Origin of the sequence: Campylobacter sp. IFREMER_LSEM_CL2101 (genome assembly GCF_025771825.1) — a bacterium.
Classification (GTDB): Bacteria; Campylobacterota; Campylobacteria; order Campylobacterales; family Campylobacteraceae; genus Campylobacter_D; species Campylobacter_D lari_C.
The window spans coordinates 1-112,571 of record NZ_JAKMQZ010000003.1 but is presented as its reverse complement, the minus strand read 5'-3'; the positions used below and the strand labels follow the sequence as shown (position 1 = coordinate 112,571).

The 112,571-nt window shown below is 31.2% G+C and carries 129 protein-coding genes, 4 tRNA genes and 1 pseudogene (1 of these 134 running past the window's edge); 93 read left to right on the top strand and 41 right to left on the bottom strand.

All coding sequences use genetic code 11. The annotated features are described in order from the left end of the window. A protein-coding gene (locus L8V88_RS03125) for a porin family protein (protein WP_263726744.1) crosses the window boundary here: on the top strand, window positions 1–84 show its final stretch. It extends 564 nt beyond the left edge of the window; 84 of the gene's 648 nt are visible here — the last part of the coding sequence; the start codon falls outside the window, past its left edge; it ends in the stop codon at window positions 82–84. 9 nt (window positions 85–93) lie between these two features. Further along, entirely contained in the window at window positions 94–303 is a 210-nt protein-coding gene (locus L8V88_RS03120; RefSeq protein ID WP_039617052.1) for an alkylphosphonate utilization protein, read from the top strand. A gap of 14 nt (window positions 304–317) precedes the next feature. On the opposite strand, the gene thyX is transcribed toward L8V88_RS03120, so the two are convergent. Next, on the bottom strand, window positions 318–950 hold the full coding sequence (gene thyX, locus L8V88_RS03115; protein ID WP_263726743.1) for an FAD-dependent thymidylate synthase: 633 nt from the start codon (window positions 948–950) through the stop codon (window positions 318–320). A gap of 101 nt (window positions 951–1,051) precedes the next feature. On the opposite strand from thyX, the gene L8V88_RS03110 reads away from it, so the two are divergent. The 3 genes from L8V88_RS03110 (at window position 1,052) to L8V88_RS03100 (ending at window position 4,897) form a co-directional block, all read left to right on the top strand. Beyond that, window positions 1,052–2,689, top strand: coding sequence for a CTP synthase (locus L8V88_RS03110; RefSeq protein ID WP_263726741.1), 1,638 nt, complete (start codon window positions 1,052–1,054; stop codon window positions 2,687–2,689). Beyond that, window positions 2,679–4,250, top strand: coding sequence for a single-stranded-DNA-specific exonuclease RecJ (gene recJ / locus L8V88_RS03105; RefSeq protein WP_263724145.1), 1,572 nt, complete (start codon window positions 2,679–2,681; stop codon window positions 4,248–4,250). Before L8V88_RS03110 ends, recJ begins: the two co-directional genes overlap by 11 nt. Before the next feature lie 68 nt (window positions 4,251–4,318). After that, complete coding sequence (locus tag L8V88_RS03100; protein WP_052768346.1) at window positions 4,319–4,897, top strand: lytic transglycosylase domain-containing protein; 579 nt, start codon at window positions 4,319–4,321, stop codon at window positions 4,895–4,897. A 9-nt stretch (window positions 4,898–4,906) separates the two neighbouring features. Here the strand turns inward: L8V88_RS03100 and prfA are convergent, their stop codons facing one another. From prfA to rsmA, 7 genes are all read right to left on the bottom strand, one after another. Next, complete coding sequence (gene prfA, locus L8V88_RS03095; protein ID WP_263692370.1) at window positions 4,907–5,974, bottom strand: peptide chain release factor 1; 1,068 nt, start codon at window positions 5,972–5,974, stop codon at window positions 4,907–4,909. 4 nt (window positions 5,975–5,978) lie between these two features. Continuing rightward, window positions 5,979–6,242, bottom strand: a complete 264-nt coding sequence (rpsT, locus tag L8V88_RS03090; RefSeq protein WP_039617063.1) for a 30S ribosomal protein S20 — start codon at window positions 6,240–6,242, stop codon at window positions 5,979–5,981. A gap of 88 nt (window positions 6,243–6,330) precedes the next feature. Continuing rightward, complete coding sequence (locus L8V88_RS03085) at window positions 6,331–7,092, bottom strand: pseudouridine synthase (RefSeq protein WP_214099280.1); 762 nt, start codon at window positions 7,090–7,092, stop codon at window positions 6,331–6,333. 21 nt (window positions 7,093–7,113) lie between these two features. Then, the gene (locus L8V88_RS03080) at window positions 7,114–7,740 is read right to left on the bottom strand and encodes a restriction endonuclease (RefSeq protein ID WP_087689680.1); all 627 of its coding nucleotides are present in this window, start codon (window positions 7,738–7,740) and stop codon (window positions 7,114–7,116) included. After that, entirely contained in the window at window positions 7,712–8,863 is a 1,152-nt protein-coding gene (locus L8V88_RS03075) for an Eco57I restriction-modification methylase domain-containing protein (protein WP_087699091.1), read from the bottom strand. Before L8V88_RS03075 ends, L8V88_RS03080 begins: the two co-directional genes overlap by 29 nt. Window positions 8,864–8,917: 54 nt before the next feature. Beyond that, on the bottom strand, window positions 8,918–10,876 hold the full coding sequence (locus L8V88_RS03070; RefSeq protein ID WP_412175397.1) for a ribonuclease J: 1,959 nt from the start codon (window positions 10,874–10,876) through the stop codon (window positions 8,918–8,920). Then, complete coding sequence (gene rsmA / locus L8V88_RS03065) at window positions 10,842–11,663, bottom strand: 16S rRNA (adenine(1518)-N(6)/adenine(1519)-N(6))-dimethyltransferase RsmA (RefSeq protein WP_039627644.1); 822 nt, start codon at window positions 11,661–11,663, stop codon at window positions 10,842–10,844. Before rsmA ends, L8V88_RS03070 begins: the two co-directional genes overlap by 35 nt. Before the next feature lie 90 nt (window positions 11,664–11,753). Here rsmA and L8V88_RS03060 point away from each other — a divergent pair, with 90 nt between their 5' ends. From L8V88_RS03060 to L8V88_RS03045, 4 genes are read left to right on the top strand one after another with little or no spacing between them, the layout of a single operon-like run. Then, entirely contained in the window at window positions 11,754–12,287 is a 534-nt protein-coding gene (locus tag L8V88_RS03060; protein ID WP_263726734.1) for a purine-nucleoside phosphorylase, read from the top strand. An 8-nt stretch (window positions 12,288–12,295) separates the two neighbouring features. Further along, window positions 12,296–13,366 carry a 23S rRNA (adenine(2503)-C(2))-methyltransferase RlmN gene (gene rlmN / locus L8V88_RS03055; protein ID WP_263726732.1) on the top strand — a complete coding sequence of 357 codons (1,071 nt, stop codon included), beginning with the start codon at window positions 12,296–12,298 and terminating at the stop codon, window positions 13,364–13,366. Then, a complete protein-coding gene (locus tag L8V88_RS03050; protein ID WP_263671546.1) occupies window positions 13,363–13,473 on the top strand; it encodes a hypothetical protein in 111 nt (36 codons plus the stop codon). The genes rlmN and L8V88_RS03050 overlap by 4 nt, the downstream gene beginning before the upstream one ends. After that, the gene (locus L8V88_RS03045; protein WP_263726731.1) at window positions 13,463–14,482 is read left to right on the top strand and encodes a radical SAM protein; all 1,020 of its coding nucleotides are present in this window, start codon (window positions 13,463–13,465) and stop codon (window positions 14,480–14,482) included. The genes L8V88_RS03050 and L8V88_RS03045 overlap by 11 nt, the downstream gene beginning before the upstream one ends. Here the strand turns inward: L8V88_RS03045 and L8V88_RS03040 are convergent. Next, window positions 14,479–15,381, bottom strand: a complete 903-nt coding sequence (locus L8V88_RS03040; RefSeq protein ID WP_263726729.1) for an RluA family pseudouridine synthase — start codon at window positions 15,379–15,381, stop codon at window positions 14,479–14,481. The genes L8V88_RS03045 and L8V88_RS03040 overlap by 4 nt on opposite strands. Before the next feature lie 79 nt (window positions 15,382–15,460). Between L8V88_RS03040 and purB the strand changes: the two genes are divergently transcribed. The 11 genes from purB (at window position 15,461) to L8V88_RS02985 (ending at window position 27,842) form a co-directional block, all read left to right on the top strand. After that, a complete protein-coding gene (gene purB / locus L8V88_RS03035) occupies window positions 15,461–16,789 on the top strand; it encodes an adenylosuccinate lyase (protein ID WP_039625018.1) in 1,329 nt (442 codons plus the stop codon). Window positions 16,790–16,806: 17 nt separating this feature from the next. After that, window positions 16,807–19,182 (top strand): ribonucleoside-diphosphate reductase subunit alpha, encoded by a 2,376-nt coding sequence (locus tag L8V88_RS03030; RefSeq protein WP_263726727.1) that lies wholly within the window; start codon window positions 16,807–16,809, stop codon window positions 19,180–19,182. A 15-nt stretch (window positions 19,183–19,197) separates the two neighbouring features. Beyond that, window positions 19,198–21,183 carry an OPT family oligopeptide transporter gene (locus tag L8V88_RS03025; RefSeq protein ID WP_263726726.1) on the top strand — a complete coding sequence of 662 codons (1,986 nt, stop codon included), beginning with the start codon at window positions 19,198–19,200 and terminating at the stop codon, window positions 21,181–21,183. Further along, entirely contained in the window at window positions 21,180–21,986 is an 807-nt protein-coding gene (locus L8V88_RS03020; RefSeq protein WP_263724136.1) for an undecaprenyl-diphosphate phosphatase, read from the top strand. The genes L8V88_RS03025 and L8V88_RS03020 overlap by 4 nt, the downstream gene beginning before the upstream one ends. 106 nt (window positions 21,987–22,092) lie before the next feature. Then, complete coding sequence (gene thrS / locus L8V88_RS03015; protein WP_263726724.1) at window positions 22,093–23,904, top strand: threonine--tRNA ligase; 1,812 nt, start codon at window positions 22,093–22,095, stop codon at window positions 23,902–23,904. Continuing rightward, the gene (gene infC, locus L8V88_RS03010; protein WP_039617082.1) at window positions 23,901–24,422 is read left to right on the top strand and encodes a translation initiation factor IF-3; all 522 of its coding nucleotides are present in this window, start codon (window positions 23,901–23,903) and stop codon (window positions 24,420–24,422) included. The genes thrS and infC overlap by 4 nt, the downstream gene beginning before the upstream one ends. Window position 24,423: 1 nt before the next feature. Next, window positions 24,424–25,137 carry an EcoRI family type II restriction endonuclease gene (locus L8V88_RS03005; protein WP_263702404.1) on the top strand — a complete coding sequence of 238 codons (714 nt, stop codon included), beginning with the start codon at window positions 24,424–24,426 and terminating at the stop codon, window positions 25,135–25,137. Beyond that, window positions 25,137–26,237 carry a DNA adenine methylase gene (locus L8V88_RS03000; protein ID WP_263726722.1) on the top strand — a complete coding sequence of 367 codons (1,101 nt, stop codon included), beginning with the start codon at window positions 25,137–25,139 and terminating at the stop codon, window positions 26,235–26,237. The genes L8V88_RS03005 and L8V88_RS03000 overlap by 1 nt, the downstream gene beginning before the upstream one ends. 76 nt (window positions 26,238–26,313) lie before the next feature. Beyond that, window positions 26,314–26,505, top strand: coding sequence for a 50S ribosomal protein L35 (gene rpmI / locus L8V88_RS02995; protein ID WP_039617094.1), 192 nt, complete (start codon window positions 26,314–26,316; stop codon window positions 26,503–26,505). Between the two features lie 97 nt (window positions 26,506–26,602). Continuing rightward, window positions 26,603–26,956, top strand: a complete 354-nt coding sequence (gene rplT / locus L8V88_RS02990) for a 50S ribosomal protein L20 (RefSeq protein ID WP_039617097.1) — start codon at window positions 26,603–26,605, stop codon at window positions 26,954–26,956. After that, window positions 26,934–27,842 carry a DNA ligase gene (locus L8V88_RS02985; RefSeq protein ID WP_263726721.1) on the top strand — a complete coding sequence of 303 codons (909 nt, stop codon included), beginning with the start codon at window positions 26,934–26,936 and terminating at the stop codon, window positions 27,840–27,842. The genes rplT and L8V88_RS02985 overlap by 23 nt, the downstream gene beginning before the upstream one ends. A 9-nt stretch (window positions 27,843–27,851) precedes the next feature. Here L8V88_RS02985 and L8V88_RS02980 read toward each other — a convergent pair whose 3' ends face one another. The 3 genes from L8V88_RS02980 to L8V88_RS02970 are packed head-to-tail and all read right to left on the bottom strand — an operon-like array spanning window position 27,852 to window position 30,236. Beyond that, window positions 27,852–28,661 (bottom strand): zinc ABC transporter, integral membrane protein, encoded by an 810-nt coding sequence (locus L8V88_RS02980; protein WP_039625059.1) that lies wholly within the window; start codon window positions 28,659–28,661, stop codon window positions 27,852–27,854. Beyond that, entirely contained in the window at window positions 28,654–29,403 is a 750-nt protein-coding gene (locus L8V88_RS02975) for a metal ABC transporter ATP-binding protein (protein WP_039627659.1), read from the bottom strand. Before L8V88_RS02975 ends, L8V88_RS02980 begins: the two co-directional genes overlap by 8 nt. Then, entirely contained in the window at window positions 29,400–30,236 is an 837-nt protein-coding gene (locus L8V88_RS02970) for a metal ABC transporter solute-binding protein, Zn/Mn family (RefSeq protein WP_263726720.1), read from the bottom strand. The genes L8V88_RS02975 and L8V88_RS02970 overlap by 4 nt, the downstream gene beginning before the upstream one ends. A gap of 60 nt (window positions 30,237–30,296) precedes the next feature. Here L8V88_RS02970 and L8V88_RS02965 point away from each other — a divergent pair, with 60 nt between their 5' ends. Continuing rightward, complete coding sequence (locus tag L8V88_RS02965) at window positions 30,297–30,995, top strand: class I SAM-dependent methyltransferase (protein WP_263726719.1); 699 nt, start codon at window positions 30,297–30,299, stop codon at window positions 30,993–30,995. A 9-nt stretch (window positions 30,996–31,004) separates the two neighbouring features. Here the strand turns inward: L8V88_RS02965 and pyrC are convergent, their stop codons facing one another. The 4 genes from pyrC to L8V88_RS02945 are packed head-to-tail and all read right to left on the bottom strand — an operon-like array spanning window position 31,005 to window position 34,124. Beyond that, a complete protein-coding gene (gene pyrC / locus L8V88_RS02960) occupies window positions 31,005–31,997 on the bottom strand; it encodes a dihydroorotase (protein WP_263726718.1) in 993 nt (330 codons plus the stop codon). A gap of 8 nt (window positions 31,998–32,005) precedes the next feature. Continuing rightward, the gene (locus L8V88_RS02955; RefSeq protein ID WP_263726716.1) at window positions 32,006–32,236 is read right to left on the bottom strand and encodes a helix-turn-helix domain-containing protein; all 231 of its coding nucleotides are present in this window, start codon (window positions 32,234–32,236) and stop codon (window positions 32,006–32,008) included. Beyond that, a complete protein-coding gene (locus tag L8V88_RS02950; protein WP_263726715.1) occupies window positions 32,221–32,592 on the bottom strand; it encodes a diacylglycerol kinase in 372 nt (123 codons plus the stop codon). The genes L8V88_RS02955 and L8V88_RS02950 overlap by 16 nt, the downstream gene beginning before the upstream one ends. After that, the gene (locus tag L8V88_RS02945) at window positions 32,592–34,124 is read right to left on the bottom strand and encodes a phosphoethanolamine transferase (RefSeq protein WP_263726713.1); all 1,533 of its coding nucleotides are present in this window, start codon (window positions 34,122–34,124) and stop codon (window positions 32,592–32,594) included. Before L8V88_RS02945 ends, L8V88_RS02950 begins: the two co-directional genes overlap by 1 nt. Window positions 34,125–34,222: 98 nt before the next feature. Here L8V88_RS02945 and L8V88_RS02940 point away from each other — a divergent pair, with 98 nt between their 5' ends. The 6 genes from L8V88_RS02940 to sodB all read left to right on the top strand — a co-directional run bounded on the left by L8V88_RS02940 (window position 34,223) and on the right by sodB (window position 39,565). After that, window positions 34,223–34,981 (top strand): exodeoxyribonuclease III, encoded by a 759-nt coding sequence (locus L8V88_RS02940; protein ID WP_087684892.1) that lies wholly within the window; start codon window positions 34,223–34,225, stop codon window positions 34,979–34,981. Window positions 34,982–35,049: 68 nt separating this feature from the next. Beyond that, window positions 35,050–35,124 (top strand) — tRNA-Glu (locus L8V88_RS02935). 212 nt (window positions 35,125–35,336) lie between these two features. Beyond that, on the top strand, window positions 35,337–35,951 hold the full coding sequence (locus L8V88_RS02930; protein ID WP_263724123.1) for a BspA family leucine-rich repeat surface protein: 615 nt from the start codon (window positions 35,337–35,339) through the stop codon (window positions 35,949–35,951). 132 nt (window positions 35,952–36,083) lie between these two features. After that, complete coding sequence (locus L8V88_RS02925; protein WP_263726711.1) at window positions 36,084–38,363, top strand: anaerobic ribonucleoside triphosphate reductase; 2,280 nt, start codon at window positions 36,084–36,086, stop codon at window positions 38,361–38,363. Beyond that, complete coding sequence (gene nrdG / locus L8V88_RS02920; protein WP_263726709.1) at window positions 38,335–38,844, top strand: anaerobic ribonucleoside-triphosphate reductase activating protein; 510 nt, start codon at window positions 38,335–38,337, stop codon at window positions 38,842–38,844. Before L8V88_RS02925 ends, nrdG begins: the two co-directional genes overlap by 29 nt. A 67-nt stretch (window positions 38,845–38,911) precedes the next feature. After that, on the top strand, window positions 38,912–39,565 hold the full coding sequence (gene sodB / locus L8V88_RS02915) for a superoxide dismutase [Fe] (RefSeq protein WP_039617122.1): 654 nt from the start codon (window positions 38,912–38,914) through the stop codon (window positions 39,563–39,565). A 30-nt stretch (window positions 39,566–39,595) separates the two neighbouring features. On the opposite strand, the gene purM is transcribed toward sodB, so the two are convergent. After that, window positions 39,596–40,585: a phosphoribosylformylglycinamidine cyclo-ligase gene (purM, locus tag L8V88_RS02910; protein WP_263726708.1), complete on the bottom strand. Its 990-nt coding sequence runs from the start codon at window positions 40,583–40,585 to the stop codon at window positions 39,596–39,598. 58 nt (window positions 40,586–40,643) lie between these two features. Between purM and coaE the strand changes: the two genes are divergently transcribed. From coaE to L8V88_RS02895, 3 genes are read left to right on the top strand one after another with little or no spacing between them, the layout of a single operon-like run. Next, a complete protein-coding gene (gene coaE, locus L8V88_RS02905) occupies window positions 40,644–41,237 on the top strand; it encodes a dephospho-CoA kinase (RefSeq protein WP_263726707.1) in 594 nt (197 codons plus the stop codon). After that, a complete protein-coding gene (gene dapF, locus L8V88_RS02900) occupies window positions 41,234–41,983 on the top strand; it encodes a diaminopimelate epimerase (RefSeq protein ID WP_263726705.1) in 750 nt (249 codons plus the stop codon). Before coaE ends, dapF begins: the two co-directional genes overlap by 4 nt. Beyond that, a complete protein-coding gene (locus L8V88_RS02895) occupies window positions 41,958–42,665 on the top strand; it encodes a glucosaminidase domain-containing protein (protein ID WP_263726703.1) in 708 nt (235 codons plus the stop codon). The genes dapF and L8V88_RS02895 overlap by 26 nt, the downstream gene beginning before the upstream one ends. On the opposite strand, the gene L8V88_RS02890 is transcribed toward L8V88_RS02895, so the two are convergent. Together L8V88_RS02890 and L8V88_RS02885 are read right to left on the bottom strand one after the other, a co-directional pair. Beyond that, window positions 42,662–43,723 (bottom strand): ATP-binding protein, encoded by a 1,062-nt coding sequence (locus tag L8V88_RS02890; protein ID WP_263675051.1) that lies wholly within the window; start codon window positions 43,721–43,723, stop codon window positions 42,662–42,664. The genes L8V88_RS02895 and L8V88_RS02890 overlap by 4 nt on opposite strands. 18 nt (window positions 43,724–43,741) lie before the next feature. Continuing rightward, window positions 43,742–43,817 (bottom strand) — tRNA-Ala (locus L8V88_RS02885). A gap of 226 nt (window positions 43,818–44,043) precedes the next feature. Between L8V88_RS02885 and rpsJ the strand changes: the two genes are divergently transcribed. The 30 genes from rpsJ to map all read left to right on the top strand — a co-directional run bounded on the left by rpsJ (window position 44,044) and on the right by map (window position 62,336). Then, a complete protein-coding gene (rpsJ, locus tag L8V88_RS02880) occupies window positions 44,044–44,355 on the top strand; it encodes a 30S ribosomal protein S10 (protein WP_012660810.1) in 312 nt (103 codons plus the stop codon). Between the two features lie 9 nt (window positions 44,356–44,364). Continuing rightward, window positions 44,365–44,940: a 50S ribosomal protein L3 gene (gene rplC, locus L8V88_RS02875; protein WP_012660811.1), complete on the top strand. Its 576-nt coding sequence runs from the start codon at window positions 44,365–44,367 to the stop codon at window positions 44,938–44,940. Beyond that, window positions 44,937–45,551 (top strand): 50S ribosomal protein L4, encoded by a 615-nt coding sequence (gene rplD / locus L8V88_RS02870; protein ID WP_039617137.1) that lies wholly within the window; start codon window positions 44,937–44,939, stop codon window positions 45,549–45,551. Before rplC ends, rplD begins: the two co-directional genes overlap by 4 nt. Before the next feature lies 1 nt (window position 45,552). Then, on the top strand, window positions 45,553–45,834 hold the full coding sequence (locus L8V88_RS02865) for a 50S ribosomal protein L23 (protein WP_039617139.1): 282 nt from the start codon (window positions 45,553–45,555) through the stop codon (window positions 45,832–45,834). Between the two features lies 1 nt (window position 45,835). Next, a complete protein-coding gene (gene rplB, locus L8V88_RS02860; RefSeq protein WP_039617141.1) occupies window positions 45,836–46,666 on the top strand; it encodes a 50S ribosomal protein L2 in 831 nt (276 codons plus the stop codon). A 1-nt stretch (window position 46,667) separates the two neighbouring features. Continuing rightward, complete coding sequence (rpsS, locus tag L8V88_RS02855; RefSeq protein WP_039617142.1) at window positions 46,668–46,949, top strand: 30S ribosomal protein S19; 282 nt, start codon at window positions 46,668–46,670, stop codon at window positions 46,947–46,949. 9 nt (window positions 46,950–46,958) lie between these two features. Beyond that, window positions 46,959–47,333 (top strand): 50S ribosomal protein L22, encoded by a 375-nt coding sequence (gene rplV / locus L8V88_RS02850; protein ID WP_039617143.1) that lies wholly within the window; start codon window positions 46,959–46,961, stop codon window positions 47,331–47,333. A gap of 1 nt (window position 47,334) precedes the next feature. Continuing rightward, the gene (rpsC, locus tag L8V88_RS02845; protein ID WP_039617145.1) at window positions 47,335–48,036 is read left to right on the top strand and encodes a 30S ribosomal protein S3; all 702 of its coding nucleotides are present in this window, start codon (window positions 47,335–47,337) and stop codon (window positions 48,034–48,036) included. Between the two features lie 2 nt (window positions 48,037–48,038). Then, entirely contained in the window at window positions 48,039–48,464 is a 426-nt protein-coding gene (gene rplP / locus L8V88_RS02840; RefSeq protein ID WP_012660818.1) for a 50S ribosomal protein L16, read from the top strand. Continuing rightward, a complete protein-coding gene (gene rpmC / locus L8V88_RS02835; protein WP_012660819.1) occupies window positions 48,451–48,636 on the top strand; it encodes a 50S ribosomal protein L29 in 186 nt (61 codons plus the stop codon). Before rplP ends, rpmC begins: the two co-directional genes overlap by 14 nt. Window positions 48,637–48,645: 9 nt before the next feature. Then, window positions 48,646–48,897 (top strand): 30S ribosomal protein S17, encoded by a 252-nt coding sequence (gene rpsQ, locus L8V88_RS02830; protein WP_039617148.1) that lies wholly within the window; start codon window positions 48,646–48,648, stop codon window positions 48,895–48,897. Then, on the top strand, window positions 48,897–49,265 hold the full coding sequence (gene rplN, locus L8V88_RS02825; protein WP_012660821.1) for a 50S ribosomal protein L14: 369 nt from the start codon (window positions 48,897–48,899) through the stop codon (window positions 49,263–49,265). Before rpsQ ends, rplN begins: the two co-directional genes overlap by 1 nt. After that, window positions 49,265–49,492: a 50S ribosomal protein L24 gene (gene rplX, locus L8V88_RS02820; RefSeq protein WP_012660822.1), complete on the top strand. Its 228-nt coding sequence runs from the start codon at window positions 49,265–49,267 to the stop codon at window positions 49,490–49,492. The genes rplN and rplX overlap by 1 nt, the downstream gene beginning before the upstream one ends. Window position 49,493: 1 nt before the next feature. After that, window positions 49,494–50,039 carry a 50S ribosomal protein L5 gene (gene rplE, locus L8V88_RS02815; RefSeq protein ID WP_012660823.1) on the top strand — a complete coding sequence of 182 codons (546 nt, stop codon included), beginning with the start codon at window positions 49,494–49,496 and terminating at the stop codon, window positions 50,037–50,039. Between the two features lies 1 nt (window position 50,040). Then, entirely contained in the window at window positions 50,041–50,226 is a 186-nt protein-coding gene (locus L8V88_RS02810; RefSeq protein ID WP_012660824.1) for a type Z 30S ribosomal protein S14, read from the top strand. 12 nt (window positions 50,227–50,238) lie between these two features. Then, on the top strand, window positions 50,239–50,634 hold the full coding sequence (gene rpsH, locus L8V88_RS02805; RefSeq protein ID WP_039617152.1) for a 30S ribosomal protein S8: 396 nt from the start codon (window positions 50,239–50,241) through the stop codon (window positions 50,632–50,634). Window positions 50,635–50,712: 78 nt separating this feature from the next. Next, window positions 50,713–51,249, top strand: a complete 537-nt coding sequence (gene rplF / locus L8V88_RS02800; protein ID WP_039617154.1) for a 50S ribosomal protein L6 — start codon at window positions 50,713–50,715, stop codon at window positions 51,247–51,249. Between the two features lie 9 nt (window positions 51,250–51,258). Next, window positions 51,259–51,615: a 50S ribosomal protein L18 gene (gene rplR / locus L8V88_RS02795; RefSeq protein ID WP_039617157.1), complete on the top strand. Its 357-nt coding sequence runs from the start codon at window positions 51,259–51,261 to the stop codon at window positions 51,613–51,615. A 16-nt stretch (window positions 51,616–51,631) separates the two neighbouring features. After that, the gene (gene rpsE / locus L8V88_RS02790) at window positions 51,632–52,075 is read left to right on the top strand and encodes a 30S ribosomal protein S5 (RefSeq protein WP_039617161.1); all 444 of its coding nucleotides are present in this window, start codon (window positions 51,632–51,634) and stop codon (window positions 52,073–52,075) included. Window positions 52,076–52,078: 3 nt separating this feature from the next. Beyond that, window positions 52,079–52,471 (top strand): 50S ribosomal protein L15, encoded by a 393-nt coding sequence (gene rplO, locus L8V88_RS02785; RefSeq protein ID WP_039617163.1) that lies wholly within the window; start codon window positions 52,079–52,081, stop codon window positions 52,469–52,471. Next, window positions 52,471–53,733 carry a preprotein translocase subunit SecY gene (gene secY, locus L8V88_RS02780; RefSeq protein WP_047207857.1) on the top strand — a complete coding sequence of 421 codons (1,263 nt, stop codon included), beginning with the start codon at window positions 52,471–52,473 and terminating at the stop codon, window positions 53,731–53,733. Before rplO ends, secY begins: the two co-directional genes overlap by 1 nt. Window positions 53,734–53,774: 41 nt before the next feature. Continuing rightward, window positions 53,775–54,515 (top strand): glutamate racemase, encoded by a 741-nt coding sequence (gene murI / locus L8V88_RS02775; protein ID WP_263726701.1) that lies wholly within the window; start codon window positions 53,775–53,777, stop codon window positions 54,513–54,515. Between the two features lie 115 nt (window positions 54,516–54,630). Further along, complete coding sequence (locus tag L8V88_RS02770; RefSeq protein WP_263726778.1) at window positions 54,631–55,662, top strand: type II asparaginase; 1,032 nt, start codon at window positions 54,631–54,633, stop codon at window positions 55,660–55,662. 84 nt (window positions 55,663–55,746) lie between these two features. Continuing rightward, on the top strand, window positions 55,747–56,394 hold the full coding sequence (locus L8V88_RS02765) for a ferritin family protein (RefSeq protein ID WP_012660833.1): 648 nt from the start codon (window positions 55,747–55,749) through the stop codon (window positions 56,392–56,394). A 54-nt stretch (window positions 56,395–56,448) separates the two neighbouring features. Beyond that, complete coding sequence (locus L8V88_RS02760) at window positions 56,449–56,922, top strand: DNA-deoxyinosine glycosylase (RefSeq protein WP_263693857.1); 474 nt, start codon at window positions 56,449–56,451, stop codon at window positions 56,920–56,922. Continuing rightward, a complete protein-coding gene (locus L8V88_RS02755) occupies window positions 56,922–57,473 on the top strand; it encodes a ribonuclease HII (protein ID WP_263663722.1) in 552 nt (183 codons plus the stop codon). Before L8V88_RS02760 ends, L8V88_RS02755 begins: the two co-directional genes overlap by 1 nt. Window positions 57,474–57,699: 226 nt before the next feature. Continuing rightward, window positions 57,700–58,728: a tRNA-dihydrouridine synthase gene (locus L8V88_RS02750; protein ID WP_263726699.1), complete on the top strand. Its 1,029-nt coding sequence runs from the start codon at window positions 57,700–57,702 to the stop codon at window positions 58,726–58,728. A gap of 99 nt (window positions 58,729–58,827) precedes the next feature. Beyond that, window positions 58,828–60,111, top strand: a complete 1,284-nt coding sequence (locus L8V88_RS02745) for an aromatic amino acid transport family protein (RefSeq protein ID WP_373416664.1) — start codon at window positions 58,828–58,830, stop codon at window positions 60,109–60,111. An 11-nt stretch (window positions 60,112–60,122) separates the two neighbouring features. Continuing rightward, entirely contained in the window at window positions 60,123–61,490 is a 1,368-nt protein-coding gene (locus L8V88_RS02740; protein WP_257395850.1) for an L-serine ammonia-lyase, read from the top strand. A gap of 90 nt (window positions 61,491–61,580) precedes the next feature. Beyond that, a complete protein-coding gene (map, locus tag L8V88_RS02735; protein WP_257928259.1) occupies window positions 61,581–62,336 on the top strand; it encodes a type I methionyl aminopeptidase in 756 nt (251 codons plus the stop codon). Window positions 62,337–62,352: 16 nt separating this feature from the next. Here the strand turns inward: map and L8V88_RS07990 are convergent, their stop codons facing one another. The 4 genes and pseudogenes from L8V88_RS07990 to L8V88_RS02720 form a co-directional block, all read right to left on the bottom strand. After that, entirely contained in the window at window positions 62,353–62,979 is a 627-nt protein-coding gene (locus L8V88_RS07990) for a methyl-accepting chemotaxis protein (RefSeq protein ID WP_373416655.1), read from the bottom strand. A gap of 498 nt (window positions 62,980–63,477) precedes the next feature. Next, window positions 63,478–64,155 (bottom strand): annotated as a pseudogene (locus tag L8V88_RS07985) (DAHL domain-containing protein); the annotation flags it as partial. Further along, on the bottom strand, window positions 64,139–65,062 hold the full coding sequence (locus L8V88_RS02725) for a cytochrome-c peroxidase (RefSeq protein WP_263726776.1): 924 nt from the start codon (window positions 65,060–65,062) through the stop codon (window positions 64,139–64,141). The gene L8V88_RS02725 and the pseudogene L8V88_RS07985, both read right to left, overlap by 17 nt. Before the next feature lie 54 nt (window positions 65,063–65,116). Beyond that, a complete protein-coding gene (locus L8V88_RS02720) occupies window positions 65,117–66,406 on the bottom strand; it encodes an MFS transporter (RefSeq protein WP_263726694.1) in 1,290 nt (429 codons plus the stop codon). 135 nt (window positions 66,407–66,541) lie between these two features. On the opposite strand from L8V88_RS02720, the gene infA reads away from it, so the two are divergent. From infA to flgE, 17 genes are all read left to right on the top strand, one after another. Continuing rightward, the gene (gene infA / locus L8V88_RS02715) at window positions 66,542–66,760 is read left to right on the top strand and encodes a translation initiation factor IF-1 (RefSeq protein ID WP_012660842.1); all 219 of its coding nucleotides are present in this window, start codon (window positions 66,542–66,544) and stop codon (window positions 66,758–66,760) included. A gap of 173 nt (window positions 66,761–66,933) precedes the next feature. Next, complete coding sequence (rpmJ, locus tag L8V88_RS02710) at window positions 66,934–67,047, top strand: 50S ribosomal protein L36 (protein WP_002781429.1); 114 nt, start codon at window positions 66,934–66,936, stop codon at window positions 67,045–67,047. A gap of 3 nt (window positions 67,048–67,050) precedes the next feature. Further along, on the top strand, window positions 67,051–67,416 hold the full coding sequence (rpsM, locus tag L8V88_RS02705; RefSeq protein WP_012660843.1) for a 30S ribosomal protein S13: 366 nt from the start codon (window positions 67,051–67,053) through the stop codon (window positions 67,414–67,416). Window positions 67,417–67,425: 9 nt separating this feature from the next. Next, window positions 67,426–67,818 (top strand): 30S ribosomal protein S11, encoded by a 393-nt coding sequence (gene rpsK, locus L8V88_RS02700; RefSeq protein ID WP_012660844.1) that lies wholly within the window; start codon window positions 67,426–67,428, stop codon window positions 67,816–67,818. A 30-nt stretch (window positions 67,819–67,848) separates the two neighbouring features. Then, window positions 67,849–68,475 carry a 30S ribosomal protein S4 gene (gene rpsD / locus L8V88_RS02695; RefSeq protein ID WP_039617184.1) on the top strand — a complete coding sequence of 209 codons (627 nt, stop codon included), beginning with the start codon at window positions 67,849–67,851 and terminating at the stop codon, window positions 68,473–68,475. 14 nt (window positions 68,476–68,489) lie between these two features. Next, entirely contained in the window at window positions 68,490–69,503 is a 1,014-nt protein-coding gene (locus L8V88_RS02690; RefSeq protein ID WP_039640525.1) for a DNA-directed RNA polymerase subunit alpha, read from the top strand. A gap of 3 nt (window positions 69,504–69,506) precedes the next feature. Beyond that, complete coding sequence (gene rplQ, locus L8V88_RS02685; protein WP_012660847.1) at window positions 69,507–69,860, top strand: 50S ribosomal protein L17; 354 nt, start codon at window positions 69,507–69,509, stop codon at window positions 69,858–69,860. Window positions 69,861–69,977: 117 nt separating this feature from the next. Next, on the top strand, window positions 69,978–70,877 hold the full coding sequence (gene hisG, locus L8V88_RS02680; RefSeq protein ID WP_133319147.1) for an ATP phosphoribosyltransferase: 900 nt from the start codon (window positions 69,978–69,980) through the stop codon (window positions 70,875–70,877). 9 nt (window positions 70,878–70,886) lie between these two features. Next, window positions 70,887–72,167: a histidinol dehydrogenase gene (hisD, locus tag L8V88_RS02675; RefSeq protein ID WP_263726693.1), complete on the top strand. Its 1,281-nt coding sequence runs from the start codon at window positions 70,887–70,889 to the stop codon at window positions 72,165–72,167. Continuing rightward, window positions 72,164–73,231 carry a bifunctional histidinol-phosphatase/imidazoleglycerol-phosphate dehydratase HisB gene (gene hisB, locus L8V88_RS02670; RefSeq protein WP_263726691.1) on the top strand — a complete coding sequence of 356 codons (1,068 nt, stop codon included), beginning with the start codon at window positions 72,164–72,166 and terminating at the stop codon, window positions 73,229–73,231. Before hisD ends, hisB begins: the two co-directional genes overlap by 4 nt. Next, complete coding sequence (locus L8V88_RS02665) at window positions 73,228–74,064, top strand: type II restriction endonuclease (RefSeq protein WP_263726690.1); 837 nt, start codon at window positions 73,228–73,230, stop codon at window positions 74,062–74,064. The genes hisB and L8V88_RS02665 overlap by 4 nt, the downstream gene beginning before the upstream one ends. Continuing rightward, entirely contained in the window at window positions 74,057–74,899 is an 843-nt protein-coding gene (locus L8V88_RS02660) for a DNA-methyltransferase (RefSeq protein WP_263726688.1), read from the top strand. Before L8V88_RS02665 ends, L8V88_RS02660 begins: the two co-directional genes overlap by 8 nt. Beyond that, entirely contained in the window at window positions 74,896–75,477 is a 582-nt protein-coding gene (hisH, locus tag L8V88_RS02655; protein WP_263726686.1) for an imidazole glycerol phosphate synthase subunit HisH, read from the top strand. Before L8V88_RS02660 ends, hisH begins: the two co-directional genes overlap by 4 nt. A 6-nt stretch (window positions 75,478–75,483) precedes the next feature. Further along, complete coding sequence (hisA, locus tag L8V88_RS02650; protein WP_263726684.1) at window positions 75,484–76,218, top strand: 1-(5-phosphoribosyl)-5-[(5-phosphoribosylamino)methylideneamino]imidazole-4-carboxamide isomerase; 735 nt, start codon at window positions 75,484–75,486, stop codon at window positions 76,216–76,218. Beyond that, entirely contained in the window at window positions 76,200–76,967 is a 768-nt protein-coding gene (gene hisF, locus L8V88_RS02645) for an imidazole glycerol phosphate synthase subunit HisF (protein WP_263726683.1), read from the top strand. The genes hisA and hisF overlap by 19 nt, the downstream gene beginning before the upstream one ends. 10 nt (window positions 76,968–76,977) lie before the next feature. Beyond that, window positions 76,978–77,604, top strand: a complete 627-nt coding sequence (gene hisIE / locus L8V88_RS02640) for a bifunctional phosphoribosyl-AMP cyclohydrolase/phosphoribosyl-ATP diphosphatase HisIE (protein ID WP_087700818.1) — start codon at window positions 76,978–76,980, stop codon at window positions 77,602–77,604. A gap of 222 nt (window positions 77,605–77,826) precedes the next feature. Beyond that, window positions 77,827–80,283, top strand: coding sequence for a flagellar hook protein FlgE (gene flgE / locus L8V88_RS02635; protein ID WP_263726682.1), 2,457 nt, complete (start codon window positions 77,827–77,829; stop codon window positions 80,281–80,283). 345 nt (window positions 80,284–80,628) lie between these two features. Here the strand turns inward: flgE and L8V88_RS02630 are convergent, their stop codons facing one another. After that, window positions 80,629–81,870 (bottom strand): multidrug effflux MFS transporter, encoded by a 1,242-nt coding sequence (locus L8V88_RS02630; protein WP_263726681.1) that lies wholly within the window; start codon window positions 81,868–81,870, stop codon window positions 80,629–80,631. A 123-nt stretch (window positions 81,871–81,993) separates the two neighbouring features. Between L8V88_RS02630 and L8V88_RS02625 the strand changes: the two genes are divergently transcribed. From L8V88_RS02625 to L8V88_RS02570, 12 genes are read left to right on the top strand one after another with little or no spacing between them, the layout of a single operon-like run. Next, complete coding sequence (locus tag L8V88_RS02625; protein WP_263675580.1) at window positions 81,994–82,263, top strand: NifU family protein; 270 nt, start codon at window positions 81,994–81,996, stop codon at window positions 82,261–82,263. Next, the gene (locus L8V88_RS02620) at window positions 82,250–82,789 is read left to right on the top strand and encodes a histidine kinase (RefSeq protein ID WP_263659160.1); all 540 of its coding nucleotides are present in this window, start codon (window positions 82,250–82,252) and stop codon (window positions 82,787–82,789) included. The genes L8V88_RS02625 and L8V88_RS02620 overlap by 14 nt, the downstream gene beginning before the upstream one ends. Next, entirely contained in the window at window positions 82,773–84,056 is a 1,284-nt protein-coding gene (locus L8V88_RS02615; RefSeq protein ID WP_263726680.1) for a UDP-N-acetylmuramoyl-L-alanyl-D-glutamate--2,6-diaminopimelate ligase, read from the top strand. The genes L8V88_RS02620 and L8V88_RS02615 overlap by 17 nt, the downstream gene beginning before the upstream one ends. Beyond that, complete coding sequence (locus L8V88_RS02610) at window positions 84,057–84,362, top strand: YbaB/EbfC family nucleoid-associated protein (protein ID WP_039617208.1); 306 nt, start codon at window positions 84,057–84,059, stop codon at window positions 84,360–84,362. It begins immediately after the preceding gene. Next, the gene (locus L8V88_RS02605; RefSeq protein ID WP_263726678.1) at window positions 84,359–85,438 is read left to right on the top strand and encodes a PDZ domain-containing protein; all 1,080 of its coding nucleotides are present in this window, start codon (window positions 84,359–84,361) and stop codon (window positions 85,436–85,438) included. The genes L8V88_RS02610 and L8V88_RS02605 overlap by 4 nt, the downstream gene beginning before the upstream one ends. Then, complete coding sequence (locus L8V88_RS02600; protein ID WP_263726774.1) at window positions 85,438–86,283, top strand: polyprenyl synthetase family protein; 846 nt, start codon at window positions 85,438–85,440, stop codon at window positions 86,281–86,283. Before L8V88_RS02605 ends, L8V88_RS02600 begins: the two co-directional genes overlap by 1 nt. Before the next feature lie 3 nt (window positions 86,284–86,286). Next, a complete protein-coding gene (gene tkt / locus L8V88_RS02595; protein ID WP_263726676.1) occupies window positions 86,287–88,191 on the top strand; it encodes a transketolase in 1,905 nt (634 codons plus the stop codon). Between the two features lies 1 nt (window position 88,192). Next, window positions 88,193–89,293 carry an MlaE family lipid ABC transporter permease subunit gene (locus L8V88_RS02590; RefSeq protein WP_412175398.1) on the top strand — a complete coding sequence of 367 codons (1,101 nt, stop codon included), beginning with the start codon at window positions 88,193–88,195 and terminating at the stop codon, window positions 89,291–89,293. Continuing rightward, entirely contained in the window at window positions 89,290–90,012 is a 723-nt protein-coding gene (locus tag L8V88_RS02585) for an ABC transporter ATP-binding protein (RefSeq protein WP_263726673.1), read from the top strand. Before L8V88_RS02590 ends, L8V88_RS02585 begins: the two co-directional genes overlap by 4 nt. Next, entirely contained in the window at window positions 90,012–90,839 is an 828-nt protein-coding gene (locus L8V88_RS02580) for an MlaD family protein (RefSeq protein ID WP_263726671.1), read from the top strand. Before L8V88_RS02585 ends, L8V88_RS02580 begins: the two co-directional genes overlap by 1 nt. Window position 90,840: 1 nt before the next feature. Beyond that, a complete protein-coding gene (locus tag L8V88_RS02575) occupies window positions 90,841–91,431 on the top strand; it encodes a hypothetical protein (protein WP_263726670.1) in 591 nt (196 codons plus the stop codon). A gap of 42 nt (window positions 91,432–91,473) precedes the next feature. Beyond that, window positions 91,474–91,995: a flagellar FLiS export co-chaperone gene (locus L8V88_RS02570; protein WP_263675563.1), complete on the top strand. Its 522-nt coding sequence runs from the start codon at window positions 91,474–91,476 to the stop codon at window positions 91,993–91,995. Between the two features lie 31 nt (window positions 91,996–92,026). Here the strand turns inward: L8V88_RS02570 and L8V88_RS02565 are convergent, their stop codons facing one another. The 7 genes from L8V88_RS02565 to L8V88_RS02535 form a co-directional block, all read right to left on the bottom strand. Continuing rightward, the gene (locus L8V88_RS02565) at window positions 92,027–92,566 is read right to left on the bottom strand and encodes a superoxide dismutase family protein (RefSeq protein WP_263675564.1); all 540 of its coding nucleotides are present in this window, start codon (window positions 92,564–92,566) and stop codon (window positions 92,027–92,029) included. Between the two features lie 126 nt (window positions 92,567–92,692). Next, window positions 92,693–92,950, bottom strand: coding sequence for a zf-TFIIB domain-containing protein (locus L8V88_RS02560; RefSeq protein ID WP_263726668.1), 258 nt, complete (start codon window positions 92,948–92,950; stop codon window positions 92,693–92,695). 48 nt (window positions 92,951–92,998) lie between these two features. Further along, entirely contained in the window at window positions 92,999–93,688 is a 690-nt protein-coding gene (gene ung / locus L8V88_RS02555; RefSeq protein ID WP_263726665.1) for a uracil-DNA glycosylase, read from the bottom strand. Between the two features lie 8 nt (window positions 93,689–93,696). Then, window positions 93,697–95,004, bottom strand: coding sequence for a sensor histidine kinase (locus tag L8V88_RS02550; RefSeq protein WP_263724091.1), 1,308 nt, complete (start codon window positions 95,002–95,004; stop codon window positions 93,697–93,699). Beyond that, complete coding sequence (locus tag L8V88_RS02545) at window positions 94,994–95,680, bottom strand: response regulator transcription factor (RefSeq protein ID WP_263726662.1); 687 nt, start codon at window positions 95,678–95,680, stop codon at window positions 94,994–94,996. Before L8V88_RS02545 ends, L8V88_RS02550 begins: the two co-directional genes overlap by 11 nt. Window position 95,681: 1 nt before the next feature. After that, window positions 95,682–96,095: a DUF1104 domain-containing protein gene (locus L8V88_RS02540; protein WP_263724088.1), complete on the bottom strand. Its 414-nt coding sequence runs from the start codon at window positions 96,093–96,095 to the stop codon at window positions 95,682–95,684. 62 nt (window positions 96,096–96,157) lie between these two features. Continuing rightward, entirely contained in the window at window positions 96,158–96,910 is a 753-nt protein-coding gene (locus L8V88_RS02535; protein ID WP_263724087.1) for an SIMPL domain-containing protein, read from the bottom strand. A 75-nt stretch (window positions 96,911–96,985) separates the two neighbouring features. Between L8V88_RS02535 and mutY the strand changes: the two genes are divergently transcribed. Beyond that, window positions 96,986–98,029, top strand: a complete 1,044-nt coding sequence (mutY, locus tag L8V88_RS02530) for an A/G-specific adenine glycosylase (protein ID WP_263726772.1) — start codon at window positions 96,986–96,988, stop codon at window positions 98,027–98,029. Beyond that, window positions 98,019–98,876: a radical SAM/SPASM domain-containing protein gene (locus L8V88_RS02525; protein ID WP_263726661.1), complete on the top strand. Its 858-nt coding sequence runs from the start codon at window positions 98,019–98,021 to the stop codon at window positions 98,874–98,876. The genes mutY and L8V88_RS02525 overlap by 11 nt, the downstream gene beginning before the upstream one ends. Here the strand turns inward: L8V88_RS02525 and L8V88_RS02520 are convergent. The 3 genes from L8V88_RS02520 to L8V88_RS02510 are packed head-to-tail and all read right to left on the bottom strand — an operon-like array spanning window position 98,860 to window position 101,702. Further along, entirely contained in the window at window positions 98,860–99,732 is an 873-nt protein-coding gene (locus L8V88_RS02520; protein ID WP_263726658.1) for a hypothetical protein, read from the bottom strand. The genes L8V88_RS02525 and L8V88_RS02520 overlap by 17 nt on opposite strands. Further along, window positions 99,726–100,346 (bottom strand): penicillin-binding protein activator LpoB, encoded by a 621-nt coding sequence (gene lpoB / locus L8V88_RS02515; protein WP_263726656.1) that lies wholly within the window; start codon window positions 100,344–100,346, stop codon window positions 99,726–99,728. The genes L8V88_RS02520 and lpoB overlap by 7 nt, the downstream gene beginning before the upstream one ends. A 9-nt stretch (window positions 100,347–100,355) precedes the next feature. Next, window positions 100,356–101,702 carry a hypothetical protein gene (locus L8V88_RS02510; protein ID WP_263726655.1) on the bottom strand — a complete coding sequence of 449 codons (1,347 nt, stop codon included), beginning with the start codon at window positions 101,700–101,702 and terminating at the stop codon, window positions 100,356–100,358. A 52-nt stretch (window positions 101,703–101,754) separates the two neighbouring features. Here L8V88_RS02510 and L8V88_RS02505 point away from each other — a divergent pair. Next, window positions 101,755–101,842, top strand: a tRNA-Ser gene (locus L8V88_RS02505). On the opposite strand, the gene L8V88_RS02500 is transcribed toward L8V88_RS02505, so the two are convergent. Then, window positions 101,843–102,493 carry a putative metalloprotease CJM1_0395 family protein gene (locus tag L8V88_RS02500; protein ID WP_263726653.1) on the bottom strand — a complete coding sequence of 217 codons (651 nt, stop codon included), beginning with the start codon at window positions 102,491–102,493 and terminating at the stop codon, window positions 101,843–101,845. It abuts the tRNA gene before it with no gap. A gap of 127 nt (window positions 102,494–102,620) precedes the next feature. Between L8V88_RS02500 and L8V88_RS02495 the strand changes: the two genes are divergently transcribed. After that, window positions 102,621–102,697 (top strand) — tRNA-Met (locus L8V88_RS02495). Window positions 102,698–102,705: 8 nt separating this feature from the next. On the opposite strand, the gene L8V88_RS02490 is transcribed toward L8V88_RS02495, so the two are convergent. The 6 genes from L8V88_RS02490 to L8V88_RS02465 all read right to left on the bottom strand — a co-directional run bounded on the left by L8V88_RS02490 (window position 102,706) and on the right by L8V88_RS02465 (window position 112,280). Next, window positions 102,706–102,960, bottom strand: coding sequence for a hypothetical protein (locus L8V88_RS02490; protein ID WP_263726651.1), 255 nt, complete (start codon window positions 102,958–102,960; stop codon window positions 102,706–102,708). Window positions 102,961–102,981: 21 nt separating this feature from the next. Next, window positions 102,982–106,809: an inverse autotransporter beta domain-containing protein gene (locus L8V88_RS02485; RefSeq protein ID WP_263726650.1), complete on the bottom strand. Its 3,828-nt coding sequence runs from the start codon at window positions 106,807–106,809 to the stop codon at window positions 102,982–102,984. 630 nt (window positions 106,810–107,439) lie between these two features. Continuing rightward, on the bottom strand, window positions 107,440–108,081 hold the full coding sequence (locus L8V88_RS02480; RefSeq protein WP_263675611.1) for a potassium channel family protein: 642 nt from the start codon (window positions 108,079–108,081) through the stop codon (window positions 107,440–107,442). Continuing rightward, window positions 108,078–109,421, bottom strand: coding sequence for a TrkH family potassium uptake protein (locus tag L8V88_RS02475; protein WP_263726648.1), 1,344 nt, complete (start codon window positions 109,419–109,421; stop codon window positions 108,078–108,080). Before L8V88_RS02475 ends, L8V88_RS02480 begins: the two co-directional genes overlap by 4 nt. Before the next feature lie 93 nt (window positions 109,422–109,514). Beyond that, window positions 109,515–110,849, bottom strand: a complete 1,335-nt coding sequence (locus tag L8V88_RS02470) for an anaerobic C4-dicarboxylate transporter (protein ID WP_263664326.1) — start codon at window positions 110,847–110,849, stop codon at window positions 109,515–109,517. 18 nt (window positions 110,850–110,867) lie between these two features. Then, a complete protein-coding gene (locus L8V88_RS02465; RefSeq protein WP_263675606.1) occupies window positions 110,868–112,280 on the bottom strand; it encodes an aspartate ammonia-lyase in 1,413 nt (470 codons plus the stop codon). Window positions 112,281–112,571: the final 291 nt, after the last annotated feature.

The window sequence follows — 112,571 nt, the reverse complement described above, 5'->3', positions numbered from 1 at the left end:
TATCAAAATATGGTAGGTTCAAATTTTTACGATCCTAAACAAACAAATTATGGTTTATATCTAGGATATACTTATAAATTCTAAGGAGAATATATGCCAAAAGATGCAAATGGAACTGAGCTTAATGCAGGTGATAGTGTAAGTGTTGTGAAAGATTTGAAAGTAAAAGGTGCAAGCACTACTTTAAAGCGTGGTACGACTATAAAAAACATTAAACTTACAAACAAAGACACCGAAATTGAAGCTAAGGTAGATAAATTTGGTGTGATTGTTTTAAAAACTGAATTTCTTAAAAAAATATAAGTAAAAATTCCCAATTAACTTTGGGAATTTTCTTCTTGATAAACACAATGTTTAAAAATAAATTGATGTTCCTCAGGCAAGTTTTCAAATAAAGCATTTGCGAGTTGTCTTATCTCCCAAAGGGCTGATTTTGAGCTTCTTAGAGTGATAAAATTTTGCAAACTTCTTGCATTAATCGTTAAAGTTAATTCTGTTTTATAGCTTTCTGGTAAGCAGTATTTTGCTATGTCTAAACTAATGCTATTTTGCAAAATCAAACGCAGATTTTCTAAAGCTTTGATACTTGCATTATCTACCACTTCATTTCCGGTTAATACCAAGTATCTTTTAGCATTTTCAAAGTCATTTTCTTTAAATTCACTTTCATTTCTTAGTTCTTTTAAAGTATATCTTGTGCTTTTTACGCTAGGACTAGTGTGGCGGTGTCTTGCAACTTCTTGTAAGCATGCTCTTGAAATACCTTGTATATAAAAAGTATAGTTTAAATGCTCTAAGGTTGAAGCATGTTTGAATTTATTTCCCACACGATCGATTAATTCTTTGTCTTTCTCACCACCACAATCGCCTTTGTCAAAACTTTGCCAACATGTTCTTGTTGCATGAGAGCATACAGAAAGTGGAGTATGATTTAATAATGTGATTTTCATCGAAAATTTCCTTCAAAAATAATTGAATTTTACACAAATGTTTATAAAAATAAAATTTTTTATTCGTTATAATTTCAAAAAAAAGAAATTAAGGTTATTTTATGAAATTAAAACAAACTAAGTATATTTTTGTAACCGGTGGTGTTTTAAGCTCATTAGGAAAAGGTATAGCAGCAGCTTCTATAGCTACGATTTTAAAAAATTCAGGTTTAAAAGTAAGTATTTTAAAAGCAGATCCTTATATCAATGTTGATCCTGGTACGATGAGTCCTTTAGAGCATGGGGAAGTGTTTGTTACAGATGATGGAGCTGAGACAGATTTAGACTTAGGACATTATGAGAGATTTTTAAATGAGAGCTTATCTCAGGATAATAACTTCACAACAGGAAGAGTTTATCAAAGTGTTATAGAAAAAGAAAGAAGAGGAGATTACTTAGGAAAAACTATACAAGTAATCCCTCATATAGTTGATGAGATAAAAGATCGCATTAAAAAGGCCGGAGTTGATAAAAATATTTTAATCGTTGAAATAGGTGGCACAGTAGGAGATATAGAAGGTTTGCCGTTTTTAGAAGCTATTAGAGCTTTAAAGCTTGAAGTGGGTAAATATAATGCTATTAATATTCACTTGACTTTAGTGCCATTTATCAAAGCAGCAGGAGAACTTAAAACAAAACCAACTCAACATAGCGTGGGAGAATTACGCCGTATAGGTATAAGTCCTGACATGATCATTTGTAGAAGTGAAAAATCTTTAGATAGAGAGTTAAAAGACAAAATAGCAATTTCATGTGGGGTTGAAAAAAACTGTGTTATAGAAAGTGTGGACGCAGCTAGTATTTATCAAATTCCACTAAATTTCTTAAAACAAGATATTTTAAACTCTATTGCAAGTTTGTTGGATCTTCAAAATTTAAAGCCAAATATGAATGAATGGGATTCTTTAGTAAAAAGAGTCATCGCTCCAAGTAATGAACTTAGCATTGCTTTTGTAGGAAAATATGTAGATTTAAAAGAAAGCTATAAAAGTTTAACAGAAGCCATTATCCATGCAGGTGCAGCACTTGATGCGAGAGTAAATTTAAAATGGATCGATAGTGAAAAATTAGAAAATGCAAATGTCGAAGAAAGTTTTAAAGATGTAAGTGGGATTTTAGTAGCAGGTGGTTTTGGTTACCGTGGGGTAGAAGGAAAAATCAAAGCCATACAATATGCAAGAGAAAATAAAATTCCATTTTTAGGAATTTGTTTGGGTATGCAGCTTTCTTTAGTGGAATTTGCACGCAATGTTTTAAAACTTGAAGATGCAAATTCTCATGAGTTTAATCCAAATTGTAAAAATCCTATCATCTTTTTGATTGATGAATTTATTGACGCAAGTGGAGAAAAGCAAATTAGAACAAGTAAAACTCCACTTGGTGGAACTATGCGTCTTGGGGCTTATGAGTGTCATATCAAGCCAAATACACTTTTAAGTAAGGTTTATGATAATCAAAAAAGCGTAAAAGAACGCCACCGCCACCGCTATGAAGCAAATCCAAAATACAAAGAAATGTTTGAGAAAAATGGGCTTATTATAAGTGGGGAAAATGAAGGTTTAGTTGAGGCTGTGGAGCTTAAAGAACATCCATTTTTCTTAGCAGTGCAGTTTCACCCTGAATTTACTTCACGCTTAGTTAGGGTTAATCCGGCTATTTTTTCTTTTATCAAGGCATCTTTAACAAATCATGCTAAATAAAGCCAAAATAAAAGAAATTTTACACCAGCGTTTTATCAACGATACGCATGTAAAGCTTTGTGATTTACCTATGCCATCTTGTTTAAAAGATGTCTATAAGGGTGCTTTGCGTATTAAAGAAGCGATTGAAAAAAATCAAAAGCTTGCTATTGTTGGGGATTATGATGTAGATGGGGTGATTTCTTGTGTGATTTTATCTGAATTTTTTGATGATATTGGATATGACTATGTAGTAAAAATTCCAAATCGTTTTAAAGATGGATATGGTCTAAATGAAGAAATTATCAATGAACTTGATGGGGTAGATTTAATCATCACTGTAGATAATGGTATAGCAGCATTTGATGCAGCAGAGCTTTGTTTGCAAAAAGGAATTGATTTAATCATTACCGATCATCATATGCCTCCAGCTACTTTACCAAAAGCTTATGCGATTATTAATCCTAAACAACAAGATTGTGATTTTCCTGATATTGAAATTTGTGGGGCTCAAGTAGCTTGGTATTTGGTTGCTGCTATAAAAGAAGTATGTAAGATTAATTATAATATGTGTAAATTTATAGAGCTTTTATCAATTGCAATTATTGCAGATATGATGGAGCTTAGAGATTTAAACAGAGCCTTAGTTAGAAAAGGTATAGAGTGTATTAATGATTCAAAACGAGTAGCATTTAAAGCGATTAAGCAGTATTTTGGTAAGGATAAATTTGAACTTGATAATATTAGCTTTTTAATCGCACCTTTGATTAATAGTGCAGGTAGAATGGATGATGCGATTATTTCTTATAAATTTTTGCATTCTAAAAATATTGATGAAGTTATGGGGTATTTAGAGCAAATCATTGCTTATAATAATAGCCGTAAAGATGAAGAACGTGAGCTTTTTAAGCAGTGTTTAGAACAAGTTGATGAAAATGATCCTGTGATTATTGTCAATGGTCAAAACTGGCATGAGGGTGTTTTGGGTATAGTTGCAAGTCGTTTAGCAAAGCATTTTAATAAACCTGCCTTTGTTTTTTCAGAATGTGAGCAAAAGGCTAAAGCTAGCGTTAGAAGTGTAGGTAGGATAGATATTTTAAATATTATAGAGCAAGTTAAAGACTTTGTTTTAAGCTATGGTGGGCATAAAGGTGCAGCTGGAGTTTTAGTTGAGCTTGAAAAATTTGGTGTTTTTAAAAGTAAGCTTTATGAAATTTGTCAAAATATCCCTAAAGATGATTTTTATAATGCTGATGAGGTTTTGGGTAGTATTGACCCAAATGAAGTTGATTTTGAACTTTTAGAGATATTAGAATTTTTTGAACCTTTTGGACATAAAAACCCAAGACCTTATTTTAAATTTGATAAGCTTTTTGTGAAAAATAAAAGAAGACTTGGTAAAGATGAAAATCATATAAAACTTATTCTAACACAAGGAAATAAGACTTTAGAAGCTTTATTTTTTAACTTTGACTATGAACCAGAAATTGGGGAAAATATCAATTTTATAGCTAGTGTTTCCAAAAATAATTTTAGAGGTTTAATTACCCCTCAACTTACCATCAAAGAAATTCTTAGATAATTTATTAACTTATTCACATATTTTTTATTTATAAATTTGCTATAGCATAAGTAATATAAAGGAGTAAAATGTTAAAAAGGATTTTATTATTAGTAGTATTTTTTAATTTTACTTTTGCCTTTGATACAAAAATTTTTATAGGTGATACTTATATACCTGAAAATTTTTATAAGTATGACAAAGACTTTAAAGCTGCAGCTAGAAAATACAACATACCTATGGCTTTACTTAAAGCTATAGCTTTAACAGAAAATGCTGCATATAAGCATAATATCATCGGTAAAAATAAAAATCAAACAAGAGATTATGGTTTAATGCAAATTAATAGTATTCACTTAAAACGCTATAAAATTGCTGAAAAAGAGATTGTAAAATCTAGTGTAAATATCGACACAGCAGCAAGATTGCTTCATGAGATTATACAAAAGCATGGTTTTAGTTGGAATGCCATTGGAAGATACCATTCAGCAAATGATAAATATAAAAATATTTGGCTTGATAAAGTAATGAAAAATTTAGTTGCTATAGTCTTAAAAGATAGCAAAGATCTTTTTGTAATGGAAAAATTTAGAGCTTTTAAACTCGCTTCTCTTTTGATGAATGTAGATAAAGAACAATACAGAGTTTTGCTAGCAAGTAATAATTAAAACAAGAAATTATAAATTTTCTTGTTTTAAAGCTTCTGCTTGATAATAAGCGATTAATGGCTCGATGATTTCATCAAAAAGCCCGCCTTCTAAAATCGCATCAAGTCTATATAAAGTAAGATTTATTCTATGATCACTAATTCTATTTTGAGGGAAATTATAAGTGCGTATGCGCTCGCTTCTATCGCCACTTCCAACTTGTGATTTTCTTGCCTGGCTTTCTTTAGCTAAGCGTTCTTGTTCTTGCATTTCAAAAAGTCTTGCTTTTAAGACTTTCATGGCGCTTTCTTTGTTTTTATGTTGGCTTTTACCGTCTTGATTTACTACAACTATACCTGTTGGAATATGAGTAATTCTTACAGCACTATCTGTAGTATTTACGCTTTGTCCACCATGACCGCTACTACGCATTACATCGATTTTTAAGTCATTTGGATTGATTTGAATTTCAACATCATCAACTTCAGGCATAATAGCCACTGTAATAGCTGAAGTATGAACTCTACCTTGAGATTCTGTTTCAGGTACTCTTTGAACCCTATGCGTACCACCTTCGTATTTTAGCCTTGAATAAGCTCCATTTCCTTTGATAAGAATGATAATTTCTTTAAATCCCCCTACGCTACCTTCACTTGAACTTACGATTTCGTATTTGTAATCACGATTTTCTGCATAGCGTATGTAAGCTTTTACTAAGTCCCCAACAAATAAAGAAGCTTCATCACCACCCGTTCCTGCACGAATTTCTAAAAATATATTTTTATCATCGTTTGGATCTTTAGGCAATAAAAGAATTTTTAATTCTTCTTCAAGCTGTGGCTTTAAAACTTCGAGATTTTTAAGTTCTTCTTTTGCAAGCTCCCCTAATTCAGGATCAGATAAAAGAAGTTTATTCTCTTCTATATCATCTAAGGTTTTGAGATATTCTTTTGCTTTTTCTACTATAGGTTCTAAATTTTTTTGCTCTTTAGATAGAGCTGTCATTTTAGAAATATCATTAGAGATATTAACATCGCTAAGAAGAGTATTTAGCTCATCAAAGCGTGCTAAAAAAGGTTTGAGTTTATCAGCTAACATTAAATTATGCTAATTTATTTACCAATAGTGCTAATCTGCTAACACGGCGTGAAGCAGTTTGTTTTTTCAAAAATCCACGACTTACCATAGCGTGAATGCTTTTATTAGCTACTTTTAATGCATTTTGTGCAGCTTCTTTATCATTATTTGCTGCTGCTTCGCGAACCGCTTTTGTAATGTTTTTTAATCTTGTTCTATAAAATCTATTTCTTTCAGTTCTTTTGATAGTTTGTCTTGCTCTTTTTTCAGCAGATTTATGGTTTGCCATAATTTTCCTTTTTTATATAAATTAAATTGCTAATTATACAAAATTAAAATTAAATTTTAATTAATTTAAGTATTTTTAAAGTATTAATTTAATACCTAATATCATTTGTTTTTAAAAAATCACGTAGTTTTTCATACTCGCCATTTTCTAAATAACGATATTTTCCTGCTTTTAACATACCAAGATCTAATGCTCCAAAAGCTACTCTTTTAAGATCCATCACTTCTAAGTCAAAATGCCCAAAAAAGCGTCTTAGCTCTCTATTTTTACCTTCATTAATGATTACTTTTAGCTTCGTATAGCCTCCGCTTGAGCCAAAAATTTCAAAGCCTAAAAATGGAGCAAAACTCATTGAGGTTATTTTAGTTTTAGCGTGAGCCCCTTTTTTTTCATTTTGAATTTCTAAGCCATTTTGCATAGCTTCGATAACATTTTTATCTATATTACCTTTTACTTTTAAGTAATATTCTCTTTCTAAATCACTATGCATAAGCGCATCTGCTATCACAGGTGAATCAGTTAATAAAAGTAATCCCTCGCTTGCAAAGTCAAGCCTTCCTACGCTAAGCCAAGTGCTAAATTGTTTCGGCAGGGTATGATAGATGGTTTTTCTACCTCTATCATCTTTTTTACTAACTATTTCGCCTTTTTGTTTATGATAAATGATGACTGAAAATTGTGTTTTTTTATGGAGTTTTTTACCATTGATAAAAACTTTATCTTCAGCATTTACACTATCACTTAGCAAGGCTGTTTTTTTATTGATTTTTACTAAGCCTTGCTTGATTAGCTCATCAGCCTCGCGGCGAGAATATTTGCTATTGTGTGAGATGAATTTATTAATTCTCATAATTTTACCTTTTTCTTTTTATCATTCATTATGTAAAATTTTGTTATTTATAAGCATTTCTTTAAGTTCAAAAGGATAGCCTTTTATTTTTTTATCCCAACTTTGTAAGTAGATGTCTAAAATATATTTTATTGATTCTAGCTCACTTCTATTTGAAAAATTTCTATTTTTAGACCAATCGCATTGAAAGGGTAGATTATTTCCATTTGGTACTAAATATTGAATTCTTTTTAAAGAAGTATAAAAACAGTCTTTAGTATTATTTTTATTAATTACCAAAAAATAATAATCATAACCAATCTTAAGCTCTTTAGCTAGCATTTTATGAAATGCATCCCATGAAATAGGCATATTTTTTATGCCACTTAATGCATAACCCATTCCTAATTTTGATGAGCAGTTATCTGCAGCATTATTATCTAAATCTGAAATTTTAATATTGATATAGATTTCCTCTTTGTCTATGATACTAAAATCATACCAAGATCTTATATATGGTTTTTTTATATTTTTAAAGTTTTGATTTAATGTTTTTAGAATCTCATCTTCATTTGTTGCAGAATTAATTCTACCATCTTCGTTCTTGTTATCTAATACAATAGGATTGTTTTGTAAAAAATTAACAATATTCTCTAAATATTCTATCATCAATTAAAGCCTCCTTCAAAGATTTTTGACCAAAAATATATCTTCCACCTGTTACAAAACCCATTTCTTCCCAATTTATAGAGTTAAGTTTTTTTGTAATCTCATTTAAATCTAGAGAAAATTTTGGAAAAAGAGCTAAAACAGAACCATCCCATTTGTTACATTTATTTATAAAGAAAGGATTTTTATTTCTAGTTTTACAATTTACATAAATTCTAGGTTCATTTTCTCTAAAATTTATGGTTCTACCCCAAGTCCACCAATTATTTTCATTAAATTTTTTTATACCTCGTTTCATTAAATCATCTTTATAAATTTCTAGAGCTTTATCATATTTTTGATAAATCATTTTTTTTAATTCCCCTGTTTTTGCAGTTTTAGAACAAACAAATTCATCTCCTAATTTATGTAAAAATAATTCATCTTTACCACTTACAGCTCCTACCTTGATATCAAAAAAATCACCTAAAGGTTTTGTGTTTAAAATACTGCTAAAAGATATAATTCCGTTGTTAATTAATAGATACTTTTCTCCATCAAATGTTTGTGTTTTATATATAAAATTACCTTTTTCGTATCTAAAAATACATACATTGGGACAAGCTTCTTTAAATAATGAAGCATCTCCATAGTCAAAAAAATGTGTGATAGTTCCATTTTCTAAAAGAAGTTTATTGATGCTTCTAGCAGAAGTTAATTTTATAAAATCTCTTGGAACAATGAATATTAATTCTCCGCCTTCTTTTAGGTGATAAAAGCATTTTTCTATAAAATAAAGATATAGGTTTGCTTCGCATTTTATATTTGTTTTGTGTTTTATATTTAAAAATTTATTATCTACATAGGGTGGATTCCCAATTATAGTATCAAATTTTTCGTTAATTGAATAATCGAAAAAATCCATATTTAAAACTTTTGAATTTTCGACTAAATTTGGATCTATTTCTATAAATATTGAATTATCGTTTAAACATTCTTTAAAAGCTAAATTACCACAACTTGGTTCTAATAATCTACCTTTATTTTGTATAAGTGAAATACATTTATTTACAAGTATTTGTGGTGAAAAAAATTGTCCTAAATATCTATTTAAACCAGAATTTGTAATATTGTTTTTAATCATATAATTTAACTCAAAATAAGTAAAAGCTATATAAAATAGCTTTTACTTGTTGTTTTACATCACAAAAATAGTTGGTACTATAGTCGGATATTTTTTGATTTTTCTAAAAATATGCTTTCTTAGTACTTGTCTAATTTGAGCTTCTAAAACTTTTGGATTATCTAAAATTTCATCTTTTACATTTGGGAAAAATTGACTTAAAACATCACTCATTTCTTTTGAGAATGCTCCATCTTGTTTATCAGCTACCAAGCCATAACTAAATACTCTTGGTTTATTAATCAGTGTTTTACTTGCTTTATCAAGCTGAGCAATGATGACAACTATGCCACTATCTGCTAGTTTTTGTCTATCAATTACTACATCATCTGCGATTTGTTTGTTGATTTGATTATCTACAAAGACTTTTCCTGTTTTAACTGTTTTTACACGTTTGATGTATTTTTGGCAAAGCTCTACTTGATCCCCATCACTCATTAAGTAGATATTTCTTTCGGGTATGCCACATTTTAGAGCAGTTTCTTTGTGTTTATTGATATGATTATACTCTCCATGCACTGGTAAGAAAAATTTAGGTTTTACCAAAGTTAGCATGAGTTTTTGCTCTTCTATACTAGCATGTCCGCTTACATGGATTTCGCTAAATTCTTGGTAAGCTACTTTAGCTCCTGCTTTTAAAAGAAAATCAAGCACAGCAGAAACATTTGCTTCATTACCTGGTATTGCTTTAGCTGAAATGATAACTTGATCGCTAGGTTTGATTTTGATAAATTTATGCTCATCAGTTGCCATTCTATATAAAGCACTCATAGTCTCGCCTTGACTTCCTGTGGTAACAATTAGCACTTCATTATCTTTATATTTGCTTACTTCATCAGCGTCAATGAAAATTTTTCTATCAAGTTTGATATAGCCAAGTTCCATAGTGGTATAGAGATTTCTTTCCATAGAACGCCCTATAACACATACTTTTCTGCCGTATTTTAAACCATAGCTAATAGCTTGATATACACGGTGGATATTAGAACTAAAGGTGCTCATGATTACCCTGCCTTTAGTTTTGGCAAAAATTTGATCAAAAGTAGGTCCTACGGAGCTTTCACTTTTTGTATAACCTTCTTTATATGAGTTTGTACTATCACTTAAAAGACAAAGCACACCTTCTTCGCCATATTGAGCTAAACGACTTAAATCCGTTGGATAACCATCAATTGGTGTTTGATCTATTTTAAAATCGCCAGTGTGTATGATGGTTCCTGCTTTAGTTTTAATAGCTAAAGCACAAGCATCGATGATAGAGTGGGTTATGTGAATCCATTCTAAATTAAATTCACCTATTTCATAAATTTGTCTTTTTGTTATAGGTCTAAACCATTTACGCTCAGCCTTTAAACCATGTTCTTCAAATTTATTTGAAATCATACCTAGTGCTAAAGGTGTTGCGTAGATAGGAAATTGAAATTCTTTGAAAAAATACGGTACAGCACCGATATGATCTTCATGAGCATGAGTGATGATGATAGCACGAATTTTATTTTTAATCTTTCTTACATAGTCAAAATCAGGTATGATAATATCTACTCCATGCATGGTTCCATCTGGAAAACTCATACCTATATCAACGATAATTGCATCGTTGTTGGTTTCAAAAACAGTGATATTCCCACCGATTTCCCCAAGCCCACCCAAAGGTGTAATACGAATTTTATGTTCGCTTGAGTTGTTGTGTTTTAAAGGGTGAAGTCTTAGCTCGTGCATGATTTTATTAGCTTCTATGCTTTTAGCAAGTTCTATTTGCCATTCTTCATTGCCACTTAATTTAGAAGGTAAATTTCTATTTTTTTTCTTTTTCTTTTTTTCTTCGCTAGCTTCAGTTTGAGTATTTTCTACTTTTGCTTCATTTTTAATTTCACTATTTTGCTCTTGATTTTGTGAATCTTTTTTTCTTTTATTTCTGAATTTATTAAATCTTTTAGTTTTATTTTGCTCTTGAGTTTTGTTTTCTTCGCTCATAGTCATCCTTTAAATAGTCATAAATTTTAAGGTATGAATCAACGCTAATTTCATGAGCTCTTGAGGTAGAAGAGATATCTAGTGCTTCAAATGCTTTTAAAATTTTTTCTTTTTTATTTTTAAAATTAGATAAGAGTTGTTTTCTAGGATTTTGAAAACAAGCTCTAAGAAATTCTTTAAAAGCTTCTATATTTTCACATTTTTGCTGATAATGAGTAGTTTTTATTAACTTCATTACAGCTGAAGTAACTTTTGGTGGAGGATTAAAACTTTGTGGTTGTATATCAAAAAGCATTTGTCTTTGGCATATCAATGCACAAAGCACCCCTAAAGCCGAAAAATTACTTTCTTTTTCATTTGCACAAAATTTCTGTGCTACTTCTTTTTGCACCATTACTATAAGCCCAAGACAATTTTGATCTTCTAGGGCTTTTAAAATCAAATTTGTAGCAATATAATATGGTAAATTTGCTACCAAAAAGTACTCTTTATCGCTTAAACTTCCTTGATCAAAAGCATCGCTTGCATTTTGATGGATAAGCTCAAAATTTCCACCTTCAATCTCATTTTGAAATTTTTTATTTAAAATAGGAATCAAATCTTTATCAATCTCATAAGCTCTAATATGAGCTTGTGGGATTTTCAAAAGTTCTTGCGTTAAATCACCTAAGCCAGGCCCAATCTCAACTATATTTTTAGTATCTTTGGGTATGGCTTGGATGATTTTATCTACCACGCTTTTATCACATAAAAAATTTTGCCCAAAATGTTTTTTTGCTTTTATCATAAATTTATTCTATCTAAAAAATATTAATTATAGCATTATTTTAAGCGCTAATTAGATAAAATTTGAATTATTTTTTATAAAGGTTAATTTTTGAAAAATCTTATAGTATGTGCAGGAGGAAATGAGGATTTTAAATTTGCACAAAGTATAGGCATAGGCTTGATTAATTCTGCTTTTTCTTTAGGTAAAATTTTAAGTCAAGTAAAAGTAGATAGAGTGATTTTTATAGGTACATGTGGAATTTACCAAGAAGGAAAAATTTTAGATATTTATGAAAGTTCTAACGCAGCGAATTTAGAATACGCAGATTTGTTTGATAGTTTTTATACGCCTATAGCAAATGAGATTAGATTAAATGTTTCACATGAAACTATGATTAATTCTTCAAATTATATTTGTAAAGATGAAAATATCGCCCAAGAATTTTTTAAAAAAGGCGTACATATAGAAAATATGGAAGCATATGCAGTGCTTTCTTGTGCAAAAATGCAAGGGATAGAAGGAATTTGTTATTTATGTGCGACAAATTTTTGTAATGAATTTGCACATGAGGATTTTTTAAAAAACCATCAAAAGGCAAAAGAATTATTAAAAGATTTTTTGTTAGATAAAAAACTTATATAGGAAAAAAATTGAGTGAATTAAAAAATATATTAGATTTTACTAAAGAAGAATTAGAAAATTTAGTCCAGCCAAAATTTAGAGCAAAGCAAATTTTTGAATGGGTATATAAAAAATATGCAGACGATTTTTTACAAATGTCATCTTTGCCAAAAGATTTTAGAGTACACTTGCAAGAAAATTTTCATTTTTCACCTTTAAAATGTGTGAAAGATGAAAAAAGCAAAGACGGGAGTATAAAATATCTTTTTGAACTTTTAGACGGTAAAAAAATCGAAGCTGTTTTGCTACCAATGAAAGAAGAACTTGTAGATGAAAATGGAAAAATCATCAAACATGCAAGATATACCATTTGTGTTTCCTCTCAAGTGGGGTGTAAAAGCGGATGCAGTTTTTGTCTGACTGCTAAAGGCGGTTTGAAAAGAAATTTGACTGCAGGAGAAATAGTAGGACAAATTTTATGGATTAAAAAACACAACAACATACCTTATGAAAGAAGGGTTAATATAGTTTATATGGGCATGGGAGAGCCTTTGGATAATCTTAAAAATGTTTCTAAGGCAGTTAAAATTTTAGCCGATAATGATGCCTTAGCGATAAGCCCTAGAAGACAAACTATAAGTACAAGTGGTTTGGCAAAACAGATTAAAGAGCTTGGAGAAATGAATTTAGGCGTGCTTTTGGCTATTTCGCTTCATGCTGTAAATGATGAGCTTAGAAGTGAATTAATGCCTATTAATAAAGCTTATAATATAGCAAGCATTATGGAAGCGGTGAGAAATTTTCCTATAGATCAGCGTAAAAGAGTGATGCTTGAATACCTTTTAATTGATGGGATAAATGATAAAATAGAACATGCAAAAGAACTAGTCAAGCTCTTAAATGGTATAAAAGCTAAAGTAAATTTAATACTTTTTAATCCACATGAAGGAAGTTTATATAAAAGACCAAGTGTTGAAAATGCGGTTAAATTCCAAGATTATTTAAGTGCCAAAGGTGTTACTTGTACGATAAGAGAAAGTAAAGGACTTGATATTTCAGCTGCATGCGGACAGCTTAAAGAAAGGCAGAATAAACAATGACTTTTTTAGATATAGCACAGCTTATTTTTATAAGCATAGTGGTGATCATAGGACTTGGTGGAATTATTTATGTATTAAAGAATGAAGGGAAAAACAATGGTAGATAAAAAACAATTATTAGAAAACCAATTATTTCAAAATAGATATATAAAACCAAATATTTCTTGGTATTTTTCTCATTTAAATGGTAAAAGAGGAATTGCTAGAATTTTTAAAGTTCCTTATGCTGCTTTGATGAAAAAATTTTATTTGAAAAAATACTTCGAAAAGAGGGTTTTAGAAGGTAAGGTGGATATTCCTTATTTAGAATTAGTTTTAACTACAAGATGTACTTTGCGCTGTGAATCATGTAATAATTTAATGCAGTATTTTTCACCATCAAATCAATATACTTGTACTTTAGAGGGTATTATAGAATCATTAGAGTTACTTTTATCTAAGGTAGACTCTATCGCAAGGGTTAGAATCATAGGTGGAGAGCCTTTGTTATTTAAAGATTTACCGCAATTGGTTGATTATTTAGATACTCAAAAGAAAATACTAACTTTTTCTTTAGTTACTAATGCAACCATTGATTTTAAAGATGAATTGATGAAAAAGTTAAAAAAATCTAATAAGGTTAGAAAAATTACGATTTCAGATTACAAGAGATCACCAAATTTAAAAATTCCACTAAAGCAAGAAAGCATTTTAAGAAAATTAAAAGAAAATAAAATTCCATTTTCTATGGACTCTAGTGGTGAAAATTCTACTTGGAGTGATCCTGAAAAAATTTATAAACGTGGTAGAAGTAAAGAAGATATAATCAAAAACTATCGTAATTGTCAAATGCCATGTGTAAGTTTGATGACATCTGAGGGCTTAGAAAATAAACAATTAGCACCTAAAGGAGCTATTTTTGTTTGCCCTATATCAAGTTCTTTATCACGCTTAAAAGGACTTGAAGAATTTAATGGCGATTTTTTAAATTTAGAGGATTCTAAAGAAAGATTTTTTGAATTTTATTCTCAAGATTTTTATAAATCTTGTGATTATTGTAGGGATTATGGTAAGCCAGCCAAGCAAATTGCAGTTGCAATCCAAACTGATAAAGTTTTAAAGTTAGAAAAAGATTAATATAAATTTTTCAAAAACTCATCTTTTATATCTTTTTGAGATTGTATCAAAAATTTTTGATTTTTATATGTAAATTCTAAGCTAAAAGAGTGCAAAAGCAGTCTTTTAGCACCTGTGATTTGAGTTCTTTCGATATCACTCATTTTTCCATCTAATATTTGCTCTATTTGTGTTTTTTCTAAACCATATAAAGGTTCACCTAAAATTTTATGTTTCACATGAAACAAATGTAGTCTTATTTGGTGTTGTCTGCCTGTTAGAGGTTTAGCTAAAACTAAACTGGCATCTAAATTTTCAAAATATTCTAAAGTATAAAATTGCGTTAAAGCTTCTTTACCATTTTCACAAATATGCATTCTAGTTTTTACTGCATCATAGTCTTTAGCTAAATCCATACTTTTATCTACTATAAATTCTTTTTTAGTTTTTCCTTTTACTAGAGCAAGATAGCTTTTTTGCACTAATCTTTTTTCAAACATGGTTTTTAACTCAATTTGTGCATTTTTATGTTTAGCTATGAGTAAAAGCCCGCTTGTTTCTTTATCTAATCTATGAGCCACGCAAGCTTTTTCACCCCATAAATGCCAAATTTCATCACAAAGACTATAAGTACAATTGCGTCCATTAGGATGAGTTAGCACCCCGCTTGGTTTTTCTACTACAGCAAAATCTTCATTTTCAAAAACTATTTCTAATCCTTTGGGATTATTTTCATATACGATTAATTCCACTAAGCCATCTAAAAATTTGTTTTTTTCTTCTACCAAAATTCCATTACAAAATAGTCTTTTTTTATCAATGAGTTTTTGTGCTTCACGCATAGAAATTTTTAACTCATCCATAAGCAGTCTAAATGCCTTTTTTCCATTATTTGCTAGTTTCTTTTTTATATATGCCATTTAATAACTTTCTTAGGTAATTTATAATAAAATTCAAGCTATTTTTTCATAAAAAATTATATAAAAAAAGGTCTTGAAAATGGTTGAAAGATATAGTAGAGAAATCATGGCTAAAAAATGGGACATGCAAGCAAAATATGACGCATGGTTAAAAGTAGAATTAGCTGCTGTGAAAGCGTGGAATAAACTTGGTCTTATTAAAGATGATGATTGTGAAAAAATTATAAAAAATGCAAAATTTGATATAGCAAGAATAGATGAGATAGAAAAAACTACCAAACATGATGTTATCGCTTTTTTAACTAGTGTAAGTGAAAGTTTGGGCGAGGAAAGTCGTTTTGTACATTATGCAATGACAAGTTCAGATTGTATTGATACTGCAGTTGCTTTGCAGATTAAAGATAGTTTAGAACTAATCTTGCAAGATTTAGATCAAGTTTTAGCAGCGATTAAAACAAGAGCATATGAGCATAAAAATACCTTAATGGTAGGAAGAAGTCATGGAATTCATGGGGAACCTATAACTTTTGGCTTAGTTTTGGCTATTTGGTATGATTCGCTAGTTCATGCAAAAGATTTAATTATTCATGCAAAAGAAGTGATTAGCTATGGAAAAATCAGCGGTGCTATGGGAAATTTTGCTCATGCTCCGCTTGAATTTGAAGAAGAGGTTTGTAAAAACTTAGATCTTAAGCCAGCACCAGTTTCAAACCAAGTTATACAAAGAGATCGTTACGCACAAGTTATCTCGGCTTTAGCTATTTTAGCTTCAAGTTGTGAGCAAATTGCTGTTGCTATCCGCCATTTTCAAAGAACAGAAGTATATGAAGCTGAAGAATATTTTTCTCAAGGACAAAAAGGAAGTTCAGCTATGCCTCATAAAAGAAATCCTGTTTTGAGTGAAAATATTACCGGTCTTTGCAGGATGATAAGAGCTTATGTAACACCTGCTTTGGAAAATGTAGCATTGTGGCATGAAAGAGATATATCACATTCTAGCGTAGAAAGATTTGTATTACCTGATGCTTTTATCACGACTGATTTTATGCTTTCAAGATTATGTGGTGTGATAGAAAAGCTTTTGGTGTATCCAGAAAATATGATGAAAAATTTAAATTTAACTGGGGGGCTTGTGTTCTCTCAAAGAGTGTTGCTTGAGCTTCCATTTAAAGGTATAAGCAGAGAAGAAGCTTATAAAATCGTTCAAAGAAATGCTATGAAAGTTTGGGCTGATTTGCAAAATGGTAAGCCTGCGTTAAATGAAAAAGGCGAGAGTTTGTTTTTGCTAGCTTTATTAGCTGATGAGGATTTGAAAAAATCTTTAAGTGAAGCAGATATTAGAAATTGTTTTGATTATAACTACTATACAAAAAATGTAGATAAAATTTTTGAAAGAACATTTAAATAATAAATTAGGGGTTGTGAGTGAAAGTATTAAAAAGAAATGGAAGAACTGAAGAGTTAGATGTTTCTAAAATTAAAAAATATACCACCGACGCGGTGGCAAATTTAGAAAATGTTAGCCAAAGCGAGCTTGAAGTAGATGCAAAAATTCAATTTCGTGATGGTATAACAACAGAAGAAATCCAACAAACTCTTATAAAAACAGCAGTAGATAAAATAGATATTGATAGACCTAATTGGACCTTTGTTGCTGCAAGATTATTTTTATATGATTTATATAAAAAAGTAAGTGGTTATAATGGATATAAACATTTAAGAGAATATCTTGAAAAAGGTGAAAAAGAAGGTAGGATTTTAATCGGCTTAAAAGAAAAATATGATTTAGATGATCTTAATGCTTATATCAAGCCAGAACGCGATTTGCAATTTACTTATCTTGGTATAAAAACTTTATATGATAGATATTTGATTAAAGATTCTAAAGGTATGCCTATAGAATTACCACAGCAAATGTTTATGGCTATTGCGATGTTTTTAGCACAAAATGAGCTAGATTCTCAAACTTGGGCTAAGAAATTTTATGATTTGATCTCAACTTTTGAAGTAATGCTTGCAACTCCAACCCTTTCAAATGCAAGAACTACAAGACACCAATTAAGCTCATGTTATATAGGAAGCACGCCTGATAATATAGAAGGAATTTTTGATTCTTATCAAGAAATGGCGCTTTTATCTAAATTTGGCGGTGGTATAGGCTGGGATTGGTCTAAGGTGCGCGCTATGGGTGGAAGTATAGATGGGCATAAAAATGCAGCAGGTGGGATCATACCATTTTTAAAAATCACTAATGATATAGCAGTTGCTGTTGATCAACTTGGTACTAGAAAAGGGGCGATTGCGGTTTATATTGAACCTTGGCATATGGATATTAATGACTTTTTAGATTTGCGTAAAAATTCAGGTGAAGAAAGAAGAAGAGCACATGAGCTTTTCCCTGCTTTGTGGATTAATGATTTGTTCATGAAAAGAGTAAGAGCAAATGGCAAATGGACGCTTTTTGATCCTGCTGATACAGCAAGTTTATGCGATTTATGCGGTGAAGAATTTGAGAAAAAATATGAAGAATTTGAAAAAGATGAAAGCATAGCTAAAGAAATTATAGATGCAAAAGAGCTTTGGAAAAAAATACTTTTATCTTATTTTGAAACAGGTATGCCATTTTTATGTTTTAAAGATAGTGCAAACAAAACAAATCCAAATTCCCACGCAGGAATTATAAGAAGTTCAAATTTATGTACAGAAATTTTTCAAAATACAGATCCAAATTATTATCAAATCAAAATTGTATTTGATGATAAAACAGAGCTTCATTTAGATGAGGATGAAGAGCTTACAATAGATGGAGGATATAAAAAGCTTGCTAAGAAAATTTCTACTTTAGATAGTATTAATGGTAAAAAAGTTTATATAGTAGAAAAATACAAAAACGAAGGAAAAACAGCAGTTTGTAATCTTGCAAGTATAAATTTAAGTAAAATCAATACCAAAGAAGACATTCAAAGAGTAGTGCCAACAGCAATAAGAATGCTTGATAATGTGATTGATTTAAATTTTTATCCCCATGTAAAGGTTAAAAATACCAACCTAAAATCACGCGCTATAGGACTTGGTGTGATGGGTGAAGCGCAAATGGTGGCTGAAGCTCAAATTTATTGGGGTTCTAATGAACATTTTGAAAAAATTGATCGTATTATGGAGATGATTAGCTATGAGGCGATTTTAGCTAGCTCAAATTTAGCCTTAGAAAAAGGAAGCTATCCTGATTTTGAAGGATCAAACTGGAGTAAAGGTATAGTGCCAATTGATGTAGCAAATGAAAATGCTAAAAAACTTACCGCAAGTGAAGGTTTGTTTGATCAAAGCGAGTGTGATTGGGAAAAATTAAGAGAAAAACTAAAAAGAGATGGCATAAGAAATGGTTATTTAATGGCTATAGCACCAACTTCTTCTATTTCTATTTTAGTGGGTACTACTCAAACAATTGAGCCTGTATATAAAAGAAAATGGTTTGAGCAAAACTTAAGCGGTATGATACCAACTGTAGTGCCAAATTTAAGTGCTAATACTTGGCAGTATTATACCCCTGCTTATGAGCTTGATCAAAAAATCTTAGTAAAAGCAGCAGCGATTCGTGGTAAATGGATTGATCAAGGTCAATCATTAAATATCTTTGTTTCTTTAGATAAAGCAAGCGGTGGATATTTAAATGAAATTTATCAACTTGCTTGGGAATTAGGTGTTAAATCAACTTATTATCTAAGAAGCGAAAGCCCTGATAGTCAAAAAGTAAATGATGATGTAGTTGATAGAACTATAGAATGTGAAGGTTGTCAATAAAAATGGAGAAACAAAATGCATACAAAAAACTCACTACCGGAGCTTACGCTTAGGGGTATAATACTAGGAAGTATTTTAACGATTATTTTTACCGCCTCAAATGTATATTTGGGGCTTAAAGTTGGTCTTACTTTTTCTACTTCTATTCCTGCTGTTGTGATTGCAATGGCTGTTTTAAAAATCTTTAAAGACTCTAATATTTTAGAAAATAATATGGTTCAAACTCAAGTTTCAGCTGCAGGTACGCTTTCGGCTGTGATTTTTGTTATACCAGGTCTTTTTATGTGTGGATATTGGTTTGAATTTCCACTTTGGCTTACTTTTATGCTTTGTCTTTGTGGAGGTGGATTGGGCGTGCTTTTTACTATACCTTTGCGTAGAGCTATGGTGGTAGAGAGTAAATTAGCTTATCCTGAAGGAAGAGCTGCTGCTGAAATTTTAAAAGTAGCTAATAAAGATCAAGCTGATAAAAAAGGAAAAGTAGGCTTAAAAGAAATCACACTTGGCGTGGTTTTTGCTTCTGTAATAAGTCTTTTTTCAAGCGGTTTTAAACTACTTTCAAGTGGAAGTAGTTTTGCATTCATTTGGCAAAAAATGACTTTTGGCTTTTCTATGGGTTATTCAGTGGCGCTTTTGGGTGCTGGATACTTAGTAGGTATAGCCGGAGGTGTTGCATTGCTTGTGGGTATGGTACTTGCTTGGATGGTTTTTGTACCATATTTTTCTGCTAAAGAAAGTTTTGATGCGAGTTTAAGTGCACTTGATATAGCTAATCAAATTTGGGCTCAAAAGGTGCGTTTAATAGGCACAGGAGCTATTGCTATAGCGGCATTATGGACTTTAATAGAACTTGCAAAACCTGTATATGATGGCATGAAAAATATGCTTAAAAAAACCTCATTAAACCTCTCACAAGATCCTAAAGATATGGATTTATCTTTAAAAGCTATGCTAGGTTTATTTGTACTTATGTGTATAGGTTTGTTTATTTCATTTTATGCTTTTGTGGCTGATTCAAATTTAGCAAGTGGTTATCAAATTCTTTTTGCTTTAGTGGGAACTTTAGTAGCTATTTTTATAGGCTTTTTTGTAGCTTCTGCTTGTGGATATATGGCAGGTTTGGTGGGTTCATCATCTTCTCCTATTTCGGGTATAGGACTTATTGGGATTATGATTTCTTCTTTGATTATTTTACTTTTGGGTTATCAAGTAGATTTATTTAGCGATCCTTTGATGTCTAAATTTGCTATTGCTTTTGCTATATTCACTACTAGTGTTATTTTAGCAACTGCTGCTATTTCTAATGATAATTTACAAGATTTAAAAACTGGCTATTTAGTGGGTGCAACTCCTTGGAAACAACAAATTTCTTTGATTATAGGTTGTGTATTTGGAGCTTTGGCTATCGCTCCTGTATTAAATTTATTATATCAAGCTTATGGTTTTGTGGGTGCAATGCCAAGAGAAGGAATGGATGAGGCAAATGCGCTTGCTGCACCGCAAGCAAATTTAATGAGCACTATAGCACAAGGCATTTTTAACGCTAATATCGATTGGAGTTATATTATAGCGGGAGCTTTTGTGGGCGTTGGTATAATTATCGTCGATCGTTTATTAAGAAAGAAAAATATGTCTTTACCGCCTTTAGCTGTGGGTATAGGTATATATTTACCACCTGCTGTTAACATGCCTTTATTTGTAGGTGGCTTATTGGCATATTTAATCAAAAAGCGTTTAGAGCAAAGATATGCTAAAAATGCACATAAAAAAGAACTCATTCAAGAGCATGAGCAAAAAGGAACCTTATTTGCCTCTGGTTTGATAGTAGGTGAGAGTTTGTTTGGAGTGTTAATAGCTGGTTTAACTGTGCTTTCTATTAGTAGAGGTGGGGCTGAAGATCCGCTTGCTATTGCAACTTCATTTAAAGATGATGGGATTATAGGTTTTGTAGTTTTTGTAGCGATTATGCTAATTTTTGCAAGAAGAGTACTTAAAAAATGAATTTAGATTATTATTATGCTTTGATTTTAGGGATTATCGAAGGTTTGACAGAATTTTTACCTGTTTCATCTACAGGGCATATGATCTTGGGTGCTGAAATTTTAGGTTTAAATATAGATGATTTTTGGAGAAGTTTTTTCATCATCATTCAGCTTGGTTCTATACTAGCGGTGATTTTTATTTTCAAAGATAAACTAACTCAAAAACTTGATATTTGGTTAAAACTTGCTGTGGGCTTTTTGCCTGCAGGTGGAGTGGGTTTTATAGCATATAAGTTTTTAAAAGAAATATTTAATGGCTATACCGTGGCTACTATGTTAATCATTGGTGGGATTATTTTTATCATTATAGAACTTAAACATAGAAAAAAAGACTACACAATCCACTCTTTAGATGAGGTAGGTTATAAACAAGCTTTTTTGATAGGTTTAACCCAAGCTCTTGCTATCATACCAGGTACTTCAAGAAGTGGAGCAAGTATCATAGGTGGCTTATTGCTTGGGCTTGATCGCAAAGTGGCTTCTGAATTTTCATTTTTGCTTGCAATTCCTACTATGATTATCGCAACAGCTTATAGCATTTATAAAGAACCACAAGTTCTAAGCAATATGAATAATTTCATTCCTTTAGCCATAGGTTTTGTAACAGCTTTTATAGTGGCTTTTGTGGTAATTAAAATATTTTTAAAATTAATCAGCAAGATAAACTTCATACCTTTTGGAATTTATAGGATAATTTTAGGTTTTGTATTTTTATACCTTTTTATGAGTGGTGCTTTAGATATATCAAGAACGGGTGTTTGAAATATAAAAATATCCTTTATTTAAAAAAAGTTTAAGTTTTTCATAGCTAAAATTAGTCTTATATTTTAATTTAAGCTCACAAGGTTAGTGAGTGTTAAGGGTAGAAATGACAAAAGATATAATTGCATATGCGAATAATGAAACTTTGGTAGATACTCAAAGTTTTAACAATGATACAAATTTAACTCCGATTTATTTTGATAACTCTAAAGAAAGTTTAGAAGTTATCCGCCACTCTTGTGCACATTTAATGGCTCAAGCGATTAAAAGTTTATATCCAGAGGCTAAATTTTTCGTAGGGCCTGTGATAGAAGATGGATTTTATTATGATTTTAGAGTTGATAGCAAGATTTCAGAAGAAGATTTAAGCAAAATCGAAAAGAAAATGAAAGAACTAGCTGAAGCAAAGCTAGACATCACAAAATACGAACTTTCAAAGACTGAGGTTAAAGAAAAATTAGCTAATGATGATTTAAAACAAGAAGTTTTGCTGAGAATTCCTGATGGAAAAGTAAGTATTTATAAGCAAGGTGAATTTGAAGATTTATGCCGTGGGCCTCATGTACCAAATACTAGGTATTTAAGATTTTTCAAGCTTACTCGTGTAGCGGGAGCGTATTTGGGTGGTGATGAAAAAAGAGAAATGCTCACAAGAATTTATGGTACTGCCTTTGCAGATAAAGAAAGTTTAAATGAATACTTAAAAATTATTGAAGAAGCTAAAAAAAGAGATCATAGAAAACTTGGTAATGAAATGAAGCTTTTTGCCTTTGATGATGAAATAGGCGGTGGGCTTCCTATATGGCTTAGCAATGGTGCAAAATTAAGAAGTAAATTAGAACATTTATTATATAAAGCACATAGATTAAGAGGTTATGAGCCTGTGCGTGGACCTGAGCTTTTAAAAGCTGATGCGTGGAAAATTAGCGGGCATTATGCAAACTATAAAGAAAATATGTATTTTACGCAAATTGATGAGCAAGAATATGGCATTAAGCCGATGAATTGTGTAGGGCATATTAAAATTTATCAAAGCGATGTTAGAAGTTATCGTGATTTACCTTTGAAATTTTTTGAATACGGCGTGGTGCACCGCCATGAAAAAAGTGGAGTTTTACACGGGCTTTTTAGGGTAAGAGAATTCACTCAAGATGATGCACATATTTTTTGTATGCCAAGTCAGATAAAAGAGCAAGTTTTAGAAATTTTAAGTTTTGTTGATACTTTGATGAAGGCTTTTGAGTTTGATTATGAAATGGAAATTTCAACACGTCCAGCAAAAGCAATAGGCGATGATGAAATTTGGGATATAGCTACAAAGGCTTTAAAAGAAGCTTTAGATGAGCAAGGTTTAAAATATGGCATTGATGAGGGCGGTGGAGCTTTCTATGGCCCAAAAATCGATATTAAAATCACTGATGCGCTAAAAAGAAAATGGCAGTGTGGAACTATACAAGTAGATTTTAACTTACCAAGCCGTTTTAAACTCGAATACACAGACGCAGATAATGAGAAAAAACAACCTGTAATGCTTCACCGTGCTATTTTGGGTTCTTTTGAAAGATTTATAGGAATTTTAGTAGAGCATTGTGCAGGGGAGTTGCCATTTTTCATAGCACCAACTCAAGTAGCTATAGTGCCTATTTCACAAAATCATCATGATTATGCAAAAGAAATAGCAAGAAAACTTTTAGAACTTGGCATTGATAGTGAAGTGTATAATAAAAATGAAAGCTTAAATAAAAAAATCCGCACCGCTGAAAAAGCACATGTGCCTATGATACTTGTTTTAGGTGATGAAGAAGTAGCAAACAAAAGTGTGGCTTTAAGAGACAGAAGAGCAAAAGAGCAAAAAACAATGACTTTAGATGAATTTATAACCCTAACAAAGGAGAAATTAAGTGAGGTACGCTTTTGAGTAAAGAAAAAGAAGTATTGCTAAATGAAGAAATTCAAGCAGATGAGATCAGATGTATAGGTGATGATGGCAAGGTTTATGGCATTATTAGTAGTGATGAAGCGCTAGATATAGCAAATAGACTAGGGCTTGATTTGGTGATGATAGCCCCTGAAGCCAAACCACCTGTATGTAAGATAATGGATTATGGAAAATTCCGTTATCAACAAGAAAAGAAACAAAAAGAAGCAAAGAAAAAACAAAAAGTTATTGATATAAAAGAAATCAAACTTTCTGTGAAAATCGCTCAAAATGACATTAATTATAAGGTCAAACATGCAAGTGAGTTTTTAGAGCAAGGCAAGCATGTTAAATTTAGAGTGTTTTTAAAAGGTCGTGAGATGGGCTCTCCTGAAGCAGGGGTGGCGTTGCTTGAAAAAATTTGGCAAATGGTTGAAGATATAGCAGATAGAGACAAAGAGCCTTTACTCGAAGGACGCTATGTAAATATGCTAGTAACTCCTAAAAAGAAAAAATAAAATGCCAAGAGAAGCTTTAAGGAGTAGCATAAGTCAGCATATGCCAAAAAATACTTATTCAAAAAATGATGATTTGAATATAGATGAGGCTATGAGACAAACTAAATTATACTTAGAAAATAGATTTGGAGGTATTGATAATTTTTCTAAAGAGCAATATTATCTTACTATAGAAAATAAACTCGATATTTCTTTTATGATTAATAGTATAAAGGAAACAAATATCCGTGCTCAGTTTGATATGGAATATGAAAATAATTTTATAAAACCTGATGGAGGAGTTTTGTTTTTAAATAATCCTTCAGGATATAAAAAAGTATTATTGATCGCTGAAGCAAAACGACAAGGGACAAATGATATTAGGTTACAAGAAGGAAAAAATAGACAAGCTACAGGAAATGCAATAGAGAGATTGGGAAAAAATTTAACAGGTATCAAAGCCATGTTAAATCATGAAAAAATAACTCCTTTTGTATGTTTTGGATGGGGTTGTGATTTTGCTTCAGATCAAAAAAGTGTATTAGCAAAATTAAATGTATTAAATGAATTTTATTATTTGAATAAAACTTATATTTTTAAAGCCGATGGGAATAGTGATCATAATTATTTTTCTCCTGTTAGTATGTATTTTAGAGAAGAAAAATGGGAGATTGGTGAAATGTTTGAAATTATGAAAGAAATAGCTGAGACATCTTTAAGGTATTATATTTTTTAATGAATAATAAAAAAGAAAACCCACGTTTTTTAAAAGAACAAATCATAACTTATCTTGGTAATAAAAGATCCTTGCTTGAGTTTTTAAATCAAGGCTTTAAATTCGCACAAAATGAGCTTAAAAAAGACAAATTTAGTTTTTGTGATGTATTTAGTGGCTCTGGGGTAGTTTCGCGTTTTGTGAGGCCTTATGCGAGTTTTATCATGGCAAATGATTTGGAAGATTATTCTAAAATCATTAATGAGTGTTATTTAAGCAATCAAAATGCACAATTTTTACAAGAATTACAAAAACATTACGCTTTTTTAATTTCTGATTTAAAACTCAAAAAAGGCTTTATAAGTAAGCTTTATGCGCCAAATGATGATGAGCATATCCAAAAAGATGAAAGAGTTTTTTACACGCTTAAAAATGCGATGTATTTAGACTCTATGCGAGAAAAAATTTCAAGCCTGCCAAGTAATATACAAAAATACTTCATCGCACCACTTATCTATGAAGCAAGCGTGCATGCAAACACAAGCGGGGTTTTTAAAGGCTTTTATAAAGATAAAAATGGAGTGGGAAAATTTGGAGGAAATGGAGCAAATGCGCTTAGTCGTATAAAGGGTGATATAGCTTTAAAAATGCCTATTTTTTCAAATTTTACTTGTGAGTATGAGGTTTTTCAAAAAGATGCAAATATTTTAGCTAAAGAGCTTGATAGCTTTGATGTAGCGTATTTAGACCCACCTTATAATCAACACCCTTATGGATCAAATTATTTTATGTTAAATTTAATCGCTAATTATAAAAAGCCAAAGGAAATTTCAAAGGTTTCTGGCATACCAAAAGACTGGAACCGCAGTGCTTTTAACAAAGAAAAAAAAGCTGAAGATGCTTTGTTTGATTTGATAAATGATTTAAAAGCTAAGATTGTATTGCTTTCTTATAATTGCGAGGGTTTTGTAAAAAAAGAAAATTTCACAAAAAGACTTCAAAGTCTTGGAGAATGCTTTGTGCTTGAGCAAAAATACAATGCCTTTAGAGCCAGTAGAAACCTTTCTAAACGTTCTATGCATATACAAGAACAACTTTATGTGTTAAAAAAGAAGAATTAGAATTTAATTTTTCTAAAGCATAGTTATAGTAAAATGATAGCTTTCTTTTATGAAAAAATTGATCCAAAGGATACACATGCCAAAAATGAAAAGCGTTAAAAGTGCTGTTAAACGCTTCAAAGTAGGTAAAAATAAAATCAAAAGAGGTGCTGCTTATAGAAGCCACATTTTGACTAAAAAACCTGCTAAAAGAATGCGTGATCTTCGCACTTCTAAGTATGTTCACTCAACCAATGTTAAAGCGGTTGAAAAAATGTTAGGAATTTAAGCTCGCTTAAATTTAGTTTTTGACGAAAGTCATTCAAGCTCCCCTTATTTAAAGGGCAAGATTCGTTTAACGAACGCCAATTTGTGAAAGGATAAATATGGCAAGAGTAAAAACAGGTGTTGTAAGACGCCGCAGACATAAAAAAGTTTTAAAGCTTGCGCGTGGTTTTTATAGTGGTCGCCGCAAACACTTTAGAAAAGCTAAAGAACAATTAGAAAGAAGTTTGGTTTATGCGTATCGTGATAGACGCCGCAAAAAACGTGATTTCCGTCGTCTTTGGATAGTACGTATCAATGCAGCTTGCAGACTAAATGATATTAGTTATTCAAGATTTATAAATGGTCTTAAAAAAGCAGGCATTGAGCTTGATAGAAAAATCTTAGCTGATTTAGCGATGAACGACGCAGCTGCTTTTGCTAAAATAGCAGATGCTGCTAAAAAAGCACTTTAATCTTACTGCAAGGCTTTTTATAAGCCTTGTTTTTCTCTTTACTCTCTTTTTAAATTCTCTTTTTGCAAAAGATATTTTACTTTTTAAAGTTTATGATGAAAAAGCATTTAAAGATATAAATTTAAACCATTATCTCATGAGCGAAAAACTCGATGGCGTAAGAGGACTTTGGAGTGGTAAGTCTATGCAAACAAGAGCAGGAAATGCTATAAAACTCCCTTTATTTTTCACAAAAAACTTTCCTAAATTTGAGTTAGATGGAGAACTTTGGATAAAAAGAGCTTCTTTTGAAGAAATTTCATCTTTAATACGCCAAGAAAATCCCGATGAAAAGCTTTGGCAAAAAGTAAGTTATAATGTCTTTGATGTGCCAAATGCTTGTGAGGAATTTAAACTTGATCCTTGTATCTTAGAAGCAAGATTAGAGATTTTAAAAAAGTATTTGGCTAAAAATCCAAATGATTTTATAAAAATCATCCCACAAATTCGCATTAAAGATAAAAATCATTTAAAGCAGTTTTATCAAGATATCATTTCGCATAAAGGCGAGGGTGTGATCATAAGATTAAACAACGCACCTTATGAAAAGAAAAGATCAAACAATACTTTTAAACTAAAACCTTTTGATGATACAGAATGTGTTGTAAAAAAGCATTTTGAAGGTAAGGGAAAATTTGAAGGTAAAATGGGATCTTTGCTTTGTGAAGCAGTGATTGAGGGTAAAAAAGTAAGTTTTAAAATAGGTTCAGGTTTTAAAGAAAGCGATCGCTTAAACCCTCCGCCAGTTGGTGTTACCATCACTTTTAAATACAATGGCTTAACCAAAAATGGCAAGCCAAAATTTGCTAGTTTTTTAAGAGTGCATGAAAATAGTATTTTAAGATAAAAGTAAATTTCAGCTTTTCTTTAAAAAAGCACTAAAACAAAGATAAAGCACAAAAGCTATACAAGCGCTAGCTATGATACAAGCTCCGCTTGCAAGATTATAATAAAAACTCACAAAAAGCCCTATCACACAAAAACTTATGCTCAAAAGCGTAGAGATAATCATCATTTGACCAAGCTTTTTAGAAAAACTCTCGGCGATAAATGCAGGTATGCTAAGCAAAGCTATCACAAGTATAAGCCCTACTACTTTGATACTTATAACGATACAAAAAGCCATCATCGCGATTAAAAGATAGTGAAAAAGATTGGTTTTAACCCCTCTTAAGCTTGCAAATTCTTTATCAAAGCTTAGAATTTCAAATTGACGATAAAAAAGCAATACTAAAATGATAAAAATCACATCAATCACTGCAAATAAAACTATATCTTGTGTAGGTACAGACAAAATACTACCAAATAAATACCCCATTAAATCTCCATTATACCCAGGGGTTAAGTCTATGAGTATGATACCAACAGCCATTCCAAAAGCCCATATAACCCCGACTATATTGTCACTTCTAAAAGGATATTTTTGCACTAAAAACGCTACAAGCAAGGCTAAAAAAAGAGTAAATAAACTTGTACTAACAAGTACTGGCAAACCAAAATAAAATGCTATACCTATACCCCCAAAAGCCCCATGCGTAATGCCTCCTGCCATAGAGCTTAAGCGGTTGATCATGATCAAAGTCCCCATAATCCCACAAGCAATGCTAGTTAAAAATGCAGCCAAAAAAGCATTTTGTATAAAAGAGCTAGATAAAAGTTCAAGCATGGTTTTTTCCTTCACAGCAACACTGCTCCAAGCTAAGCTCCACATCACAAAAATGCGTGTGATTTTGGCTTAAATGTGCTAGTAAATGTGCCTTTTTTTCAGGGGTGTTTTCATGCAAGAATAATTCTTTATTTAAATATGCGATTTTATTTGCATAAGCTAAGCTTACATTTAAATCATGGCATATTACTATCACACCAACCCCACTTTCGTGTAATTTTTTCAAAAGCTCAAAAATCTGCACCGAGCCTTTGGTATCTATACTTGCAGTAGGCTCATCAAGGATCAAAAGCTTGCATTCACTTGCTAGGGCTCTTGCTATATAAACTCTTTGTCTTTGACCTCCGCTTAGTTCGTTGATTTTTTTATCCCAAAAATTTCTCATACCTACTTTTTCTAAGGCTAGCAAGGCTTGCTCTTGATCTTTTTTGGTATAAAAACCAAAGAATTTTTTATCCACCCTTCCCATCATCACCACTTCTAGCACGCGCACTGGAAAGTTTGGATTAGCTAAAGTATTTTGTGGGACATAACCTATATCTTTTAAACTCAAGTTTTCAAAGTTTATATTTTTATGGCTATTTAGCAAGCCTAGTATGAGTTTTAAAAGTGTAGATTTACCCCCACCATTTGGCCCTACTATGGCTAAAAAGTCTTTGCTTTCATAGTTTAGGTTGATATTTTTTAAAACCTCATCTTGATTATATGAAAAGTTTAAATTTTTAATATTGATTTTTATCATTGTAAAACGCTTGCTATATTTTTTGCATCTTTTAAAAGCTCATTTTTATAATCACTTGGCAAATGATCAAGTTCTATGATTTTAAGATTATAATTGCTCGCCATAGCTTTAATAGTATTGTTATTAGCACCTTTTGGCACGAAAATAGCTTTTATTTGCTCTTTTTGTATGAGTTTTGCAAGCTTGGCCAAGTCTTTTGGCTTAGGTTCTTTGCCTTCTATTTCTACAGGAATTTGACTTAGATGATATCTTTTTGCAAAATACCCCCAAGATGGATGATAGACTAAAAAGTGCTTGTTTTTTGCATTTTTAAATAAAGCTTGTATTTGTAAATTTAATGTATCCATTTCTTTTAAGAAATTTTCTAAATTTTGCTCATAAAATGCTTTATTTTGTGGGTATTGTTCTATAAGTGCTAGAGTGATATTTTTAGCATGAGTTTTTGCTAAAAGTGGATCAAGCCATGTGTGAGGGTCATCTCCATGATGATGGTGTCCTTCGTGAGCATGCTCTTGTAAAGGTATAAAATCAATGCCATTTTGAGTAGAGATGATTTTGGTATTTTTGAGATTATCTTTAAGTTTTAAAATCCAAATTTTTTCAAATTCTAAATTTGCTGTGAAGTAAATATCGCTTTTTTCAAGTTTTAAAATACCACTTGGTTTAAATTCGAAAGTATGCTCATTTGCATTAGGTGGTATGACTATATTAATATCTAAAGTGTCTTTAGCAATTTGCTTTACAAAGTAAGCTTGTGGGGCTATACTAACACTTATCAAATCTTTGGCATATATACTTAAAAATGAAATCAAACACAAAAACACTACTCGCATAATTTTCCTTTCTAAAAACAAAAAAATATTATACTATATTAGAAAAAATAAGGAGTGAAGATGAATTTATGGAATAAAAAAGCAAAAAGCTATGCAAGGTATAATCCTAGTTTAAACGAAATTCAAAAAGCTACTTTCGCAAAACTTGGATCTTTACAAGATAAAAGCGTGGTAGATATAGGTTGTGGGAGTGGTGTTTGGACTTTGCATTTAGCACAAAAAGCAAAAAGTGTTTTAGGTATAGATAGCTCTAGTGCTATGCTTGAAATTTTACAAGAAGATGCAAAAACTCATGCTATATCAAATGTAAAAACTTTAAATTTAGACTTTGAAAACTTTTATAAAAACAATAATACAAAATTTGACTTAGCCTTTTTAAGTATGTCTCCTGCTTTACAAAATGAAAAAGACTATAAAGCTTTTTTAAACTTAGCTTCTAAAAAAGTGTATTTAGGCTGGGCAAGTAGGCGTAAAAGTAGCTTTTTAGATCCTATATTTGAGCGTTTTAACACGCATTTTAAAGGTTTTTATGAAGAGGATTTGCAAGGTTTTTTAAATGCGCAAAATATCCCTTATGAAAGTGAAGTTTTTAATGAAACTAGAGTGGTAAAAAGAGATAAAGAAAGTGCGATAGAAAATGCTTTGTGGCATTTGAGTATGAATGGTGTTAATGCAAACAAACAAGAGTTAGAAAGCTTTGTAAAAGATGAGGTAGAAGAGATTATAGAAGCTAAGATAAAACTTTTGATTATTGATTAAATTTCAAGGTTAAATAACCTTGAAATTTAAAGTTTTTCCTGCCATAAATGGCACTACATCGCCGTATTTTTGCGCTACTTGCCATTCTTGTTTTTCTAAAGCGATGATTTTATCTTTTTCAAATTTAAGATTATGGATTTTACAAGCATTATCTGAAATAAATTTTTGTAAATTTGCTTCATTTGAATGTTTTTCAAAAAGTTCAGCCAACACAGGTAAAATCACCGGTGCGCTAAATACTCCAGCTGCACACCCACAACATTCTTTAGTATGCAAAGGATGAGGTGCGCTATCGCTTCCAAACATAGCCTTTTCATAACCACTAAAAGCAAGCTCACATAAAGCGTCTTTGTCTTCATAGCGTTTTGCAATAGGTTTGCAAAATAAATGTGGATCCATTTTTCCACCCACTACATCATCAAGCGTTATCATTAAATGATGCAAAGTGATAGTTGCGTATAAATTTTCATAATCTTTTAATAAATCACACAAAACTTTAGTGGTAATATGTTCCATTACGATTTTTAATTTTGGAAAGTTTTTAGCTAATTTTTCATAGATTTTAGCAAAATTTGCTTCTCTATCCATGACAAAATCATTTGTTTCTCCATGCACTAGCAAAGGCAGTCCAAGCTCACTCATAGCATTTAATGTAGGTTTTAACTTTTCTATATCAAAGCTTGAAATTCCATTATCTGAGTTGGTAGTGATACCTGCAGGATAAAGCTTGATAGCAAAAAGCTCATCTTTAGCTTTTTCTAAAAATTTCTCATCATAGTCTTTAAAAAATAAAGTCATCAAAGGCGTAAAATCTTCATTTTTACACGCTTTTAATATGCGTTCTTTATAAGCTTTTAAAGCGTTTGTTTCGGTAAGCGGGGTGATTAAATTTGGCATGATAACCCCTGCTTTAAAGTCTTTTGCACTAAATGGAGCTACAAGTTCAAGCATACTTTCATCGCGTAAATGCAAATGCATATCCAAAGGGTTTTTAAGTGTCATTTTATCTCCTATTTGAGTTTATATAAGCCGTTTTTAAGTTTTTCAAGTAAAGCTTTTTCTTCTAAAAATTTAAAAGTAGAAATGATGGTTGGTTTGCTGATATTTAACCTTTTAGAAAGCTCTTCTATATTGACAAAGACAAAGCCATCTTCATTAGCATGAAGGGCTAAAAATTCTAAAATTTCAAAGCGTTTTTTACCAAATATTTTCACGCATAGTGTTTTTACTTTATCATCCATTCTCTAACCAAATCAAAAAGAATAAAACTCCAAGTAATTATAGCTAAAACCACGCTAAAAAACACCCCAGCACTCGCGCAATCTTTTGCTTTTTTAGCTAAGATGTGAAATTCGCTCGTGCAAAGATCCACACAAGCTTCTATGGCTGAATTTAGCGCTTCTACGATCAAAATTAGCACCAAAACAAACACAAGCACAAAATGCTCTAAAAAACTCACAGGTAAAAATAAGCTTGCAAAAATCAAAGGTAAAATAATGGTAAATTCTATCCTAAAAGCCATTTCATCTTGGAGTAAAAATTTAATTCCACTAAAGGCATAGCTTGCATTTTTAAATAAAGAATACTTTGGCTTCATTAAGGATTTTCCTTTAATTTTTTGCTAAATATATCATAATTTGCTTCATATTCTTTGCTATTTACACCAAAATACCCCAGCAAACTTGAAAAAAGATTATCTTGAGAAAGTTTATAGTCTTTTTTGCTTTGTAAATCTTGGCTTAATTTGCTATCTTTACTCCAAAATATCATCGGTATGTGTTTTTGATCTTTTGGTGCTATTAAATAAGGCATACCATGAAGATAAATTCCATTTTCACCTAAACTCTCCCCATGATCTGATAAATAAAGCAAAGAAGCTTCTTTGGTAGGATTTTGCTTAAGCATATCTATAAGGCTTTTTATAATAAAGTCTGTATAAAGTAAAGTATTATCATAGGTGTTTATGATTTGTTCGTGTGAGCAGGTATTTAGCTCATTTGTATCACATGTTGGCATAAATTTTTTAAATGCATTTGGATAGCGTTTATAGTAAGTTGGCCCATGTGAGCCTTGTAAATGCACAACGATGATTTTGTTTGAATTTATATTTTCAAGCTCTTGTTTTACAAGTTCAAGTAAACTCTCATCATAATCTTTTAGAATTAATTTGTGTTTTATACGATCGCAATTTCCTTTACAGCCCCCTGAGTTATTACCAAACCAAACACTTTGCACTCCAACCTTTTGCAAGATATCTAAAACATTTTCTTCATATAATCCATCTTCAAAATTTACTCTTTTGTGTCTTGAAAACATACAAGGCAAACTTCTTGCAGTAGCAGTCCCACAAGAGCTTATATCGCTAAAATACACTAAATTTGACTCATTTTTAGTATAAAAATTTGTATCATTTGTACTATATCCACCTAAAGAATAATTACTCGCTCTAGCGGTTTCACCTATGACTAAAATCATAAGCTTAGTTGCATTGGTATCTTTTAAGCTTGCATCATCTGAAATGATAGTTAGTTCTTTTTTACCTGCTAGCTTTTTCTTTGTAAATTCTATGCTTGAGTATATTGGGTAAAAAGGTAGATTATACATTCTAACGATATTGTGTGATCTTAAAAAAGGCAAAAGTGTTTTTGAACTAAGAGCTACTAAAGCAAAGCAAAATACCAAAGAAGTCAAAAATAATACACTTTTTTTGAAAAAATACTTTTGATAATCAATCTTAGTAAAAATCACAAGCAAACTAGGAAAAATCACAAAGGCTAAAATATACAAAGCAAAGGAAAAATTAAAATAAGAAAAAAATTCTCTATTGTCTGTTTCAACAACATTTTGTATCATATGATCATCGATTAAAACCCCATAATTACTAACAAAATAACTACAAATAGCACAAGTACTAAGTAAAAATATGCTTAAAATTTTGTTAATGTAGGGAAAATATACCAAAGATAAAACACTCAAAACCAAGAAAAAATAAATTCCAAAAAACACACTAAAAAGCATAGTATTTTGATCTATCTTTTCATATACAAATTCAAACAATGGGAAATTAAACGCCATGATGAAAGCCGTATTAAGCAAGGTAAATTTTGTCCATGAAAGTTTTAAATGCATTTTTTTCCTTTGGAATAAAATAAAAACTTAGTCTATTTGAATAAAATTAATAAATCACATATAAAATAGCAACAAAAGAAGATTAGTAAAGGGATTTTATGAAATTGTTATCATGGAATGTAAATGGCCTAAGGGCAATTTGTGATAAAAATGCACTTGATTGGATTGAAAAAGAAGAAATCGATTTTATAGGTTTTCAAGAAATCAAAGCACACGAGGATAAATTTCCAAAAAGAATTTATGAATATCCTTTTAAACATATGTATTCAAATAGTGCTAAAAGAGCAGGGTATTCAGGTGTAATGAGCTTGTGTAATTTTGATTGTGAGGTAAAAAAATGTGAATTTTTTGATGATGATGAGGGTAGGGTTTTAGAACATAGCTTTAAAAATGTAGTTTTGTTTAATATCTACTTTCCAAATGGTCAAAAAGATGAAGAGCGTTTAAACTTTAAAATGAAATTTTATAATGATTTTTTAGTGTATTTAGACAAGCTTTTAAAAGAAGGAAAAGAAATCATAATATGTGGAGATGTAAATACTGCTCACCGTGAGATAGATTTAACTCATCCAAAAGCTAATGAAAAAACTTCGGGCTTTTTGCCGATTGAGCGTGCTTGGATAGATGATTTGTTAAAATTAGGCTTTATAGATACTTTTAGACATATCAATGGCGATATTAAAGAAAAGTATTCGTGGTGGAGTTATAGAATGAAAGCAAGAGAAAGAAATGTAGGCTGGAGGATTGATTATTTTTTCATTTCTAATGGCTTAAAAGATAAGCTCAAAAATGCCTTTATAAGAGATGATATTTTTGGTTCAGATCATGCTCCTGTAGGGATAGAAATTGATATTTAAGGTATTTTTTAATGCCTTAAATAATTATTAAGTAAAAATTGTTATAATTTCATCTTTAAACTGCAAATGGCCCATTCGTCTAGCGGTTAGGACATCGCCCTTTCACGGCGGTAACACGAGTTCGAGTCTCGTATGGGTCACCACTTCTTATTTTATCCCATTTTTTGATAATCGTTGTCATATTTTACAAAAAGTTACATTATTTTAAATCAATATTTCTTATTTATTTTCTTTTGTTTAAATTAAGTTAATTTTAAATTAATTGTTATTAATATTCTCAAAATTTTCATTAATTATTTTTAAATTTACATTGACTTCACAATTGTTTTTTAAAATGTACAAAAAGGAGGACAAAATGTATAGACCTAAAAACAAAAACGAGTTGATGAATTTGGTGCATAATGAAAGAATTTCTTTAAGAGATATTGATGTATCTTTGATTGATGATTTTTCTTATGTGTTTTATTATTCTAAAAGACTAGATTTTTTAGGCATTGAGCGTTGGGATGTGTCAAATGCTAAAGATATGTCTTATATGTTTTATTGTTGTGAAAGTTTTAATGCGGATTTGTCGCGTTGGAATGTTTCTAAGGTTGAAAATATGGCAAGTATGTTTTTTAATTGCAAAAATTTCAATCAAGACTTATCAAAATGGAACACACAAAGTTTAAAAGATATGTCTTATATGTTTTTTAATTGTGTTAGTTTTAATCATTCTTTATTGCATTGGAAGACTTCAAATGCTACTAGAATGGCTCATTGTTTTGAAAACTGCCATGCATATGAGCATAGCGTTGCAAATTGGGATGTGCAAAATGTAATTACCATGGCATATCTTTTCCATAATTGTAAAAATTTTCATCACGAGCTAGATGAATGGAATATCCAAAAAGATTGCAATACTCAAAAAATGTTTGGAAATCGTGGTCTTGATAAAATTTATACCGTAAAAGGTATAGAGCTAGAATAAATAAAATTCACACATTTTTTGTGTGAATTTTTCTTTTATCTTTTTAAGTTTCTCATCAAGTTTTTGTACTAAACTTATCTTTTAAAAGTGCTATTTTATAGTGCTTAGAGATTATTTTTTAGGAAAATTTCCATGAGAATAAAATTTATTATAAAAAGAGATAAAAGCCAAGTTGCATTTGATATTTTTAAAATCAAAAATGCTATTTTCAAAGCCAATATAAATTCCACAGATGAAAAATTAAATAATGATTTTTTAGATAAGCTTTGTGATGAGGTTGTAGCTTTGCTTGATGAAAAGCACACACAAGTAGAGCAAATTCAAGATAAAGTTGAAGAAGTTTTAATCAAAAATGCCTTAGTTAATACCGCAAAATCTTATATTTTATACCGTCAAAAAAGAACACAAATTCGCAATGGTAGCTATGATTTGCTAAGTTTGTATGATGATTTAACTTTTAAAGATTCCAAAGAAGCTGATTTGAAAAGAGAAAATGCAAATATTAATTCAGATAGTGCTATGGGTATGATGTTAAAATATGGCTCAGAAGGTGCAAAATACTATGTAGATGAGTGTATTTTGCCAAAACATATCGCAAATGCACACAAAAACGGCGATATACACATACACGATAAAGATTTTTATATGCTAACACAAACTTGCTGTCAAATAGACTTATTGAAGCTTTTTGAAAATGGTTTTAGCACAGGACATGGAAGCTTGCGTGAGCCAAATGATATTAGATCTTATGTTTCTTTAGCTTGCATTGCCTTGCAGGCTAATCAAAATGAAATGCATGGAGGTCAATCTATACCAAATTTTGATTTTGCTATGGCAAAGGGTGTGGCAAAGACTTTTCAAAAAGAGTATAAAAAGGCTATAAATGCTTTTTTTGAAATAAAATTAGAGCACAACTTAGATGAGAGTTGCTTTGATAACACAAAATTTCAAGCTTCAAGCGAAAAAGAATGCTTCAAAGAGCTTTTAAGGCTTGAATTAAATAGCGATGAGAATTTTTTAAAACAAGCAAATGCTTATGCTTATAAAAGAGCATTAAAGCAAACTCAAGATGCGACTTTTCAAGCTATGGAAGCTTTGGTGCATAATCTTAATACTATGAACTCAAGAGCAGGAGCCCAAGTGCCTTTTAGTACGTTAAATTATGGCACCGATATATCCTTTGAAGGGCAAATGGTAATAGAAAATTTACTAAAAGCCACGATGAAAGGCTTAGGAAATGGCGAAACACCGATTTTCCCTGTGCAAATTTTTAAAGTAAAAGAGGGTGTTAATTATAATGAAAAAGACCCAAACTACAAGCTTTTTAAACTTGCTATAGAATGTGCTTCTAAAAGACTTTTTCCAAATTTTAGCTTTTTAGATGCAAGTTTTAATGCAAAATATTATAAAAAGGATGATTATAACAGCGAAGTAGCTTATATGGGTTGTAGAACTAGGGTTATGGCAAATGTTTATGATGAGAGCAAAGAAATCACAAGCGGCAGGGGAAATTTAAGCTTTACAAGTATAAATCTTGTGCGTTTAGCCATAAAAGCCAAAGGAAATTTAGAGCTTTTTTACTCACTTTTAAAAGAAAAATTAGAGCTTGTGTATGAGCAATTACTTCATAGATATAAAATTCAAAGTCTAAAAAAGGTTAAAAATTTTCCATTTTTAATGGGCGAGGGGATTTGGATAGATTCAGATACTTTAAAAGAAAATGATAGCGTAGAAAAAATCATAGCACACGGGACTTTGGCTATAGGTTATATAGGACTTTGTGAGAGTTTAATGGCTTTAGTAGGTTCTCATCATGGACAAAGTCAAGAAGCAAGGGATATTGGCTTACAAATCGTGCGTTTTATGCGTGAATTTGTCGATGAAAAAGCACTCAAAGATAAGCTTAATTTTTCACTCATAGCTACTCCAGCTGAGGGTTTAAGTGGAAGATTTTTAAAACTAGATCAAAAAAAATACGGCATTTTAAAAGGCATAACCGATAAAGATTTTTATACTAATTCTTTTCATATTCCTGTAGATTTTCCTATTAGTATATATGAAAAAATTCAAATAGAAGCCCCATATCATGAGCTAAATAATGGCGGGCATATTACTTATGTAGAATTAAACGGCGATGTGAGTAAGAATTTAGAAAGTTTTGAACGCATTATAAAATGTATGAAAGAAAGCAATATAGGCTATGGTTCGATTAATTTCCCTCTAGATAGGGATCCAGTGTGTGGTTATAGTGGTGTGATAGATGAGTTTTGTCCAAAGTGTCATAGAAAAGAAGATGATATTAAATTCGAACGCATAAGAAGAATCACAGGTTATTTAGTAGGAACGCTTGATCGTTTTAATGACGCTAAAAAAGCTGAAGTTCATGCAAGAATTAAACACGATTTTTCTTAGATTAGCTGGTGTTATAAAAGAATCCATAGTCGATGGCTATGGATTGCGTTATGTGATTTTTACTCAAGGCTGCCCTCATCATTGCAAAGGTTGTCATAATCCACAAACACATGATTTTAACAAAGGGTATTTTCAAGATTTAGCAAGTTTGTATGATGAGATTTGCAAAAATCCTTTACTCCAAGGTGTTACTTTTAGTGGCGGAGAGCCTTTTATGCAAGCAAAAAATTTAAGTATTCTAGCAAAACACATTAAGGCTTTAGGGCTTGATCTTACTATATATACAGGTTTTACTTATGAAGAGCTATTACAAGAGCAAGCTATGAAAGAATTGCTTATCTTGGCTGATGTTTTGATAGATGGGAAGTTTATTTTAGAGCAAAAAGATTTATCTTTAAAATTTAAAGGTAGTAAAAATCAACGCATTATCGATGTAGCAAAAAGCTTAGAGCAAGGCAAAGTAATACTTTTTGAAAAATAAAGACTCATTTAGTCTTTTTTAATTTAACTATGTTAGAATGTTATAAAAATTAAAAAAGGAGAACAATATGTTTGAATTAAGAAAACTACCTTATGAAGCAGACGCTTTTGGAGACTTTTTAAGTGCAGAAACTTTTGCATTTCATCATGGCAAACACCACCAAACTTATGTAAATAACCTAAACAATCTTATCAAAGATACTGAATTTGCAGGAAAAGATTTAGTTTATATTATACAAAATTCAAATGGTGGAGTTTTTAACAACGCTGCTCAAGTGTATAATCATGACTTTTATTTTGATTGCATTAAGCCAAAAACATGCTGTGGCTGTGGCTGTTCTTTGAGCGCTGAGTTTAAAGCAGCGGTTGAAAAAGACTTTGGTTCTATGGAAAATTTAAAAGAAGAATTTATTAAAGGAGCTACAGGAGTATTTGGTTCTGGTTGGTTTTGGTTAGTTTATAACACTCAAAATCAAAAATTAGAATTAGTAGCTACAAGCAATGCTGCTACACCTATCACTGAAGGTAAAGTTCCGCTTTTAGTAGTTGATGTATGGGAACATGCTTACTATGTAGATCACCGCAATGCACGCCCTGCGTATTTAGAAAAATTCTACGCACACATTAACTGGGAATTTGTAGCAAAAGCCTATGAATGGGCTATTAAAGAAGGTATGAACTCAGTAAGCTTTTATGCAAACGAACTTCATCCACTAAACTAAAATAAAATCTCTTAGAGTTTCTAAGAGATTTTATTCTAAAACAACCCCTTCATTTAATACAACTTCGCCTATTACATAAGCGTCTGAGTTTTCTAAAACTTTTCCTACATTAGATGGATCTACCACCATAACTAAGCCCACGCCCATATTAAAGCTTCTATACATTTCAGCTTCTTCTACACTTTGGCCTATTTGGTAAAAAATTTCAGGAGTTTTTAGATGATGTTTTCTGATGATTGCGCCTATTCCTCTTGGGAAAACTCTTGGTAAATTTTCCACTAAGCCACCGCCTGTTATATGGGCTAGTGCATTAATGAATGGTTTTAATTTTAAAAAGTCTTTTACATAAATTCTTGTAGGTTCAAGTAAAATATCGATTAAATTTTTACCCTCTATTTTATCATCAAATTTAAGCTTTTGTACTTCAAATAATACTTTTCTAGCTAAAGAATATCCATTAGAATGAAGCCCGCTACTAGGTAGGGCTAGTAAAATATCTCCATTTTTTACAAAATTTCTTCTATCTATCTCATCTTTTTCAGCCATACCCACTGAAAAACCTGCTAAGTCAAAATCATTACTATGATACATTCCAGGCATTTCAGCAGTTTCTCCGCCTATTAAGGCACAATTTGCTTTTTTACAACCATTAGCAATCCCTGCTACAACTTTTTTAGCAACTTCTACATCTAACTTTGCAGTTGCATAATAGTCTAGAAAAAACAAAGGCGTAGCAAAATTGCAAATTAAATCATTTACACACATTGCTACTAAGTCCTCGCCTATGGTATCAAATTTTTGACTATCAATAGCAAGGCGCAACTTCGTACCTACTCCATCAGTTGCTGCTAGCATAACAGGATTTTTAAAACCACTTGGCATAGCAAAAGCACCTGAAAAAGAGCCTATGCCACCTAAAACATTTTCATTAAAAGTTTCTTTTACTAAAGGCTTGATCGCTTCTACAAAAGCATTGCCATTATCTATACTTACGCCCGCATCTTCATAGCTTATATTCATTTATCTTCCTTTAAGAATTTAAAAGGTATTTTAACTAAAAATGTTTTAAGGCTAAATTATGCAAAATGCTTATTTTGTAACTTCAAGTATAGCGGGTGGAAAGTCAAGCTTTATAAGAATAGTTCAAAATTTGGGTTTTGATACTTTAAGCGCAGATGTGATAGCTCATGAGCTTTTAAATGAAAATGCAAATTTTATAGCTAAGCTTTTTAATGATGATGATTTAATCATAGCAGGAAAAATAGATAGAAAAAAACTTGGCGCTATTGTATTTAATGATTTAAATGCCAAAAAAAAGTTAGAAGATTTTTTACATCCTAAAATCAAAGAAACTATTTTACAAAAAGCTCAAATTTTAGATAAAAACAACAAAGCTTTTTTTATAGAACTGCCTTTATTTTTTGAAAACAATCACTATCAAAATTTAGGAAAAAGTATATTGATTTATACTCCAAAAGAACTTTTGCTTCAAAGATTAATGCAAAGAGATAATTTGGACGAAAATGAAGCCTTAAAAAGAGTTAATTTGCAACTTGATATAGAAGAAAAACTAAAAAAAGCAGATTTTGTGATAAAAAATACTTCAGGTTATGAAAATTTTGAGAAAAATGTGCTAAATTTTTTAAAACACACTTTAAAGGTTGAAAAATGAAATTTTACAAGTACTGTGCTAGCGGGAATGATTTTGTGGTGTTTGCAGATAGCGAAAAGAAAGATCGCAGTGAATTAGCTAGAATTCTTTGTAATCGTTATGAGGGCATAGGTGCTGATGGACTTATAGTGGTAGTACCTCATGATAGATATGATTTTGAATGGGAATTTTATAATTGTGATGGGAGTAAAGCAAGTATGTGTGGTAATGGCTCGCGTGCAGCAGCACATTTTGCTCATCATTATTTAAAAAAATCTCAATATTTAAATTTCTTAACTGGTGCAGGGCTTATAAAATCTTTTGTTGATGATGATATGGTTGAAATCAAGCTTAGTGGGGTAAAGGATATCAAAGAAGCCTTTGAATATAAGGGTAGAATTTGGCAAGGCTGTAATACTGGAGTTCCACATATAGTAACCTTTGTTGATGATTTAAATGAATTTGATGTCAATTTATGCAAAGAAGTGCGTAAAAAATATAATGCAAATGTTAATTTTGCTAAAGTGGAAGATGATGAGTTTATAAGAGTTAGAACTTATGAACGTGGAGTAGAAGATGAGACTTTAGCTTGTGGTACGGGCATGGGGGCTTGTTTTTACTTGGCGTATTTAAATCAAAAAGTAAAAGATGATATTTTGATAAAGCCAAAAAGTAATGAAAGCTTGCATTTTAGATTAGAAGAGGATCAAATATTTTTTAGAGGAAAGGTGAAGTGCTGTTTTGAAGCTGATTATAATTTTACTTAGTTGTGTTTTATTTTTAAAAGCTGAATTTATAGCAGGTTTTGATGAGCAATATTATGCTTTAAGCATAAAAGAAAAGCGTGAAGTTTTTATCAAAAAAATCAATGCTTTATTAGATGTTTCTTTTAAAGAGATAGAAAAGGAAAAAGAATTTATAGAATTATTCTTTAAAGAAGCTATAAAGAATAATTTTAGAAAATTAAATACTAATGCTGTGCAAAAACTATGGTCTTTAAAAGAAAAATACCGCATTAAAAATTTATACGATCATAAAGAATACCAAATGCGTATTCAAAAGGTGCCAAAGTCTTTAGCCATAGCCCAAGCTATTATTGAAAGCGCAACTGGTACAAGTCGTTTTGCTAAAGAAGCAAATAATTTATTTGGAGAATGGACGTGGGGTGAAAAAGGTTTAATTCCAAAAGAAAGAGGCGAGGGTAAAACTCACAAAATTCGTATATTTGATAGTTTGCAAGAAAGTGTGGATTCGTATTTGCTTAATTTAAATCGCCACGATGCTTATAAAGAATTTAGAGCTTGGCGGTGGGATACTATAAGTGAAAATAAAAAACTTGATGGTAAAGAAGCAGCAAGTCATTTAGAAAAATACTCAGAGATTAAAAGTAATTATACTAAGCTTATTTTATCTATCATCGAGCAACATAATCTTGACGAGTTAGATTAATTACCCAAAGCCCACTCATCAAAAGGTAAAATCATCACACGCACCCCTTCTATGAAAAACTCATCTCTTTGTGAAAGTGTGATGATATAAATAGTCGAAAGCGCAAGTTGGTTTTTACTAAGGATTTTTTTGACTTTTAAGCTAAGTAAATCTTTATCTTTAAAGGGTGAGCATAAAAATGCATTTTTAAGACTTGGTAAGTAAAAATCAAAATGTTTAGTATAAAAAATTTCTCGTTTAAATTTAAACAACTCGCTTAAAATCAAATTTTCAAACAAAGCACTAAAGTCTTTTTGTATGCTTAGAGAATTTTTTAATGAAAAGTCCCAAAAATATACTTTTTTTAAATTTTTTTCAAGATTTTTTACAAAATACAAAGTGTAGTTTGATTCTAGTTTTTCTATGCTTTTATATAAGGTATCTTTGGAAATTTTTATACTATTTTTTAGAGTTTTTAATAACTCATTAACGCTAAATTCATTCCCAAGTTCCAAGGCAATTTGTTTGAGTATGGTAAGCTCTAATGGGGTATAAAAGCTTTTTAAGTACGATGAGTTTGTGTTAAAGTTGTGATTTAAAGTCACATTGCGCCCTGTGTGTAAAAAATAACTTACCATGGTTTTGGTATCAGCATATTTTTTATTTAAGCTTAAAAATTCTTCAAAATCTAAATAGTCTAAATGAAGTTCTTCAAACTGATCTAAGCAAAAATTACTATCACAAACACTTATTATGATTTGTAAATTAAGATGTTTTAAACTAGCAAAGTCAAAATCATGAGCAAAATTACACAAAGCTAGAAATTTAATTTGTGGATTATAAGTTAAAAACGAATTTAAATTCACCAAAGCGCTTGCTTGAAATTTTAAATCATCACAATCAATAAAAAGTATATTTTCTGCTTTATACAAAGATAAAAAATTTAAGATCAAATTTTTCTTACCGCTTGCAAAACCACCTTTTATGATGATGTTTTTATGGGTTTGGATTTGAATTTTTCTTTCATCAAATTTTTGAAATTTTGGGTAATTATCGTAAAAAAATTGTAGTGATTTCATAAATTTCTTTGTAATTAATGGTGGAGCATAGCGGGTTCGAACCGCTGACCCCAACGCTGCCAGCGTTGTGCTCTCCCAACTGAGCTAATGCCCCTTTAGATTTTGAAATCATACTATATTTTTTCTTAGATTTTCTTAATGCATAAAAAATCTGATAAATTTTATAAAATTTAATTTTTATCCTTTTAAAAAGGAAAATAATTAAAAAAAATGTATAAATTTCTTGACATAGCAAAGTATGTTTTTATATAATCTCAACATCATTTTATATGGTGGTTAGATTCTTATGGGTCTAACGAGTTCTTTACAAAGGAAAAAATATGGAAAGAATCAGGCTTAAGCTAAAAGCTTATGACCACAGAGTTCTAGATCGCACAGTTGCAGCAATTGTAGAAGCTGTTAAAAGAACAGGTGCTGACATCAGAGGTCCAGTGCCAATGCCTACAAAAATCAAAAGATACACAGTTTTGAAATCTCCACACATCAACAAAGATTCACGCGAACAATTTGAGATGAGAATTCATGCTCGTATGCTTGATATTGTAGCAGCTACTCCAGATACAGTAGATTCACTCACTAAGCTTGACTTGGCTCCAGAGGTCAATGTTGAAGTAAGAGCTATGGGTAAATAAGGATAGAATATGGAATACATTGTAGAAAAAATTGGTATGAGTAGAACAATCAGCACACCAAGCATTCCTGTAACCTTACTTAAACTTGTTCAAACTAAAGTATGTGAAGTAGAAAATGGAAAAGCTTTGGTTGCTTATGTAAAAGGCAAAGCAAATAATAAATGCATTGCAGGTCAGCAAAAAAAATACAATCTTTCAGCTGAATATAATAGATTTGCTTCTTTAGAAGTAGCAAACACAGAAGCAGGCGATATTGATCTTAATCCTTTAAAAGAAGCTTCTATTTTAAAAGTAAGCTTTAATTCTAAAGGTAGAGGTTATAGTGGGGTTGTTAAAAGACACGGATTTGCCGGAGGTCCTGCAAGTCACGGTTCAAGATTCCACAGACGTCACGGATCAATCGGTAACCGCGAATGGCCAGGTCGTGTTCAACCAGGTATGAAAATGGCAGGTCATTATGGCAATGTAAAAGTTACTGTTAAAAACGAAGTAGTTTCATTTGATGAAGAAAATGGCATCTTAGTAGTAAAAGGTGCGGTACCAGGATTTAATGGTGCTATGGGTAAAATAAGGATTGCAAAATGAGTAAAGTAACTGTTTTAAATGATAAATTTGAAAAAGCTAGTGAACTCGATCTTCCAGCAAAATATGCAGAAGTTAATCCGCACAACCTTTATTTATATGTAAAATCTTATCTTGCTAGCCTTAGAGCAAACACAGCTCATACTAAAGGTAGAAGCGATGTAAGCGGTGGTGGTAAAAAACCATGGAGACAAAAAGGTCGTGGTGGTGCAAGAGCAGGTTCAACAAGAACGAATGTTTGGGTTGGTGGTGCTGTAGCATTTGGTCCTACAAACAATCGTAACTATTTCCAAAAAGTTAATAAAAAACAAAAACGCTTAGCGCTTGAAAGAGCATTGGCTGATAAAGCACAAAACAATGCATTATTCTCAGTAGATAGTTTAAGCATTGAAAGCGGTAAAACAAAAGATGCAAATGCAGTTATTAAAAAGCTTGGTTTAAAAGATGCTTTAATTGTAAAAGATTTACTAGATGAAAAAACACTTCTTGCTTTTAGAAACTTAGCAAATTGCTATGTAGTTGATATTAGCGAAGTAAATGCTTATTTAGTATCTGTATTTAATGCTGTTATCATTGAAAAAGCAGCGCTTGAATCTATCGTAAAAGAGGGTTAAAATGGCAGATATTACTGATATAAAAACAATACTTTACACTGAAAAAAGCTTAAACCTTCAAGAGCAAGGTGTTGTAGTTATTCAAACTTCTCCAAAAATGACTAAAAATGGTCTAAAAGAAGTTTTAAGAGAATATTTTGGTGTAACTCCAGTAAGAATTAATTCTTTAAAAATGGATGGAAAAGTAAAGCGTTTTAGAGGTCGTGAAGGTCAAAGAAATAGCTTTAAAAAATTCTATGTTAAGCTACCAGAAGGTGTGAGCTTAGAAAGTTCGGAGGCATAAGATGGCAATTAAAACTTATAAACCATATACTCCAAGTAGAAGATACATCACAGGTGTAAGCTCTGATGATATCACAGCAAAAGCTAGTGTACGTTCATTACTTGTAAAACTTCCAGCTCATGCAGGTCGTAACAATAATGGTAGAATCACAAGCCGTCATAAAGAAGCAGGTGCTAAAAAACTTTACAGAATTATAGATTTTAAAAGAAGAAAATTTGGTATTGAAGGTAAAGTTGAAGCAATCGAGTACGATCCATACAGAAATTGTCGTATTGCATTAATCTCTTATAGAGATGGTGAAAAAAGATACATCTTACAACCAAAAGGTTTAAGTGTTGGTGATGTTGTTTGTGCTGCTGAAAGCGGACTTGACATTAAACCAGGTAATGCAATGAAATTAAGAAACATCCCAGTGGGTACTATCGTACACAATATCGAGTTAAAACCAGGCAAAGGCGGTCAAATGATCCGTTCAGCAGGTGCTTATGCTCAATTAATGGGTAAAGAAGAAAAATACGTTATCTTAAGACTTGCAAGTGGTGAAATGAGACAAGTTTTAGCTGAATGTATGGCAAGTATCGGTGAAGTTGGTAATGAAGAATGGTCAAATGTGACTATCGGTAAAGCAGGTAGAAATCGCCATAGAGGTATTCGTCCTCAAACAAGAGGCTCTGCGATGAACCCAGTTGATCACCCACACGGTGGGGGTGAAGGTAAGAAAAATTCAGGCCGTCATCCAGTTACTCCATGGGGTAAACCAACTAAAGGTGCTAAAACTCGCCGTAAAAAAGCTAGCGATAAGCTAATAATTTCAAGAAGAAAAGGAAAGTAAGATGGCTAGGTCACTAAAAAAAGGTCCTTTTGTTGATGACCATGTAATGAAAAAAGTCATCGCTGCTAAAAAAGCTAACGATGGTAAGCCAATTAAAACTTGGTCAAGACGCAGCACTATTATACCTGATATGATAGGTTTAACTTTTAATGTTCATAATGGAAAAAGCTTTATCCCAGTATATGTTACTGAAAATCATATCGGTTACAAATTAGGTGAATTTGCACCTACTAGAACATTCAAGGGTCACAAAGGCTCTGTTCAGAAAAAAATAGGTAAGTAAGGGAGATTTATGAGTAGAGCGTTAATTAAATTCATAAGATTATCTCCAACTAAAGCGAGATTGATTGCTAGAGAAGTTCAAGGTATGAATGCAGAGCTTGCATTAGCTAGTTTGAAATTTATGCCAAATAAAGGTGCTAAATTTATAGCAAATGCTATTTCAAGTGCTGTAGCAAATGGCGGATTTGAAGCAAATGAAGTTGTTGTTTCAAGTTGTCGTGTTGATGCTGGTGCGGTTTTAAAAAGATTTAGACCAAGAGCTAGAGGAAGTGCTAGTCGTATTAGAAAGCCAACTTCACACATTTTGGTAGAAGTTAGTAAAGTAGAAGCAAGTGCTGAAAAAACTACAAAAGCTAAAAAAGCATCAGTGAAAAAGGAAAGCTAATATGGGACAAAAAGTAAATCCGATTGGTTTAAGACTAGGAATTAATAGAAATTGGGAATCAAGATGGTTTCCTACAAAAGCTAATTTAGCAGAAAATATTGGTGAAGATTATAAAATCAGAACTTTCTTAAAAAGAAAACTTTATTATGCAGGAATTAGCCAAATTCTTGTAGAAAGAACAGCGAAAAAATTAAGAGTAACTGTTGTAGCTGCAAGACCAGGGATTATTATTGGTAAAAAAGGTAGTGATGTTGATATTTTAAGAAAAGAACTTCAAGATTTAATCAAAAAAGAAGTTAATATCAATATTAAAGAAGAAAGAAAAGCAGGTGCTTCAGCTCAGCTTGCAGCTGAAAGTGTTGCTACTCAACTTGAAAAAAGAATTGCTTTTAGAAGAGCAATGAAAAAAGTAATTCAAGGAGCGCAAAAAGCAGGTGCTAAAGGGATTAAAGTTTCAGTTTCAGGCCGTTTAGGTGGTGCTGAAATGGCAAGAACTGAATGGTATCTAGAAGGTCGTGTTCCACTTCACACTTTAAGAGCAAAAATTGATTATGGTTTTGCAGAAGCACATACTACTTATGGGAACATAGGTATTAAAGTATGGATCTTCAAAGGTGAAGTTTTACAAAAGGGTGTTCAACCTGAAAAAACCGAAGAAAACGCTCCAGCTAAAAAAACTAGAAGAGCAAGAAGAGGTAAATAATCATGTTAATGCCAAAAAGAACTAAATATCGTAAAATGATGAAAGGGCGTAACAGAGGTTATGCCAACAGAGGGACTGAATTTACTTTTGGTGATTTTGCCCTAAAAGCAACTGAAGCTGGCCGTATTAATTCACGTCAAATCGAAGCAGCTCGTATTGCTTTAACTCGTTTTGTAAAAAGACAAGGTAAAACTTGGATTAGAGTTTTCCCAGATAAACCTCTAACTAAAAAACCTTTAGAAACTCGTATGGGTAAAGGTAAAGGTGCAGTTGAGGAATGGGTAATGAACATTAAACCAGGTCGTATCATTTATGAAATGGCAGGGGTTAATGAAGAAATGGCAAGACAAGCTTTAACTTTAGCGATGCACAAATTGCCATTTAAAACTAAGTTTGTTACAAGAGAGAGCCAAAATGAAATATACTGAGATTAAAGATAAAACAGCAGGTGAGCTTGCAACAATGCTAAAAGAAAAAAAGGTGCTTTTATTTACTTTAAGACAAAAGCTAAAAACAATGCAGCTAACTAATCCTAAAGAGATTAGCGAAGTTAAAAAAGACATCGCTAGAATCAATACTGCAATTAGCGCTTTAAAATAAGGATAGAAAATGGCATTTAAAAGAGAAATTCAAGGCGTTGTTGTTCAAATTGCTGGAGATAAAACAGCAACAATTTTGGTTGAAAGAAAAGTGGTTCACCCAAAATACAGAAAAATCGTAAAACGCTTTAAAAAATATTTAATTCATGATGAAAGAAATGAACTTAAAGTGGGAAATACTGTAGTTGCTATTGAATGTAGACCACTTTCTAAGAGAAAATCATTTCGCTTAAAAACTATAGTATCAGCAGGAGTTGAGTAATGATTCAAAGTTTTACTAGGCTTGCAGTTGCTGATAATAGCGGTGCAAAAGAATTAATGTGTATTAAGGTTTTAGGTGGTAGTAAAAGAAGATACGCTACTGTTGGTGATGTAATCGTTGCATCTGTAAAAAAAGCTCTACCAAATGGTAAAGTTAAAAAAGGTCAAGTAGTAAAAGCAGTTATCGTTAGAACTAAAAAAGAAATTCATAGAGATAATGGTTCTTTAATTCGTTTTGATGAAAATGCAGCAGTTATTCTTGATGCTAAAAGAGAGCCTATCGGAACGCGTATTTTTGGACCAGTAGGTCGTGAAGTAAGATATGGTGGCTTTATGAAAATTGTTTCACTAGCACCGGAGGTGTTGTAATGAAATTAAAAATTAAAAAGAATGATATGGTAAAAGTTATCGCAGGTGATGACAAAGGCAAAACAGGTAAAGTTTTAGCAGTATTCCCTAAAACAAATAAAGTAATTGTTGAGGGTTGTAAAATCGCTAAAAAAGCTGTTAAGCCAAGTGATAAAAATCCAAATGGCGGTTTTATCAATAAAGAAATGCCAATGGATATTTCAAATGTAGCAAAGGCAGGAGAATAAGATGATGAGATTGAAAGAAAAATATACTCAAAATATCAAACCTGCTTTAGTAAAAGAATTTGATATCAAAAATCCTATGCTTATTCCTTTTATTGAAAAAGTTGTAATCAGCGTAGGTGCTGGGGAATTAGCAAAAGATCAAAAAGTATTACAAAATGTTGCAGATACTATTTCATTGATCGCCGGACAAAAAGCAGTTATCACAAAAGCTAAAAAATCAGTTGCTGGTTTTAAAGTAAGAGAAGGCTTCCCAGTAGGTGTAATGGTAACATTAAGAAAAGACAATATGTATGCTTTCTTAGATAAGCTTATTACTATAGCTCTTCCTCGTGTTAAAGACTTTAGAGGTCTTCCAAGAGATGGTTTTGATGGAAGAGGAAACTATAACTTTGGTTTAGATGAGCAGTTAATGTTCCCAGAAGTTGAATATGATAAAATCTTAAGAACTCATGGTATGAACATTTCTATCGTTACAACAGCAAAATCAGATAAAGAGGCACAAAAATTATTAGAATTATTTGGCGTGCCATTTGCAAAAGGAAAGTAATATGGCTAAAAAATCAATGATTGCAAAAGCTGCCCGCAAACCTAAATTTAGCGTTAGAGGGTATACTAGATGCCAAATTTGTGGAAGACCACATTCAGTTTATAGAGATTTTGGAATTTGTAGAGTTTGCTTAAGAAAAATGGCAAATGAAGGTTTAATTCCTGGTCTTAAAAAAGCAAGTTGGTAAGAGGAAAGAACCATGATAAATGATTTAATTTCAGATTCACTAACAAGAATTAGAAATGCAGGGATGAGAAGATTAGAAACTACTCAACTTTTGCATTCTAAAGTTATCGAAGCTTTACTTGGAATTTTCCAAGCTAAAGGCTATATTGAAAGCTTTAATGTTATTGAAGAGGATAAAAAGAAATTCATCAATGTAGTTTTAAAATACGATGAAAAAGGTAAAAGCGTAATTAACGAAGTTAAGCGTATTTCTAAACCTGGTCGTCGTGTTTATAAAGGTAAAGATGAGATCAAAAGATTTAAAAACGGTTATGGTACTATCGTGGTAAGCACTTCAAAAGGTGTTTTAGCTAACGACGAAGCTTACAAAGCAGGCGTTGGCGGCGAAGTTTTATGTACTATTTGGTAAGAGTTTCTACTTTTTATGGTATTCGGTATCCATTCTTATAAAGTAGTCATATCGTAGACAAGTAAAAAGGAAAAATGAATGTCTCGTATAGGTAAACAACCAGTTGCTATTCCAAGTGGAGTAGAAGTAAAATTAGAAGGTAACTTGCTAAAATTTAAAAAAGGAAATTTAGCAAAAGAGCTTGATACAAAAGCAAATGTTAATGTTGAGATTAAAGAAGGACAAATTCTTTTCTCTCCTAAAGGTGAAGATAGACAAAGTAGAGCTTATTGGGGAACTTATAGAGCTTTAGCTCAAAACATCATCATCGGTTTAACTGATGGTTTTAGCAAAACTTTAGAAATCAACGGTGTTGGTTATAAAGCTGCGTTAAAAGGTAAAGTTCTTGAACTTGCTTTAGGTTTTTCTCATCCTATCAACTATGCTATTCCAGAAGGCATAGAAATTACTGTTGATAAAAACAATGTTATTATCAAAGGTAGTGATAAACAAGTGGTAGGTCAAGTTGCTGCTCAAATTCGTGAATTTAGACCACCTGAGCCTTACAAAGGAAAAGGTGTTAAATATTCAGATGAGCGTATTATCCGCAAAGCTGGTAAGACATCTAAGAAGTAAGGATAGAATATGAGAGCAAATGTATTAAAAAGAAAAATATCTTTAAGAATTAAAAGAAAAAAAAGAATTAGAGCAAAAATTTCAGGAACACAAGCTCTTCCAAGAGTTTCTGTTTTCAAATCAAACAGAACTTTATATATCCAAGCTATCGATGATGTTAAAGCAGTAACTTTAGCAGCAGTAGATGGAAGAAAAATTGGTGTTAAAGCAAATAAAGAAGGCGCTAAAAAAATAGCAGCTGAATTTGCAAAAGTTTTAAAAGCTAAAAACATAGAAGAAGCAGTGTTTGATAGAAATGGTTATTTATACCATGGTGTGATTGCAGCTTTAGCTGAAGCACTAAGAGAAAACGGAATCAAACTATAACCCAAAAGGAAGATCGATGGAAAAATATAATAGAGAAGAATTTGAAGAAGTAATCGTCGATATCGGCAGGGTTACTAAGGTTGTTAAAGGTGGTAGAAGATTTAGATTTACTGCTTTAGTTATCGTTGGAAATAGAAAAGGTTTAGTTGGTGTGGGCTATGGAAAAGCTAAAGAAGTTCCAGATGCTATAAGAAAAGCAGTTGATGATGCTTTTAAAAACATTGTTGAAGTTAAAACAAAAGGTTCAACTATCCCTCATGATGTAGAAGTAAAATACAACGCAAGTAGAATTTTACTTAAACCAGCAAGCGAAGGTACAGGGGTTATTGCAGGTGGTTCAACACGTCCTATCGTGGAACTTGCAGGTATTAAAGACATTTTAACTAAGTCTTTAGGTTCAAATAATTCAGCAAATGTTGTGCGTGCTACTATTAAAGCACTTACAATGCTTAAAGGATAATCAATGAATTTAACAAAAGCACCAGGTTCAACACATAAAACCAAAAGAATAGGCCGTGGTCAAGGTAGTGGTATGGGTAAAACTTCTACTAAAGGTGGAAAAGGCCAAACTGCTAGAAAAGGTTATAATGAAAAAAGAGGTTTTGAAGGGGGTCAGCAACCACTTCAAAGACGTTTACCAAAAGTAGGCTTTACTTCTAAATTTGAAAAACCTTATGTGATTAATGTTGAAAAAATCACAGCAATCAAAGAGCTTAGCGAAATTACATTTGAAACAATCAATAGCATTCATAAGCTTTCAAAAAATGTAAATAAAGTTAAGCTTATTGGGGCAAGCGCTAAAGATCTTGCTAGTAAAATTAAAGACGAGAAGATTACTTTTAGCGGACAAAAATAATGAATAAAACATTGACAAATAAAATTCTCATAACATTAGCTTTTTTATTCGCTTATAGAATATTAGCTTATGTTCCAGTTCCGGGGGTTAATGTCAGTGTTATCAAGGAATTTTTTGATTCTAATGCATCTAATGCATTAGGCTTGTTTAATATGTTTAGTGGGGGTGCTGCTGAAAGACTTAGCATCATCTCTCTAGGCATTATGCCTTATATTACTGCTTCGATTATTATGGAGCTTTTAGCGGCAACTTTTCCTAATATAGGAAAAATGAAAAAAGAACGCGATGGTATGCAAAAATATATGCAAATTATCCGTTATGCTACTATAGCTATCACTTTGATACAAAGTATAGGCGTTTCTATAGGCTTACAAAGTCTTCATGGAAAAGCAGGTCAATCAGCCATTATGATTGATATGAATACTTTTATCGCACTTTCTGCTGTTTCTATGCTTGCAGGTACCATGCTTTTGATGTGGATAGGTGAGCAAATCACTCAACGCGGTATAGGAAATGGTATTTCTTTAATCATCTTTGGTGGTATTGTTTCTACAATTCCAGGTGCAATTAGTGGAACAGTAAATTTGGTAAATACAGGTGAGATGAATTTCTTGACTATCATTGCCATTTTAGTTGTAATTTTACTTACTATTTGGGCTATTATAGTAGTAGAACTTGGAGAAAGAAGAATTCCTATTTCTTACTCAAGAAAAGTAATCATGCAAAATCAAAACAAACGCATTATGAATTATATACCTATTAAGATTAACTTAAGTGGTGTTATTCCTCCTATTTTTGCAAGTGCGATTTTGATGTTTCCAAGTACTATTTTACAAACAAGTACAAATGAATATGTGTTAAAAATTTATGACTTTTTAAATCCAAACGGATTTTTCTTTCATTTTTTAACATTCTTACTTGTTATTTTCTTTGCGTATTTTTATGCATCAATTGTATTTAACGCAAAAGATATAGCTGAAAATCTTAAAAGACAAGGTGGTTTCATACCAGGTATTAGACCAGGTGAAGGAACTGCAAATTATCTTAATGAAGTAGCGTCAAGACTTACCTTGTCAGGTTCTATTTATTTAGGGCTTGTAGCTACATTACCATGGCTTATTGTGAAGTTGTTTGGTGTGCCTTTTTATTTTGGTGGAACTTCTGTTTTGATCGTAGTTCAAGTAGCACTTGATACAATGAGAAAAATTGAAGCTCAAATTTATATGAATAAATACCAAACTTTAAGTGCAGTAGGCTTATAAGAAAGTAGATTTTCTACTTTCTTCCTTTTTAAAGGATTTTGATGAGACTAGGCGTTTTTGATAGCGGTGTAGGTGGGCTTAGTGTTTTAAAATCTTTACTTCAAGCAAAACTTTTTAAAGAATATATTTACTATGGGGATACTGCAAGAGTGCCTTATGGGGTTAAAGATAAAGAAACTATCATTAAATTTTCCCTAGAAGCTTTAGAATTTTTCAAAGAAAAAAAAGTCGATATGCTTATTATTGCGTGCAATACAGTTAGTGCGCATGCTTTAGAAATTCTAAAAGCAAATGCGTCATTTCCGGTTCTTGGAGTTATAGAAGCAGGGGTTTTAGCGGTTAAAAACTCTTTAGAAGATAAAAACTCTAATATATTGGTCATTGCAACACAAGCTACTGTGGATTCTCATGCTTATAAGCAAGCTTTAATCAAAGAAGGCTTTTTAAAAGTGGAAGAAAAAGCAACGGGACTTTTTGTACCTATGGTTGAAGAAGGGATTTTTCAAGGAGATTTTTTAAAAGCCGCTTTTGAGTATTATTTTAATAAGCTCAAATTTCATCCTAATGCTCTAATCTTAGCATGCACGCATTTTCCTTTAATCGCCCATTCTTTATCAGAATATTTTGGCAAAAACACAAAACTTATTCATTCAGGTGAAGCTATAGCTTTGCAATTACAGCAAGAATTTAACTTAACATCAATCCAAGAAGAAGCTAATATCGAATTTTACGCTTCAAGTGATGTAGAAAAACTAAAAAAAATTGCAAATTTATGGCTTTAAATTAATAGCTATTTACTAAAATATTTTTTATATTTATAATTTATTTTTATTTAAACATAGTTGCATTATAATCTTTATCATTTCTAATGAAAGGACTAACATGAAAAAAATGTTAATGTGTGCAGCTATGGCACTAAGTTTAGGAGCAGGAATTTTGGAAGCAAAACCAAAAGTTGCAATTTTAGCTACAGGTGGAACTATTGCAGGTTCGATTGATAGTTCAGTAGCTACTACAGGCTATACAGCTGGTGTTTTGGGGGTTGATACTTTGATTAAAGCAGTACCTCAAATTCAAGATTTAGCGGTAATTAGCGGAGATCAAATTGCTAATATTGATAGCAAAGATATGACAAATGAAATTTGGCTAAAACTTGCTAAAGAAGTTAATAGACTTTTAAAATCTGATGTAGATGGAGTTGTAATTACCCATGGTACTGATACCATGGAAGAAACTGCATATTTCCTAAATTTAACCGTAAAAAGCGACAAACCTGTTGTTTTGGTTGGTGCAATGCGCCCATCAACTGCAATTAGCGCAGATGGTCCTAAAAATCTTTACAACGCTGTAGCATTAGCAGCAAATCCTCAAGCAAAAAATAAAGGCGTAATGGTAGCTATGAATGATAGAATTCAAAGTGCTAGAGGCGTTATGAAAACTCATAGTTTAAATGTAAATGCATTTAGCTCACCAGATATGGGTGATATGGGTTATATAGTAGATGGAAAAGCATTTTTCTATAATACTAATACAAAATTACACACTAAAAAATCTCCATTTGATGTTAGTAAACTAAAAGAATTACCAAAAGTAGATATTCTTTATAGTTATGCAAATGATGGTAGCGGTGTTGCAGCAAAAGCTTTGTTTGAAAATGGAACTAAAGGTATAGTTGTAGCTGGAACAGGTGCTGGTAGTATCCATGATTATCAAAAAGATGTGTTAAAAGAATTGCTTAAAAAAGGTCTTAATGTAGCGGTAAGCTCACGTGTGGTAGCTGGTAGAGTTGCAGTAAGTGATGCTGATGCAAAACTTGGTTTCATTGATACAGGTGATATGAGTCCTCAAAAAGCTAGAGTGTTATTAATGCTTGCTCTAACTAAAACAAGCGATCCTAAGAAAATCCAAGAATATTTCTTAAAATACTAAAATCTTAAACACCCAAATGCTAAAATAACATTTGGGTGGATTTTTCAATCAAAATCTTACTTAAATTAATCACAAGGATATTAAATGAAACAATATGAAAGTTATAAATGCCAAAAATGCGGCAATGAAGTAGAAGTGCAAAATGTAGGTGGTGGAAAGCTTAGCTGCTGTGGTCAAGAAATGGAGTGTATTACTAAAGATTTAACAGCTGTAAATTTAATGAAAGCTTTTGCGGGTGAATCTATGGCAAGAAATAAATATGATTTATTTGCAGATATTGCTCAAGAAGAAGGTTGGCATGCTATTGCAAAACATTTTAGAGAAGCTGCAGAAAATGAAAAATGGCATGCAAGAGCTGAATTTAAAGCTTATCATGAATTAGTAGATGGTAAAGCTTTAGAAGAAACTGCTAAAAATTTAATCTGCGCAGCAGAGGGCGAAAACTATGAGCATACTACTATGTATCCAAATTTTGCAAAAATCGCAGAAGATGAGGGCAAAAGAAATATAGCAAGATTATTTACAGCTATAGGCAAAGTAGAAATTGAGCATGAAAGAGAATATCTAGCGCTTAAAAAAATGCTTGAAGAAGAAGATTTCTTTAATTCAGAAGTAGAAGAATTGTGGGTTTGTGAAGTTTGTGGGCATATACACCGTGGTAAAAAAGCACCAAATGCCTGTCCTTTATGTAAAGCTCCAAAAGAATACTTCAAACGCGAATTTTTAGGATGATTTTAAAAACCTTGATAAAAATGATAAAATATTTTATTTTTATCAAGGTTTAATATGCAAATTCTAACTCATCCTTTCAAACCTTTTTTTGATGAAAACTCAAAAGTTTTAATACTAGGTTCTTTTCCATCTATCAAGTCAAGAGAAGAAAATTTTTATTATCAACATAGCAAAAATCGTTTTTGGCGCATTTTTGAAATATTATTTGAGTGTGAGTTAAAAACAGTACAAGATCAAAAAGCTTTTTTAAAAGCAAATCATATAGCACTTTGGGATGTTATAGCAAGTTGTAAGATAAAAAATTCAGATGATAAAACTATTTCTTATGCTAAAGCAAATGATATAAATATTATTTTAGATAAAGCAAATATAGAAAAAATTTGTGTTTTAGGTAAAGTTGCAAGTAAATATTTTGCTAAATTTTATCCTGAGCAAGAATTTTTTGAACTTCCTTCAAGTTCTCCTGCTAATATGAATTATTCTTTAGAAAATTTAGTAGAAAAATATAGCATTATAAAGGAAAAATAATGGCTTTAGTTGGAGTAGATGAGGCTGGGCGCGGGGCTTTGGCTGGAGATATGCACATAGGAGCTTGTAAGCTTTTAAAAAATATTGATGGTTTGGCTGATTCTAAAAAATTAAGTGCAAAAAAAAGAGAAGAACTATATGAGCAAATTCTTTCTAACTCAAATTTTTTAATCCTTGCTTTTTCGCCTTTGCAGATTGATACTTTAGGGCTTAGTCAGTGTTTGCAACTAGCTTTAAAAATCATAAAAAAGCATTTTAACCAAGATGAGATTTTGTATGATGGAAATTTAAATTATGGAGTTTTAGGCATAAAAACCATGATTAAAGCTGATATGAAAGTACAAGAAGTTTCAGCAGCTAGTATATTAGCCAAGGTAAGTCGTGATCAAAAAATGTGTTATTTTTCTAAATTATATAATCATTATGATTTTGATAAACACAAAGGTTATGGTACAAAAGCTCATATAGAAAAGATTAAAGCATTTGGTTATTCGCCCTTACACCGCAAAAGCTTTATGTTAAAGTGTTTTGAGAAAAGTTTATTTGATTAAATTGTGTGATTTTTACACTTTTGTATTTTGAATTTTACTTTCTTTTAAAAATAATAGAATGTTTTAATATTTGAAATATTATTATTAAGATAAAAAAATATAGTCAAAAAATATTTTTTTAATAATTATTTATTAAAAATAATAATATTAGTTAAAATTGCTATATGTTTTAAGAAAAATTAATTTTTTTCTATTATAGTAATATAAAAATATTTCAAGGGGTATTATGTCTTTACTTTTAAGTGGGTTAAAGATTGGAAATTTTTATGTAAAAAATCGCATTGTAATGCCCCCTATGGATATGTATGAAACGCAAGTTTTAGATGGTAAGATTAATCAATTTCACTTGATACATTATGGAGCTAGAGCTTTGGGTGGTGTTGGGCTTATCATAGTTCAAGCTTGTGCAATTAATGAAAATGCAAAAATTGCTGATAATGATATAGGTCTTTGGGGAGATTTTCAAATTCAAGGACACAAAGAACTTGTTGAGCTTTGCCATCATTTTGGTGCTAAAATTGCCATTCAGTTAAACCACAGTGGCCGTAAAAACTCATGTAAAGAAGCTATATTAAAAGCTCCAAGTAATATAGCTTTTAGTGAAAAATTTTCCAAACTTCATGTTTTAAGCAAAGATGAAATTTTACAAATAGAGCAAGAATTTATTCAAAGTGCTAAAAGAGCTAAAGAAGCAGGTTATGACGCAGTAGAGCTTCATAGTGCTCATGGGTATTTGCTTAGTTCGTTTTTATCGCCTTTATCAAATCAAAGAGATGATGAATATGGTGGCAGTTTTGAAAATAGAACGCGTCTTTTGTGTGATATCATTAAGCGTATAAAAAAAGAAGTTGATATTGCTTTATTTGTAAGAATTTCAGCTACAGAATGGCAAGAGGGCGGTTGGAATTTAGAAGATAGTAAAAAACTTACCTTGATTTTAGAAAAATTAGGCATTGATATGCTAGATGTTTCAGCAGGAGGAAATATCAATAAACCTTCTTTAGTGCCAAACATAGCACCACTTTATCAAGCTCCTTATGCTAAGGCCTTAAAAGAAGTTGTTAAAATTCCTATATCTTGTGTGGGTCTTATAAATAGCGCTAGCGAAGGCGAGGCTTTGCTTTTGGGCGAGGTGTGTGATTTGGTTTGTTATGGTAGGAAATTACTAAGAAATCCAAATTTTGCAAATGAAGCCGCAGCTGCTTTAAATGAAAGAGAAAAAATTGTGCCAAATTATTCTAGAGCATATTTGTAAAATAATACAAAAAGTTTTTTAGGTAAAAGCTTTTTTTATTATTTTTTACAAGGAGAAAATGTGGATAATCTTAAGTGGAATTCTTTTGATACGCGTTGGATGCTTTCTCTTTTTGGGACTGCAGTTGGTGCGGGGATTTTATTTTTACCTATTAAGGCAGGTGTTGGTGGTTTTTGGCCAGTTGTTGTAATGGCTTTGATTATTTTTCCAATGGTATATTTAAGCCATAGAGCTTTAAGTCGTTTTGTATGCCAAGCAAATGGTAATGATAAAGACATTACTCATGCGGCTGAAGAGTATTTTGGTAGAAAAGTAAGTATTTTTATTTCTGTGCTTTATTTCTTTGCAATTTTCCCAATTTGTTTAGCATATTGTGTAGGTATAACTAATACTTTTGAGAGTTTTATTTATAATCAATTCTTACCACTTTTAGATCCAAATGGTTCTTTTGCAAGTGCAATTAGTGCTATGTATCAAACAAGTGTTAATGAGCAAGGAAAAACTATAGCTAATTTACTTCCTTTTTATAGAGCGCTTTTTGCTTTTGTTTTGGTAAGTATTTTTATGCTTATTATGCTTTTTAGTGAAGAGTTAATCACTAAAGTATGTGAGTGGCTTGTATATCCTTTGTGTGCTATTTTATTTTTATTTTCTTTATATCTTATCCCACAATGGTCATTTGAAAGTTTTAGCGCTATTCCAGGAACAAAAGAATTTATTACTATAGTATGGCTAACTTTACCGGTTTTAGTGTTTTCATTTAATCACTCACCAGCGATTTCTACTTTTTCTTTAAGTGTAAAAAGACAATATCCTGAAAATTCAGTACAAAAAGCAAATCAAGTATTATTTAGAACTTCTGTAATGTTACTTGCTTTTGTTATGTTTTTTGTGGTATCTTGTGTGCTTTCTTTAACTCCTGCAGAACTTGCTGAAGCAAGAGCACAAAACATACCTGTACTTTCTTATTTTGCTAACAAACTTGATAATCCATTTATTTCTTATGGTGGTCCATTAATTGCGTTTTTAGCAATTTCTAGTTCATTCTTTGGGCATTATTTTGGTGCTAGAGAAGGTGCTTATGGTATAGTTAGAAAATGCTGCAAATTAGCAGGCAATGAAAATCCTGATTTGAAAAAAATCGCAGTTTATTCAACTTTGGTAATGTATATTATTATGTTAATCACTGCTTATGTAAATCCAAGTATTTTAGGCTTTATTGAAAGCTTAGGTGGACCGATTATCGCAGCGATTTTATTCTTAATGCCTATGATTGCAATTTACACTGTTTCTAAAATGAAAAAATTCCAAAACAAAGCTTTAGATGCGTTTGTATTTATCACAGGTATTTTGACAATCATCACTGTAATCTATACTTTTTAAGGTGTTAATGAATGAGTAGTAATTTAAGTATATTTAAAGTTGGTGTTGGTCCTTCATCTTCTCATACCTTAGGACCAATGCTAGCAGGGAATATGTTTTGTGAAAAAATCAAAGATAAAATCACACAAATTACAAAAATTCAAATCAAACTTTATGGTTCTTTATCGCTTACTGGTAAAGGCCATTTAAGTGATAAGGCTATTATATGGGGTTTGAGTGGATTAAAGGCAAAAGAGCTTAACGCTGCTTTGCAAGATCGTGTGTTTAATAAAATTTTACAAGATAAAATTTTGGTTTTAAATGCTCAAAAAGAATTAAATTTTGACTATGATAAAGATTTGATTTTTGAAAAAGACTTTTTACCTTTACATGAAAATGGGTTAAAAGTAAGTGCTTATGATGAAAATGGAGAAATCATTGCTGAAGAAATTTATTATTCAGTAGGTGGTGGTTTTGTTATGAGTGAAGTTGAGCTTCAAAAACACAAAGATGGAGCTTGTGAGCAAAAACACACTAAATTAGAACTTGATATTAACAATGCAAGCGATGCTTTAAAAATTTGTGAAGAAAAATCATGGGATCTAGCAAAACTTTCTTATGAATATGAGCTTCAATTTCATACTAAAGAAGAAATTAGAGCTTATTGTTTAGAAATTTGGGAAGTAATGCAAGAGGTTTATTATAATGGTATTCACCCAAGCTCAGATTTCCTTCCAGGAAATTTACACTTAAAACGCCGTGCTAAAGGGCTTAATGAGCGTTTGGCTATGACAAGCGATCCTTTGGGGATTATTGATTTTATTTCTTTATATGCTATTGCTATTGCAGAGGAAAATGCAAGCGGAGCTAGAGTGGTAACTGCTCCAACTAATGGAGCTTGCGCTGTTGTGCCTGCTGTAATGCTTTATCTTAAAAATCATACGGTTGGTTTTAATGATGAAAAGGCTATTAATTTTTTACTAACTGCTATGTTAATAGGCTCTTTTTATAAGAAAAATGCAAGCATAAGTGGCGCTGAAGCTGGCTGTCAAGCTGAAATTGGTAGTGCAAGTTCTATGGCAGCAGGAGCTATGGCTACTGTGATGGGTTTTGATGCAAAGATAGCTTGCAACGCTGCTGAAATTGCAATGGAACATCATTTAGGTTTAACTTGTGATCCAGTAAGTGGTTTAGTGCAAATTCCTTGTATAGAAAGAAATGCCTTTGGAGCAATTAAAGCTATTTCAGCTGCTAGAATGGCAATGAGTAGAAAATCTACTCCAAAAGTAAGTCTTGATGAGGTTATAAAAACCATGTATGAAACCGGCAAGGATATGAACTCAAAATACAAAGAAACTTCTTTAGGTGGCTTAGCTACTAATCTTACAAGTGTATGTTAAAACCTTAAGTTTTAGAACTTAAGGTTTTTTCCTTAAAGCTTTTAAAAGCGCATAAATGCTAAATTTTTAAAAATTTTAAGGAAAATATAAATGATAGAAATCAAAAAACCAGCAGAAATAGAAAAACTACGCAAAGCAAATGAGCTTGTAGCTAGAACGCTTGATTATCTAGAAACTATCATAGTTCCGGGTATGAGTTTAAAAGAAATTGATATTAAAGCAGAAGAATTTATACTTGATCATGGTGCAAAACCATCTTTTAAAGGTTTGTATGGTTTTCCAGGTAGTATTTGTATCTCGCTTAATCAAGCTTGCATTCATGGTGTAGGCGATGAGCGTATTTTAAAAGAAGGCGATATTTTAGGGCTTGATGTGGGTACTTGCATAGATGGATATTATGGAGATGCAGCAAGGACTATACCTATAGGTAAAATTTCAGCTACTGATGAGGCGTTAATTGCTTGTGCTAAAGATGCTTTGTATTATGCTATAGATATTATCAAAGAGGGTATGCGTTTTAAAGAGCTTTCTTATGAGCTTGGTGAGTTTATTACTAAAAGAGGTTTTGTACCTTTGAAAGGTTATTGTGGCCATGGTATAGGTAAAAAGCCACACGGTGAGCCTGAAATTCCAAATTATTTAGAACCAGGAGCTAGTGCAAAAAGTGGCCCTAAAATCAAAAATGGTATGGTGTTTTGCATAGAGCCTATGGTATGTCAAAAAGATGGCACACCAGTGCATTTAAAAGGTAATTGGGAAGCAGGAAGCAAAGATGGTTTAAATGCTGCTCATTATGAGCATTGTGTTGCTATTATAAATGGTAAGGCAGATATTTTATCTAAGTAAGAAAGTTTAATCTTTCTTACTCAAATGTTTTTAGTTTTTCTGAAAGTTTAGAAGCATTTTCTAAAACATCTTGTGAAATTTGTGTTAAATCAAGGGAATAATTTTTAACACAATTTGCAAGTTCGGTTACTTTTTCTATATTTTGTTCTAGCTCATTCATTTTAGCTTTTGATTCATCACTTTTTTCTTCCATGATTTTAGTAGAATGAATACTTGTTTTTAATTTTTCTATAGAAGTTCCAACCTCACCTTGTAATATATTAGCTTTGTTAGAAGTATCATTCATGGATTGATGAATTCCATCCATCAAGCTTTTATTGTCATTGATTTGTTGTACTATAGTTCTTACGGTTGTTTCTATGGCAACCAAAGACTTTGTAGTTTTATCAGCTAGATTTCTAACTTCATCTGCAACCACAGCAAAGCCACGTCCATGCTCACCTGCACGCGCTGCTTCAATAGCTGCATTTAGTGCTAGTAAGTTAGTTTGATCGGCTATATCTTTTATGGTTGTAGTAACTTCTACTATACTATCAGCACTTTGTACTAGCATATCCATAGCACTTAAAACACTTTGCTCTTTTTCGCCACTTAATAATATAAGCTCTACTAATTCTTTAAGTGTTGTTTCAACCTCTCCCATCACTTCTTGCATATCATACATATCATTTATGGTATTTTTAGCTAAATTTTGGGTTAAGTCTATATGACTTTCTAAGATAGAGCTTATTTCATGTACATTAGAAATTTGCTCATGCTGTAAAAGTGAGCTTTGCTGTAAAACTTCAGCATTTTGAGAAAGTTTTTGCGAGCTTTTATGGCTTGAATTTGCAGTTTGTATAGCTTCTAAAACTGAATTTTGTACTATTTGTATAAAAGAGTTTATATAACCAGCACTTGTAGCTAATTCACTTTTTTTATCAATATCTAATCTTGCGCTTAAATTCGCATGCTCGCCAGCTAAGTTTGCACTTAGTTTTTCAAGTAAAGATATAGGTATGATTACTTTTTTTAATGTTAAAAGTATGAAAAAAATTAATACAGCTAAAGTAAATAAGAAAATTCCTATAGCAGTGTAAAGATTATATTTGTTATTAAGATTAATTTCTTGTGCGATTAAATTTTGATGTGCTAGAATTTCTTTTTGTAATTCTTGATCAAGAAAACTTTGAGAATTATCTTTTAAAATTTTAATCTGACTAAGTATCATCTTACAGTGTGTGCTAAAAAGTTCAAATAATTCTTGTGGAAGCTGTGAATCTTTTATATTTAAATTTGCTACTAAACTTTGGAGACGATTTTGTGCTAAAGGTTCTAATATATCCATCGTTCCTATAATGCTTAATATATCTCCGACATACTCTATTTGTTTAGCTTCTTGAGTATTGAGTGCTATTTGGTTTGTTTGTTTGATGATTTCTTGTTGAATTTCATAAAGATAAAGTTTTGAATTTATAGCAATAGAATTAGCTGATTTAAAATGCTGTAATTGAGCATTTTTTTTCTCAAAAATGGTTTGTATTTTTTTGGTGTCTATTTTATTGGCTTTTAAAATTGCTAAAGTATTTTCAAAATCTTGCACCAAAGCAACACTAGTATCGTAATTTTGCAAGTTAAGTTTATTTTTAAAAATCTCATCTATTTTGGTATCTAGAATTTCTAATTTTTGAAAAGAACCCATGATGAGTGAATTTCTTTTTGTGGTGTTATAGGTATTAAAAATAAACAAAGTTAAGGTTAAAAGTAATACCAAAACCACTATAGATAAAGTAATAAATTGTTTTAAAAAAGAAAAAGATTTTTTATTTGAGCGGGTCATGGTATTCTCCTGTTAAAGAATTTAAAAAAGCAACTATATCATCAACCACATCTTGTTCTAAAAATTTACCAAGTTGATAATACGCCATAAATTGCACACAAGCATCAAGTGTTGGCATGGAGCCATCATGAAAATAAGGAGCAGTTTTAGCTATATTTCTAAGACTTGGTACTTTTACTACAAATTGATCGTGAGGATCTTGAGTGATCTCATAGCGTCCTTTCCAATTTGTTCCATTATCATAAGGCACAAATACTCCCATTTTTTGATACATATTACCACCTATGTTTTGCCCTTGATGACACGCTATACAACCATTTGATAAAAAAGCATTATAACCTCTTTTTGCTTGTTCGCTTATAGCGTTTTTATCGCCCTTTAAGTAGCGATCAAATGGGGAATTTGGCGTAAGTAAGGTTTTTTGAAACTCAGCTAAAGCATGCGCTATATTATCAAAGGTTATTTCTCCATAAAGTTTTTTAAATTCTTTTTCATAAACTGCGTTAGCTTTTACTATTTGCACCACTTCATTTGCGTCTTTTAATCCCATTTCCTTAGGGTTTAGCAAAGGATGTTTGGCTTGATCTTGCAAATCTTTTGCATTGCCTCTCCAAAATTGTGCTAGATTAAAAACAGCATTGAAATTTGTAGGTGTATGAAATGGCTCATCTACTATACCATTAATACCTGTTGAAAAGGTTTTATTATCTACTCCAAAATTTGTAATATCATGACAGCTATTGCAAGATACTTTTTTATCTTTTGATAAACTTGTATCCATATAGAGTTTTTTCCCTAAAATAGCTTTTTCTTTATCATAAGGTATGCTTTCTGGTATGGGTGTGATCATTTCAAGTGCTAAAAGCGGTAGTAAAGAAAATATTAAAATAATAAAAATTTTCATAATCATTTTCCTTTATTTTTATAAATTTTTAATTAATAATTTTTCTTAATTATAACATCAAAATCTTAATCTCTTATAAGTAAATACAGTAGCTAGCAACGTTATTAATGAAAGAAATAAAATATAAATAAAAATTCCATAAATAAAAGGATTCTCAGGTCTTATAGCTAAAGAGTGCAATGCAAACACAAGTTGAGGTGTAAAGCCACCTGCTATAGCATAAGCTATATTATAAGAAAAAGAAATCCCACTAAAACGAATACTTGGTTTAAAAATTTTACACATTAAAATAGGTGCTAGAGCGTTAATTCCACCAAAAAAACATGCGATAAAATAAAAATATATACTTAAATGTAAAATTTGTGCATAGAAAAAATAAAAATAAAAAAAGCAAGAAAGACTAAATCCTATAGTAAATACCAAACTAGTCATTAAAAAACCAAATTTATCTACCCAAATTCCAGCAAGCAAGGTTCCGCAAGATAAAATCACTATTGCAATCATTTGTATTAAAATAGCGTCTGTTTTATCAAGAACTAAAACTTCAGGTATAAAATTTGGCATAAGTAAAATAAGTATGATCACACAAGCTGTAAGCATCCATGTTAAAAGCATAGAAGCGATGATATCTAAAAAAATATTTTTTTCTTTAAAAAGTGTTTTTAGCGGAAATTTTTCTAAATTATTTTCTTGGTGCATTTTTTGAAAAATCGGTGTTTCTTCTAGAAATTTTCTAAGATAGATAGAAATAATACCAAAAATCCCACCTATGGCAAATGGAATACGCCAAGCATAATCATAAATTGATTCTTGATCAAAACAATGATTAATTACTAGCGCAACAACACATCCTAAAAGAATACCAAAAGCCATAGAAGCATTAATAGCACTAATATAAAAACTATCTTTTCCATCGGGTGCATGTTCTTTTACAAAAACCCAAGCACCAGGTAATTCTCCGCCTATGGCTATACCTTGAGCTATTCTAACAAGTAGTAAAAAAATAGGAGCTAAATAACCTATACTTTCAAAAGTAGGTATAAAAGCTAAAGAAAAAGTTGGAAGCACCATGAGTAATATACTTAGCATAAACATTTTCTTACGACCAAATTTATCGCCAAAATGAGCCATAACTATGCCACCAAGTGGTCTAGCTAAATATCCTGCCGCAAAAGCTCCATAAGTATTTAAAAGTTTCCAAAAATCACTTAAATCACTTGGAAAAAAATTTCTTGAAATATAATTAGCAAAAAAGACAAAAATCACAAAGTCATAAAATTCTAAGGCCCCACCTAAAGAAGATAAGGAAAGTGTTTTATAATCACTTCTTTTTAAACTTTTTGGCATCTAAATACTTTCTTTTTTGTAGTAATTTTATAATTATAGTAAAAAAATATCATAGTTTGTTAAAAAATATTAAAAATTTAAAAAGAAAAATTGTGTTAAAATAATAGTTTTGTATTTTGTAGAAAGGAGAAAGCATTGGCAAAAGATGATATTATCGAAATTGATGGTAATGTAATCGAAGCTTTACCTAATGCAACTTTTAAAGTTGAATTAGATAATAAACATGTAATACTTTGTCATATTGCAGGTAAAATGCGTATGCATTATATTAGAATTATGCCTGGCGATAGAGTTAAAGTAGAGCTAACGCCTTATAGTCTTGATAAGGGTCGTATTACATTTAGATACAAATAAGTCTAAGTTGTTTAAAAGCAAAAGTAAAGTATAATTAGCACTTTTGCAGAAATTGCAATAAAACTGTATGAAGAAGTATTTTCAAAATCACCACTTATTTTGAAAATAGTTGGTTGCTCTAAAAACCTGGTGCAGTTGTAAAAAAGTGGAATTTACAATAACAGGAGTAAAGCATGAAAGTTAGACCATCTGTTAAAAAGATGTGTGACAAATGCAAAGTAGTTCGTCGTAAAGGCGTAGTTCGCATTATTTGCGAAAATCCAAAACACAAACAAAGACAAGGATAATTTATGGCTCGTATTGCAGGTGTGGATTTACCAAAGAAAAAAAGAATTGAATATGGTTTGACTTATATTTATGGTATAGGTTTGCATACTTCAAGAAAAATCTTAGATAAAACAGGAATTTCTTATGATAAAAGAGTTCATGAACTAAGTGAAGATGAAGCGGCAGCTATCCGTAAAGAAATTCAAGAAAACTATATGGTTGAGGGTGATCTTAGAAAACAAGTTGCTATGGATATCAAAGCATTAATGGATCTAGGAAGCTTTAGAGGCTTAAGACATAGAAAAGGCTTACCGGTTCGTGGTCAAAAAACAAAAACAAATGCCAGAACTAGAAAAGGTAAGAGAAAAACCGTTGGTGCAAAATCATAAGGATAGAAAATGGCAAAAAGAAAAGTAGTTAAGAAAAAAGTAGTTAAAAAAAATATAGCTAAAGGTATAGTTTATATCAGTGCAACATTTAATAATACTATGGTTACTGTAACTGATGAAATGGGAAATGCTATCGCTTGGAGTAGTGCAGGTGGTTTAGGATTTAAAGGTTCTAAAAAATCAACTCCTTATGCAGCACAACAAGCAGTAGAAGATGCTTTAAATAAAGCAAAAGAACATGGTATTAAAGAAGTAGGTATTAAAGTACAAGGACCAGGAAGTGGTCGTGAGACAGCGGTTAAGAGTGTAGGCGCTATGGAAGGTATTAAAGTAACTTTCTTAAAAGATATTACCCCATTAGCTCATAATGGTTGTAGACCACCAAAACGTCGTCGTGTCTAAGAATAAGATATAAGATTTAGGAGAATTATAATGGCAAGATATAGAGGACCAGTAGAAAAATTAGAAAGACGACTTGGCGTAAGCTTGGCAATGAAAGGCGAAAGAAGATTAGCAGGTAAAAGTGCTTTAGATAAACGCCCTTACGCACCAGGTCAGCATGGACAAAGAAAAGCTAAAATCAGCGAATACGGACTTCAATTAAGAGAAAAACAAAAAGCTAAATTTATGTATGGAGTTAGCGAAAAACAATTTAGAAGATTATTTAGTGAAGCTGCTAGAAAAGATGGCAACACCGGTGCGCTTTTAATTCAGCTTTTAGAACAAAGACTTGATAATGTTGTTTATAGAATGGGTTTTGCTACAACACGTCGTTTTGCTAGACAACTTGTAACTCATGGACACATTTTAGTAAATGGTAAAAGAGTGGATATTCCTAGTTATAGAGTAGAAGCAGGTCAAAAAATTGAAGTGATTGAAAAAAGCAAAAACAATCCTCAAATTTCAAGAGCGATCGAACTTACTGCTCAAACTGGTATAGTTGCTTGGGTTGATGTAGAAAAAGATAAAAGATTTGGAATTTTTACAAGAAAACCTGAAAGAGAAGAAGTTATCATTCCAGTTGAGGAAAGATATATCGTTGAGTTGTACTCTAAATAATAAAGGTTTTTGATATGAGACATATTACAACTTCTGCTTATACACCAACAGAGTTTAGTATTGAAAATATCAGTGATACAGTAGCAAAAGTAAGCGCATGGCCTTTTGAAATCGGCTATGCTATTACTTTGGCGCATCCTTTGCGTCGTTTGCTTTATTCAAGCACAGTAGGTTTTGCTCCAACAGGAGTTAAAATCAAAGGCGTAGCACATGAATTTGATAGTATGCGTGGTATGCTTGAAGATGTAGCATTGTTTATTATCAATCTAAAAAAATTAAGATTTAAACTAAAAACAGATTCTGAAAAAGAAATCGTAACTTTTAGTTTTAAAGGACCAAAAGAAATTTGCGGAAAAGACTTAGACAATGAAGTTGTTGAAGTTGTGAATGCAGATAGCTATCTTGCAACGATTAATGAAGATGCGGATTTAGAATTTACTTTAATCATTGAAAAAGGTATAGGTTATGTGCCTTCTGAAGAAATTCAAAATTTCTTAGATCCTGAATTTATAGCACTTGATGCATTCTTTACTCCGGTAAAACATGCGGTTTACGATATAGAAAAAGTGCTTTTTGAAGATAATCCAGATTATGAAAAAGTTGTTTTTACAATCACAACCGATGGTCAAATTTCACCAAGTGATGCTTTTAAAAATGCTTTAGAAGCAATGTATAAACAATTATCAGTGTTTGATAAAATCACTAATGCACAAAGCGTTGTAAGAAGTCAAACACCAAATAATGAAGTAGAACATGTAAAATTACTTCAAAATATAACTGAGTTAAATTTAAGTGCAAGAAGCTTTAATTGCCTAGAAAAAGCAAATGTGGTTTATATCGGTGAGCTTGCTTTAATGAGTGTTAGCGAACTTGCAGATTTAAAAAATCTAGGTAAAAAATCTTTAGATGAGATTAAAAGCGTAATGGAATCTATAGGTTTCCCTATAGGAAATTCAAAACTCAGTGATAGTGCAAAAGAAACGCTAAAAAGAAAAATTACAGAATTAAAAGCACAAAATGAAGGATAATCAATGAGACATAGACATGGATATAGAAAGTTAGGTCGCACTTCTACTCATCGTGCAGCCTTATTAAAAAACCTTACCATTGCTATTATTAAAGCAGGTAAAATAGAAACAACATTACCTAAAGCAAAAGAATTAAGAGGTTATGTTGAAAGATTGATCACTCGTGCAAGAAAAGGTGATTTCAATGCTCACAGAGCAGTTTTTGCTAGCTTGCAAGATAAAGAAGCTACAAATAAACTTGTAACAGAAATCGCACCTAAATTTGCAGATAGAAACGGTGGTTATACAAGAATTATTAAAACAAGAATTCGCCGTGGCGATGCTGCAGAAATGGCTTTCATCGAATTCGTAGCTTAATTTTTAGCCTTTTTAAAGGCTAAAAACTTCTTATTTTTATTTATTTACTTACTATTTTTTGTATTTTTATCCATTTTTTGCTACTATTAATCTTTTTAACTACAAAAAAGGAAAAAAATGCAAGAAAATTCAAGATTACGCATAGCTATACAAAAATCAGGTCGTTTAAGCAAAGATTCTATCGCCTTGCTTGAGTCTATAGGCGTAAAACTTCGCATACATGATCAAAGCTTGATTGCTTTTTCTACAAATTTACCTATTGATTTACTTAGAGTAAGAGATGATGATATACCAGGATTAATTTTTGATGGGGTAGTAGATCTTGGCATAGTCGGAGAAAATGTTTTAGAAGAAAATGAGTTAGAAAGAAAATCAAAAAACGAAAATGCAGATTTTATAATGCTTAAAAAGCTTGATTTTGGTGGGTGTCGTTTGTCTTTAGCATTGCCAGAAAATAGCGAGTATAAAGGTATAGAAAGTTTTAAAAATTTACGCATAGCAACTTCTTATCCACAGCTTTTAAAGCGTTTTATGGAAGAAAATAACATTCCTTATAAAACTTGTATGCTAACAGGCTCAGTTGAAGTAGCACCAAGTGCAAATTTAGCTGATGGAATTTGTGATTTAGTTTCAAGTGGTGCTACTTTAAAAGCAAATGGACTTAAAGAAGTTATGGTAATTTATAAATCAAAAGCTTGTATTATCCAAAGAAAAGAAAGTTTAGCTTCACATAAACAAGAATTAATCGATAAATTACTCATTAGAATTCATGGAGTTATGCAAGCAAGAGAGTCAAAATACATCATGTTGCATGCTCCTATTGAAAAGCTAGAAAAAATCACAGCTTTATTACCAGGTGTTGAAAAACCTACGATTTTACCTTTAGAAAATGATAAAGCTAGAGTGGCGCTACATATGGTAAGTCAAGAAAATTTATTTTGGGAAACTATGGAAGCTTTAAAAAAAGAAGGTGCAAGTGCGATTTTAGTTTTACCTATTGAAAAAATGCTCTCTTAAAGGATAAAAATGCAAATACTTGATTTTGAAAAATTAAACCAAAGCGAACAAGAATTAGCACTCAAGCGTCCTGCTATAAGCGCTAATGCACAGGTTAAAACCATAGTAGAACAAATCATTGAAGATGTCAAAATAAATGGCGATGAAGCTTTAAAACAAATGGCTGTAAAATTTGATAAAGTAGAGTTAAATTCCATTAAACTAAGCGATGAAGAGCTTGGTAATTTAGCAGAGCAAATTGATGATGAGTTAAAACAAGCTATTAAAATAGCTTATGAAAATATCTATAAATTCCACAAAGCTCAAGAAAGCCAAACTATAGAAGTTCAAACCTTTGAAGGGGTAACTTGCAAGGTGCTAACAAGAGCCATTGAAAAAGTAGGGCTTTATATACCAGGAGGCTTAGCACCACTTTTTTCAACTGCACTCATGCTAGCTATCCCTGCTAAAATTGCAAAATGTAAATTCATAGCCTTAGCTTCCCCAGCACCACTACACCCTGCCATTGCTTTTGTAGCAAAACTTTGCGAAGTTGATGCAGTGTATCAAATAGGTGGAGCAGGAGCCATAGCAGCGCTTGCTTATGGAACGCAAAGTGTGCAAAAAGTAGATAAAATTTTTGGCCCAGGAAATGCCTTTGTAACTGAAGCCAAAAAGCAAGTTAATAATCATGGAGTAGCTATTGATATGCAAGCAGGGCCTTCTGAAGTGTTAGTTTTAGCAGATGAGTTTGCTAATGCTAAATTTATAGCTTCGGATTTACTCTCACAAGCTGAGCATGGAGCAGATTCTCAAGCGATTTTAGTTTGCACAAGTGAAAAATTAGCCAAAGAAGTAGATAGTGAAGTTGCTTTACAGCTTGAAAAACTCTCGCGTAAAGAAATTGCTTCAAAATCTTTAGCACACTCTAAAATCATTCTTGCAAAAGATATAAAACATGCCATAAGTATTTCAAATGACTATGCACCCGAGCATTTGATCATTCATACACAAAATCCATCTAGCTTGCTTGATGATATTATGCATGCAGGTTCGGTATTTTTAGGTGAGTATTCTCCAGAATCTATGGGAGATTATGCAAGTGGGACAAATCATGTATTACCAACTTATGGTTTTACTAAGTCTTATTCTTCTTTAGGGCTTGCTGATTTTATGAAAAGAATGACTGTACAAGAACTTAGCAAAGAAGGCTTTAAAAAACTTGGGTCTGTGGTAGAAATTTTAGCAGCAGCTGAAGGGCTTGATGGGCATAAAAATGCCGTGAGTTTAAGATTAGAAAGTCTAAAATGAGTGCAAAAATTTTATTTATTGATAGAGATGGCACGCTCATTGATGAGCCAAAAGATGATTTTCAAATCGATTCTTTAGAAAAACTTGAGTTTGAAAAAGGTGCTATCAATGCACTTTTAAAGTTAAAAAATTTTGGTTTTAAATTTGTTATGGTGAGTAATCAAGATGGCCTAGGCACAAATTCTTTTCCTAAGGAAAATTTTGACAAAGCTCATGAAAAAATGCTAAGTGTTTTTCAAAGTTGTGGCATAGAATTTGAAGATATTTTTATATGCCCGCATTTTGAGTATGAAAATTGCGCCTGCAGGAAGCCAAAAACTGCCATGCTTGAAAACTATATCAAAAATAGACTTTATGATAAAACCAAAAGTTTTGTTATAGGCGATAGAGACAGCGATATGCTTTTGGCACAAAATCTTGGAATTCAAGGTTTAAAATATGATAAAAACGATTTTAACTGGGAACAAATCGCTGATTTTATCTTGCAAAATTACCGCAGTGCTTGTATAGAGCGTAATACCAAAGAAACTCAAATTCAAGTTAAAATAGCTTTTAATGAAAAAGCAAAAGCTGATATAAAAACAAATATCGCATTTTTTGATCATATGTTAGAGCAGATTGCTACGCATGCAAATATATCTTTAGAGATAAAATGCAAAGGAGATTTAGAAGTTGATGAACATCACAGCGTAGAAGATGTTGCACTTGCTTTGGGCGAGGCTATTAAAAGCGCACTAGATCAAAAAATAGGCATTGCAAGATATGGCTTTGTTTTGCCTATGGATGAGTGCTTGGCAAGTTGTGCGATTGACTTTTGCAATAGACCGCATTTAGTTTATAAGGCTAAGTTTAAAAAAGAAAAGCTTGGAGAATTAAGCACAGAAATGATAGAGCATTTTTTCTACTCACTAAGCTATGCTATGGGTGCGAGTTTGCATTTAAAAGTTAAAGGCAAAAACGATCATCACAAAGCCGAAGGACTTTTTAAAGCCTTTGCAAGAGCTTTAAAAATGGCTATAAAAATAGAAAATGAAAACCTAGCAAGCTCTAAAGGAGTGATATGAAAAATAAACTTAGTTTTGAAAAATTTATAAATAGTTTGCAAGCTACAAATAGACATTTAGATTTTTATGTAGATTGGGAAAAATGTTTGAAAAATAAAGATGAAATTGAAATCGCTTTAAATCATTTAAATTTATTATTAGGTGTTGGAGATAATGAACTTAAAGGAAAAATTGAAATACTTTTCAAAGAATATCCAAAAGCTTTTAGTGTTTTACCTTTATTAATTGCAGTTAGAGATGCTGATAATGAAAAATTATTTAACAGCTTTGGCCAAATATGTAACATGAATTCTTATTTAAAAACGCCACATAAAATTTATGAGTTTATTTATGAAAGTGGACTGTTTGTAATATTTTTTAATAAAAAAATTAAAGATTTAAATGATTTTGTTTTTGGAGTAGAAGTAGGACTTGATACTAATGCTAGAAAAAATCGTAGCGGTAATGCTATGGAAAATTTAATAAGTAATATTTTTACAAACTTTAAATTAAATTTTAAAAAACAGGTTAAAATAGAAGATTTAAAAGAGATAGAAAAAATATTTGGCTTAGATGTTAAAAAATTTGATTTTGTGATTTTTACTTCAGATAAAATTTACTGTATAGAGTGTAATTTTTATACTAGTGGAGGGAGTAAATTAAATGAAGTCGCTAGAGCCTATCAAGAATTAGCTCCAAAATTCGATCAATTTCCTCAATATGAATTTATATGGATTACAGATGGATATGGTTGGCTAGATGCAAAAAATAAACTTGAAGAAGCTTATGAAAAAGTAGAAATTTATAATCTTTCCAATATTAATGATTTTATCTTAAAGGTAAAAAATGTCTAAGTCTATTTTTACAAGTAAAGATAAACTTTTTCAGCTTTATCAAGATGATTGTAATAAATTATTACCTCAATTTAAAAATCAAATTGATCTAATCTTTGCAGATCCCCCTTATTTTTTATCTAATGATGGTTTGAGTATCCAAAGTGGTAAAATAGTAAGTGTAAATAAGGGGCAATGGGATAAAGGTGATGATATTGAAAAAATAGATGAGTTTAACTTAAAATGGCTTTCAAATGCAAAAATAGCACTTAAAGATACTGGAAGTATTTTAATAAGCGGAACTTATCATAATATTTTCTCTCTTGGCAGAATTTTACAAAAACTTGATTTTAAAATTTTAAATATTATTACTTGGCAAAAAACTAACCCACCGCCTAATTTTTCCTGTAGATACTTAACTCATTCTACAGAACAAATTATATGGGCTAGAAAAAGTCCTAAACATAAACATATATTTAATTATGGGTTGATGAAAAAATTAAATGAAAATAAGCAAATGCGAGATGTGTGGCAATTTAGCGCTATAGCTCCGTGGGAAAAAAATAATGGCAAACACCCCACCCAAAAGCCACTACCCTTACTTGTTAGATTAATTTTAATGGCAAGTAATGAAAATTCGTTAATTTGCGATCCGTTTAGTGGAAGTTCGACTACAGGGATTGCAGCTAATTTATTAAATAGAAAATTTATAGGTTTTGAAAAAGAAGATGAATTTATTAAAATTTCTGTAAATCGTAAAATAGAGTTAGAGAAAAATTTTCAAATGATTAAAAACAAGATTAACGACTTGAAAGTTTTAACAAAAGCAAATTTATTTCAAGAGAGAATGATATGAAACTAGCTATTATAGATACAGGTTGTGCGAATTTAGCTTCACTTGCTTTTGCACTCGAGCGTTTAGGGCAAAAAAGTATCATCACACACGATTTAAAAGAACTCTCACAAGCAGATAAGCTTTTGCTTCCTGGTGTTGGCACAGCAGCTAAAGCAATGGCTAATCTACAAGCACTTAATTTAGAAAATTTTATCCAAACTACCACAAAACCACTTTTAGGTATTTGTCTTGGTATGCAAATTCTGGGTAAATTTTCAGAAGAATTACACCAAAAAACACTTGGCATTATGCCTTTTGATACACAAAAATTCCAAGAAAAAGTAAATTTTACTTTCCCGCATATGGGGTGGAATCAAGTCTTTAGCTCACATGAGCTTTTTAAAGGTTTAGATGGGGCTTATTTTTATTTTGTGCATAGTTATTGTGTGGGGTTAAATGAATACACCATCGCAGAGTGTGAGTATTCTACTAAATTTAGTGCAAGTTTAAACAAAGACAATTTTTATGGCGTGCAGTTTCACCCTGAAAGAAGTGGCGAAGCGGGTGAAGTATTATTAAAAAATTTCATAAATATGTAGGTAAAAATGCAAACTCAAATCATTCCAGCATTAGACTTAATAGATGGCAAAGTAGTAAGGCTTTATAAAGGAGATTATACTAAAAAGCAAGAATACAGTTTTGATCCTTTAGCTAAATTTCAAGAGTATGAGGCTCAAGGCATTGCTTGGCTTCATTTGGTGGATTTAAGCGGTGCAAAAGATCCTAGTAAAAGACAACTAAAACTCATAGAAAATCTAGCTTCTAAAATCAAAGTAAATCTTCAAGTAGGTGGGGGAATTCGCACTAAAGATGAGGTTAAAGCTTTGTTTGATAGCGGTGTTAAACGCGTAGTTATAGGCTCTTTAGCGGTTAAAAATAAAGCCTTTACACAAGAGCTTTTGAGCGAATTTGGCGTAGAAAATATAGTCTTAGCGCTTGATAGTATTTGCGTTAAAGATGAGTTTTTTGTGGCTGTTGATGCATGGAGTAAAACAAGCGATGAAAAATTATTTGAGCTTTTAAATTTTTATAAAGATGTAAAGCATATTTTATGCACAGATATTTCTAAAGATGGCACGATGAGTGGAGCAAATATCACTTTATATAAAACTTTGCATGAGAAATTCCCACATTTACAAACCCAAGCAAGTGGAGGCGTGGCGAGCTTAGAAGATTTTAAAAAGTTAAATGGCATAGTAAGTGGTATCATCGTAGGTAAAGCCTTGCTTGATAAAGAATTTAGCATAAAGGAGGCTAAAGAATGCTTGCAAAACGCATAATTGCATGTTTAGATGTAAAAGATGGTAGAGTGGTTAAAGGGGTGCAGTTTAAAAACCATGAAGATATGGGCGATATCATCGAGCTTGCTAAATTTTACTCACAAAATGGCATTGATGAGCTTGTATTTTATGATATAACCGCTTCAGCTAAAAATGAGCGCATTGATAGAACTTGGGTAAGCAAGGTAGCACAAAATATCTCTATACCATTTTGCGTTGCAGGGGGTATAAAAAGTGAAGATGACGCAAAAGAGCTTTTAGCAAATGGTGCTGATAAAATTTCTATTAATTCCCCTGCTTTAAATGATCCTGATTTAATCTCACGCCTTGCAAAAAGCTTTGGAGTGCAATGTGTAGTTGTAGGTATAGATACTTTTAAAGATGAAAACAACGAGCTTTTAGTCTATAAATACACCGGAGATGAGAGCAAATCTCATCATAGCGGTAAAAAAACACTAGAGTGGGTAAAGCAAGTATGCGAGCTAGGAGCAGGTGAAATCGTGCTAAATATGATGAATCAAGATGGCATGAGAAAGGGTTATGATCTCGATCAACTTGCTAAAGTTAGACAAATTTGCCCTGTGCCTTTAGTAGCAAGCGGTGGTGCAGGAGCTAAAGAGCATTTTTTAGACGTTTTTAAACTTGGTGTTGATGGAGCTTTAGCAGCTTCAGTGTTTCATAAAAAACTTATAGATATTAAAGAATTAAAACTATTTTTAAAAGATCAAGGCATACAAATTCGTATTTAAAGGAAAAGCTATGAAGATAAATGAAGAAGAATTCATAAAAAGCATTAACTGGCAAAAGGTTAATAACCTTGTTCCTGTGATTATTCAAGATTATCATTCTTGTGAAGTTTTAATGCAAGGTTTTATGAATGAAGAGGCATTAAGAGAGAGTTTTAAGCATCAAAAGGTTGTGTTTTATTCACGCACTAAAGAGCGTTTGTGGATGAAAGGGGAGCAAAGTGGGAATTTTTTACATATCATAGATATGGGGCTTGATTGTGATAGAGATTGTATTTTGATTTTAGTTAAACCTAGCGGGGCTACTTGTCACACGGGTGATACTTCTTGTTTTGAAACACTTTCTAAAAAGGCTGATTTTGTATTTTTATCGCGTCTTGAAAGACTGATTAATTCGCGTAAAAACACTTGCGCAAGTTCTTCTTATACGGCTGAGCTTTTTTCAAAAGGCACTAAACGCATAGCACAAAAAGTAGGCGAAGAAGGCGTTGAAACGGCTTTAGCTGCTACTATTAAAGACAAAGATGAGCTTATAAATGAAGCAGCTGATTTACTTTATCATTTAGAAGTGTTATTAGCTGATGCGGATTTGAGTTTAAATGATGTGATTGCTAAATTAAAAGAAAGAAATAAAAGTTAAGCGTGATTTCTCACGCTTAATTAAGCAATATTTTTGAAAAGATTCACTGACTATATCGAGTAATTTTAAAAAAACTTTACACATTAAAACCTAATTTTTGATTTATTTTCTACTTTTTAATTTCATTTTATTTGTATTTTGGAACACTTATTGCTTTATCTTGGCTAAGCAATAGAAGATTGTGAGATATTCACAAAGCAATATTTTTTAAAGGATTTAATTATGATGAGATCTCTTTGGGCTGGGGTTTCAGGACTCCAAGCACACCAGTACGCAATGGATGTAGAAGGTAACAACATAGCAAATGTTAATACATTTGGTTTTAAGTATTCTCGTGCGGATTTCTCAACGCTTATGAGCCAAACTTCTAAGATAGCTACAGCTCCAGATGGCAACCTAGGTGGTAAAAACCCTATGCAAGTTGGACTTGGTGCGGGTGTAAATTCTACTACTAGAATTCACTCTCAAGGTAATATCCAAACTACAGACAAAAACACCGATATGGCTATTAATGGGGACGGATTTTTCATCGTTTCAAATGATGGTGGCACAACACAGTTTTTTACTCGTGCAGGGGACTTTAAAACAGACGCAGTAGGAAATTTCGTAGATAATAATGGCTATACCGTTCAAGGTTGGAATTATAATCAAGAAACAGGTCAAATTGACTCTTCTAAATCAGTAACAGATATCGTGATCCCACCTGGTATGAGTATGCCTGCTAAACCAAGTACTTCAGTAAGTCTTACAGCAAATTTAGATAGTGGTAATACTTTGGGTATGAATGCTTCTGCTAAGCGTCCTATCTATGCTCTTGATTCTCAACACGGTTTTAGAGCTGATACAGGAACGGCTATAGATGAAAATGATACTGGCCATACTGAGTTTTACACTACTTCAAAAAGTGGAGCCCAAGTAACTGAAAAAGGTGTAGATATGGGTGTAGTGTTTAATGCTCAAGGTGAGGGTTTAAATTTAAGAAGTGGTCAAGGTATATGGGTAAGTTATGCTGATGCCAAACATACTTCAAATGTTAAAATGCACGCTGATTTACCACAAGATAGAGCAAAATGGCAAGCAGATACTCAATATACATATTGGGGTTTTAAAGATGGTGAAACAACTCATGCTGCAAAATTGAATATTACTATTAATGGTGTAAATATTCAAGCAGAAGGTGTAGGTCAAGAAACTTTTATCAACGCTATTAATGCTAAGACAGCTGAAACTGGTGTAGTAGCTTCGGTGGTAAATGGACAAATCACTTTTACCAATGATAATAGCACAGGAACTACAGCTAAATCTAAAAATTTGGATATTGTTGTACATGGTGATACTACAGCAGGTGGACAAATTCAAACTAATGGAAATCCCCAAACAGACCCTTTAAACAATGTATTAACTTTGCAAGGTACTGCACGTAGGGCTTGGCTAGGAACAACAGATAATGATCCAGTAAATGGGACAGCTAAAACTTCTGTTCAGGTTGTAACAGCTCATGAATATATTTATAGTCCAAATAGTGTAGATATAGGACCAAATCCTAATCCAAGCAACAACCCGCCACAAAATATGCCTACAGTAAATGGACAAAGAGTTTTTCACACTACGGAAGATTTAAGGGAGCTTTTACAAAGAGATGCAAGATGGGGTGTAGATTATGATGGCGATGGAAGTTTAGAAAATGCAACCGGTAATGGGCAAGGTGTTGGTGAAGATGCAAATCCTTTAGTTGAAGTAGTAGTAGAAAGTGATGGTAGATTTAAAATCACCAATCCTAAAGGGACAAATTCTAAGGATATGACTTTTAAAGTTACGGGTTTTTCAGATGAGGTAAATAAAATCGCCACAAATGATAAATTCACAGCTATGTTTAGCGCTTTAGATGGAAATTTCAATGCAGGTAATAATGAAAAATACTCTCAAGACATGTATCTTTCAGCGCATACTGCTAGTATAGAAATTTTTGACTCATTAGGAACTAGACATGAGCTAACTGTGCAATTTACTAAGCAAAGTAAAACAGCAGATGGTGGGGCTGAATGGTCTATCATCATCTCAGTACCTGAGCCTGCAGAGATAAATTTTAGTGGCGATGGTGCTCCAGGAAACATAGTAGTAGGAAATTTAAGATTTGGTAATGATGGCTCACTTCAAAGCTATACACCAAATGTATTAAATTTCACCGGAAATAACGGCTCAAAACCTGATCAAGTTATAAAACTTGACTTTGGTACAACAGGTGGTTTTGATGGTTTAACAAGCTATGATAAAGACTCAGCTACCACCAAACAAGAAACAGACGGTTACACAGGGGGTAACTTAAAGCCAGACGCATTAAGAACTGATGAAAATGGTTATATCTATGGAGAATTTACAAATGGTAAAACTCTAGCTCTAGCTAAGGTTGCTCTAGCTACTTTCCCAAATAACATGGGTCTTGAAGAAATGGGTAATAACCTTTTCAAAGCGACAGCAAACTCAGGAACACCTACTATAGGTCATGCTGGTGAAGGTGGTAGAGGGGGCTTAAAAGGCTCAGCTATAGAAATGTCAAACGTGGATTTAAGTCGTGCATTAACTGAGCTTATCGTAATCCAAAGGGGTTATCAAGCAAACTCAAAAACGATTACTACAAGCGATCAGCTTTTAAATACTTTGCTTCAATTAAAACAATAATTTTAACCCAAGGTTTTAGAAACCTTGGGATCAAGCTTTACAAGGTTATCGAGGTAGCCTTGTAATACTTGATAGCCTTGAAGCCTTCAATCTATTGCTAACTCACTTCTTTTTTGCCTTAAGGAGTGAGTAGCATGATTTGCATATCGACAAGTTAAAATAAAAATTTATAAAGCTAATCATCTATTAATAGTTTTAATCATTGTAAATTTAAAATATTTTTGTTTGCTATCATGATCAAAAACACTAAAATTATCAAGAAAAATATAAATATTGTTTATTGATATAAAGTTTTTTGAAAAAGGTTCGATATAGTCAGTGAATCTTTTCAAAAATATTGCTTAATTAAGCGTGAGAAATCACGCTTAACTTCTTTTTGATTTTATTTAACTTTCTTTTATTGATTAAACTTAGATAAGAAATCAAAGATAAAAATGTACAAGTTCCTAAAATAAGTGATAAAAATATAGGTGTATTAGCATTTAAAAGACTTACTAAAAATGCCATTACTCCTGCCATAGCAAATTGTGCTGCCCCTAAGAGTGCTGAAGCACTACCTGCATTTTGTTTTGATCTTGCCATAGCTAAAGTGGTGGTATTTGGCAGGATAAAACCCAAACTTGCTATGATTAAACACAAAGGAATTTCAAAAGCCCAAAAACCTAGATCAAAAGTTGCCCCTAAAATGAGTAAAAAGGTTAAAAAAGTAATCATCATAAGCGCTCTTGGTAAAACATAATAAGGCGAGAGTTTAAGAACTATCCTTGCGTTTATATTAGCACATACAACAAAACTTAAAGCATGGGCTCCAAAAAGGGCTGCGTATTGTTGAGGGCTGAGTTCAAAAACACGCGTAAAAACAAAAGATGAGCCAGTTAAATAAGCAAAAAATCCTGCAAAGATTAAATTCCCACAAAGCAAATACACCACAAAACGACGATCTTTTAAGATTTTTTTGTAACTTTTTGCAACTTCTTTGTGATTAAATTTTTTACCTTGAGTGTTGTGATTACTTTCTTTTAAGGCAAAAATAACAAGTAAAAATAAAATAAAACCTAAGATAAATAATGTCAAAAATATACTACGCCAAGAAAAAAACTCAAGCAAAATCCCACCAAAAGTAGGGGAAAGCATAGGAGCTAAAGAAGTAAAAACCATCATTAAAGCATAAACTCCTGCTGCTTCTTTAAGCTCAAAAACATCATTTACTATAGCTCTTGCTACAACTACACCCACACAACCTCCCAAAGCTTCAAAAAAACGCAAAGCTATAAAAGCATGAATGGAATCAACTAAAACACAAGCAATACTTGAAGAAATAAAAAGAAAAAGTCCTATATATAAAGGTTTTTTTCTGCCATATACATCACTTAATGGCCCATAAAAAAGCTGACCCAAAGAAAAGGCTATAAAAAAACTTGCAAGAGAAAGTTGAGTGTAAAAAGAATTTGTTTGAAAGCTTTTTTCTACCTCATTTAAAGCAGGCAAATACATATCAGTTGAAAGTGGTGCTATAGCAGATAAAAAGCCTAATATAAAAATGAGTTTGAGCTTTTCAAAACCTTTTATTTGAGTGCGTTTTTGCATAAAAAATCCTAAAATATTTTTACCATTGTATAGCAAAAAGTCTAAAATAAACAATAATTTACATTTTTTAAAGGCAAATAAGATAAAATTAAACTAAAAAATAATCAAGGAAAAGTTATGAATATGCCTTTTAGCGATGAGGAATTAGTCGAACCTGTAAAAGCAAGCTTGGCTAAAACTATGCATATTTTAGAAAATGATGGTGGTGGGCTTGATTTTTTAGGGGTTAAAAATGGTGTGGTTTATGTGAAGCTAACCGGAGCTTGTCATGGTTGTCCAGCTAGTGGAACAACTTTGAAATATGGCTTAGAAAAACAGCTTAAAATCGACATACACCCAGATATAACTATAGTAAATTTAGCAGGTGGGGAAAGCGAATTTGCAAAATTATAAAAAAATAGCCATAGAATGCTTTTATAAAAAAGATTTTAAAAACGCTAAGATGTATTTTTCTCTTGCTTATGAAAAGCGTAAAAATAAAAGACTTTTAACTTTTATTAATATTTGCGATTTAGCTTTAAAAAGTCCTGAAGAAGCCTTTGTTTTTTTTGAGTTTTTTATGCAAAATTATAAAAATACTAAAGTAGATAAAGACTTAGAAAAACTTATTAATCTTAGTCAAAGTGTGCAGTTTGAAGAAGATAGTGAAGACTTTGAGGGTTTGAGTTATCAAGATTTTTTACTTAGTGAAGCAAAAGTTGGGTTTAAACAAGCTTTGGAAAATGTTATAATATCAAATAAACTTATCATTAATGATAAAGAAGATTTTGTGGATTTTTTAGAAAAACTTTTAGAGCATGGTTATAAAGATATGCTTGTAGCCTATATGGAAGATGTTTCGGTGCATTTTTATTCTAATTATAGATTTATCAAACTTAGTGAGAAAATCAAGGAATTAAATTATGATAGTAAAGATTGAAAATACTTTCATTTGTGATAATTCTAATGAATGTGAAAAAGATTGTTTTTTCTTAAAAACTGCTCAAAATGAAAAATTTCTTCATCAAGCTTTAGAAAAACAAGCAAAAATTATAAATATAACTGAGTGCAAGAAACTTTTAAATATAGATGAAAATATAAAAATCATAGGCATTACAGGCACAAATGGTAAGACAACTACTGCGGGGGCTATTTACTCTATATTGCTTGATTTAGGTTATAAATGTGCCTTGATGGGAACTAGGGGTAGTTTTATAAATGATAAAAATATCACTCCAAAAGGCTTAACTACTGCTCCTATTTTGCAAACTTTAGAGCTTTTATCTTTAGCAAGTAAGGAAAAATGTGAATTTTTAATTATGGAAGTAAGCTCACATGCTTTGGTACAAAACCGTATCGAAGGGCTTGAGTTTAAGGCTAAAATTTTTACTAATATCACTCAAGATCATTTAGATTTTCATGGAAACTTTCAAAACTACCAAGTGGCAAAAGAAAGTTTTTTTACTGATGAGTGTATGAAATTTATTAATAAAGACGCAAAAGCTATAAATTTTAATGTCAAAGGTGCTTTTACTTATGGAGTAGAAAATCCAAGTTATTATCATATCAAAGCTTATGCTTTAAAAAATGGCATTGAAGCTGTGGTAAATTTTGGCAAAGAAACTTTTATGATTGACTCTTCTTTAGTAGGGCTTTTTAATCTTTATAATCTTTTGGCTGCAAGTGCTTGTGTGAATGAACTTGTTAAGCCAAATTTAAAAGAGCTTGAAAAAGCCATTAGTAATTTTGGTGGCATTGAGGGTAGAATGCAAGTGGTTGTAAAAGATGTGATTGTAGATTTTGCTCATACACCTGATGGCATAGAAAAGGTTTTAGATGCTTTAAAATATCGTGATTTGATTGTGGTTTTTGGAGCAGGGGGAGATAGGGATAAAACTAAGCGCCCATTAATGGCTAAAATCGCCAAACACTATGCCAAAAAACTCATCATCACAAGTGATAATCCACGCTCAGAAGAGCCTATGGATATCATTAATGATATTTTAAGTGGTATAGAAAAAGATGAGAGCGTTTTTATAGAATGCGATAGAAAAGAAGCGATAAAAAAAGCATTAGAGCTTAAAACTAAAAATGATTTTGTAGTGATTTTAGGCAAGGGCGATGAAACTTATCAAGAGATTAAGGGTGTAAAATATCCTTTTAATGATAAAGAAGTAGTATTAGAGATATTAAAAGAAGGAAAATAAATGTTTGAAAATATGGATTTTTCTAAAATGGGCGAGCTTTTAACTAAGGCTCAAGAAAAAGCAAATGAATTAGAGCAAGAAGCTTTAAAAAAAGAATTTAGCGCAAAAAGTGGCGGTGGTTTAGTAAAAGTTAGTGCTAATGGAAAAGGTGAAATCATCGATATAAATATTGATGATTCTTTGCTTGAAGATAAAGAATCTATGCAAATTTTATTAATAGCAGCGATGAATGATGTGATGAAAATGGTAGAGCAAAATAAAAAATCAATGGCTAGTAATTTATTTAGCGGAATGGGAATGCTATGAGAATTTTACTTTGTATTTTGGGTATAACTTGTGTGCTTTTTGCTGTGCCAAGACCGACTTTTAATGATTTTTTGGGTTGTTATGAAAAAAACAAAGCTAGTATGTTAATTTACGAGGGCTTACCTGCTTTTGCTTTAAATGAAAACACCCTAGCAGTAGTTAAAACTAAAAATGCGAAATTAAACAGTTATACTAAGTATGATCCTTTTTTAAATTTATATTTAGTAAAAACAGATTTTAGTTTAATCCCTGCGCCTATGGGAAATGAAGAAGAATTAACACGCAATAGCTGGGTGGGAATTTTAGATAGCAATAAAAGCTATATAGGGCATTTGAAGTATTTTGGACAAAGTTTAACAGAACGTGATCAGCTTGATTTTACTTCTAAAATCGGAGAGCTTAATTCGCCATGTTGTAAAATGCTTGGTATAAGTTTAGAAGATGGTAAGCTTATAGGTAATCGCTATTTAAAACACTTTGCAAAATATCCTGATGTTTATTGGGGTGATATAGGTGTGGATTTTGATATGCGTGATGGTAAAATTTATGTTAAAAATGTACGCAAAAACGGACAATTTTTGCTTAATGATGAGCTTGTGAGTGTAGATGGGCAAGTGTATGATGATATAAGAAAATTGAATGAGAAAATTTTATTTGCTGATCGTGGTGCAACTTTGTATTTTAATATGCTAAGAGACAACAAAGATGTCAATATTTCTACGACAGTTTTTGATAAAGATTTGGGTATATTTGCTAAACCTAAAAAAGTAGTTCAAACTAAACCGACTTCTTTTTATAGCAATCTAGGATTGCGCGTAGATATGAAAATGAATATTACAGAGGTAACTCCAAATTCTAAAGCGCAAATGGCTGGATTTTTAAAAGGGGATAAAATTTTAAGAATTAATAACCAAAAAATCAACAATTTCAATGAACTTCAAGCCATATTAACTCAAGCTAATACTTTTGATGTTTTAGTTTCAAGACAAGCAAGTAATATCCCTTCAGCGAAAAATAATGATTTTGAGCATTTTAATAAAGGGTATTTTGACTTTTTTATAAGGCTAAATAAGTGATTTTAGAAAAATTCAAACAACATTTAGAGCAAAATTTTCCTAAAACTCAAAGCTTTCATCCGTTTTTCAATGAGGCTTTAAAATGGATGTTAGAAGCTGGTGGGAAGCATTTTAGAGCCCAACTTCTTTTGGGGATAGTGAATGCTAAAAATCCTGCTTTGTTTGAAAAGGCTTTAAATGCGGCTTTGGCTTTGGAATTTATCCATACTTACTCTTTAATACATGATGATTTACCCGCTATGGATAATGCTTCTTTACGCAGAGGAAAGCAAACCTTACATAAAAAATATGATGAAACCACAGCTATTTTAGTAGGCGATGCTTTAAATACTGAAGCTTTTTTACTACTTTCAAGACTTGATTTAAAAGAAAATGTTAGATTAAAACTCATAGAAACTTTAGCTTTTAATGCAGGGCTTAATGGTATGATTATTGGGCAGGCTATTGATTGTTATTTTGAAGATACACCTTTAAATTTAGAACAAGTTGAGTTTTTACATATTCATAAAACTGCAAGATTAATTGCGGCAGCTTTAAAAATGGGTTGTGAAATTTGTGAGTTAGATGAAAAAGAATGCGAGCAAATTTATGAAATAGGGCTTTTGATAGGATTAGTTTTTCAAATCAAAGATGATATTATCGATGCGACTTTAGATACCCAAGAAGCAGGAAAACCAACTCATAATGATTTGCATAAAAATTCTTTTGTAAAACTTTTGGGTTTAGAAGGTGCTAAAAAGGCAAAAGATGATAAAATTGCATTATGCGAAGAAAAAATAAAAAATTTAGACTCTAAGCTTGCTAATGAGCTTCAAATTTTGATTGATAAATATTTAAAAGGTTAAACAATGTTACAAAAACAAGCCAACACTATAAGATTTTTATGTGCGGATATGATACAAAAAGCAAATTCAGGCCATCCAGGTGCACCTATGGGTTTAGCAGATATTATGAGTGTTTTAAGTACTCATTTAGTGCATAATCCAAAAGATCCTACATGGTTAAACCGCGATAGATTAGTCTTTTCAGGCGGTCATGCTAGTGCTTTACTTTATAGCTTTTTGCATTTGAGTGGTTATGATGTAAGTTTAGAAGATTTAAAAAATTTCCGTCAATTACACTCTAAAACCCCAGGTCACCCTGAAATTTTCACTCCAGGCGTTGAAATTGCTACAGGACCTTTAGGACAAGGCATTGCAAATGCGGTTGGTTTTGCTATGGCAGCTAAAAAAGCAAGTTTGCTTTTGGGCGAGGATATTATCAATCACAAAGTATATTGTTTGTGTGGTGATGGGGATTTGCAAGAAGGAATTTCTTATGAAGCTTGTTCTTTGGCAGGACTTCACAAACTTGATAATTTAATCATCATTTATGATAGTAATAATATTTCAATCGAAGGTGATGTGGCTATTGCCTTTAATGAAAATGTAAAAGAGCGTTTTAGAGCGCAAAATTTTGAAGTGCTTGAGATAGATGGGCATGATTTTGAGCAAATTGATTTAGCATTAAAAACAGCTAAAGAAAGTAAAAAGTCTTGTTTAATCATTGCTCATACTACCATAGCTAAAGGAGCTTTAGAGCTTGAAGGAAGCCATCATTCTCACGGAGCGCCTTTGGGTGAAGAGCTTATTAAAAAGGCAAAAGAGGCTTTAGGTTTTGATCCACAAAAAACTTTTGAAATTCCAGAAGAAGTTAAAATTCGCTTTAATGCCGCAATAGAACTTGGAGATTTAGCACAAGCTAAATGGAATCAAAAAGTGCAAAATTTAAATGCAGAAAAACAAGCTTTATTAAAAGAGCTTTTAGAGCCTGATTTTTCAAAAATACAATTTCCTGATTTTAAAGGAAAAGATCTAGCTACTAGAGATAGCAATGGTATGATTTTAAATGCTATCGCTAAAGCTTTACCGGGATTTTTAGGTGGTAGTGCAGATTTAGGTCCATCAAATAAAACTGAACTAAAAGATATGGGCGATTTTCCAAATGGAAAAAATATCCACTATGGCATAAGAGAGCATGCAATGGCTGCTATATCAAATGCTTTTGCTAGATATGGTTTGTTTTTACCTTATTGTGCTACCTTTTTTATATTTAGTGAGTATTTAAAACCTGCTGCAAGAATAGCAGCTTTGATGAGGGCTAAACATTTTTTCATCTTTACTCATGATAGTATAGGGGTTGGCGAAGATGGTCCAACACACCAACCTATAGAGCAACTTAGCACTTTTAGAGCTATGCCAAACTCATTAACATTTAGAGTAGCTGATGGGGTTGAAAATGTCAAAGCATGGCAGATTGCACTTAAAACTAATATGCCAAGTGTTTTTGTTTTATCGCGTCAAAAATTAAGCGCTTTAAGTGAGCCTGTTTTTGGAGATGTGGAAAATGGGGCTTATTTATTAAAAGAAAACGCAAATGCGCAATTTACACTTTTAGCAAGTGGTAGTGAAGTATCATTGTGTTTAAAAGTAGCTAAGGCTTTAAAAGAAAAAGGTGTGATTGCTAATGTAGTTTCTATGCCTTGTTATGAGTTATTCATCGCTCAAGAAAAATCTTATAAAGAAAGAATTTTACAAGGTAAGGTTATAGGCGTGGAAGCTGCAAATTCAAACGAGCTTTATAGAATTTGTGATGAGCTTTATGGTATAGAAAGTTTTGGTGAGAGTGGTAAAGATAAAGATGTATTTGAGCATTTTGGATTTAGTGAGGAAAAATTAAGCTCATATGTTTTAAGTTTATGTAATGAAAAATAAAATCATCAAAGACATTAAAAACCAAGAATGTGTTTTTAGTGTTTTTGGTATATGGGATAAAACTAGCGTAGGAAAATTAGAAAAATTAGATTTTCCTACTCAAAAAAATATTATTTTTGATTTTGCAAATTTAGATTTTATAGATACTGCTGGGATTAGGTATTTTCTAGCTTTAGAAAATGAACTTAAGCAAAAAGGTTTTGAGTTTAGTAGGATAAATCTTAAAAGCGAACATGCTAAGCTTTTTGAACTTTGTCAAAAACACTATAAAAGTTTTAATAATACTCATGAAAATAAAAAAACAATCAAAGATTTTTTTGAAAATTTAGGAAAAAAGGTTGTTGAATCTTTTACGCTTTTGGTGCAGTTTTTAAATTTCATTGGGCTTATTATTTATACTTGTTTTAAAACACTTTTAAATCCTAAAAAACTTCGCTTTAAGGCATTTTTATATCATGTAGAAAATAGTGCTATTAATGCTTTGCCTATTATTATGCTAACCTCATTACTTGTGGGTGTGGTGCTTGCTTATCAAGCTGCGTATCAACTTGCACAATTTGGAGCTAATATTTACATTGTTGATTTAATGGGAATTTCTGCTACTAGAGAACTTGCACCATTAATTAGTGCTATTGTTATAGCTGGTAGGAGCGCAAGTTCTTATACAGCTCAAATTGGAGTGATGAAGCTTACTGATGAAATTGATGCGATGAAAACTATGGGTTTTAAAGAAAGTGAGTTTATCATTTTACCTAGAGTTTTAGCTTTAGCGCTTGCCATGCCTTTAGTGGTAATAGTGGCGGATATTTTAAGTATTGTAGGTGGAATTGTAGTTGCTTGGTTTAGTTTAGAAATTAGCATGAGTGAGTTTATGAGTCGTTTTAAAGAAGCAGTGGAGCTAAAACATATCATCATAGGGCTTATAAAGGCACCTATTTTTGGGTTTTTGATTGCTTCTATTGCTTGTTTTAGAGGATTTTTTGTGCAAAAAACTACCGAAAGTATAGGTGTTTATACGACAAAAAGCGTGGTAAATGCTATTTTTTGGGTGATAGCTTTTGATGCGATTTTTTCTGTATTTTTAACAAAGGCTGGACTTTGATTATAAAGGCTAAAAATATCAGCACTTATTTTGGAAGTAAATGCGTGCATGAGGATATTAGTTTTGAAGTACAAGATAATGAAATTTTTGGCATTTTAGGTGGTAGTGGTAGTGGCAAATCTGTACTTTTAAGACAAATGCTAATGCTTGAGCATTTTGATAAGGGCGAGTATGAAATTTTAGGCAAGAGATTAAAAAATATAAGTGATGAAGATGCTTTGTTTTTGCAAAAACAATGGGGTGTTGTTTTTCAATATGGAGCATTATTTAGCTTTTTTAATATACTTGAAAATATTAGCATACCTTTAGTTGAATATACAAAACTTAGCAAAAACGATATCAAAGAAATAGCCATGATGAAGCTTAAGATGGTGGGACTTGATGAGAGTGTGGCTAAGCTTTATCCAAGTGAATTAAGCGGAGGTATGAAAAAAAGAGTGGCCATAGCTAGAGCTTTGGTGCTTGATTCTAAATTGCTTTTTTTAGATGAGCCAACTTCAGGGCTTGATCCTTATAGCTCAAGAGAATTTGATGAGTTGCTTTTGAGTTTAAAACAAAGCTTTAAATTATGTGTGGTTTTAATTACTCACGATAAAGAAAGTATGAAAAATGTATTAAATCGCTTTTTGATTATAGAGAATAAAAAAGTTGGTTTTTTGGGAAATGTTGAGGCCTTGCAAGAGCAAAATCCAAGACTTTATGAGAGGTTTATGCAATAATGGAAAATAAAGCAAATTATATTTTGATCGGAATTTTTGTTTGTGTGTTATTTTTTATCAGCTTGTTTTTTATAGTGTGGTATGGGAATTTAAAAGATGAGAAATCTTTTAAATATTATGAAATTTATATGGAAGAATCAGTTGCAGGGCTTAGTGTCAAAGCTCCGGTTAAATTTTTAGGAGTTGATGTTGGAAGTGTTGAAAATATCAGCATAGATAGTTCAAGCAATCAATTAAGGGTAAAAATTTTAGTCAAGCTTGATTCTAATTTAGCGGTTAAAACAGATACTTATGCAAGCTTGCAAATTCAAGGTATAACAGGATTTAAATTCATTCAGCTTGCAGGGGGTAGTGAGGAAGCTAGTGTTTTAAAAGCAGATGATGATGTTTATCCTATTATAAAATCAAAGGAAAGTTTTTTTACGAGTATAGATAAGCAAGCAAATAATCTTTTAGAGCTTATTAATGTCTCAAAGCTTAAACTAGAAAATCTTTTAAGTGATAAAAATTTAAAAAATATTGAGCAAATTTTACAAAACTCATCAGAGCTTTTTGCACATTTAAATGCTAATGCACCAGCATTTTTAGAAAATTTAAATAAAACAAGCTCTAAACTTGGTAAAAGTTCAGATGATTTTTCAAATTTTTTAAACAATGCTAATGGTCAACTTAACGAGCTTAATAAAAGCAGAATGCTTTTGAATGAAAATTTAGATATTTTAAGAGTTTTGTTTTTAGATTTTACGCAATTATTAAAAAATTTAAAGCAAAATCCTTCCGATGTAATTTATAAAGATAAAGCCATTCAATATGCTCCAGGAGAATAAAATGAAATTTTTATATATTAGTTTAGTAGCTATTTTTTTTAGTGCTTGTTCTTTGATTAGTCCAAGTCAAACTTTACCTGCAAATAAATATTTTAGTATTAATTTAGAAAAGCTAGAGCAAAGTCAAAATAAAAAAAACGCAACTATTATAGTTTCTTTGCCTAAGGGCTTAGCTTATACTAATGAAATTTTTTATAAAAAAGATCATGTTGTTAATGCTTATGCTTATCATTTTTGGAAAGAAAATCCTGCTTTGATGATTAAAACTTTTTTGGAATTTCATTTGCAAGATTTAGAAGCATTTAAAGCGGTTTTAAACCAAGATAGTTTAGCTAGTGCTGATTATGTTTTAGAAAGCAAAGTAGATGTATTAGAGCAAGATTTTAGCGATGAGATGCATTCTAAAATAAAATTAGGCATTAATTTAAATTTAGTGCAAATAAACACTAAAAAACTTATAGCAAGTAAGTATTTTTACTATGAAAAAGAATTAAATGATAATAATCCTCAAATTTTAATCCAAAATTATGATGAGGTTTTTTTGCTTTTTGCTAAAGATTTTAGAGTTTGGATAGATCAAAATTTGGAATAAAAAATGCTTTTCTTGTTATAGCAATAACAAGGAAGGTGTATTATGAGAGATGAATTAGAAATCTTACAAAAACATTTAGGACAAGTAGGTTCAAGTATAGATGGTGCGAATTTAAAACACCAAACACAAAAATTTAGTGAAGATATTACCGATGCAAACGATTTTGTTGGTGCTTTACAAATTTTAGATTCTTCGTTGAAAAAAATTTCAAAACTTTTAGAAGATAAAAATTATGAAGATGTGCAAGATAAAGTATTAATTGCAAGTGAAAGTTTGAAAATAGTAGATAATTGCTCATTTTTAGGCAATGCTTTATTTGATAATAATTATAATGTAAATGTAGGCTCAAAGGCTTTTGCTTTTGAAATTTATAATCCTTTAAAAATTTTAGAAACTAGTGATTATGAGGGTATGAAAGCTTATATAGTAGATAAAAGGGAAGAAATAGCTTCTATGCTTAGTGAGCTTGCAGTGGCTATTGCTACTTATAGTCCTAGCCAAAGTTTTGGCGGATCAAGCCATGATTTTATGAATGATTTAGATTTTACTAAGCTTTTTAAATAATACTAAAGGCAAAAAGCCTTTAGTATGTGTTTTATTTAATTACTCCACAAGCCATTCTAGCACCGCCACCGCCAAGTGCTGCAGGATGATCGCTATGATTGTCTCCCCCAAAATGTATCATTAAAGAGTGGTTTTTAAGTTCATTAAGTGTTTTGATTTTTGGCGCTAATACAGGATTAGTTGCTTTACCGTCTTTTTCTACATAAAGTGGTGGTAAATCACCTCTGTGGCCTTTATCATCCCATGGGCTTGAGTGTGCGTCGGTTTTTTCAGGATCCCAGTGACCACCTGCTTTCATACCTAAACCTTTATCAGTTGCTCCACAATCAGCGTTTGCATGAACATGAAAACCATGAATTCCACTTTCTAAACCTTGAAGATTTGGGTAAAATGCTACTCCATAAGGAGTTTGTACTGCTACAACTTCACCTGCGTTTTTGTTGGCATTTTTATCAAGAATTTCCATTTTGATAACTAAATGATCTTTTTGTGCTTTTGGATCAAAATTTTCCAAATTTGCTCCAATTAAAAAACTTGATGCTAGTAAAGAACCTAGAATGATTTTTTTCATTTTCTCTCCTTTTGTTAAAAATTATTTTATTGTAACATATATTATTAATAAAAAGTGTTTTTTTGTAAATAAAAAGAAGATAGAAATAAAAATGAGAGTTTAAGTAAAACTTTTAAGCCTTTTGGCTTAAAAGTCAAATAATTCTCCAAGCCAACTTTCTTTTTTCTTATATTTATAGCCACTGTTGTGATGATAGTTTGCTTGTTGGTTATAGTTTTGTTGATGAGATGGTTGTGGCGCGTTTTGAGAAGAACTTCTTTCTATGATTTTATCAAGTTCACCACGATCAAGCCAAACACCGCGGCATTTTGGACAATAATCAATCTCAACTCCATTTCTTTCACTCATTAATAAAGCTGTATTTGCACAAACTGGGCAATTCATATTAATCCTTTATAAAAATTTTCCTAAAGTATATAGATTTAAAGTAAATTATGAGTTTAAGTTCCAATCAATAGGACTTTTGCCAAGTTTTAATAAAATTTCATTGCTTTTTGAAAAATGTTTGCACCCTAAAAAAGCATTCCTTGCTAGAGGTGAAGGATGTGCTGCTTCTAGGATAAAGTGTTTTTGAGGACTGATTAAAACCTTTTTGTTTTTAGCATAATTTCCCCAAAGCAAAAACACCAAACCTTCTTTTTCATTGCTAAGTTTTGATATAACCGCGTCGGTAAATTTTTGCCAACCAAAATGTGCGTGTGAGGCAGGTTTGTTTGCTTCTACACTTAATATAGAGTTTAAAAGTAAAATTCCTTGTTTAGCCCATTTGCTTAGATCACCATGTTTTGCTATAGGGATATTTAAATCATCTTGTAATTCTTTGTAGATATTAAGTAAAGATGGGGGAATTCTAACTCCCATTGGCACACTAAAGCTTAAACCCATAGCTTGATGAGGATTGTGGTAGGGATCTTGTCCTAAAAGTATGATTTTTAAATCTTGCAAGGGAGCTAGATTAAATGCATTAAAGATTAAATTTGCTGGTGGATATATAGTTTTTCCTTCATTTAAGGCATTGATATAATGAGTTTTTATCTCTAAAAAATAAGGTTTTAAAAACTCATCTTTTAAAAATTCTTTCCAAGTTTGTTCCATTTTTATTTTTTCTAAACAAATATCCATTTTTATCCTTACCAAGAAAGTATAAACTCACTTCCTTCATTTTCTTTGCTTAAAACTTTAATATTGATATTGTTTTTATCGGCTATTTGCTTGACTAAGTTTAAACCTATGCCAAAGCCACCTTGGTCTTGATTAAAGCGCTTATAGCGTGTAAAAATTTGAGCTATTTCTTTAGCACTCATTCCTTGACCTTCATCTTTAATGCTAAGTGTTTTTTCTTTTAAGCAAATATAGATTTTTTTATGAGCATCGGTGTATTTTATGGCATTGCTTAAAAGATTATCGATTAAAATTTGCATTTCTTCTTTATTGGCATAAAAGTCTTGCTCTAAAAGATTTTTTTCAATGATGAGATTTTTTTGTGCGATTAAAGTTTCAAAGTATTCTAGTCTTTGCTCTAAAAGCTCTTTTAGATTGATATCTTCTTTTGTATTTTCTTTTTGCAAGAAAAAATTTAAGGCTATGAGATTTTGATAGATATGGTTTAAATTTTTACTTGCTAGTTTGATATGATTTAGTTTTTTTATATTATTTGGGTTTAAATTTGTATCATCAAATTTTTTAATACTAGCTAAAATCACGCTCAAAGGCGTATTAATTTCATGCGTGGTATCTTTGATAAAATCATTAAGTGCTTTAAATTGCTCTTTGATATTTTTAAAGACAAGCAAAATGAGTATATAAGCAACTATAGCAAGTAGTAAAATGCATATAAGAGTGTAAAAAATAGTTTTTAATTTTAATTTCCAAAGTTCATGGGAAAAATCGTTGATATCTAGATTGTTATAATTATCTTTACGGTATTGTTCTTTTTTAAAACCAAGATCATCAGTTTCCATGATGATGTGAATATTTCTGTGTTTTAAAAATTTAAAATAATGTCTAGGTTTTTTCATATCAGTTCTATCTATATAAGCATCTAGATTACGAATTTTTAAAAATTCTATGAATAGCCTTTTGTTTCTACTATAGATAAAGTCATTTTGTTCTAAGTGTCTTAAAATATTAATAGCGTCAAATGAAAGATTGCTAAAAATTACTTTTTGATCCAAGATAATAGCAAAGGAAGTGTTGAGTTTGTTAGAAATTTCTGCAAAGTTGATTTTTTCTAATGCAATTTGACTATGTTTTGATTCTATAATATTTTGCAAGATGTAATTATGGTGTGTATACATATGAGTTAATTGATTTAAGCGTATATAGCTAGCTTCTTTTTGATAAAAAGTGATAAAAAAAATCGTTAAAAATACACCACTTGTGATGATATAAAGGGCTAGAATTTTAAAAATAGTATTATTAAAATTTTCACTTTTCATTTTCTAGCCTAATGGCATAGCCTATATTTCTTTGATTGATAATAAGATCTTTGCCAAGAATTTTTCTTAAATTTTTTATATAAACTCTAAGGCTCATAATTACAGGTTCTTCATCTAAATTCCAAATTTCATCAAAAATGGTTTCTATATTTACAAAATGTGGACGTTTTTTTAAAAGTAAGGCTAAGAGTTCTTTTTCTTTGTTGGTAAGATTGATGATTGTTTTATTTTGATAAAGGGTTTTATTAAGCGGATCAAAAGAAATGTTTTTTGAAGAGCTAAGTAAAATCAAATCTTCTTTTTGGTGGCTAAAATTTCTTTTAATGATATTTTTTACACGGATAATTAATTCATCTATATCAAAAGGCTTTTTAATATAATCATCACAACCTGATAAAAATCCTTGTTTTACATCATCAAGCATAGATAAAGAAGTTAAAAATATAGCAGGGGTGTTTTTAGCACTTTCTCTTAATTCTTTTAAAACTTCAAAGCCGTTGCCTTTTGGGACTTTAACATCAAAAATCCAAAGATCAAAATTTTCTTCATAAGCTTTTTCTAGTGCCTCTTGTGCATCATATACACAAGAGACTTTAAAGCCTTCATCGCTTAAGGCTTCATTTATAATTTCATTTAAACTTAAATCATCTTCTAAGAGCAGAATTTTTGCTGCCATTTTATCTCATTGGACAATTTGCATGGTTTTGATGATCCATTTTGTGCATTCTATGTGGATTTTTACCATGTTGATGTAAATTTAATTCTCTTATTTCTTTACCACTCATTTCATCGGTTAAATTTTGCATATCTTCTTGAACGATAGCTCTTCTTTGGTTTCTTTCTTGTATAGAAAGCTTAGAGATGTTTTCGCGTAAATTAGTTTTAAATTGTTGATGAAAAACTTTTGCGTCTTTGTATTTCATCTCATTCATTCTTTTTTTCATTTCTATAACCAAATCAGCTTGATCTTGTGCGCTAACTGTTTTTGCAAGATTTAAAATCTCATCATTGCTTTTTTTGGAAAAATCAGCTCCTAGAGCAAATGAAGCAGCCAAAGAACTTACGATAAATAAACTTATAATTTTTTTCATTGTTTCTCCTTTAAATTAATGATGAGAAATTATAAAAGCTCAAAATAAAGCCAAAATGAAATTTATTGACAAATAAAAAGCACATTAGCTCTTAAATTTTGTTTTTCACTTTTAATAATAGGCAATACAACACTATCTGCACTAGCTGCTAAACTTGGAGCATTGTGTTTGATGTTGCAACTATCAAAATGAATGTTTTTTATCACGCAAGTTTTTGCTAAAGTTTTAGAATAATATTGAGCCTTTTCAAAAGCTTTTTTAAATGCAAGATCATATAAATCTTCTTTATTTGCTTCTAAAATAGCCTCATCAAAACCAGCTTGCAAGGCTTTGGTATTAAAAGAGATAAAAGTATTAGTAGCGCTAATATTTTCTATATCTTTTATAAGATTTTCATAGTCTTTACTTTTATTTTGTGGAATTTGGCAAGTAAAATTAGAGTGCAATCTGTATCCATTAAGTGTTTTTACCCCTTGGTAATAATTATAATTTGGCTCTAAAGTATAACTTCCGCCTTTGCAATAATTTTCTTTAGCAATACGATCTGAGATTTCTTTAAATGTTTTAGCAATATGATTTTTTTCTTCACTAGAAACAATGGTTTTTTTACTAAGTTCTTCACTAGCGCTAAAATTTAAAGTAGCATTGAAGATATTTGGCATAATTTCATTAGATACTTCTATATTTCTTGAAAATTCTATATTTTGTTTATTATGATTTTTTAAGCCTAAAAATTCAGTGTTAAAAACCACTCCTAGTACAAATAATACTAAACAAAGTAATCCTAAACCCAAACCTTTTAAAAAACTTTTCATTTTTACTCCTTTTTAAAAATATTTTTTTATTTTAACATAAAGCCTTTAAGAATAGATTGTATAATTTTTTTAAAAATAAAGAAAGTTTTAATGCAAAAAATTCATGAAAATATTTTGAAATGGTATGATCAAAATGGTAGGAAAAGTCTTCCTTGGCGTATTTTGCATGATGAGTGGAAAAAATACGCTAAAGCAGATGATTTAGAAAAATTAAAAAATATTGACATTGCTTATGCTGTTTATGTTAGTGAGATTATGCTTCAGCAAACTCAGGTAAAGAGTGTTTTGCAAAATTATTATTTTCAGTTTTTAGCTAAATTTCCTTCTTTAAAAGCACTTTCTATGGCAAGTGAAGATGAGGTTTTAAAAGCTTGGCAAGGGCTTGGGTATTATACTAGGGCGAGAAATATGCACAAATGCGCAAAAATTTGTGTGCAAAAATTTAATGCAAAATTACCATTTGATATTAAAGAGCTTCAAAAACTTCCTGGTATTGGAGAATATACAGCTGGTGCTATAGCTTGCTTTGGTTTTTTGCAAGCTAAGTCTTTTGTGGATGCAAATATAAAAAGAGTTTTGAGTAGATTTTATAGTTTGCAAAATCCAAACTCTAAACTTTTAACACAAAAGGCAAGAGAATTTTTAAACTATGATAATGCATTTGATCACAATCAAGCTTTGCTAGATATAGGGGCTTTGATTTGCTTGCCTAAAAATGCAAAATGCAAGCTTTGTCCTTTAGAAAGCTTTTGTAGTGGAAAAAATGAATATGAAAAATTCAACCTAACTAAAAAAATTCAATACGAAAATACTATTTTAAAAATACTTATAGTACAAAAAAACGAGCAGTTTTTACTCATTAAGAGTCAAGAAAAGTTGTATTTTAATTTATATAATTTTTTAGAATACAAAAACCAAAAAAAAGCAAAATTTATAGGAGAATTTAAGCATTCTTATACCAAGTACAAAATCAATGCTAAGGTATATTTTTTAAAAGATGATGATTTTGAAGATTTAAAAGCTAAAGCTTTTGCTTATAAAGAATTAGAGTATATCACGCTTTCAAAACTTGCTTTAAAGGCATTTGAGCTTTTTAAAAAGAGTGATTATGCATTTTGAGAAAATTTATATAGAATTAAGTGATATTTGTGGGCTAAAATGTGATTTTTGTCCTAGCCAAAAAGCCCAAAGAAAACAAATGAGCCTTGGAAACTTTGAAAAAATTTGCAAAAGTGTGCATAATCATGCCAAGCTTTTTACTTTCCATGTGCTTGGAGATCCTTTAAGGGTTTTAAATTTAAAAGAATATTTAGAAATAGCTTTAAAATTTAATATGCAAATAGAGCTTACTACGAGTGGGTTTTATTTTGATGAAGAAAAAATCAACCTTGTTTTAAGTTTTAAAAATATCCACCAAATTAATATCTCATTGGGTGCTTTTTTATCTCAAAGTAGAATGAGTTTAAAAGAATACTTTGAGCCTATTTTGAAGCTTATTTTTTTACACTTAGAAAATAAAAATAATTCTTTTATCAACCTAAGACTTTGGAATTTAGATAAAAATTTCAACCCACCTTTGGAAAATGAGAAAATTTATGATTTTTTAGAGCAAATTTTTAAAATAAAAATTCAAAAGCAAAAAGCTAAAAATCGCTTAGAAAGGCATATTATCTTACACCAAGCCAGGCTTTTTAAATGGCCTTCTTTGAAAGATGAGGTTGTTAGAGAGAAGGGGTTTTGTCATGCTTTAAATGGGCAAATTGCTATTTTAAGTGATGGAACTTTAGTGCCTTGTTGTTTGGATACTAAAGGGGATATAAAACTAGGAAATTGCTTTGAAAAAGATTTTAATGAGCTTTTAAATTCGTCTTTATATATGGAATTAAAAGAAGGATTTAAGCAAGGAATTTTAAAAGCCGAGCTTTGCAAAAGGTGTGAGTTTTTAGAGGCTAAAAACCTAAATTAACTCCACCTTCGTTGTTGATTTGATAGTTTGTGTCTAAACCTTGTTCTGTTTCTTCTTCTTGATTGTCTTTAGAATGTTTAAAAATATCTTCTGTAATTTTTGTAGCAATACCCCTAAGGGCTTTTTGCTTGCTTGAATTGCTTGTAGAACTCATTTTAAACTCTAAAGTATTAGAAGCTTTGATTTGAGTTGTGGCAAATTCTATCAAACGATAATCAATGTTAATATTATAAGTTTGAGTGCTAATTTCATTTTGAGTTTGTTCTATTTTAGGATTTAAAATGAGTAAAAAATCAGCCCCCAAGACATTATAAAGCTTAATGAGTTCATCATCGCTTGCATTTTTTATAAGTAAAGATTTTTCTTGATTATAAAGATCAAGATTTGCTCTATCTAAAATTCTAAATTTTTTACTTTGGAGTAAAACGCTTAAAAGTTCTTGTTCAAATTTAGCTGAGAGTTCATCTTTAACTTTGTTGATGATAATTAGCGAACTTTTATCCTCAAGGTTTTTTTCACTATAGAGTTTTTTATAAATTACAACTTTTGCGTGAAATTCGTTTTGATTTGTTTGGGTTAAAGATTTAATATCATAGCTATTAAAAACCCCATTACTAACAAAATCAATTTCCTCATCATAGCCTATGTTGAAATTTCCATTAAAATTAAACTCAAATTTTTTAAGCTTGACTTGTTTTAAGCCTTCCATTTTCCCAAGAGCTTCATTGATGGCATTTTTTATTGCTTCGCTTCTTGTATTTCCAAAACCCTCACCATAGCTTTCTTTGTTTAAAGCACTTTGTGCTTGACAAAGACAAACGAGGGTTAAAAAAAGAATTAGTAGTTTTTTTACCATGTTACACTTTTGCCTTTGCCTGTTTTATTGATGGTTTTTTCATCTTCCCAAAAGGCTAAGCCACTAGTTAAATCCGTAAGAATTAAATGAAAAAAATATTCGGTTTGAATTTTGCCATTGTAAAGTTTAACAGTATCTTGTCTGATTTTACCTGAAAGTGAGAAATTTGGGACTAAAAGTGTGCCTTTTTTAGCTATGGAGTTTTGATTAAATTCTTCATTGTCTCTTAAATCTCTTACATCATGAGATAAGCTATCTTTTGCTCCACCTGCTGCCACAGCGGTTGTTAGTATAAATTTGCCAGATTTTCTTAATGCTATGGTAATTTTTGAAGTGAGTTTGTCTGTGTCTATTCTTTGCGGGGTGTCATTGATGATTTTTCCTATGGCAACAACTTTTCTATTAGAGCTATTTAAATTTGCAAAAGCAGGATCACTAAGCAAGCTTTGTATCATATCTTCAGCAGTTTTTTCAAAGTCTTCTCTATCAAGTCCCAAAGTAAGTGCATCGCCTTGAACTTTTTGAGAAGCTTTACCATCAGTGTATTTTGGTTGTGAAGAGCAAGCACTGAAAACTAAAAGCGCAAAAACCATAAAAAATAAACTTTTTTTCATTTTATCTCCTTATTGTTCTTTGATTTTATAAATAATATTTGAATTTGGCACAAAAGATCTTATAAGTACAATATAATTTTTATCTTTTTCCAACTCATCTTCAAAGATTATTTTTTCTTTATCATCATAAATTTTAACTAAGCCTTCGTTTTTTAGCATTAAAATACTAGCACTTTTTGGTAAAGCTTGCCACATTCTAAGATCTGCTTTGTTGATTAAAGCAGTACTAACAGTGCTAATAAATGATAAAAAACCACTAGAATCATTATTAGCTATGACTAAATTAATTGAAGTTTTAAGTGCGCTTGAGGCTAAGGTTTTCATTACCATGGAAGGCAAAAGAGTTTTAAACTCACTTGCTATAATATCATCAAAATAAATTAAATTTTGGGTTTTTTCATCTTGGCTTTGCAAGAATTTATAAGAAGTATTTCTTGATTTTAAATAAGCAAAAGCTACGCTAATATTTGCAATATTATCGTTAAAAATAAATGGTAAAGTGAGATTAAATTCTTCTTTTGTAGCACTAAAACCATCTTCATAGATAATAAAAATATATTTTTGCTGAGGGAAGGATGTTTTTAAATGAGTGAATTTTTCAAATACTTGAAATTGTTTTTGAAGTTGTTTGTTTTTCACATCGCTTAAGGCTACTTCTTTTAAAAGATCATAAGCTTTAATATAATCTTTGTCAAAAAAGAAAAATAAAGCACTAAGATAGCTAGCATAGATATTAGTATAGTTTTTATTTGCGTTAAATGCACTAAGAAGATTGTCATATTGTTTATAGATAGGGTTTAAATTTTGCTGAAAACTTGTATATATTTTTTTATCTTTTTGAAGTTCTTTTTGGTATTCTTCTTGAGCTTTTTGTATATAATCATAAAAATATTCTTTCATTCTATCTTGTCTGTATAAAGCTCGGTTAAATTCCACTCTTGCGTTTTTAAAATCACCCAAGCTCATATAATTTAAACCTTTGTAAGTATTTAGCATAGTCCTTTCATAAAAATAACCTTGATAGTCATTGATGGTATCATTAAGTAAAATTTCACTAAAATTTTTAGTGGCTTTTTGAAGCCCATTTTGTAAATCTACATCATATTTATAAGCTTCTTCTGCTTTATCAAAAAATGCATTACTTTTTTCATAATCTTTACAAACTCTTGCTAAAGAGGCTAAATTTAATCCTGTATATATGGTGTCTTTATCCGCGTTTTTTAAAGCTAGGGTATTTTCATCGCATTGTTTGTTTATAAAGGCTTTTTCATAATATAAATTAACATTAGCATGATTTGAACAAGCACTTAAAAAAAGTAAAATAAAAAGATAAAAACAAGAGTAAAAAAGCTTCATAAATTCCCTTTTTAGTGTAAATTTAAAAAAATAAGTTATAATTTTCATTTTTAGAGAGGTGTCCGAGCGGTCGAAGGAGCACGCCTGGAACGCGTGTGTGGGGCAACTCACCGAGGGTTCGAATCCCTTCCTCTCTGCCACTATGCGCTTTTGTTATACTGACTTCCTATGTAATCTTGTGATGTATTTTGTGTGTATGATTTTATAGCTTTGGAATTTGAATTTGTTTTTTCCTCATTCTCATTTTCGCTTTTTTCATTTTGTGCTTTTAGCTCTTCTGCTTTTATTTTAGCTTGTTCGGCGCGTGCGTCATTTTGCATTTGCATAGCATTAGCCGCTACTTTATAATCTTGCGGACTAGGATCAGCTGGTGCCATAGCTGCAGCAATTACTTGCATAGCATTTGCTATAGTTTCTTCTGGAGTATTGCCTTTTTGCATTCTTATAGGCACTTCTCCTTCAACTGCATACATTTTATTATCAGGGCCTCTTGTGTAGCCAAAACTTGCAGCCCCTGCCAAAGCTCCACCTGCCGCTTGGTGGGCTGCTTCATGAGCCCTTACTTCTCTGTCGATTTTTTCAAGCTCTCGTACTTGTTTTACTTCCTCGTTGCTTAAGTCTTTACCATTGACTTTTTGAGTTTTTTCATCTTTTTCTTGATCGTTTTTATTTTTTTTTATTTGCTGTGGATTTTCTTTTTCTGAAATGTTTTCTTTAGCTTGTTCTTTGTCTTTGTTTTGATAAGGATTTTGTGTGTAAAAGGCATTGCTATAACTTGAGCTAATTTGCATTAAAATCCTTTTTTAATATAGTTTTATATTTGTAGCACAAAAAAGTTGAAAAATATATAAAAATTTACAAAATAAGTATTTTATGAAATGTTAAGCAAAATAAAGTATAATTTTAACTTCTTTTTATGTCAGGGTAGCTCAGCTGGCTAGAGCGCTGGTCTCATAAGCCGGAGGTCGGGAGTTCAAGTCTCCCCCTTGACACCATCTAGCTTTCAAAAAAACATTTTCCAATGATTTTTTAGTATTTTGATGATATTTTTGCAAATTTCTTTCTTTTTGCTTTCTTCTATTTGGAGTTTATCTAAAAAAGTTTCTTCAAGAGTGTTAATAAGTTGTGTACATTCTTTTACATCAAATGTTTTTGATTCATTTAAAGATGACAATGCTTTTAATAATAAATCTTTATATTCTATAAAAGTTTTAATTTCTACCTCTGAAAGTTGAGCTAACAGAGATAGAAATTGCATAAAATTGTAAAATGGCAAATTTTATATTCCTTGTACAGTAAATTCAAAATTTCGTTCTCCGCCAAAACAAGAGAAGTTGATTTTACCTTCATCATGGTGTCCTACAGAGTCATTATTAACAAAGGTAATGAAATTAAATCCTATACCTCCACTTGATACCCTGGACATATATTTTTTTAATTCATATGAAGTTATCCTGCAATCTGGAGAATTTTTTATGTCTTTATCTTTAAATTTTAAAGAAAATTGTGAAAAAATAGACATAGGATTGTATCCTACCCTCCACTCTTTTCTATCTAAATCAACTTCTGGGAACAGCACTTTAACGTCATCAGATTTAAATTTTTTTAATTCGCTTGTACTTTCTCTATATTCACATTCAAGTTCTATTCTAAAATATCTAAGATGTGGGTCATCAACATATAGATTTATGGTTGTTTCTCCATTGGTGTATAATCTGCTAAGATCTTTTTCACTTTTAACTCCATCTGGCAGTATAATTTTAATAAATCCTGGCTTTAAATGAGTTATTGTTACCGGAAAATGTTTCACATAATAAACTTCATATGGATATAATAAACCATAAGGAAACATAATTTTTGGCAAGAAAAATTTTTCCCATTTATAGGAAATTTTTTGATCTATTTTTTTTCCTAATGTTGAAGCATTTATTGTTATTTCATTTTCAAATGGATCTTTAGAAGTAATAGTTGCCTTAGCTTCACCCTGAGAATTGAATTTGCTATCTTTATTGATTATTATCCCATCTCCTTGGATGTTCCATGTGATTTCAGAATTTGGACGTCCACCAGTAATTTTTATTTCAGATTGTTCATTGAGTTTATTGTAAAACCATGTTCGGTTTGATTGTATTTGTAAATTATATTGATAAAGTTTGATTTTATCTAAATTAAGCTCCTCTTTAACGCTACCTTGTTTGATATAACTAAACTTAATAGTAAGTTCTTTAACACTATAATCATTAATGCCACTAAATTCTAAAGTAGCTTCACCTTTATCATTAACATTAAAGCTTTCTTTTTTAGCTTTTACTCCTTTACTTCCACTGATTTTATCAATGGCTGAATTTGGTAATAAACCACTTACTTTAATATTAAAATCATCTATATAATCTATAGTTTTTTCTTGAGCTTTAAAGCTTGGATAAGTTACACTAGGTGTATATGTTTTTACATCATAAGTAATAGTTTTACTTAGGTTTTGGCCTAGGGTGCTAACATTAATTGTAGGATTAGCTTTAAATGGAGCTTTAGAAGTAATAGTTGCTTTAGCTTCACCACTAGCATTAAATACTTTATCAGCTTTAGCTAAAGTAGCATCACCGCTTAAACTCCATTCTATTTTCTCATTAGGCTTACCACCTTTTATAGTTACTTCAACATGATCAGGCTTTGGATCTTTTAAAGCTTTGTTGCTATCACTTTCATAAGCATGGATAGTGTTTTTGCTAAAATTAATGCTTGTGGTGTATTGGTGGAGTTTGATCTCTCCGTTTATTTCTTGAGTGCTAGCTGTACTTTGATTATAAGTAGCAATGATTTGCAATCTTTTAATATTAAAATCTTTTACTCCTTCAAATACTACCTTACTCTCACCTTTATCATCGGCTGTGCTTTCTTTGTCATTACTAATTCTTAAAGTTTTATTGCTTTGTATATCTTTAGCCTTCCATGAAACTTTTGTTTTTGGCATTAAACCTTTAAGTTTTACTTCAAAGTCACTTTTATAATCAATCATTCCCTTTTCAAAGTCTTGATGAGTCACAGGATCTTTTCCAGTAGGAAGCTCCATAGTGGCTGAATAATTTTTGATTTCTAAAATTTTACTTTTTTCTTTTACTAACTCATCGCTCATATTCTTAGCAATGATTTTTACTTTTTCATTTCCACTAAGCCCTATGATTTCTACATTACTCTCACCGTTTTCATCAGCTATTAAATTAAGCTCTTTGGAGGTTTTGTCTTTATCAATAAATAAAGCATTATTTCCTTGTATACTCCATTTAACTTTTGTAGAATTAGCTTTTAAGTTTTTATAACTTGCATGAGTTTTTTCTTTATTACCTATAGTGGTTTTATCTAAGATGATATCATCATCTCCATAAACTGCTATTTGAACAAAGGTTTTTAAAGTAACTCCTAATACATTAGCAATAATTTCAGCCTTTTCTTTATCTTTCATGCTTGTATCAGGCTTATAGATGATGTTTGAAATTCCATCTTTATCAGTTTTATCTGAATTTGGAGTTTTTTCTAAGCTTCCTTTGCCAATTAATTTCCAATGAATTGCTAAATCACCTGCTAAATCATTTCCTGCAAATGTAATTAATGATTGCTCATGTCTTTGTATATTAGAAGGTTTAGCAAATACTCTAAAATCTTCTTTTGGAGCTATGATGGTAATAGGAAAACTTTCTTGAGCATTTCCTGCTTTAGCAATTAAATTGGTTTGATGGACTCCGTAAGCATGGATTATTTTTATAAAAACCTTTCCGCTATCATTAGTAATATAATGATTCCCATCTTTTAAGATTACATTTTTTTGTTCAGGAGTTACACTCATGGCAACATTTTTAACTGCTTGGTTAAAACCATTTTTAAGCATAATACAATGAGTATTATCTCCTAAATTTCCACAATAAGAAACATGATAAGCATTATTAATGGCTTTATATTCAAGCACCATAGAATAATCTCTATCTATAAAATGAGTTCTAGATCCTTCAATGGTATTGCTTATACCTGCAAATTTAGGATCAAAAGCATGTTTAAATCCATCTTTATCTAAAGGTATGTTAAAATTCATAGCTATATTTGTGCCTTGTTTATCACTTTCATTACTTCTTTTATGGCTTAGTGAAAAAGTTAATGCTGGACAAGGTGAATAAGTAATACCTCCTTCATACACTAAAGGATTTTTTTCTAAATCTTCATAGCAGCTTGCATTGCCAAATGGAGCTACTTTTTCTCCATACCATTTATTCATATTAGCAAAAACAGCCACATTACTCATAGCAGGGAAAGCATATTTAATACCCATATCCCAACCATTAGCAGGGCGTTCTAATATATAATCTTTATCAAAATCATAACTTCCCACCCAATCGCTTAATCTTTGATAAATATTGGCATGGAAAGCTAGTGTATCTAACATGCTTTCAAAGCCCAAAGACATTCTTTTATGTTCTCTACTAAAATCATGATCATAAACTAGGTTTAATCCTAGCATGATATTGCCTGAATTATCTAATGCTAGTGCATTAGGATAATATCTTATACCTCCACCAAAATGACCTATGATTCTATTGTTATCATATCCACCTATACCGCTTTGTAAAAAATAAGATATTTTTGGATTATCTTCACTCATAATAGGTAAAAGAGCTTTAGCATTACCACTTAAGCCACCTCTATCATTATAGTTTAAATTAAACTCACTATTGATAGAGTGATTAAGAGAGTGTAAATATTCTTGGATTAAAGTATTAGCTTGTAAGCTTAAATAATTACTTGCTAAATCTCTAGCAATCTTATCTCTTTCTTTGCCGTCTTTGGCATTATACATATTACCTATGGTTTGAATAACACTAATAACCTTATTAGATAACTCTTCATCTTCTTTACTAAGATTAGAATCTTTATTTGGTTTTTCCTCCAATAGCTTTTTAACTCTTGGATTAAGATTATTGTGATTTTTAATTTGACTTGTTTCGTTGGAAGCAAGAACCTGATTGTTATCTATAGTGATTTTATCTTGATTTTTTAAAATCATTATTTGAGAAAAAAGAAAAGTGTGAATGAGTAAAACAAGTAAAAGCGTTTTTTTCATATCCCCCCCCCCATAACCTACATTGAATTTTTTATTTGTGATGATATGATAGCACAAGAAACAAAAAAACAATAAAAAAGTTATAAAAATATTGAAAAATATGTAAAAAACTATCAAATATAATAATTATTTATAAACTATAATCAAAATTACTTTTATTTTTTATTAAAAAAATACATATAGATTTATTATTATTTATATAACATCAAAAATTACTTTTATTTACTTTTTTAAAATAATGCAAAAATAGACTTTTATAGCTTTTATATTTATGCTTTGTTGTTTTGTTTAATATATGTGTAGATATGGTAAAATAGTATTTATATAAGCATATAAAGTGTATTTGTTGTATTTAGTATATAAATAATAAATACTAAGCTTATATATAGTAATAAATAAAGGGTATAAATGTCTTATTACGCTCTTTAGATAATTAAAATATAGAGTTTTTATATAAATTTGATAATAGTTGTTATAATCTTAAAATAACTTATTAAAAAAATATATTTAATTATAGTTTATGTGTTTTTATAGATTAGGCAATAGGTAAAATAATATATAAAATATTTAATGGGAGATTAATGGTGATTTAAATATAAGGCTAAAGCTTAAAAATAAGCTTTAGATTTTTTAATATTCGTATTGATTTAGTTCTTCTTGAGTGCCAAGTAGCATTAGTATATCATTTAGATAAGCAGTGGTTTCTAAATTTGGCATAATACTCCAAGTATCATGCTGTTTGTGTGCGATGACTTTTAAATTTTGTCCAATGGATTGTAAAGTTTTTCCTGCTAAATTTTCATCTATCAAAAGTTTTGCTACTTTGATGGTATTAGCTGAAAGATCTATGATTTCAAAATTTGGGTTAGTGATAAGAATTTTAGCCAAACGCTTTGCAGATTCTTTTTCAGGATAGATAACTTTATTAACCCCAAGTTTTGAAAGAATTTGTCCATGTGTAGAAGAATTTGCTTTAGCAATGATATTTTTCACCCCTATTTCTTTTAAAGCCATGAAAGTGAGTATGCTTGATTCTAAATTTTCACCTATGCTGAGTATGACAACATCAGCATTTGCATAACCTGCTTCTTTTAAAGCTATAGTATGAGTAGAATCTAAAATATAGGCAAAATCTGCATGATCTTGTAATTCCTTAACCGCTTCTTCATCAATATCTGAAACAATAACTCTTTTACCTTGATCAATAAGCTCTTTTGCTAAAACCGAACCAAACCTTCCAAGTCCTATAATACCATAAGTTTCTTTTTTCATAGTATGATTTTTCCTTTTGGATAATTTAAATATTTTTCTTTTTCTTTAAAAAATATACTAAATAAAAATGCAAGCACACCCACTCTACCACTAAGCATAAGTAAAATGATAATTAACTTACTTTCAGAATTAAAAAGCGCACTAAGCGATAAAGTCCCACCATCGCCCACTGAAACTCCTACTGTAGCAAAAGCTGAACTTGTTTCAAAAAGCAAAGGCAAAAAGCTTTTATCATCTTCGATTAAAGATAAAAGCAATACGCAAGTGATGATATATACAATAGAACTTACCGCTATAATGAAAGCTTTATTAATAGTTTCTGTAGGAATTTCAAAGTTAAAAATTCTTGCATTACTATCTTTGATACTCCAGTAAGCATAGATTAACAATACAGCAATAGTAGTTACCTTAATACCCCCAGCAGTTCCACCAGGCGCACCACCTATAATCATAAACAAAGATCCAAAAAATAAACTTGCATCTTTAAAGGTGCTAAGATCAAGAGTGTTAAACCCTGCGGTTCGGTAATTTACCGCTGTAAAATAAGCACTCATAATTTTATCAAAAAGCGAAAATTCTCCTATGCTTTTTGGATTATGGTATTCAAATAAAAAGACTACTAAGCTTGCAAAAATAATCAATATAATAGTGGAAATTAAAACAAGCTTTGTATGCAGACTTAGACTAGCAAAACGCTTTTTAGAAAAAAAGTATAATTCTAATAATACAAAATAACCCAAACCTCCAATGATAATCAAAGAGGTGATAATAAAATTAATCCAAAAATCTTCTCTATAAGGCATTAAGCCACTTTCAAATATACTAAATCCTGCATTATTAAAAGCAGAAATAGAGTGAAAAATACTAGCCCATAGAGCCTCGCTTAAATTCATATCAAGCTTAAACCTTAGAAATAATAATACCGCACCTATAAGTTCAATAGCAAATACAAAAAATAAAACCTTTTTTAAAAATCCTACAAGCCCGTCAGCGCCAGGATAAATCAAGGATTCTCTTAAAAGATTTTTTTCTCCAAAACTCATTTTTTTGCGTACTAAAATATACAAAGCCATAGCTATACTCATATAGCCCAAGCCGCCTATTTGAATAAGCAATAAAATAACAAGTTGTCCATAAAAGCTAAAATCTAATGAAGTATTTAATACAATAAGCCCTGTCATGCTTACAGCTGAAGCACTGGTAAAAAATGCATCTAAAAAAGATATGGGTTTAGTGTGCATCATAGGAAGCATTAGAATAAAGGTGCCAAAAAGCGCTACTAGAATATAACCTATAAATAAAATTCTTATATTTTTTCTATCTAAAGTTAATTTTGTCATTTTGATTCTTTAAAATTAAAAAAACATTCTACTTAAAATTAGTTAATAAATAAAGAAGAAAACTTTCCACTTTTAAAGTGGAAAGTTAGAGTATTAAAGCATTCCTACTGCTAAGAAACCTAGAGCAACAGCTATAACTATAGCCAACACACCTGGAATAAAGAATGCGTGGTTAAATATGAATTTTCCAATTCTTGTTGTACCTGTATCATCCATTTGAACCGCACCTAATAAAGTAGGGTAAGTTGGAAGAACGAAAAGCGCTGAAACAGCAGCAAAACAAGCAACTAGCATATAAGAATCTGCAGGATTTGTAGCTGAAATTCCTAATGCAGCGATGATAACTGGAACAATAGCTTTTGCAGTAGCTGCTTGAGAGTATAAAAGCATACTAGCAAAGAAGAATGCAACTGCAAGCATAGCTGGAGTTTGTTTAACCCATTCACCTGCTACTTCTTTAATACCTGCCTCATGACCTGCAACGAAAGTATTTCCAAGCCAAGCAACACCAAATACACACACACAAGCTGTCATACCTGATTTAAATACACTTGTATCTAAAATTTTAGCAGGCTCAACTTTACAAAAGATTGTGATTAAAGTTGCAGCAGTTAATAAGAAACTCATAATCGCAGCATCTCTTGGGATAACTACTGGATCAATCCATTTGATATTGTTAGAAATTGCTGTAGCATAAAGAACAACTGCTAATACTGTGAATAAGAAAATAGCAACTGAAAGTTTCGCACCTGGTTTGTCTTCGCTCTGTAAAACATCAGAAGCACTTTTTACAAGACCAGCTTTTAAGCGTTCTTGATATACAGGGTCTTTGCTAAGATCCATTGGAGTGATTAAACTTACAATGAAAGCTGTAATCATACAAGCAGCAAAAGTAGTTACAATCCAAATACCAATTAATGCAGGATAATTCCAACCAAGCGGTTCTAATACACCAGTCATATAAACAACAGCAGCACTAACTGGAGAAGCTGTAATACCAATTTGTGAAGCAACAACCATTAATGAAAGTGGAGCTGATGGTTTAATGTTTTGTGATTTTGCAACATCAATAACAACAGGCATTAATGAAAATACTGCATTACCAGTACCTGCTAAAATAGTAAGTAACCAACCGCAAGCTGGTGCAAGGTAATTGATAAATCTTGGATGTTTACGTAAAATTCTTTCAGTAACTTTTACCATATAATCCAAACCACCTGCTTGTTGCATAGCAGAAATCGCAGCAATAGCTGCAGCGATGATTAAGATAACATCCCAAGGAATATTACCTGGCTTCATACCTAAAACAAGACCTAAAATAACAACACCCAAACCTCCGGCATAGCCTATTGCTATGCCGCCAAGGCGGATACCTATGAATATTGCCCCAAGAAAGACAACAAGTTGTAAAATAATCATAATATCCATGATTTAAACTCCTAAAAACTACGCTTTTCTTTTTTCTGTCATGTGAGGATTTAACATATTTTCTGGTGTTAAAATTCTTTCAATTTCTTCTTTTGGAAGATATCCTCTTTCAAGACAAATATCGCCAACTGCTTTACCAGTTTCTAAAGCTTCTTTAGCAATACTTGCAGATTTTTCATATCCTAAAACAGGGTTAAATGCTGTAACAATACCGATTGAGTTAAGTACAGATTGTTTGCATGCTTCAGGATTTGCTGTTAAGCCTCTTACAGCTTTTTCAGCTAGAGATTTCATTGCATTTTCAAGTAAAACTATAGAGTTGAATAATCCATAAGCAATACCTGGTTCAAATGCATTAAGTTCAAATTCTCCTCTTTCAGAGCAAAGCATGATAGTAACATCATTTCCTATAACTTCATAGCAAGCTTCACCTACTGCTTCGCATATTACTGGATTTACTTTACCTGGCATGATAGAGCTACCTGGTTGCATTTTTGGTAGATTAATTTCGCCTAAACCACATCTTGGGCCTGAATTCATTAATCTTAAGTCATTTGCGATTTTTGATAGTCTTACAGCTGCAGTTTTTAAAGCACCACTTACATGTACAAAATCAGCTGTATCTTGAGTAGCAGCGATAAAATCTTCAGCTGGTTTAAATTCAACACCAGTAATTTCTTTTAATTTTTTCTCAACCACAAATTTATAATCAGGGTGGCAGTTAATTCCTGTACCAATAGCTGTTGCACCAAGATTTAAATAACTCATCGACTCACGAGCTGCTGTGATTTTTTCAATATCACTTTTAATATAGCTAGCAAAAGCGTTGAAAGTATTTCCTAAAGTTGTAGGAACCGCATCTTCAAGCTCTGTTCTACCCATTTTGATGATATCTTTGTATTCTTTAGCTTTAACTTCTAATTCAGTTTTTAAAAGTTCCATAGCTTTTAAAAGATCAGTAAGTTTTGCATAGGTTGCTACTTTGATTGAACTTGGATAAGTATCATTTGTAGATTGACCTAAGTTTGTATGATCATTTGGATGAAGGTATTGGTATTCACCTTTTTTGTGTCCCATGCTTTCAAGAGCAATGTTAGTGATAACCTCATTAGTATTCATATTTGTACTAGTACCAGCACCACCTTGGATCATATCTACTACAAATTGATCTAAAAATTCACCAGCAATTAATCTGTCGCAAGCTTTAGCAATAGCATCAGCTTTGTCAGCATCAAGAACTCCAACTTCTTTGTTAGCAAGAGCAGCTGCTTTTTTAACTTGAGCGAAAGCTTTTACAAAATATGGATAATCTTGTAATCTTCTACCACTCATATGGAAGTTTTCTAGTGCTCTAAAAGTTTGCACTCCATAATAAACTTCGTCAGAAATTTCCAACTCACCAATAAAGTCGTGTTCTTTTCTTGTTCCCATGATGTACTCCTTGTGGGTTTTATTTAAGTTTTGTTTATAAACTTAATGAGTATTATATAACAATTTTTTATAAAAGTTTCATAAATTTTTCTAAATTTTTTAAATTTCAATAAAAATATATAAAATAAGCTAGAATATTGATATTCATTTTCTAAATATAAGACATTTTATGGATATTTTTTAGTTTATAGTATTTATTATTATCTTTTATATTTAATTTTAATAATTTTATATTTACTTTTTATATAAGTTTTTAAAGAAATTTCAAAATGGAATCAATTTACCGCAGAC

Excerpts from the sequence above, each read along its gene's own strand:
- L8V88_RS03120 (WP_039617052.1), top strand. The coding sequence starts at position 94 with ATGCCAAAAGATGCAAATGGAACTGAGCTTAATGCAGGTGATAGTGTA.
- thyX (WP_263726743.1), bottom strand. The coding sequence starts at position 950 with ATGAAAATCACATTATTAAATCATACTCCACTTTCTGTATGCTCTCAT.
- L8V88_RS03110 (WP_263726741.1), top strand. The coding sequence starts at position 1,052 with ATGAAATTAAAACAAACTAAGTATATTTTTGTAACCGGTGGTGTTTTA.
- recJ (WP_263724145.1), top strand. The coding sequence starts at position 2,679 with ATGCTAAATAAAGCCAAAATAAAAGAAATTTTACACCAGCGTTTTATC.
- L8V88_RS03100 (WP_052768346.1), top strand. The coding sequence starts at position 4,319 with ATGTTAAAAAGGATTTTATTATTAGTAGTATTTTTTAATTTTACTTTT.
- prfA (WP_263692370.1), bottom strand. The coding sequence starts at position 5,974 with ATGTTAGCTGATAAACTCAAACCTTTTTTAGCACGCTTTGATGAGCTA.
- rpsT (WP_039617063.1), bottom strand. The coding sequence starts at position 6,242 with ATGGCAAACCATAAATCTGCTGAAAAAAGAGCAAGACAAACTATCAAA.
- L8V88_RS03085 (WP_214099280.1), bottom strand. The coding sequence starts at position 7,092 with ATGAGAATTAATAAATTCATCTCACACAATAGCAAATATTCTCGCCGC.
- L8V88_RS03080 (WP_087689680.1), bottom strand. The coding sequence starts at position 7,740 with ATGATAGAATATTTAGAGAATATTGTTAATTTTTTACAAAACAATCCT.
- L8V88_RS03075 (WP_087699091.1), bottom strand. The coding sequence starts at position 8,863 with ATGATTAAAAACAATATTACAAATTCTGGTTTAAATAGATATTTAGGA.
- L8V88_RS03070 (WP_412175397.1), bottom strand. The coding sequence starts at position 10,876 with ATGAGCGAAGAAAACAAAACTCAAGAGCAAAATAAAACTAAAAGATTT.
- rsmA (WP_039627644.1), bottom strand. The coding sequence starts at position 11,663 with ATGATAAAAGCAAAAAAACATTTTGGGCAAAATTTTTTATGTGATAAA.
- L8V88_RS03050 (WP_263671546.1), top strand. The coding sequence starts at position 13,363 with ATGACTTTTTTAGATATAGCACAGCTTATTTTTATAAGCATAGTGGTG.
- L8V88_RS03045 (WP_263726731.1), top strand. The coding sequence starts at position 13,463 with ATGGTAGATAAAAAACAATTATTAGAAAACCAATTATTTCAAAATAGA.
- L8V88_RS03040 (WP_263726729.1), bottom strand. The coding sequence starts at position 15,381 with ATGGCATATATAAAAAAGAAACTAGCAAATAATGGAAAAAAGGCATTT.
- purB (WP_039625018.1), top strand. The coding sequence starts at position 15,461 with ATGGTTGAAAGATATAGTAGAGAAATCATGGCTAAAAAATGGGACATG.
- L8V88_RS03025 (WP_263726726.1), top strand. The coding sequence starts at position 19,198 with ATGCATACAAAAAACTCACTACCGGAGCTTACGCTTAGGGGTATAATA.
- L8V88_RS03020 (WP_263724136.1), top strand. The coding sequence starts at position 21,180 with ATGAATTTAGATTATTATTATGCTTTGATTTTAGGGATTATCGAAGGT.
- thrS (WP_263726724.1), top strand. The coding sequence starts at position 22,093 with ATGACAAAAGATATAATTGCATATGCGAATAATGAAACTTTGGTAGAT.
- L8V88_RS03005 (WP_263702404.1), top strand. The coding sequence starts at position 24,424 with ATGCCAAGAGAAGCTTTAAGGAGTAGCATAAGTCAGCATATGCCAAAA.
- L8V88_RS03000 (WP_263726722.1), top strand. The coding sequence starts at position 25,137 with ATGAATAATAAAAAAGAAAACCCACGTTTTTTAAAAGAACAAATCATA.
- rpmI (WP_039617094.1), top strand. The coding sequence starts at position 26,314 with ATGCCAAAAATGAAAAGCGTTAAAAGTGCTGTTAAACGCTTCAAAGTA.
- rplT (WP_039617097.1), top strand. The coding sequence starts at position 26,603 with ATGGCAAGAGTAAAAACAGGTGTTGTAAGACGCCGCAGACATAAAAAA.
- L8V88_RS02985 (WP_263726721.1), top strand. The coding sequence starts at position 26,934 with ATGCTGCTAAAAAAGCACTTTAATCTTACTGCAAGGCTTTTTATAAGC.
- L8V88_RS02980 (WP_039625059.1), bottom strand. The coding sequence starts at position 28,661 with ATGCTTGAACTTTTATCTAGCTCTTTTATACAAAATGCTTTTTTGGCT.
- L8V88_RS02975 (WP_039627659.1), bottom strand. The coding sequence starts at position 29,403 with ATGATAAAAATCAATATTAAAAATTTAAACTTTTCATATAATCAAGAT.
- L8V88_RS02970 (WP_263726720.1), bottom strand. The coding sequence starts at position 30,236 with ATGCGAGTAGTGTTTTTGTGTTTGATTTCATTTTTAAGTATATATGCC.
- L8V88_RS02965 (WP_263726719.1), top strand. The coding sequence starts at position 30,297 with ATGAATTTATGGAATAAAAAAGCAAAAAGCTATGCAAGGTATAATCCT.
- pyrC (WP_263726718.1), bottom strand. The coding sequence starts at position 31,997 with ATGACACTTAAAAACCCTTTGGATATGCATTTGCATTTACGCGATGAA.
- L8V88_RS02955 (WP_263726716.1), bottom strand. The coding sequence starts at position 32,236 with ATGGATGATAAAGTAAAAACACTATGCGTGAAAATATTTGGTAAAAAA.
- L8V88_RS02950 (WP_263726715.1), bottom strand. The coding sequence starts at position 32,592 with ATGAAGCCAAAGTATTCTTTATTTAAAAATGCAAGCTATGCCTTTAGT.
- L8V88_RS02945 (WP_263726713.1), bottom strand. The coding sequence starts at position 34,124 with ATGCATTTAAAACTTTCATGGACAAAATTTACCTTGCTTAATACGGCT.
- L8V88_RS02940 (WP_087684892.1), top strand. The coding sequence starts at position 34,223 with ATGAAATTGTTATCATGGAATGTAAATGGCCTAAGGGCAATTTGTGAT.
- L8V88_RS02930 (WP_263724123.1), top strand. The coding sequence starts at position 35,337 with ATGTATAGACCTAAAAACAAAAACGAGTTGATGAATTTGGTGCATAAT.
- L8V88_RS02925 (WP_263726711.1), top strand. The coding sequence starts at position 36,084 with ATGAGAATAAAATTTATTATAAAAAGAGATAAAAGCCAAGTTGCATTT.
- nrdG (WP_263726709.1), top strand. The coding sequence starts at position 38,335 with ATGCAAGAATTAAACACGATTTTTCTTAGATTAGCTGGTGTTATAAAA.
- sodB (WP_039617122.1), top strand. The coding sequence starts at position 38,912 with ATGTTTGAATTAAGAAAACTACCTTATGAAGCAGACGCTTTTGGAGAC.
- purM (WP_263726708.1), bottom strand. The coding sequence starts at position 40,585 with ATGAATATAAGCTATGAAGATGCGGGCGTAAGTATAGATAATGGCAAT.
- coaE (WP_263726707.1), top strand. The coding sequence starts at position 40,644 with ATGCAAAATGCTTATTTTGTAACTTCAAGTATAGCGGGTGGAAAGTCA.
- dapF (WP_263726705.1), top strand. The coding sequence starts at position 41,234 with ATGAAATTTTACAAGTACTGTGCTAGCGGGAATGATTTTGTGGTGTTT.
- L8V88_RS02890 (WP_263675051.1), bottom strand. The coding sequence starts at position 43,723 with ATGAAATCACTACAATTTTTTTACGATAATTACCCAAAATTTCAAAAA.
- rpsJ (WP_012660810.1), top strand. The coding sequence starts at position 44,044 with ATGGAAAGAATCAGGCTTAAGCTAAAAGCTTATGACCACAGAGTTCTA.
- rplC (WP_012660811.1), top strand. The coding sequence starts at position 44,365 with ATGGAATACATTGTAGAAAAAATTGGTATGAGTAGAACAATCAGCACA.
- rplD (WP_039617137.1), top strand. The coding sequence starts at position 44,937 with ATGAGTAAAGTAACTGTTTTAAATGATAAATTTGAAAAAGCTAGTGAA.
- L8V88_RS02865 (WP_039617139.1), top strand. The coding sequence starts at position 45,553 with ATGGCAGATATTACTGATATAAAAACAATACTTTACACTGAAAAAAGC.
- rplB (WP_039617141.1), top strand. The coding sequence starts at position 45,836 with ATGGCAATTAAAACTTATAAACCATATACTCCAAGTAGAAGATACATC.
- rpsS (WP_039617142.1), top strand. The coding sequence starts at position 46,668 with ATGGCTAGGTCACTAAAAAAAGGTCCTTTTGTTGATGACCATGTAATG.
- rplV (WP_039617143.1), top strand. The coding sequence starts at position 46,959 with ATGAGTAGAGCGTTAATTAAATTCATAAGATTATCTCCAACTAAAGCG.
- rpsC (WP_039617145.1), top strand. The coding sequence starts at position 47,335 with ATGGGACAAAAAGTAAATCCGATTGGTTTAAGACTAGGAATTAATAGA.
- rplP (WP_012660818.1), top strand. The coding sequence starts at position 48,039 with ATGTTAATGCCAAAAAGAACTAAATATCGTAAAATGATGAAAGGGCGT.
- rpmC (WP_012660819.1), top strand. The coding sequence starts at position 48,451 with ATGAAATATACTGAGATTAAAGATAAAACAGCAGGTGAGCTTGCAACA.
- rpsQ (WP_039617148.1), top strand. The coding sequence starts at position 48,646 with ATGGCATTTAAAAGAGAAATTCAAGGCGTTGTTGTTCAAATTGCTGGA.
- rplN (WP_012660821.1), top strand. The coding sequence starts at position 48,897 with ATGATTCAAAGTTTTACTAGGCTTGCAGTTGCTGATAATAGCGGTGCA.
- rplX (WP_012660822.1), top strand. The coding sequence starts at position 49,265 with ATGAAATTAAAAATTAAAAAGAATGATATGGTAAAAGTTATCGCAGGT.
- rplE (WP_012660823.1), top strand. The coding sequence starts at position 49,494 with ATGATGAGATTGAAAGAAAAATATACTCAAAATATCAAACCTGCTTTA.
- L8V88_RS02810 (WP_012660824.1), top strand. The coding sequence starts at position 50,041 with ATGGCTAAAAAATCAATGATTGCAAAAGCTGCCCGCAAACCTAAATTT.
- rpsH (WP_039617152.1), top strand. The coding sequence starts at position 50,239 with ATGATAAATGATTTAATTTCAGATTCACTAACAAGAATTAGAAATGCA.
- rplF (WP_039617154.1), top strand. The coding sequence starts at position 50,713 with ATGTCTCGTATAGGTAAACAACCAGTTGCTATTCCAAGTGGAGTAGAA.
- rplR (WP_039617157.1), top strand. The coding sequence starts at position 51,259 with ATGAGAGCAAATGTATTAAAAAGAAAAATATCTTTAAGAATTAAAAGA.
- rpsE (WP_039617161.1), top strand. The coding sequence starts at position 51,632 with ATGGAAAAATATAATAGAGAAGAATTTGAAGAAGTAATCGTCGATATC.
- rplO (WP_039617163.1), top strand. The coding sequence starts at position 52,079 with ATGAATTTAACAAAAGCACCAGGTTCAACACATAAAACCAAAAGAATA.
- secY (WP_047207857.1), top strand. The coding sequence starts at position 52,471 with ATGAATAAAACATTGACAAATAAAATTCTCATAACATTAGCTTTTTTA.
- murI (WP_263726701.1), top strand. The coding sequence starts at position 53,775 with ATGAGACTAGGCGTTTTTGATAGCGGTGTAGGTGGGCTTAGTGTTTTA.
- L8V88_RS02770 (WP_263726778.1), top strand. The coding sequence starts at position 54,631 with ATGTGTGCAGCTATGGCACTAAGTTTAGGAGCAGGAATTTTGGAAGCA.
- L8V88_RS02765 (WP_012660833.1), top strand. The coding sequence starts at position 55,747 with ATGAAACAATATGAAAGTTATAAATGCCAAAAATGCGGCAATGAAGTA.
- L8V88_RS02760 (WP_263693857.1), top strand. The coding sequence starts at position 56,449 with ATGCAAATTCTAACTCATCCTTTCAAACCTTTTTTTGATGAAAACTCA.
- L8V88_RS02755 (WP_263663722.1), top strand. The coding sequence starts at position 56,922 with ATGGCTTTAGTTGGAGTAGATGAGGCTGGGCGCGGGGCTTTGGCTGGA.
- L8V88_RS02750 (WP_263726699.1), top strand. The coding sequence starts at position 57,700 with ATGTCTTTACTTTTAAGTGGGTTAAAGATTGGAAATTTTTATGTAAAA.
- L8V88_RS02745 (WP_373416664.1), top strand. The coding sequence starts at position 58,828 with ATGCTTTCTCTTTTTGGGACTGCAGTTGGTGCGGGGATTTTATTTTTA.
- L8V88_RS02740 (WP_257395850.1), top strand. The coding sequence starts at position 60,123 with ATGAGTAGTAATTTAAGTATATTTAAAGTTGGTGTTGGTCCTTCATCT.
- map (WP_257928259.1), top strand. The coding sequence starts at position 61,581 with ATGATAGAAATCAAAAAACCAGCAGAAATAGAAAAACTACGCAAAGCA.
- L8V88_RS07990 (WP_373416655.1), bottom strand. The coding sequence starts at position 62,979 with ATGGGAGAGGTTGAAACAACACTTAAAGAATTAGTAGAGCTTATATTA.
- L8V88_RS02720 (WP_263726694.1), bottom strand. The coding sequence starts at position 66,406 with ATGCCAAAAAGTTTAAAAAGAAGTGATTATAAAACACTTTCCTTATCT.
- rpmJ (WP_002781429.1), top strand. The coding sequence starts at position 66,934 with ATGAAAGTTAGACCATCTGTTAAAAAGATGTGTGACAAATGCAAAGTA.
- rpsM (WP_012660843.1), top strand. The coding sequence starts at position 67,051 with ATGGCTCGTATTGCAGGTGTGGATTTACCAAAGAAAAAAAGAATTGAA.
- rpsK (WP_012660844.1), top strand. The coding sequence starts at position 67,426 with ATGGCAAAAAGAAAAGTAGTTAAGAAAAAAGTAGTTAAAAAAAATATA.
- rpsD (WP_039617184.1), top strand. The coding sequence starts at position 67,849 with ATGGCAAGATATAGAGGACCAGTAGAAAAATTAGAAAGACGACTTGGC.
- L8V88_RS02690 (WP_039640525.1), top strand. The coding sequence starts at position 68,490 with ATGAGACATATTACAACTTCTGCTTATACACCAACAGAGTTTAGTATT.
- rplQ (WP_012660847.1), top strand. The coding sequence starts at position 69,507 with ATGAGACATAGACATGGATATAGAAAGTTAGGTCGCACTTCTACTCAT.
- hisG (WP_133319147.1), top strand. The coding sequence starts at position 69,978 with ATGCAAGAAAATTCAAGATTACGCATAGCTATACAAAAATCAGGTCGT.
- hisD (WP_263726693.1), top strand. The coding sequence starts at position 70,887 with ATGCAAATACTTGATTTTGAAAAATTAAACCAAAGCGAACAAGAATTA.
- hisB (WP_263726691.1), top strand. The coding sequence starts at position 72,164 with ATGAGTGCAAAAATTTTATTTATTGATAGAGATGGCACGCTCATTGAT.
- L8V88_RS02665 (WP_263726690.1), top strand. The coding sequence starts at position 73,228 with ATGAAAAATAAACTTAGTTTTGAAAAATTTATAAATAGTTTGCAAGCT.
- L8V88_RS02660 (WP_263726688.1), top strand. The coding sequence starts at position 74,057 with ATGTCTAAGTCTATTTTTACAAGTAAAGATAAACTTTTTCAGCTTTAT.
- hisH (WP_263726686.1), top strand. The coding sequence starts at position 74,896 with ATGAAACTAGCTATTATAGATACAGGTTGTGCGAATTTAGCTTCACTT.
- hisA (WP_263726684.1), top strand. The coding sequence starts at position 75,484 with ATGCAAACTCAAATCATTCCAGCATTAGACTTAATAGATGGCAAAGTA.
- hisF (WP_263726683.1), top strand. The coding sequence starts at position 76,200 with ATGCTTGCAAAACGCATAATTGCATGTTTAGATGTAAAAGATGGTAGA.
- hisIE (WP_087700818.1), top strand. The coding sequence starts at position 76,978 with ATGAAGATAAATGAAGAAGAATTCATAAAAAGCATTAACTGGCAAAAG.
- flgE (WP_263726682.1), top strand. The coding sequence starts at position 77,827 with ATGATGAGATCTCTTTGGGCTGGGGTTTCAGGACTCCAAGCACACCAG.
- L8V88_RS02630 (WP_263726681.1), bottom strand. The coding sequence starts at position 81,870 with ATGCAAAAACGCACTCAAATAAAAGGTTTTGAAAAGCTCAAACTCATT.
- L8V88_RS02625 (WP_263675580.1), top strand. The coding sequence starts at position 81,994 with ATGCCTTTTAGCGATGAGGAATTAGTCGAACCTGTAAAAGCAAGCTTG.
- L8V88_RS02615 (WP_263726680.1), top strand. The coding sequence starts at position 82,773 with ATGATAGTAAAGATTGAAAATACTTTCATTTGTGATAATTCTAATGAA.
- L8V88_RS02610 (WP_039617208.1), top strand. The coding sequence starts at position 84,057 with ATGTTTGAAAATATGGATTTTTCTAAAATGGGCGAGCTTTTAACTAAG.
- L8V88_RS02605 (WP_263726678.1), top strand. The coding sequence starts at position 84,359 with ATGAGAATTTTACTTTGTATTTTGGGTATAACTTGTGTGCTTTTTGCT.
- tkt (WP_263726676.1), top strand. The coding sequence starts at position 86,287 with ATGTTACAAAAACAAGCCAACACTATAAGATTTTTATGTGCGGATATG.
- L8V88_RS02580 (WP_263726671.1), top strand. The coding sequence starts at position 90,012 with ATGGAAAATAAAGCAAATTATATTTTGATCGGAATTTTTGTTTGTGTG.
- L8V88_RS02575 (WP_263726670.1), top strand. The coding sequence starts at position 90,841 with ATGAAATTTTTATATATTAGTTTAGTAGCTATTTTTTTTAGTGCTTGT.
- L8V88_RS02570 (WP_263675563.1), top strand. The coding sequence starts at position 91,474 with ATGAGAGATGAATTAGAAATCTTACAAAAACATTTAGGACAAGTAGGT.
- L8V88_RS02565 (WP_263675564.1), bottom strand. The coding sequence starts at position 92,566 with ATGAAAAAAATCATTCTAGGTTCTTTACTAGCATCAAGTTTTTTAATT.
- L8V88_RS02560 (WP_263726668.1), bottom strand. The coding sequence starts at position 92,950 with ATGAATTGCCCAGTTTGTGCAAATACAGCTTTATTAATGAGTGAAAGA.
- ung (WP_263726665.1), bottom strand. The coding sequence starts at position 93,688 with ATGGATATTTGTTTAGAAAAAATAAAAATGGAACAAACTTGGAAAGAA.
- L8V88_RS02550 (WP_263724091.1), bottom strand. The coding sequence starts at position 95,004 with ATGAAAAGTGAAAATTTTAATAATACTATTTTTAAAATTCTAGCCCTT.
- L8V88_RS02545 (WP_263726662.1), bottom strand. The coding sequence starts at position 95,680 with ATGGCAGCAAAAATTCTGCTCTTAGAAGATGATTTAAGTTTAAATGAA.
- L8V88_RS02540 (WP_263724088.1), bottom strand. The coding sequence starts at position 96,095 with ATGAAAAAAATTATAAGTTTATTTATCGTAAGTTCTTTGGCTGCTTCA.
- L8V88_RS02535 (WP_263724087.1), bottom strand. The coding sequence starts at position 96,910 with ATGAAAAGTTTTTTAAAAGGTTTGGGTTTAGGATTACTTTGTTTAGTA.
- L8V88_RS02525 (WP_263726661.1), top strand. The coding sequence starts at position 98,019 with ATGCATTTTGAGAAAATTTATATAGAATTAAGTGATATTTGTGGGCTA.
- L8V88_RS02520 (WP_263726658.1), bottom strand. The coding sequence starts at position 99,732 with ATGGTAAAAAAACTACTAATTCTTTTTTTAACCCTCGTTTGTCTTTGT.
- lpoB (WP_263726656.1), bottom strand. The coding sequence starts at position 100,346 with ATGAAAAAAAGTTTATTTTTTATGGTTTTTGCGCTTTTAGTTTTCAGT.
- L8V88_RS02510 (WP_263726655.1), bottom strand. The coding sequence starts at position 101,702 with ATGAAGCTTTTTTACTCTTGTTTTTATCTTTTTATTTTACTTTTTTTA.
- L8V88_RS02500 (WP_263726653.1), bottom strand. The coding sequence starts at position 102,493 with ATGCAAATTAGCTCAAGTTATAGCAATGCCTTTTACACACAAAATCCT.
- L8V88_RS02490 (WP_263726651.1), bottom strand. The coding sequence starts at position 102,960 with ATGCAATTTCTATCTCTGTTAGCTCAACTTTCAGAGGTAGAAATTAAA.
- L8V88_RS02485 (WP_263726650.1), bottom strand. The coding sequence starts at position 106,809 with ATGAAAAAAACGCTTTTACTTGTTTTACTCATTCACACTTTTCTTTTT.
- L8V88_RS02480 (WP_263675611.1), bottom strand. The coding sequence starts at position 108,081 with ATGAAAAAAGAAACTTATGGTATTATAGGACTTGGAAGGTTTGGTTCG.
- L8V88_RS02475 (WP_263726648.1), bottom strand. The coding sequence starts at position 109,421 with ATGACAAAATTAACTTTAGATAGAAAAAATATAAGAATTTTATTTATA.
- L8V88_RS02470 (WP_263664326.1), bottom strand. The coding sequence starts at position 110,849 with ATGGATATTATGATTATTTTACAACTTGTTGTCTTTCTTGGGGCAATA.
- L8V88_RS02465 (WP_263675606.1), bottom strand. The coding sequence starts at position 112,280 with ATGGGAACAAGAAAAGAACACGACTTTATTGGTGAGTTGGAAATTTCT.